Raw genomic sequence first — 112,677 nt, 5'->3', positions numbered from 1 at the left:
TCCTCGATGAGCCCTCGATCGGCCTGCACCAGCGCGATAACCGCCGGCTCATCGAGACCCTGACCCGACTCAGGGACCTCGGCAACACCCTGATCGTGGTCGAACACGACGAGGACACCATCCATGAGGCCGACTGGGTGGTGGACATCGGACCGGGCGCCGGCGAGCACGGCGGCAAGGTGGTCCACTCCGGCTCCTACCAGGACCTGCTGAAGAACACCGAGTCCCTCACCGGCGACTACCTCTCCGGCCGGAAGGCCATCGCGGTGCCGAAGAAGCGCCGCAAGTACGACAAGAAGCGCGAGCTGAAGGTCGTCGGGGCCAAGGAAAACAACCTCCTCAACGTGGACGCCTCCTTCCCGCTGGGGCTCTTCACCGCGGTCACCGGCGTCAGCGGCTCCGGCAAGTCCACGCTGGTCAACGAGATCCTCTACAAGGTCCTCGCAACCAAGCTCAACGGCGCCAAGCAGGTGGCCGGCCGGCACAAGACCGTCCAGGGCCTCGAGCACCTGGACAAGGTGGTCCACGTCGACCAGAGCCCCATCGGCCGCACGCCCCGGTCCAACCCGGCCACCTACACCGGCGTCTTCGACCACATCCGGAAGCTCTTCGCCGAGACCACGGAGGCCAAGGTCCGCGGCTACCTGCCCGGCCGGTTCTCCTTCAACGTCAAGGGCGGCCGCTGCGAGGCGTGCTCCGGTGACGGCACCCTGAAGATCGAGATGAACTTCCTGCCGGACGTCTACGTCCCGTGCGAGGTCTGCCACGGCGCCCGCTACAACCGGGAAACGCTCGAGGTCCACTACAAGGGCAAGACCATCGCGGACGTGCTGAACATGCCGATCGAGGAAGGCGCGGAGTTCTTTGCCGCGTTCTCGCCGATCGCCCGGCACCTGCGCACCCTGGTCGACGTCGGCCTCGGCTACGTGCGGCTGGGCCAGCCCGCCACCACCCTCTCCGGCGGCGAGGCGCAGCGCGTCAAGCTCGCCGCCGAGCTGCAGAAGCGCTCCAACGGCCGCAGCGTCTACGTCCTGGACGAGCCGACCACCGGCCTGCACTTCGAGGACATCCGCAAGCTCCTCATGGTGCTGCAGGGCCTCGTGGACAAGGGCAACACCGTGATCACCATCGAGCACAACCTTGACGTGATCAAGAGTGCGGACTGGATCGTGGACCTGGGCCCCGACGGCGGCTCCGGCGGCGGGCGGATCGTCGCCTCCGGCACCCCGGAACAGGTTGCCAAGTCCAAGGACAGCCACACCGCGGCGTTCCTCGCCGAAATCCTCGGCTAGCCCCTTCTCGACGCATCAAGAGGCTGTCGACACGCAGATGCCCTGCCGCACCCGGAATTCCGGGCGCGACAGGGCATTTGTGCGTCGAACGACACCCGTGGCAGCGTGCCGCACGGGAGCCGGCCTCCGGTTAACCGTTCGTCTGGACGAATTTCGGCCTTCCGGCCCCTCGTGAGAAACTAGGGCCCGTGATGCCTACCCCCGTGCCCGTAATCTTCGACCTGGACGGCACCCTGGTGGACCCGGCCGGCGGCATCACCGGGGGCATCGCCGCCGCCCTGCGGCAGCTCGGGATGCCCGTTCCGGGCCCCGCCGACCTGGACGCGATGGTAGGCCCCAAGCTCAGCCACTCCCTGCTGGAGATCGCCGGCGTCCCCGCCGACCGGCTCGAGGACGTCATCCGGCTCTACCGGGCGCACTACCTCGCCGAGGGCATCGCCCGGAGCCGGGTCTACGACGGGATCCGCGAACTGCTGGAGACCTTCGCCGCCGACGGCCGGCCCGCCGCCGTCGCCACCCAAAAACCCGAGCACCTGGCCCGGATCGTCCTGGACCACCACGGCCTGACCGGGCTGTTCCACACCATCCGGGGCTCCGCCGCGGACGAGTCCGCCTCGGCGCACGGACCGGCCGGCAAGGCCGGGATCGTCGCCGACGCCCTCGCCGACCTCGGCACCGGCTACGCCGTCATGGTGGGGGACCGCGCCCAGGACGTCGCCGGAGCGGCTGCCAACGGTCTGGAGTGCATCGGGGTAGGGTGGGGTTTTGCGCTCGACGGCGAACTCGCCGGGGCGGGCGCGGTGGCGGTCGTGCACAGCACCTCCGACCTAACCAACACGATTACCCGGCTGGACGCCGTCCGGACCGGTGCCCTGCAGGCCCTGAACGAGGTGCACACCGATGGCAATGTTTGACGCGATCCGCTGGACCACGCGGGGGCTGGTCAGCTCGACCTGCCGCCCCACGGTCATCGGACTCGAGAACGTCCCCACCACGGGACCGTTCATCGTGGCGCCGAACCATCTGTCCTTCCTGGACAGCGTGATCGTCCAGGCCCTCATGCCGCGGCCGGTGGCGTTCTTCGCCAAGGCCGAATACTTCACCACCAGCGGCGTCAAGGGCCGCCTGATGAAGGGCTTCTTCGAGGCCGTCGGTTCCATCCCGGTGGAGCGCGGCGAGCAGGCCGCCAGCGTGCAGGCACTCAAGACGCTCCTCGACATCCTCGAAGCCGGCAAGGGCATCGGCATCTACCCCGAGGGCACCCGCTCCCGCGACGGCATCCTCTACCGCGGCCGCACCGGCGTCGGCTGGCTCGCCCTGACCACCGGGGCCCCGGTCATCCCGGTGGGCCTGATCGGCACCGAGAACCTGCAGCCGGCGGATAGCAACAAGGTCCGCCCGCAGCACTTCACCATGAAGGTGGGGGAGCCGCTCTACTTCGAGAAGACCGGCCCGGACCACTCGCTCCCGGCCCGGCGCCAGGTCACGGACAAGATCATGGACGCCATCGCCGAGCTGAGCGGCCAGGAACGCGCCACCACCTACAACCAGAGCAAAACCGTCGAGTAGCGCGACCTGCCCCGAGGGCGGCGCGTGCGGCGTGCCCCGATGCGGGGGCGGGGCGTGCCGCTCAGTAGAATGAACTAGTGGCACATCCAGCGAGTTACCGCCCCAAGACCGGGGAAATCCCCACCAATCCGGGCGTCTACCGTTTCCGGGACCCGCACGGCCGGGTCATCTACGTCGGCAAGGCCAAGAACCTCCGCTCCCGGCTGAACTCGTACTTCGCCAACCCCGCGGGCCTGCTGCCCAAGACCCACGCCATGGTGCACACCGCCAGCAGCGTGGAATGGACCGTGGTCGGCAGCGAACTCGAATCCCTGCAGCTCGAATACACCTGGATCAAGGAATTCAAACCGCGATTCAACGTGATGTTCCGCGACGACAAGAGCTACCCCTACCTCGCGGTCACCATGTCGGAAAAGTACCCGCGCGTGCAGGTGATGCGCGGCGACCGGCGCAAGGGCACCCGCTACTTCGGCCCCTACACGGCCGGCGCCATCCGCGACACCATGGACACGCTGCTGCGCGTCTTCCCGGTCCGCAGCTGCAGCCCCGGGGTATTCAAACGCGCCGAGGCCAGCGGTCGGCCCTGCCTGCTCGGCTATATCGACAAGTGCTCCGCGCCCTGCGTCGGCCGCATCTCCCCGGAGGACCACCGGGCCCTGGCCGAGGACTTCTGCGCCTTCATGGGCGGCGAAGCCAAGCGCTTCGTCTCCCGGCTGGAAAGGGACATGGCCGCCGCCGTGGCCGAACTCGACTACGAGCTGGCCGCCCGGGTGCGCGACGACATCGTCGCCCTGAAAAAGGTCTTCGAACGCAACGCCGTCGTCCTCGCCGAGGACACCGACGCCGACGTCTTCGCCCTCTACGAGGACGAACTGGAGGCGGCCGTCCAGGTCTTCCACGTCCGCGGCGGCCGGATCCGCGGCCAGCGCGGCTGGGTAGTGGAAAAGGTCGAGGACTCCACCACCCCGGACCTCGTCGAACACCTCCTGCAGCAGGTCTACGGCGCGGAGGGCGAGGTCCAGGGCCGGCTCCCGCGCGAGGTCCTGGTCCCCGCCGAACCCAGCAACGCCGAGGAGCTGGCCCAGTGGCTGAGCGGCCTGCGCGGCGCCCGGGTGGACATCCGGGTCCCGCAGCGCGGGGACAAGGCCACGCTGCTCTCCACCGTCCGGGACAACGCCGAACACGCCCTCAAGCTGCACAAGTCCCGCCGCGCCGGCGACCTGACCATGCGGTCCCAGGCGCTGAATGAACTCCAGGAGGCACTGGACCTGCCGGTGGCGCTCCTGCGGATCGAATGCTTTGACATCTCGCACGTCCAGGGCACGAACGTGGTCGGTTCCATGGTGGTGGTCGAGGACGGCCTGCCGAAGAAGTCGGACTACCGCAAGTTCTCCGTCACCGGCCCCGCCGCCAACGACGACACCGCGGCCATGCACGACGTCCTGACCCGCCGCTTCCGCAACTACCTGCAGGAGCAGGCTGTCACCCCCGGCTCGGAGCCGGGCTCCGGCCCGCTGGCCGCGGCCCAGGCCGCCGCCGTCGCCCCCGCCGCCGCGCCCCTGTCCGCCGCGCCCGGCTCCGGCCCGGTCACCGACACCACGACGCCGGCGCCTAAGGCGAAGTTCGCCTACCCGCCGAACCTCGTCGTCGTCGACGGCGGCAAGCCCCAGGTCAACGCCGCAGCCAAGGCCCTCGCCGACCTCGGCATCCAGGACGTCTACGTCGTCGGCCTGGCCAAGCGGCTCGAGGAGGTGTGGCTGCCGGACAGCGACTTCCCGGTCATCCTGCCCCGCGCCTCCGCCGGGCTCTACCTACTGCAGCGGATCCGCGACGAGGCCCACCGCTTCGCCATCACCTTCCACCGGCAAAAGCGCGGCAAGGCCATGACCGTCTCCGTGCTCGACGGCGTGCCCGGCCTCGGCGAATCCAAACGCAAGGCCCTGCTGAACCAGTTCGGCTCGGTCAAGAGCATCAAGGCCGCCAGCGTCGAGGAGCTCACCGCGACCAAGGGCATCGGTCCCGCGCTGGCCGCCGCGATCGTGAAGCATTTCGACGCCGGCGACGGCGGGGACGAGCCCGCCGCGCCCGCGATCAACATGACCACGGGAGAAATCCTGGAAACTTAGCCCGGGCCGGCAAATTTGGCTAGGGTTAGAGGCTGATGCACGACGCGCGGCCGGCAGCACTTGCCCCGCGCGCCGTGCCGACGGCAGAGCAGACAGCAGAGATGGGGCACGACCGATGACAGAGTCACCCGCGGGAACCGGAGCAGAGGACGACCTGACCCCGGTGAAACCCGTCGAGGGGGAGCTGCTGGTGGTCACCGGCATGTCCGGCGCCGGGCGCAGCACCGCCTCCGACGCGCTCGAGGACCACGGCTGGTACGTGGTGGAAAACCTCCCGCCGCAGATGCTAGGAACCCTCGCGGAGCTGGTCTCGCACGCCCCGGGCTCCATCTCCAAGCTCGCCGTCGTGGTCGACGTCCGCAGTAAGGACCTGTTCGCGGACATCCGCGCCGCGCTGCGCAACCTCGAGGCCAGCGGCGTGACCTTCCGGGTGTTGTTCCTCGACGCCAGCGACGACGTCCTGGTCCGCCGCTTCGAGCAGGGCCGCAGGCCGCACCCGCTGCAGGGCGGCGGCCGGATCCTCGACGGCATCTCCGCCGAACGGGAACTGCTCCGCGAGCTGCGCGAGTCCTCCGACATCGTCCTGGACACCTCCCCGCTGAACGTCCACGGCCTCGCCACCGCCATCACCGAACTCTTCAGCGAGACCGGACCCGTGGCGCTCCGCCTGAACGTCATGAGCTTCGGCTTCAAGTACGGCCTGCCGGTGGACGCGAACTTCGTCGCCGACGCCCGCTTCATCCCCAACCCGCACTGGGTCCCGCAGCTGCGCCCGCACACCGGGCTGGACAAGGACGTCAGCGACTACGTGCTGGAGGCCGAGGGCGTCAGCAACTTTGTGGAACGCTACGTGCTGGCCCTCGAACCGGTCCTGGACGGTTACCGGCGCGAGAACAAGCACTACGCCACGATCGCCGTCGGCTGCACCGGCGGCAAACACCGCTCCGTCGCCGTTGCCGTCGAACTCTCCCGCCGGCTGGCCCAGTACCCCCGGGTCACGGTCACCACGACCCACCGGGATCTGGGCCGCGAATAATGGCGCTCCTCACCGGCCCCCTGCCCCTGGTCCCGGCCGCCAGCGCCGCCTCCGCCGGCCAGCAGGACAAGGGCCCCTCCGTCGTCGCGCTCGGCGGCGGCCACGGGCTCGCCGCCTCGCTCTCCGCCCTGCGCCTGCTTACCTCCGAACTCACCGCGATCGTCACGGTCGCGGACGACGGCGGCTCCTCCGGGCGGCTGCGCGAGGAGTACGGCGTGCTGCCCCCCGGTGACCTGCGGATGGCCCTCTCCGCCCTGTGCGATGACACCGACTGGGGCCGGACCTGGCGCGATGTCATGCAGCACCGCTTCAAGCCCGGCCGCGGCACGGGCGGCTCGCTCGACGAACACGCGATGGGCAACCTGCTGATCGTGACCCTCTGGGAACTCCTCGGCGACACGGTGGCCGGGCTGCAGTGGGCCGGCGCGCTGCTGGGCGCCCGCGGCCAGGTGCTGCCGATGTCCACCACCCCGCTGACCATCGAGGGCCAGGCACGGGTCCCCGGACCGGACGGCACCCCCGTCCTGGAAACCATCCGCGGCCAGGCCCGCTGTGCCGTCGCCGGCACCCTCGAGGCCGTGAGGCTGCTGCCGGAGGCGGCCCCGGCCTGCGTCGAGGCGCTCACCGCAATCGAACTCGCGGACTGGGTGGTCCTCGGACCCGGGTCCTGGTACACCTCCGTGCTGCCGCACCTGCTGCTGCCGGAGATGCGCACCGCGCTCTGCAACACCGAGGCCCGGCGCTGCCTGACCATGAACCTGGCGACCAACACCAAGGAAACCGCCGGCATGTCCGCCGCGGACCACCTCCGGGTGCTGCGGGACTACGCTCCCGACTTCACCGTCGACGTCGTCCTCGCCGACCCCGCCTCCGTGCCGGACACCGCCGACTTCGAGCGGGCGGCCGCGATGCTCGGGGCCGAGGTGGTCTTGGGTAAGGTTAGGGCGTCGAGCCGCCGGCCCGTGCATGATCCGCTGCGCCTGGCGACGGCGTACCACGACATTTTTGGAAACAGGTAGGAAGGTGCCATGGCACTGACAGCATCGGTCAAGGAAGAACTTTCCCGGCTGGACATCAAGAAATCCTCGGTCCGCAAGGCCGAGGTCTCCGCCATGCTGCGCTTCGCGGGCGGCCTGCACATCATCTCCGGCCGGATCGTGATCGAGGCGGAGGTGGACCTGGCGTCCACCGCCCGCCGGCTCCGTGCCGCGATCGCCGAGGTGTACGGCCACCAGAGCGAGATCATCGTCGTCTCCGGCGGCGGCCTGCGCCGCGGCAGCCGCTACGTGGTCCGCGTGGTGCGCGACGGCGAGGCGCTGGCCCGCCAGACCGGCCTGCTGGACGCCCGCGGCCGGCCCGTCCGCGGCCTTCCTTCCGTCGTCGTCAACGGCTCGGCCGCCGACGCGGAGGCCGTCTGGCGCGGCGCGTTCCTGGCCCACGGCTCGCTGACCGAACCGGGCCGGTCCTCCGCGCTCGAGGTCACCTGTCCCGGCCCCGAATCGGCGCTGGCCCTGGTCGGCGCCGCCCGCCGGCTCGGCATCCAGGCCAAGGCCCGCGAGGTCCGGGGAGTGGACCGCGTGGTGATCCGCGACGGCGACACCATCGCCGCGCTGCTGACCCGGATGGGCGCGCACGACGCGCTCATGGTCTGGGAGGAGCGCCGGATGCGCAAGGAAGTCCGCGCCACCGCCAACCGCCTGGCCAACTTCGACGACGCCAACCTGCGCCGCTCCGCCCAGGCCGCCGTCGCCGCCGGTGCCCGCGTGGACCGTGCCCTGGAAATCCTCGGCGACGACGTCCCGGACCACCTGAAGTACGCCGGCGAACTCCGCGTGGCGCACAAGCAGGCCAGCCTGGACGAGCTGGGCCGCCTGGCCGACCCGGTGATGACCAAGGACGCAATCGCGGGCCGCATCCGCCGCCTCCTGGCCATGGCGGACAAGCGCGCCCAGGACCTCGGCGTCCCCGGCACCGAGGCCAACGTGACCCCCGAGATGCTGGACGAGTAGCGGCACCCGCGGATCAGCGACAGAATCGGATCCAGGGCACGGGAATACCTCGCCGGCAGCGGAGGCTATGCCCACCGGGTCCACCCACAATCTTCCGGATGTCCAAGCATCCGGAGGCACAATCCGAGAGTTAGCAAAACCGGACCGTCGGGTCCACGACATTGGAGGATTTTGTGACCGAGTACGTACTGCCAGAGCTCGACTATGACTACGCCGCGCTGGAGCCCCACATCTCCGCGAAGATCATGGAGCTGCACCACAGCAAGCACCACGCCACCTACGTCGCCGGCGCCAACAACGCGCTGGCACAGCTGGCCGAGGCCCGCGAAAAGGGCGACTTCGCCAACATCAACCGCCTCTCCAAGGACCTCGCGTTCCACACCGGCGGCCACATCAACCACTCCGTCTTCTGGAAGAACCTCTCCCCGGACGGCGGCGACAAGCCCGAGGGCGAGCTGGCCGCCGCGATCGATGACGCGTTCGGTTCCTTCGACGCCTTCCGCGCGCAGTTCAGCGCCGCGGCGCTGGGCCTGCAGGGCTCCGGCTGGGGCTTCCTGGCCTACGAGCCGATCGGCGGCAACCTGGTCATCGAGCAGCTCTACGATCAGCAGGGCAACGTGGCTCTCGGCACCACCCCGCTGCTGATGCTGGACATGTGGGAGCACGCCTTCTACCTGGACTACGTCAACGTCAAGGCCGACTACGTCAAGGCGTTCTGGAACATCGTGAACTGGGCCGACGTCGCCAAGCGTTTCGACGCCGCCCGCAGCAACGCGACCGGCCTCATCACCCTCTAGCCGGACCTCCGGCGGAAACCCGCGTGTAACAAACCTCACATTTTGTTGCGCAAGGGGCCGAATCACGGAAGGCCCGCCCCTTTTGTTGCAGGGGCGGGCCACCTTAAACGTAAGATGGATCACGGAAGGCGGTTAGCCTTCAGCAACGTGGCTGGTCGCCCTCCGATCTGGTAATCATCTCTGCCCAATGGCGTGCGGGATCTGTTAGTTGGCTTGAACGCCTACTCAACTAATCGTGCTTGAGAGAGCACCAAGGAGACTGAAAACGTGACGACACGTATTGGTATCAACGGCTTCGGCCGCATTGGCCGCAACTACTTCCGCGCCGCCCTCGCACAGGGCGCCGACCTCGAGATCGTTGCCGTCAACGACCTCACCAGTCCGGAAGCCCTGGCCCACCTCTTCAAGTACGACTCCGTCGGCGGCCGCCTGGCCGAGTCGATCGAGGTCAAGGACGGCAACATCGTCGTCGACGGCAAGACCATCAAGGTCCTGGCCGAGCGCGATCCCGCGAACCTGCCCTGGGGCGAGCTTGGCGTGGACATCGTGATCGAATCCACCGGTTTCTTCACCAAGGCCGCCGATGCCAAGAAGCACATCGACGCCGGCGCCAAGAAGGTCCTGATCTCCGCCCCCGCCTCGGACGAGGACATCACCATCGTGATGGGCGTCAACGACGGCCTGTACGACAACGATGCGCACCACATCATCTCCAACGCCTCCTGCACCACCAACTGCCTCGGCCCGCTGGCCAAGGTCGTCAACGACGCGTTCGGCATCGAGCGTGGCCTGATGACCACCGTGCACGCCTACACCGCCGACCAGAACCTGCAGGACGGCCCGCACAAGGACCTCCGCCGCGCCCGCGCCGCAGCCATCAACATGGTCCCCACCTCCACCGGTGCCGCCAAGGCCATCGGCCTGGTCCTCCCGGAGCTCAAGGGCAAGCTGGACGGCTACGCCATCCGCGTTCCCGTCCCCACCGGCTCCGCCACCGACCTGACCGTCACTGTCTCCCGCGAGACCACCGTCGAGGAAGTCAACGCGGCCCTCAAGGCCGCCTCCGAGACCCCGGAACTCAAGGGCCTGCTGACCTACACCGACGAGCCGATCGTCTCCTCCGACATCGTCGGTGACCCGGCCTCGTCGATCTTCGACTCCGGCCTGACCAAGGTCATCGGCAACCAGGTCAAGGTTGTGTCCTGGTACGACAACGAATGGGGCTACTCCAACCGCCTCGTCGACCTCACGGAGCTCGTCGCATCCAAGCTGGGCTAGGGTAAGAGCCATGACATTCCACACCCTCGACGAACTGATCGCTGAAGGTGTCCGCGGGCGGTACGTTCTGGTCCGAAGTGACCTGAACGTGCCGCTCGACGGCTCTACAGTGACTGATGACGGCCGAATCAAGGCCTCCCTGCCGGTCCTCACGAAGCTCACCGACGCCGGTGCGCGCGTGCTGGTGACCGCGCACCTGGGCCGCCCCAAGGGCGCCCCGGAGGAGAAGTACTCGCTCAAGCCCGCCGTCGCGCGCTTGGCCGAGCTCGCCTCCTTTCCGGTCACCCTCGCCGACGACACCGTGGGGGAGTCCGCCACGGCGGCCGCCGCCGCGCTGTCTGACGGTGCGGCTCTGGTGCTCGAGAACGTGCGTTTTGACGCGCGGGAGACCTCCAAGGACGACGCCGAACGCGGCGCCTTCGCGGACGAGCTGGTCGCCCTCACCGGCGGCAATGGCGCCTTCGTGGATGATGCCTTCGGCGCCGTACACCGCAAGCACGCCAGCGTCTACGACGTCGCCACCCGCCTGCCGTCCTACCAGGGCGACCTGGTCCGGACCGAGGTCGAGGTGTTGCGGAAGCTCACCACGGACACCCAGCGGCCCTACGTGGTGGTGCTCGGCGGTTCCAAGGTCTCGGACAAGCTCGCCGTGATCGAGAACCTCATCGGCAAGGCCGACACCATCCTGGTGGGCGGCGGCATGCTGTTCACCTTCCTCGCGGCCGCAGGCCACAAGGTCGCCGGCAGCCTGCTCGAAGAGGACCAGATCCCCGTCGTCCAGGACTACCTGAAGCGCGCGGCCGACGCCGGCACCACCTTCGTCATCCCCACCGACGTCGTCGTGGCCGCCAAGTTCGCCGCCGACGCCGAGCACGAGACCGTGCGGGCGGACGCGATCGAGGAGAGCCGCTTCGGCACCTCCGGCATCGGCCTGGACATCGGCCCCGACTCCGCTGCAGCCTTTGCCGCGAAGATCGCCGAGGCGAAGACCGTGTTCTGGAACGGCCCCATGGGCGTCTTCGAATTCCCGGCCTTCGCCGGCGGCACCCGTGCCGTCGCCGAGGCGCTGACGAAGACCGGTGCCTTCACCGTGGTGGGCGGCGGCGACTCCGCCGCCGCGGTCCGGACCCTCGGCTTCGCCGACGACCAGTTCGGGCACATCTCCACCGGCGGCGGCGCCAGCCTCGAGTACCTCGAAGGCAAGGACCTACCCGGCCTGAGCGTGCTGGACCGCTAGACCCTTCCCCTTTTTCACCGCAACGACTTTTGGAGACCTCGTGACCACGTCAACCAACGGCAAGTTCGACCGGAAGCCCTTCATCGCGGGCAACTGGAAGATGAACATGGACCATGTCCAGGGCATCACCCTGCTGCAGAAGCTCGCCTGGACGCTCTCGGACGCCAAGCACGACTACAACCGCGTGGAGGTGGCCGTCTTCCCGCCGTTCACCGACCTCCGCGGCGTCCAGACGCTGGTCCAGGGCGACGACCTGCAGGTGGCCTACGGCGGCCAGGACCTGAGCCAGTTCGACTCCGGCGCCTACACCGGCGACATCTCCGGTGCGTTCCTCGCCAAGCTGGGCTGCAGCTACGTCCTCGTCGGCCACAGCGAACGCCGCACTATCCACCAGGAGACCGACGAGGTCCTCAACGCCAAGACCAAGGCCGCCTTCAGCCACGGCCTCACCCCGGTGCTGTGCGTGGGCGAAGGCCTCGAGGTCCGCCAGGCCGGAACCCACGTCGAGCACACCCTCGCCCAGCTCCGCGCCGGCGTCGAGGGCCTCACAGCCGAGCAGGCCGCCGAACTGGTCGTGGCCTACGAGCCCGTCTGGGCCATCGGCACCGGCGAGGTCGCCGGACCGGAGGACGCTCAGGAAATGTGCGCCGCGATCCGCGCCGAGCTCGAAAAGCTCTTCGACGGTTCCGTGGCCGCGAAGACGCGCCTGCTCTACGGCGGTTCCGTGAAGGCCAACAACGCTGCCGCTATCCTGAAGGAACGCGACGTGGACGGGCTGCTGGTAGGCGGCGCCAGCCTGGACGCGGCCGAGTTTGCTAATATTGTCAGGTTCGAGAGCCACCTCACGGCGGAGTAGTCCGCCGCAGGCACCGGTTCCCGCAATCCCCTCTTTCGAAAGGCCGTCGTGGACGTTCTTCATGTCATCCTGCAGGTGCTGCTGGGTATCACCAGCCTCCTGCTGACCCTGCTCATCCTGCTGCACAAGGGTCGCGGCGGCGGTCTGTCCGACATGTTCGGCGGCGGCATGAGCTCCGGGCTCAGCTCCTCCGGCGTGGCCGAGCGGAACCTGAACCGGTTCACAATCGTCCTCGGCGTGACCTGGGGCGTGGTCATCATCGCCCTCGGCCTGCTTATGCGCTTCAGCACCGGCGCCGACTCCTAGCGCTGACCGCGGGCCCCTCACGGGGCCGGTGCAGACAATTTCATACGGGCCCTCCGGCCCTGACCGCATCGGGAACTTCCTGCTTACACTGTCGCTGGCAACCGCCAACGGACCATGACAGTAGCCAGGAGTTCCCGATGCTGCATTCTGCGACAGGTTTCAGGGGTATCCGCGTCGGCGCGGTCGCCGGCGCATCCGCCCGCCACGAGCCGTTCGACGGCGGCGCCACCCCGCCCCGGGTCAGCGTGTGCTTCCGCTGCGCCAAGGGCCACGAGACATCCGTCGTCTTCGCCCGGCTGCCCGAGGACCAGATCCCGGGCGTCTGGGACTGCCGCCGCTGCGGTTGCCCGGCCACGAGGGACGAGGCGCGCTTCGCCCTCGAGGACGAGCCGGGGGACAGCTACAAGACCCACCTCGAATACGTTAAAGAGCGGCGCTCCAGCCAGGACGCCGAAGACGTCCTGGCCGGAGCGCTGGAAAAACTACGCGCCCGACGCGCTCTTGCGGACCAACTGCTCCGGGACGCGTGAGGCCGCTTCCTCGTCGATCAGCCAGAGCGTCTCCAGCCGGCCGCGCGGCCCGGCCGCCGGGACCTGCACGGGGTTGGCGCCGGCCAGGGCCAGGCCCACGGCACCGGCCTTGTCGTCACCGGCCACCACCATCCACACCTCGTCGGCGGTATTGATCGTCGGCATCGTCAGCGAGACGCGCAGCGGCGGCGGCTTGGGGGAGTTTCGGACCCCCACCACCGTCAGCTGCTTTTCCCGGATGCCCGCCTGCTCGGGGAACAGCGAGGCCACGTGGGCGTCGGGGCCGACGCCGAGGAGAACGATGTCCAGCCGCGGGAGCGTGCCCGGCTCCTCCGGACGGTCATCGGACGTGTCCGCCGCGTGTTCCGCGGCGGCGGCCTCGGCCAGCCGGCGCGCGTAGTCCGCGGCCGCCTCCTCCGGGGTGTCGAATTCGTCCGAGGAGCCAGGGACGTGCACCCGGGCGGGGTCGACGTCGATGTGCGCGAGCAGGGCCTCCTGGGCCTGGCGGGCGTTCCGGTCGGCGTCGTCGCGGCCGACGAAGCGCTCGTCGCCCCACCAGAAGTTGACCTTGGACCAGTCCACCGCGCGGACCGCGGGGGATTCGGCCACGGCCTTGAGCGATCCGATGCCCATGGTGCCGCCGGTCAGGACCACCGTGGCCTGGCCGTGCTTGTCCTGGATGTCCACCAGCTTGGTGATCAGCCGGGCGGCGATCGCCGCCATCAGGACCTTGGAGTCGGGGTGGATGCTAACTCTGGGCTCAACGCTCACTGGGACGGACACTCCTTAGGTTGGTACGCGGCAGTCCAATGGTAATCACTTCGCCGAAGACCTCGTCCGGGTCCAGGCGCCGGAGCTCCTCGGCCAGGCAGTCCTTGAGGCTGCGCCGCGGCAACGAGATCCGCTGCACAGGCTGGCCCGGCTGGCTCAGCTCGGCCACGTCCAGGCCCGGCCGGAACAACTGCACGTCCCCGCCGGTGCGGCAGAGCCGCACCCGGCGGATGCCGGTGCCTGCCGGGTCGGCGACGATCGTCACGGGTGCGTCGAGTGCCAGCGTGAGCCAGGCCGCGAGCAGCAGCGTGCTGGGGGAGTCGGAGGCGCCCTCGACGGCGACGGCGGTCACCGGGGAGGCATCCACCTGGTCCAGCACGGCGGCCAGCTGGATCCGCCAGTTGGTCAGGCGGGTCCAGGCCAGGTCCGTGTCGCCGGCCTTGTAGGTGCTGCGGATGTTCTCGAGCGCCGCATACGGGTCAGGCTCGTTGGCCGAGTCCGTGATGCGGCGGTGCGCGATCCGTCCGATGGAGGTCTCGCAGGCGTTGCGCGGGGCACCGTGCGGCCACCAGGCCACGATCGGAGCGTCCGGCAGCAGGAGCGCGGCGACCAGGGACTCGCTCTCCTCGGCCAGTTCGCCGTAGCCGCGCAGCACGATCACCTCGGAGGCACCGGCGTCGCCGCCCACCCGGATCTGGGCGTCCAGCCGGGTGGGGGCGGAGGCCCCGGCGTCGGCGAGGACGATGATCCGGCAGGGGTGCTCCCGGCTGGCCTCGTTGGCCGCCTGGATGGCTTCCTCCTCCAGGCCGGACTTGGTGACCACCACCAGGGTCAGCACTCGGCCCAAGGCGATCACCCCGCCGCGTTCGCGCAGCGACATGATCTCCTTGGAGATCTTGGACGTGGTGGTATCGGGAAGATTGACGATCATGGCCTTCTCCAGGTCCGCCCGTCGCGGGCAAGCAGTTCATCGGCGGAGGCGGGGCCCCAGCTGCCGGGCGCGTACGGCTCCGGTTGTTCCTTCTTCGCGGCCCAGTGTTCCTCGAACGGGTCGAGGATCTTCCAGGACAGCTCCACCTCCTGGTGCCGCGGGAAGAGCGGCGGCTCACCCAGGAGCACGTCCAGGATCAGACGCTCGTAGGCCTCCGGGCTGGACTCGGTGAACGAGTGGCCGTAGCCGAAGTCCATGGTCACGTCACGGACTTCCATCTGCGTGCCGGGAACCTTGGACCCGAAGCGGATGGTCGCGCCCTCGTCCGGCTGGACGCGGATGACGACGGCGTTCTGCCCAAAGGTGTCCTCGCCGTGGTCGCGGAACAGCAGGTTGGGGGCGCGCTTGAAGACGACGGCGATTTCGGTCACGCGGCGGCCCAGGCGCTTGCCGGCGCGCAGGTAGAACGGCACCCCGGACCAGCGGCGGGTGTTGATGTCCACCCGGATGGCGGCGAAGGTCTCGGTGGTGGAGTCCTTGGGGATGCCCTCTTCCTCCAGGTAGCCGAGCACCTCCTCGCCGCCCTGCCAGCCGCCGGCGAACTGGCCACGGGCAGAATGGGCGGACAGGTCCTCGGGCAGCCGGACGGCGGCCAGGACCTTTTCCTTCTCCGCGCGCAGGTCGTCGGCGTTGAAGGAGATGGGTTCCTCCATGGCCGTCAGCGCCAGCAGCTGCAGCAGGTGGTTCTGGATGACGTCGCGGGCCGCGCCCACGCCGTCGTAGTAGCCCGCGCGGCCGCCGGTGCCGATGTCCTCGGCCATGGTGATCTGCACGTGGTCGACGTAGTTGGCGTTCCAGAGCGGCTCGAACAGCTGGTTGGCGAAGCGCAGCGCCAGGATGTTCTGGACCGTTTCCTTGCCGAGGTAGTGGTCGATGCGGAACACGGCGTCCGGCGGGAAGACGGACTCGACGATGTCGTTGAGCTGCCGGGCGGACTCCAGGTCGTGGCCGAACGGCTTCTCGATCACCACGCGGCGCCACTTGTCGCCCTCGGCCTGGGCCAGGCCGTGCTTGGACAGCTGCCGGCAGACCAGCTCGAACGCCTTTGGCGGGATCGAGAGGTAGAAGGCGTGGTTGCCCCGGGTGCCGCGACGTTCGTCGAGCTCGGTGATCGTGTCGCTCAGCCGCTCGAAGGCGTCGTCGTCGTCGAATTCGCCCTGGACGAAGCGGATGCCCTCGGATAGCTGCTCCCAGACGGTCTCGTCGAACGGGGTGCGGGCGTAGCTCTTGACCGACTCCTTCACCTCGGCGGCGAAGTCCTCGTCCTCCCACTGCCGCCGCGCGAAGCCCACCAGGGCGAAGCTGGGCGGCAGCAGTCCGCGGTTGGCCAGGTCGTACACGGCCGGCATGAGTTTCTTGCGGGCCAGGTCACCGGTGACGCCGAAGAGCACCAGGGATGAGGGGCCGGCGATGCGGTTGAGTCGGCGGTCCCGCGGGTCGCGGAGCGGATTGCGCCCCCGGCCCGCGGCCTTCTGACCGCCGTTGTGCGTTGATGGCATGGTTGGTCTGGTGCCTTAGCTTTCGGGGGACGAGGGGGAGTGGCCGGTGCCTGCCGCGCCGGGCAGCGAGCGGACCAGCTGCTGCAGCTGGGCGACGCCGGCGGCCCGGTCGGTCAGGTGCAGCCGCAGGACGGGACGGCCGTGCTCGGAGAGCACCTGGGCGTCTCCTGCGGCCTGCGCGGAGATGAGTTCGCCGAAGCTGAACGGCCGGTCCGGGATGGACAGGTCCGTCGCGGAGGCCGCGGTGACCTGCAGGAACACGCCGATCGCGGGGCCGCCCTTGTGGAACTGCCCGGTGGAGTGCAGGAAGCGCGGGCCCCAGCCGAAGGTCACCGGCCGGCCGGTGGCGGCGGCGAGTTCGTCGCGGACGCCTTCCAGCGGCGCGTAGCTGAGCCGGTCGAAGTATGCCTGGACGCTGAGGTAGCCGTCGGAGCCGAGCTGGCCGAGCAGCGCGGTGACGGCCTCGGCGGCCGACCCGGCCCCGCCCAGCCAGTCGCCGCCGCGGACCTCGATGGCGCCGTCGGTGAAGTTGGCGGGCGTGGGTTCGGGCTGGGCGTCCAGCAGGCCGCGGGCGGCCACCTTGGCGGCCTCCACGTCGGGCTGGTCGAACGGGTTGATGCCCAGCAGCCGTCCGGCGACGGCGGTGGCGAATTCCCAGGTCATCATCTGGGCGGCGAGGCCGCCGGCGATGGCCGCCTGGTCGCCGGAGAGTTCGACGTCGGCGTCGGCCGCCACGAGCCGGACGACGAGCACGTCGGCGGCGCCGGAGGTGACCTCCGGGGCGTGGGGGCCGGCGACGACGGGCAGCACGCCGGTGCCCAGCTTGCCGGTGGATTCGGCGATCAGCTGCTCGGCCCAGTCGGCGAACCCCTTGATCCCGGAGCCGTCCTCGGCGATGACGATCTTGTTCCGCAGCGGGCTGGTGCCGCCCAGTGCGGCGCCGAGGGCCAGGCCGATGTTGTCCTCGCTGTCCTCGTTGAGGATCTCGGCGGTCTCCTCGGCCTCGTCCAGGAACGCCTGGATGTCCACGCCGGCCAGGCCGGAGGGCACCAGGCCGAATGCGGTCAGTGCGGAGTAGCGGCCGCCGACGTTGGGGTCGGCATTGAACACGGCGCGGTAGCCGGCCTCGCGGGCGGACTTGTCCAGCGGCGAGCCCGGATCGGTGACGATGATGATGCGGCTCTTGGCGTCCAGTCCGGCCTCGGTGAAGGCGTGCTCGAACACCCGGCGCTGCGAGTCGGTCTCCAGCGTGGAGCCGGACTTGGAGGAGACCACAATTGCGGTCTCGGCCAGGCGGTCCGCGAGGGCGGCGGAGACCTGCTCGGGGTCGGTGCTGTCCAGGACCGTCAGCTCGACGCCTGCGGTGCCCGCGATGACCTCGGGGGCCAGCGAGGAGCCGCCCATGCCGCAGAGGACGATGCGCGTCACCCCGTCGGCGTGGAGCTCGTCACGAAGGGCCAGGATGTCCTGGACCAGCGGCTGGGACACCGTGGCGGCCTCCACCCAGCCGAGCCGGACCGAGGCCTCGGACTCGGCGTCGGCGCCCCAGAGCGTGGGGTCCTTGGCGAAGATCCGGGTGGCGACCCGGTCCTCCAGCAGGGCGGGCAGGTGCTGTTCGTGGGCCGAGCGGGCTGCTCCCGCGGCGTCGTAGCTGAGAGTGGTCATGGGGACTAGGCGTCCTTCCGTGCAGCGGCGAGGGCGCCCTCGACGTCGGCCAGCAGTTCCTTCCAGCTTGCCACAAACTTCTCCAGGCCCTCGGACTCGAGCTGGGCGACGACCTCGTTGTAGGAGATCCCCAGCTCATCGAGGGCGTTGAGGGTGGCGTTGGCGTCGTCGTAGCCGCGGGTGACGGTGTCGCCGGTGACGGCGGCGTGGTCGAAGGTCGCGTCCAGGGTCTTCTCCGGCATGGTGTTCACGACGCCGGGGGCCACCAGTTCGGTGACGTACAGGGTGTCCGGGTAGGCGGGGTCCTTCACGCCGGTGGAGGCCCAGAGCGGGCGCTGCGGGCGGGCCCCGGCGTCGGCGAGGAGTTCCCAGCGTTCGGTGGAGAACAGTTCCTGGTAGACCTGGTAGGCCAGGCGGGCGTTGGCCAGGCCGGCCTTGCCCTTGAGTGCCTTGGCCTCGTCCGTGCCGATCGCGTCGAGTCGCTTGTCGATCTCGGAATCGACGCGGGAGACGAAGAAGGACGCCACGGAGTGGATCTTCGAGAGGTCGTGGCCGTTCTCCTTGGCCTGCTCCAGGCCGCTCTGGAAGGCGTTGATCACGGCGCGGTAGCGCTCGAGGGAGAAGATCAGGGTGACGTTGACGCTGATGCCGGCCGCGAGCGTGGCGGTGATGGCCTCGAGGCCCTCGAGGGTGGCGGGGATCTTGATCAGGACGTTGTCCTTGTTGACCCGCTCGTAGAGTTCCTTGGCCTCGGTGATGGTGCCCTGGGTGTCCCAGGCCAGGCGCGGGTCCACCTCGATCGAGACGCGGCCGTCAACGCCGTGGGTGGCCGCGGCGACGGGGGCGAAGAGATCGCAGGCGTCGGCGACGTCGGAGGTGGTGATCGAGAAGATCGTGTCCTCGACGTTCGCGCCGGCGGCGGCCTTCTCCTTGATGATTTCGTCGTAGTCGTGGCCGGAGGTGATGGCGGCCTGGAAGATGCTGGGGTTGGTGGTGACGCCAACGACGTTCTTCTCTTCGATGAGCTTGCGCAGGGTGCCCGTGGTGAGGCGGCCGCGGGAGAGGTCGTCCAGCCAGATGGAGACGCCGGCGTCGGAGAGTTGCTGCGTGGGGGTGGTGTTCATGGGTTACTCCTGAAAAATCTGGGGCCGCCGCCGGTGGGCGGCGGCCCAGGGGATGAAGAGTGTTAGGCCGTGAGGCCGGCCAGGGATTCCTTGGCGGCGGCGGTGACGGCTTCGGCGGTGATCCCGAACTCCTGGAAGAGGCGCTTGTAGTCGGCCGAGGCACCGAAGTGTTCCAGGCTGACGGACCGGCCGGCGTCGCCGACGTAGTTCCGCCAGGTCAGGGCCAGGCCGGCCTCGACGGAGACGCGGGCCTTGACGGCGGCGGGCAGCACGGCTTCACGGTAGGAGGCGTCCTGGCGTTCGAACCACTCGACGCAGGGCATCGAGACCACGCGGGTGGGGATGCCCTCGGCCTGCAGCGCCTCGCGGGCCGCGACGGCCAGCTGGACCTCGGAGCCGGTGCCGATCAGGATGACCTTCGCCTCGGCGGTGGCGCCGTCCTTGGACGCTTCGGCCAGGACGTAGCCGCCCTTGGCGACCCCGGCGGTGGAGGCGAAGGTGTCGCCCTCGGCCTCACCGGTGCCACGGTCCCAGGTGGGGATGTTCTGCCGGGTCAGCACGATGCCGGCCGGGTTGGCGTGGTTGGTCAGCATCGCCTGCCACGCCGCTGAGACCTCGTTGGCGTCGCCGGGGCGGACGACGTCCAGGCCCGGGATGGCGCGCAGGGACGCCAGCTGCTCCACCGGCTGGTGGGTGGGGCCGTCCTCGCCGAGGCCGATCGAGTCGTGCGTCCAGACATACAGGGACGGCACGCCCATCAGGGCACCGAGCCGGATCGCGGGGCGCTGGTAGTCGGAGAAGATCAGGAACGTGCCGGAGAACGCCCGGGTGGGCCCGGCGAGGGTGATGCCGTTCACGATCGACGCGGCGGCGTGTTCGCGGATGCCGAAGTGCAGGACGCGGCCGTAGGGGTTGCCCTTCCACGCCTCGGTCTGCCGGGACGCGGGGATGAAGGAGGGCGAACCCTCGATCGTGGTGTTGTTCGACTCGGCGAGGTCGGCGGAGCCGCCCCAGAGTTCGGGCATGACCGGGCCGATCGCGTTCAGCACCTTGCCGGACGCGGCACGGGTGGAGACGTCCTTGCCGGCCTCGAACAACGGCAGGGCGGCGTCGAAGTCTTCGGGCAGGGTTTGGGACTCGACGCGCTGCAGCAGGGCGGCGGACTCCGGGTAGGCGGCCTGCCAGGCGTCGAAGCCTTCCTGCCAGGTCTTGCGCTCCGCGGCGCCGCGGTCGGCCACGGCGCGGGTGTGGGCCAGGACCTCCTCGTCGACCTGGAAGGACTTCTCCGGGTCGAAGCCCAGGACCTGCTTCAGGCCGGCGACCTCGTCGGCGCCGAGGGCGGAGCCGTGGATCTTGCCGGTGTTCTGCTTCTTCGGTGCGGGCCACCCGATGATGGTGCGCAGCGAGATGATGGAGGGTTTGTTCGTCTCCGCCTTGGCCGCGAGGAGGGCGGCGTGGAGTTCGGCCACGTCCTCCTTGTATTCACCGGTGCGTGTCCAGTCGACGCGCTGGGTGTGCCAGCCGTACGCCTCGTAGCGGGCCAGGACATTCTCGGTGAACGCCACGTCCGTGTCGTCCTCGATGGAGATGTGGTTCTCGTCGTAGATCACCACGAGGTTGCCCAGTTCCTGGTGTCCGGCCAGCGAGGACGCCTCGGAGGTCACGCCTTCCTGGAGGTCGCCGTCGGAGGCGATGACCCAGACGGTGTGGTCGAAGGGGCTCTCGCCGGCGGGAGCCTCGGCGTCGAACAGGCCGCGCATGCGGCGCTGGGAGTACGCGAACCCGACGGCGGACGCCAGGCCCTGGCCCAGCGGGCCAGTGGTGATTTCCACGCCCTTGGTGTGCTTGTACTCCGGGTGGCCCGGGGTCAGCGAACCCCAGGTCCGCAAAGCCTCAAGGTCCTTCAGCTCCAGGCCGTAGCCGGAGAGGAAGAGCTGGATGTACAGCGTGAGGGAGGTGTGCCCGGGGGAGAGGATGAACCGGTCCCGGCCCAGCCACTGCGGATCCGTCGGGTCGTGCCGCATCAGCTTCTGGAAGAGCAGGTACGCGGCCGGGGCCAGGCTCATGGCCGTGCCCGGGTGGCCGTTACCGACCTTCTCCACCGCGTCCGCGGCCAGGACCCGGATGGTGTCCACGGCCTTCTGGTCCAGGCTGGTCCATGACAGTTCTTGCTCTTCCAAATGTGGCACGTAAACCGGGCCCCTCTCTGTGCTGACGGCCGGAGGTACGGGGCATGGCCTCGAGAGGCGTCCGCCGGGGCACACGAGGTGCCCGCGTGGGTGTACCAGCCGTTCACCATCGAAACGTTGATCTATCACTCAGTCGCAAGCGCAGGGGCGTGGAATGCCGCCGGGGCGGTATGCCCGCGCGAGCCGATCTGTCAGCCAGCTTAGTCCCATTCCGGCGGCCCTGAGGCGTATGTGTCGGGATTTGGACGGGTTTCCCGCGTAGCTGAATTCGAGCCGCTTCCCGACCGGCCGGGGCGGGGGCCACGGCCGCCGGGGCGGGGACCGGCGCGCCGCCACGGTATGATGGTCGGAGGCTCCGGAAGGGGCGCTATTCGGCCTGCGCGCCGCGCGGTTCCCGGCGGGAACCGAGCCCCGCCCGGGCACCGTCGGCCGGCGTCCGGTCCGTGGCTTTTCCTTAGGTCCGGTACCCTGCGGGCCTGGCCGACTGATCCAGCAGACAGAACAGCAGACAGAACAGAGTGACTGCCACCGTGAGCACAACAGAAACGCCGTTGAGCGTCCCCCAGGCCCGGATCGGCTTCCGCCGCAAGGCCAAGGCCTACCTGGCACTCACGAAACCGCGGGTCATCGAGCTCCTGCTGGTCAGCACCCTCCCCACCATGATTTACGCCGAGCGCGGCTTCCCGTCGCTGGGCCTGATCCTGGCAACCCTGGTGGGCGGCGCCTTCGCCGCCGGCAGCGCAGGGTCCTTCAACTGCTACATCGACCGGGACATCGACAAGCTGATGCACCGGACCGAGAACCGCCCGCTGGTCACCGGCGAGGTGACGCCCCGCGAGGCGCTGGTCTTCTCGTGGCTGCTGGGTGCCGCCGCGATCGTGATCCTCTGGTTCGGCGCGAACCCGCTCTCCGCCTGGCTGGGCCTGGGCGCCATCGTCTTCTACGTGGTGATCTACACCATGATCCTCAAGCGCCGGACCGCGCAGAACATCGTCTGGGGCGGGGCCGCCGGCTGCTTCCCCGTGCTGATCGCCTGGGCCGCGGTGACGAACACCGTTCAGTGGCCCGCCGTCGTGCTGTTCATGGTGATCTTCCTCTGGACCCCGCCGCACTACTGGCCCCTGTCCATGCGCTACGGCGAGGACTACCGCAACGCCAATGTCCCCATGCTCGGCGCGATCGCCGGCGCCCGCGTGGTCTCCGTCCAGGTGGTCCTCTACGCCTGGGCCATGGTGGCCTGCTCGCTGCTCCTGATCCCGGTCGGCGGCGCCGGCTGGGTCTACACCATCACCGCCGTCGCCGCGGGCGCCTGGTTCCTCTACGAGTCGCACGCCCTCTACGCCCGCGCCCAGGGTGGGGACGTGTCCAACAAGGGCGCCATGAAGGTCTTCCACGGCTCCATCAGCTACCTGACCCTGCTCTTCATCGCCCTCGCCGTTGACCCGTTCGTGGGTTCCGCGCTCGTCGGTTAGGACTCCCGGGTAGGGACCCCGCCTGGGATTGACCGGCAAGGACACTCCGGCCAGGACACTCCGACTGGGAGACCTCCGCTAGGCCTCTTCGGAGGCCGCCGGTTCCGGTTCCCGGCGTGCCCTGCGGGAGCGCCGCAGGTGCCAGACGACCAGGCCGACAATGCCCAGCACCACGATGACTGCGGTGATGTCCTGCCCGGCAGCCTTGGCGACGGCGTCGTAGGAATTGCCCGCGAAGAAGCCCAGCAGCACGAATCCGGTGCCCCAGACCAGGCCGCCGGCGGCGTTGAAGGCCAGGAACCGGGGGTAGTGCATCCGCGAGGCCCCGGCCAGCGCGGGCATCACGGCGCGGAAGAAGGCCACGAACCGGCCCAGGAACACCGCCGAGCCGCCGCGCCGGCGCAGGAACGCCTGGGCTTTGGCCAGGCCGCGGCGGCGCCGCTTCATGATCCGGATGTCCAGCAGCCGCGGTCCCACGTGCTTGCCGATCTCGTAGCCCACGGTGTCCCCGGCGATCGCGGCGGCGACCACGACGGCGGCCATGCCCCAGAGCGGAACCTCGCCGCGGCTGGAGATGACGCCGCCGAGGACCGCCGCGGTCTCACCCGGGATGACGAAGCCCACGAAGATGGCGTCCTCGGCAAAGACCAGGCACGCCACGATGGTGAAGGCCAGTGCCGGGCTGATGTTCAGGATTCCCTCGACAACCGCGCCCACATTCCCTGCCCTCCTCCGCCGTGATTCCGGCGATTACAGGGTCAGGTTACCGGGTCAGGCCCGGGGGCTGCTGTGAGCCAGGTCCGCGGCGTTGGTGGAGGCGGCCATCAGCAGGGCGGCGCCAAGCATGTGCGCGGCCACCAGGAGCGCGGGGATGCCGTTGTAGTACTGCGTGAAGCCGATGACCGCCTGCAGGACCGTGACGCCCAGGAGCAGGAACGCGGCGGTCCGGAACGGTCCGGTGATCCGGCCGTGGAGCACCAGGTAGACGCCAAACAGGGCGCCGGCGGTGACCAGGTAGGCCGGGACGGCGTGGATGTGGGAGACGAAGTCCCAGTCGAGGTTGTTGCGCGGGGCGTCGGCGTCGCCGGCGTGCGGTCCGGCACCGGTCACCACGACGCCGAGGCAGACGGCGACGGCGGAGAACAGGGCGGCGGCGGTCAGCACCGGCCGCGCGGCGCCCGGCAGGGCCGAGAGGGTGCGGTTGCGGGCCCGGCCGGTCCGGCCGTAGGCGCGGTTGACCAGCAGGGTCGCGAGGACCACCAGGGCCATCGAGACCAGGAAGTGCAGGCCCACCACCCAGGGGTTCAGGCGGGTCAGGACGGTGATGCCGCCGATGATGGCCTGCGCGGGGATGCTGGCCAGCAGGCCCAGGGCCAGCAGGAACAGGTCGCGGCGCTCCTTGCGGAGGTTCCACAGGTAGACCAGCATGGCGACGGCCACGGCGGCGAGGGCGAAGGTCAGGAGCCGGTTGCCGAACTCGATGAAGCCGTGGATTCCCATCTCCGGGGTGTTGACCAGGGAGTCGCTGGTGCAGCGCGGCCAGGTGGGGCAGCCGAGGCCGGAGGCTGTGAGGCGGACGGCGCCGCCGGTGACCACCAGGACGGTCTGGCCGATCAGCGACAGCAGCGCCAGCCGGCGGATCGCCGGGTTGACGGTGGTGGGCAGCCGGGAGGACATCCGGGACAGGATCCGGGCGGGGCGGGATACCGTGCTCACATCATTCTCAATTCCACTTGAACCAACGGGCCGCCGCGGCGCCGGCGAGGGCCGTCCACAGCAGCAGGATAAGGACGGCAAAACCATTGACGGTGCCGGTCAGGAGCGCGTCGCGCAGCGCCTGGCCCAGCGCGCCGGAGGGCAGGAAGTGCACCACCGCCTGGGCCAGGGCGGGGAGCCGTTCGGCGGGCAGGACGATGCCGCCGAGCGCGCCGAGGAGGATCCAGAGCAGGTTGGTGATGGCCAGCGTGGCCTCCGGCCGCACCGTTCCGGCCACCAGCAGGCCGAGGGAGGTGAACGCGGCGGCGCCCAGGACCAGCAGGAGCAGGGCGGGCAGCAGTCCGGCGGCTTCGGGACGCCAGCCCATCGGCAGGGCGACGGCGGTGACCACGAGTACCTGGACCACCAGCACGGCCAGGACGGCCAGGATCTTGCCGACGATCAGGCCGGTGCGGCCCAGGGGTGTGCTGGAGAGGAAGCGGAGCACCCCGTACCGGCGGTCGAAGCCGGTGGCAATGCCCTGCCCGGTGAATGCCGTCGACATGGCGCACAGGGCCAGGATGCCGGGCACGGCGATGTTGACCCGGCTGTGGCCGAGGCCGTCCAGCAGGGGAGTGACGGCCAGGCCGATCAGGGCCATCAGGGGCAGGATGACGGCCAGGATCAGCTGTTCGCCGTTGCGCAGCATGGTGACCGTCTCGTAGCGGCCCTGCAACAGGATGCGGCGGACCAGCGGCGCGGGTTCGCTGCCCAGCGGGGCGGGCGCGGCGGCGGCCTGCGGTGCGGGGGCGGAGCTCATCGGGTCTCCCTTCCGGAGATGTCGAGGAACACGTCCTCCAGGCTGCGGGCGGCCAGGCTCATCGAGGCCGGCATGATGCCGCGGGCCGCCCACCAGGCGGTGACGGCGGCCAGGTCGGCCGGGGTCAGGGCGCCGGAGACGCTGTAGCTGCCGGCCCGGGTCTCGCGGACGTCGACGGCGGCGGGCAGCACCCCGGTCAGGTCCAGCCCGGGCTCGGCCTCGAAGAGCAGGGTGCGGACGTTGCCGCCGGGGGCGTCGGGGGTCAGTTCGTGGCGCAGCAGCTGGGCGACGGTGCCCTCGGCGACGTTGCGGCCGTTGTCGATGATGTAGACGTAGTCGGCCAGCCGCTGCGCGTCGTCCATCAGGTGGGTGGTGAGGATGATGGCCATGCCGCTGTCGCGGAGTTCGCCGATCAGGTCGAAAACCAGCTGGCGGGACTGGGGGTCCAGGCCCGCGCTGGGCTCGTCGAGGAACAGGACCTCGGGCCGGCCGGCCAGGGCGGCGGCGAGGGCCAGCCGCTGCTTCTGCCCGCCGGAGAGGCGCCGCACGCCGGTACGGCTGAAGCTGTCGATGCCCAGCCGGGCGACCAGGTCCTCAACCGGCCACGGATCCTTGTACATGCCCGCGATGTGGTGGAGCAGGGGGATGGGACGGGCCGACGGCGGGAGGCCGCCGTCCTGGAGCATCACCCCCACCCGGGAGCGCAGCTCGGCGCCCGCGGTGTCCGGGTCCTGTCCCAGCAGGCTGATGCTGCCCCCGGTGCGCTTCCGCATCCCCTGGGCGCACTCGAGGGTGGTGGTCTTGCCCGCACCGTTGGCGCCCAGCAGGGCCGTCACCTGGCCGCGCTCGGCCACCAGGGACACGTCGCTGACCACCCGCAGCATCTTGCCGTCCAGGCTGGGGACGGGGCCAACATCCTTGATGAGACCCTGAATGGCCAGGGCGGGGGATTCGGGAGATCGCACCGGAACATTCTACGGGATGTAGTAGGGCGCGAAGCTGGGAGCGGGCCGGGCCCGGGTGCGGAGGTTCCCGCCGCCGGCCTCCGCCGCCGGGGAAGCCATGCCTTACTGGAACGCCGGACTAAATTACGACATGATTGTGTTGTGTATTCCATGAGTTCTGTGACTGCTTCCGCCGCGCCTCCCGCGCGTGGGGATCAGGCGCGCCCGGGCCCCGGGCCGCGGGAGACTCCAGCGCCGCCGGTCACCGCCGCGGACGCCGAGGAGCGCACCCGGGACCGCGTGCTGAGCGCGGTGCTGGAACACGGCCCGATCAGTGCCGCCGAGCTCGGCGAACTGCTGGGCTTCACCCCGGCCGCCGTCCGCCGGCACCTGGACCACCTGTCCCGCCGCGGTGTCATCGAAGTCAAGCGCGTCGCGCGCGCGGGCGCCGGAGCCGGCCGTCCCGCCCGCCGCTACGTGCTGAGCTCCCAGGGCCAGTCCAGCCTCGGCAACGACTACCTGGACATCGCGGCCTCCGCCCTGCGCCGCCTCGGCGCGGCCGCCGGGGACGACGCCGTCCGGGAGTTCGCCGTCGAACGCTTCGAGGCAATGGAGCGCCGCTACGCCCCCGCGGTCGAGGCCGCGGGCAGCGACATCACCGCCCGCGCCCAGGCACTCTCCGACGCCCTGAGCCGGGACGGCTTCGTCGCCTCCGCCCAGTCGATCGAGGCCAAGGCGCCCCTGCCGGCGGCGCTCTCCAGCGTGCAGCTGTGCCAGGGACACTGCCCGATCCAGCAGCTCGCCGCCCAGTTCCCCGTGTTCTGCGACGTGGAGACCGAGGTGTTCTCCCGGCTGGTCGGCGTCGATGTCCGGCGGCTGTCCACCCTGGCGCGCGGCGGCCACGTCTGCACCACCCACATACCTACGGGCCGTCCGGCCAGCGTCGGGACCGCCGGTCCCGACGCTCCGGGCAACCCGGACGAAGTATCCAACCATCTGCAAGAAAGGCCGTGATGACGGACCAACTATCAGAGAAGAAGGTTGCTGAATCCACTGTGATCTCGGAGATTCTGGAAAAGAACCCCGAGCTGCACGGAATTGGCACCTACGAGTACGGCTGGGCCGACAAGAACGACGTCGGCGCCAACGCCCGCCGTGGCATCGACGAGGAGGTCGTCCGCGACATCTCGGCCAAGAAGAACGAGCCCGAATGGATGCTCGACCTTCGCCTCAAGGGCCTGAAGTACTTCGACCGCAAGCCCATGCCCACCTGGGGCGCTGACCTCTCCGGCATCGACTTCGACAACATCAAGTACTTCGTGCGGTCCACCGAGAAGCAGGCCGCCAGCTGGGAAGACCTGCCCGAAGACATCCGGAACACCTACGAGAAGCTGGGCATCCCGGAAGCCGAGCGCAGCCGCCTGGTCTCCGGCGTCGCCGCCCAGTACGAGTCCGAGGTGGTCTACCACCAGATCCGCGAGGACCTCGAGGCCCAGGGCGTCATCTTCTTGGACACCGACACCGCCCTGCGTGAGCACCCGGAGATCTTCCAGGAGTACTTCGGCACCATCATCCCGGTGGGCGACAACAAGTTCGCCTCGCTGAACACGGCCGTCTGGTCCGGTGGTTCCTTCGTGTACGTGCCCAAGGGCGTCCACGTGGACATCCCGCTGCAGGCCTACTTCCGGATCAACACCGAGAACATGGGCCAGTTCGAGCGGACCCTGATCATCGCCGACGAGGACTCCTACGTCCACTACATCGAAGGCTGCACCGCCCCGATCTACACCTCGGACTCGCTGCACTCGGCCGTCGTCGAGATCGTCGTGAAGAAGGGCGCCCGCGTCCGCTACACGACCATCCAGAACTGGTCCAACAACGTGTACAACCTGGTCACCAAGCGCGCCATCTGCGAGGAGGGCGCCACCATGGAGTGGGTCGACGGCAACATCGGCTCCAAGGTCACCATGAAGTACCCGGCCGTCTACCTGGTCGGCGAGGGCGCCAAGGGCGAGACCCTCTCCATCGCGTTTGCCGGCGAGGGCCAGCACCAGGACACCGGCTCCAAGATGGTCCACATCGCGCCGAACACCAAGAGCTCGATCATCTCCAAGTCCGTGGCCCGCGGCGGCGGCCGTGCCGCCTACCGCGGCCTGGTCCAGGTCCGCGAGGGCGCCAAGCACTCGGCCAACACCGTGCGCTGTGACGCCCTGCTGGTGGACACCATCAGCCGCTCCGACACCTACCCCTACATCGACATCCGCGAGGACGACGTCGTGATGGGGCACGAGGCGACCGTCTCCCGCGTCAGCGAAGAGCAGCTCTTCTACCTGATGTCCCGCGGCATGCGCGAGGACGAGGCCATGGCCATGATCGTGCGCGGCTTCATCGAGCCGATCGCCCGCGAGCTTCCCATGGAGTACGCGCTGGAGCTGAACCGCCTGATTGAACTGCAGATGGAAGGATCGGTCGGTTAATGACTGACATCACTACTGAAAAGGCCCGCATCGGCGCGCCCTCGACCCAGCCGCTGATCGACGGCTTCACCGAGGAGGGCGAAAACCTCTCCCCGCTGAACACCGTCGATTCCAAGGCGCCGCTGGGCGGGGACGCCGTCAAGGCCCACTCGCACGGCGGCGGCGTCGGCGTCCCGGACAGCTCGCGCGCCGGCCGCCTGACCTCCTACGCCCTGGCGGACTTCAAGCCGCTGACCGGCATGGAGGAGGACTGGCGGTTCACCCCGCTCAAGCGCCTCCGCGGCCTGCACACCGAGGTCCTGAACGGCGCGGCCCCGACCGTTACCGTCACCGCACCGGACAGCGTCCGGGTTGAGTCCGTGGACCGCGGCGATGCCCGCATCGGCTCCGCCGCGATCCCGGAGGACCGGGTCTCCGCCAACGCCTGGGAGAACTCCGCCGGCGCGACCGCCGTCACCATCCCGGCCGAGGTCCAGGCCGAGGGCGAGATTACCCTCGTGCTCACCGGCCAGGGCGACGCCCCGGCCGCGCAGCACATCGTCATCACCGCGGAGAAGTTCTCCAAGGCCGTCGTCGTCCTGGACCACCAGGGGAGCGCCGTCGTCTCCGAGAACGTCGAAATCCTGGTTGAGGACGGCGCCGAACTGACCGTCATCTCGCTGCAGGAATGGTCGGACGACTCCGTCCACGCCTCCTCCCAGCAGGCCAAACTCGGCCGCGACGCCAAGTTCAAGCACATCGTCGTCAGCCTCGGCGGCGACCTGGTCCGCGTCACGCCGTCGGCCCGCTTCACCGCCCCCGGCGCCGAAGCCGAAATGTACGGCCTGTACTTCGCCGACGCCGGCCAGCACCTGGAGCAGCGGCTCTTCGTCGACCACGCCGTCGCCAACTGCAAGTCCAACGTGCTCTACAAGGGCGCGCTGCAGGGCAAGAACGCGCACACCGTCTGGGTGGGTGACGTCCTGATCCGCAAGGAAGCCGAAGGCACCGACACGTACGAGGCCAACCGCAACCTGGTCCTCACCGACGGCGCCCGCGCCGACTCCGTGCCGAACCTGGAAATCGAGACCGGCCTGATCGCCGGCGCCGGCCACGCCAGCGCCACCGGCCGTTTCGACGACGAGCACCTGTTCTACCTGATGGCCCGCGGCATTCCGGAGAAGGTGGCCCGCCGTCTGGTGGTCCGCGGCTTCCTGAACGAGATCATCCAGCAGATCAAGGTCCCCGCCATTGAGGAACGCCTCACGGCCGCCGTCGAGCGCGAGCTCGCCGCGACGGACAACTAAGGCGCGTCAGCGGCGGACACGGAACAGGACGGACACATGACGGAACAGCCCAAGGGCGAGCTGGTATGCACTGCCAGCGAGATCCAGGTCAAGCAGGCCCTGCGGATCCTGATCGACGACTACCCGGTAGCCGTGGTCAAGGACTCGATGGGGGAGATCCACGCGATCGGGGACACCTGCTCGCACGCGGACATCTCCCTCTCCGAGGGCGAGGTGGAAGGGTGCGCGATCGAGTGCTGGGGCCACGGCTCCCAGTTCGACCTGCGCTCCGGCCAGCCGCTACAGCTGCCCGCCTATGACCCGGTGCCCGTCTTCGCCGTCACGATCGCTGACGGCAACGTCTACGTTGACGTCAGCACCATGCTCAACGGCGCCGAGGCGCCCAACGCCGGCTGACCGCCGCCCCACCGCAGTCCATCGCACCGCACCCGGCAAGTACCCACACTTTTTCGACGAGAACCATCCGGCCGCAGAGGCAGCCGGACAGAGGAGAACACGACACATGTCCACTCTTGAGATCAAGGACCTGCACGTCAGCATTGACACCGAGCAGGGCACCAAGGAAATCCTGAAGGGCGTCAGCCTGACCATCCGGACCGGCGAGATCCACGCCATCATGGGCCCCAACGGCTCCGGCAAGTCCACCCTGGCCTCCACCATCGCCGGCCACCCGCGCTACAACGTCACCAGCGGCTCCATCACCCTCGACGGCGAAGACGTCTTGGAGATGAGCGTCGACGAGCGCGCCCGCGCCGGCCTCTTCCTGGCCATGCAGTACCCGGTGGAGGTCCCCGGCGTGAGCATGACCAACTTCCTGCGCACCGCCAAGACCGCCATCGACGGCGAGGCTCCCAAGCTCCGCACCTGGACCAAGGACGTCAAGGCCGCCATGGAGCAGTTGCGTATCGACGCCGACTTCACCCAGCGCAACGTCAACGAGGGCTTCTCCGGCGGTGAGAAGAAGCGGGTGGAGATCCTCCAGCTCGAGCTCTTCAAGCCGAAGTTCGCCATCCTCGACGAGACCGACTCCGGCCTGGACGTCGACGCCCTGAAGGTCGTCTCCGAGGGCGTCAACCGCGCCCAGTCCGGCGGCAACATGGGCACCCTGCTGATCACCCACTACACCCGGATCCTGCGCTACATCAAGCCGGAATTCGTGCACGTGTTCGTCGACGGCAAGGTCGTCGAGGAGGGCGGCCCGGAGCTGGCCGACCGCCTCGAAGAAGAAGGCTACGACCGCTACGTCCAGGGTGCCGGAGCCGCAACCATCGCTGCCGACGCGGCAGCTCAGGCCTAGTAAGGACTACGCCATGACCGAAACGAATACGGCCCGCACGGGCCTCGAGGACGTCGAGGAGGCGCTCAAGGACGTGATCGACCCCGAACTCGGGGTTAACATCGTGGACCTTGGCCTGCTCTACGGTCTGAAGTACTCCGACGACGACGGCGCCCTGCTGATCGACATGACGCTGACGACGGCCGCGTGCCCACTCACCGACGTGATCGAGGAGCAGGTCGGCCAGGCCCTCGACGGGATCGTCGACGACTGGCGGCTGAACTGGGTCTGGATGCCGCCGTGGGGTCCTGAACGGATCACCGAGGACGGCCGCGACCAGATGCGCGCCCTCGGGTTCAACATCTAGGTCCGTCCCCACCGCCTCCGGGCAACGGCTTAACCACGACGGCGGCCGCCCACCTTCACTGCGAAGGTGTGCGACCGCCGTCGGCGTTTAAGTCAGCGCTCGAGTGAGCGCAACAGCCTAGGGGGCGGCGACCTTGAAGGTGTCGCACTGGTTGATGTCGCCGGTGGTGTAGCCCTGGTAGAACCACTTCTGCCGCTGGGCGCTGGAGCCGTGCGTCCAGCTCTCCGGGGAGACCCGGCCGGTGGCGGCCTTCTGGATCCGGTCATCGCCCACGGCGGAGGCCGCGGACAGCGCGTCCTGCAGGTCCTTGTCCGTGACGGCCGCAAGGAACGGCTGGCCGGACGCGGGATCCTTGGCTGTGGTGGCGTGCTTGACCCAGAGACCGGCATAGCAGTCGGCCTGCAGCTCCACACGGACGCCGCCGGACTCGGGTCCCTGCGGGTCCTGCTGCGCCTTGTCGATGGTTCCCAGCAGGTTCTGGATGTGGTGGCCGAACTCGTGCGCGACCACATACTCCTGCGCCAGGGGACCGCCGGAGGAACCGAACCGGTCCACGAGCTCTTGGAAGAAGCCTGGGTCGAAGTAGGCGGTGCGGTCCACCGGGCAGTAAAACGGGCCGACGTCGGACGTGGCGTTGCCGCAGCCGGTGCTGGTCGCGTTCTCGAAGATCACGGTGTTGGGCCGCGGATACTGCTTGCCGTACTGGGCCAGGTACTCCGGCCAGAAAGCGTTGAGGCTGTTGACCGTGCCGTTGATCCGGCAGTCCAGCCGGGCGTTGGCGTCGGCGCCGGTCTTGCAGGCGGGGGCCGTGCCTTGGCTCTGCGTCTGATCCTGGGCGCCGGAGGTCAGACCGCCGAGGACGTTCGGATTGATGCCGAAGAGCAGGGCCAGCAGCAGGACGACGCCGCCACCGATCCCGCCGCCGATCTTGAGTCCGGAGCCGCCGCCGCGGCGGTCCTGCACCTGGGACGGGTCAAGCTGGACGTTGTCATTGAAGCTCATGCAAGTCACAGTAGCCGCTCCCGCCCGCGTGGGGGTGCCGTCCCGGTAAAGTTGCCCCGATGCCTTTTCTCGACCGACTCCAGCGCTGGGCCGACAGCCGCCCCGACGACACCGCCGTCGTCGTCGGCGGCGCGCGGCTGACTTGGGCGCAGCTGCGGGACGGGGCCGCCGGCCTGGTTGCGTCGGCGCCGCCGGTGTCCGTGCTGGCCGAACCCAACTCCACCGCTTTCGTTGCCGCCTTTGCCGCCGCCATTGCGGGGTCCCGCCGCTGCGCCGTCCTCGACGCCACCTGGCCGGAGGCGTTGCGCGTCGCCATCACGGAACGGATCGGGGAGTACGCTGGCGGCCTGCCCGCCGATTCCGTCCATTCCGGCGACCTGGTCGACGGGCCGCCCGACACCCCGTTCCTGATCGGGCTGACCTCCGGCACTACGTCCCTGCCCAAGGCCTTCACCCGGTCCCGCCGATCCTGGCAGGTCTCGTTCGAGTCCTCGATTGAGTTCTTCGGCCTCCGGCCCGGCGACCGGACGCTCGCTCCCGGGACCATGGCGGCCAGCCTGAACCTTTACGCGCTGGCCGAGTGCCTCTACGCCGGCACCGAGTTCCACACCCTGACCGGCTTCGACGTCGGCGACGCCCACGCCGCCATCAGCCACGACGGGATCACCCGGCTGGTCTTGGTCCCCACCATGCTGCGGCTGCTCAGCGAACGCGGCCTGGCCGGCGGCGTTGATGCCTCCGGGCTGCGCAGCATCATCTGCGCCGGCTCGAAGCTGGACGCCCGCACCCTCGAGGCCGCCCGGCGCTGGGCCCCCAACGCCACCATCTTCGAGTACTACGGCGCGGCCGAACTGAGCTTCGTGGCCGGCGGCGGCCTCTGCCCGGGCGGCTCCGCGACGGCCACGCCCGCCGGGACCCTGATCGGCACGCCCTTTCCCGGCGTGGAACTTCGCATCCTGGACGAGGACGGGAACCCGGTCCCGGACGGAACCCCCGGCGACGTCTGCGTACGCAGCGGCATGGTCAGCGACGGCTACCTCTGGGGCGACGACGGCGCCGCCCTCCGGACCGTGAACGGCTGGTACACCGTCGGCGACCAGGGCTACCTCCAGGACGGTGCGCTGCACCTGCTGGGACGCCGGTCCGAGATGATCAACACCGCCGGCACCAACGTCTACCCGCACGAGGTGGAACTGGCCCTCGCCTCAGTTCCCGGTGTCGCCGCCGCCGTCGCGGCCGGACAAACCGACGAGGTCCGCGGGCAGCGGCTGGTGGCGGGCGTCGTTCCGGCCCACGGCGGCCTGTCCGCCACGCAGCTGCGCACCGGGCTGGAGTCACTGCTGCCGCGGAGCAAACGCCCCCTGGACTACTACCTCCTGACCGAGCTGCCGCTCACGGACCGTGGCAAGCCCAGCCGGGCGCTGCTGCTGTCCTGGATTGCCGACGGCGACCCGCGGGCCCGGCGTCTTGGCTGAGCCGCACCCGGCGCTGCCCCCGGAGCGGCAGCCGGTGATCATCGGGGCGCTCCGCACCCCGGTACGCCGTGCCCACGGCGCGTTCGGCCGGCTGGAGGCGCAACAGCTTCTCGCCCCGGTCCTGGGCCGGCTGCTGGCCGACGCCGGCGTCCCCGCCCGGCAGGTCAGCGACGTCGTGATCGGCAACGCCGTGGGCGGCGGCGGGAACGTCGCCCGGCTCGCCGCCCTCGAGGCCGGCCTTCCCGTCGCCGTGCCCGGCCTCACCGTCGACCGCCAGTGCGGCTCCGGCCTGGACGCGATCGTGCTGGCCTCCCGCATGGTCGCCGGCGGGGACGGGACTGAGCTATACCTGGCCGGCGGCGTGGAGAGCATCAGCACCGCGCCGCTGCGCGCCCGCCGCGGCCCGGACGGCGAACCCGTTTTTTACCGCCGCGCCCGGTTCGCGCCGGAGCGGTTCGGCGACCCTGACATGGGCGCCGCCGCCGAGAACGTGGCGGAGGCCTGCGGCATCGGCCGGGAACGGCAGGACGAGTTAGCGCTCCGCAGCCACCGCCGGGCCCTGACCGCCGCCGCGGCGGGTGCCTTCGACGCCGAAACCGTCCCCGTGGACCTGGTGCCGCACGGCGGGACCGGCACGGTGACCCACGACGACGGCCCGCGCGCCTCCCTGACGCCGGCCATCCTCGCCCGTTTCCCTGCCGCCTTCGTCCGCGGCGGCACGGTCACGGCCGGGAACTCCTGCTTCGACGCGGACGCCGCGTCCGCCGTCGTGGTCACCTCCCTGGCCCACGCCCGTGAGGTGGGCGCCCGCGACGGGCTGCTGGTGCTCGGCACGGATACGGCGGGGGTGGACCCACGGCTCCTGGGCCTGGGCGCCGCCGACGCCGGGGCCCGGCTGCTGGATCGGACCGGAACCACAGCGGACGCGGTGGACCTGGTGGAGTTCAACGAGGCCTTCGCGTCCCAGACCCTGGCCTGCCTGGACCGGCTGGGCATCGACGCGGACCGCGCCAACCGGGACGGGGGAGCACTGGCGCTGGGCCACGCCTACGGAGCCTCGGGGGCCGTGCTCGTGACCCGGCTGCTCGCCCAGGCGCGGCGCGCCGGCACAGACGATCAAGTGGCCCTGGCGATGATCAGCATCGCCGGCGGCATGGGCACCGCGGCGCTGTTCCGGTACCGGAGGCTCGCCTAGCCGGCGTCGGCGTCGCCCAGGCCGCGGGCCGCCAGCGCCTCACCGGTCTGCCGGGCGAAGGCAACCGTGGTGATGAAGACCGGCAGGACCAGGGCCCGGGGATTGCGCTCCAGGCCGCGGGCCCGGGCGGAGTCCCGGACGTCGGCGAACGCCCCGGCGATGAAGGGGATGCTGCGCACCATGATGGCGATGGTCAGGGCGAAGCGCTCCGGATCCGCGCCGAACCGTTCCAACGGCCGGGCGAGGGAGGCGGCGCCGTCCAGCAGCTCCCGCACCGGGGTCGTGGCCGTCACGATCGAGGCCGCCACCACGCAGACCAGCACGTTCAGCACGATCCGCGCCGCGGTGGGGCCGCCCAGCTGCCACCACTGGAACGCGCCCACCAGCGCCAGTATGGGCAGCACCGGCCGGACCGCCGTCGCCAGCCGCCGGATTCCGGCACCGCTGGCCAGGAAGACGGCGGACAGCAGGGCAAGGGCCGCCGCGGACACGGCCCAGTCGGAGACCAGCCAGGACCCCGCGCCGCAGAGCAGCACCAGCAGGAACTTCGCCCACAACGGGGCACGGTGCACCATGGAGCGGCCGGGAACGTAGCCGGCAAGGAGGAAACCGTGGCCCCTCACGGCCGCGCCGGCATCCCGCACAGGGCGCGGTAGCAGGCCACTGCCTCCGGCGCCGCACCGTCGAAGACGACCGTCCCGGCGTCGATCACCAGCACGCGGTCCATGTCCGCGGCGATCTCCAGGTCGTGGGTGGAGAGGACCACCTGCTGCCCGAGCCCGGCCAGGGTGGTGCGCAGCAGCTCACGGTTCCGCAGATCCAGCAGCGTGGACGGCTCGTCCAGCACCAGGACCTCCGGCTCCACGGCCAGCACGGCGGCCAGAGCCGCGAGTTGCCGCTCCCCGCCGGAGAGTTCGTAAACGCTCTGGTCCGCCATGCCCAGCAGGCCGAACCGGTCCAGCACGGCCTCGGCCCGGGCACGCCGTTCCACGCCGTTGCGCACCAGGCGGCGCAGCGAAAGTTCCACGTCCTCCCGCGGTGTGGGCATCACCAGCTGGGAGAGCGGGTCGGTGAAGACGAATCCCACCCGGCGGCGCACCGCCCGCACATCCCTGCCTGTATCTAGGCCACCCACGGTGACCCGGCCCGCGGTGGGAAGCACCAGGCCGTTGAGCAGCCGCAGCAGGGAAGACTTCCCCGACCCGTTGGCGCCGATGATCCCGATCCGGTGCTCGGCCAGGGTCAGCGCGGGCAAGTCCAGCAGGGTCTTCGGTTCGGCCCGGCCGTCCACGTCAATCCGGACCGCGGGACGGTCCAGGATGATGCTCACGGCCGGGCGGTGCCGCGACGCACCCGGCGCAGCAGCAGGTCCGGGAATGCCCGGTGCAGGGCCAGGGCGATAATCACGGCGAGGACGTTCTTGATGATGTCCCCGGGGTAGAACGGCAGGTCGGCCAGGAACGCGGCCGTCAGGCTCAGCTTGGCGTTGACCATCATGCCCAGGATGCCCAGGCCGTGGATGAAGACGATGCTGGCTGCCATAGCGGCGCAGAACAGCAGCACCGGGCGCAGTGTGCCGCGGCGGCCCGCACCCGCTACCGCGGAGGTCCGGCGGAGGACGACGGCGGTCAGGGCGCCGACGGCGGTGGCGCCCAGCAGGAAGCCGATGATGTAGCCGCCGGAGGGACCGGCCAGCACGCCCAGGCCGGCGCGGCCGCCGCTGAAGATGGGCAGGCCTGCGAAGCCCAGCAGCAGGTAGAGGCCGACGGCGGCGAACGCCCGGGCCGGCCCCAGGGCCAGTCCGGTGAGGATGACCGCCAGCGTCTGCAGGGTGATGGGCACGCCGAGGCCGCCCACCGGGATGGCCGCGACCAGGGCGGATCCCGCCACCAGGGCGGCGAAGACGGCCACCAGGGCCAGGTCGGTGGCGTCCCAGCGGCGGCGCGGGGCGGATGCCGGGGCGGTTGCCGGGGTGCCGTCCTCGGTGGTTGCCTGCGCGCGAGCAGAGGGCGCGGCGGGGGTGCCGGTCGTTGCGGAGGTGTTCTCGGTGCTGGCCATGCTGTGTCCTGTTCGTCACGGAATTCGGGTCCTGACTCCGACGGTACGTCCTGCGTGCTGGCCCGTTTTTGTAGCCCCTCCACTAGTGGCGGGGCCACCCGATGGGGGACTCCACCAAAAGTGGCCGACCCGGCCGCCCACCGCCCCGATGCGGGCCGGCGGGGGTGCTGCCGGTAGACTGGAACAGGCCGTGTTCTCGGCCCCACCGCCCCGGCGCCTTGCAGGCATGACCGCCGCGCCGCGGCGTTCCCTGTTGTGAAAGGCCTTAGCTGCATTGATTACCGTCCAGGATCTCGAACTGCGCGCCGGCGCCCGCCTCCTTATGGACCAGGTGAGCTTCCGGATCGACAAGGGAGACAAGATCGGCCTCGTGGGCCGAAACGGTGCAGGTAAGACCACGCTCACCCGTGTGCTCGCCGGCGAGGGCCTGCCCGCGGCCGGCAAGGTGACCCGCAGCGGCGAGATCGGCTACCTGCCGCAGGACCCCCGCACCCCGGACATGGAGCAGCTGGCCCGCGACCGGATCCTCTCCGCCCGCGGCCTGGACATCGCGGTCGGCAAGCTCCGCGCCGCGCACGAGGAAATGGCCAGCGAGGACCCTGCCGTTCAGCGCAAGGCCATGAACCGCTACGACCGGCTGGAGTCCGAGTTCCTCGCCGCGGGCGGGTACGCCGCCGAGGCCGAGGCCGCCGCGATCTGCTCCAACCTCGCCCTGCCGGACCGGCTGCTGAACCAGCCCCTGAAGACCCTCTCCGGCGGTCAGCGCCGCCGCGTGGAGCTGGCCCGCATCCTGTACTCGGATGCCGAGACCATGCTCCTCGACGAACCGACCAACCACCTCGACGCCGACTCAATCGCCTGGCTCCGGGACTTCCTCAAGAACCACCAGGGAGGCCTGATCGTCATCAGCCACGACACCGAGCTGCTCGAGGCCACGGTGAACAAGGTGTTCCTGCTCGACGCCAACCGCGCGCAGATCGACATCTACAACATGGACTGGAAGCGCTACCTGACCCAGCGCGAGACCGACGAGCGGGCCCGCAAGCGCGAACGCGCCAACGCCGAGAAGAAGGCCCAGGTCCTGATGGACCAGGCCAACAAGATGCGCGCCAAGGCCACCAAGGCCGTCGCCGCGCAGAACATGGCCAAGCGCGCCGAGCGCCTGCTCGGCGGCCTCGAGGCGGTCCGCGAGAACGACCGGGTGGCCGCCCTGCGCTTCCCGGACCCGTCGCCCTGCGGCAAGACCCCGCTCACCGCCGACGGGCTCAGCAAGTCCTACGGCTCGCTGGAGATCTTCACCGACGTCGACCTCGCGATCGACCGCGGTTCCAAGGTGGTCATCCTGGGCCTCAACGGTGCCGGCAAGACCACCCTGCTGCGGATGCTCGCCGGCGTGGACAAGCCGGACACCGGCAAGGTGGTCGCAGGCCACGGCCTCAAGGTGGGCTACTACGCGCAGGAGCACGAGACCCTGGACGTGGACCGCACCGTGCTGCAAAACATGCGCTCCGCGGCGCCGGACATGAACGACTCCGAGGTCCGCGGCATCCTGGGCTCGTTCCTGTTCTCCGGGGACGACGTCGACAAGCCCGCCGGCGTGCTTTCCGGCGGTGAGAAGACCCGCCTGGCGCTGGCCACCATCGTGGCCTCCAGCGCCAACGTGCTTCTCCTCGACGAGCCCACCAACAACCTGGACCCCGCCAGCCGCGGCGAAATCCTGGGCGCCCTGCGCAACTACACCGGCGCCGTCGTCCTGGTCAGCCACGACGAGGGCGCCGTCGAGGCGCTCAACCCGGAGCGGGTCGTCATGCTGCCCGACGGCGTCGAGGACCTCTGGAACGAGGACTACCTGGACCTGATCACGCTGGCGTAGGCTGCCGGCCCCGGTCGCCTTCGCGGCCCGGCTCGCCCGATTTGCCACGAAGGGCCGCTAACCGTCAGGTTTAGCGGCCCTTCGTGGCAAACGGGTGGCACTCGCCGTGGCTGCGGCGTCGGAAGCCATGCCGTCCTTGCTCAGAAGCCCTGGGCGTCGAGGATGGCGTCTTCCTCTTCCTCGGCCGTGGCGTTCTTTCGCTTCCGGGGAGCCGGACGACGGCGGGGCGCATTCGCGGCGGAGTGGTACGCCGCCTCGCCCCGGGCCTCTGCATCCTCGGCGTCTTCGGCGTCGATGGCGGCGTTGCGCGCCTGCTGCCGGGCCGCATAGCCGAAGGCGAAGAACATCAGCACGCCGAACGCGAACCACTGCAGCGAGTAGGACAGGTGGGTGCCCTCGTCCGTGGACGGCTTCGGGAAGCCCAGCGGCATGGTCGCGGCAGCGGGACTCTCGCTGGCCACCTGTCCATACGCGCCGGTCAGCACCGGGTAGCCCAGCTGTCCGGCGTACGTGGGAAGGTCAATGGAGGCCAGCTGCCCCTCCGGGGCGCCGCGCTGCAGGGTCGGCTCCGAGGGCTTGAGCCGGGCGACGACGGTGACGTTGCCTTCGGGCGGCGCCGGCACCGAGTCCGGGCTGCCGGGCGTCTTGTTGCCGATCGGCAGCCAGCCGCGGTCGATCACCACGGTGTCGCCGGAATCGAGCTTCAGCGGGACCACCACCTCGTAGCCGGGCTGGCCGTTGAGCGGCCGATTGCGCACCACCCGCTGGCCGGCGGTGTCATAGACGCCGTGGAGCTCCACCTGGGTCCATTCGCGTTCCGCATCCAGCCGGACGAACTCGTTGCGTACCTCGGTGAACGGCAGCGGGGTGGCCGAGTAGTTCGAGACGACGCGGTTGATCTCGGCCAGCGTCTCGGCCCGGCGGTCCATCTGCCAGCGGCCCAGGAAGACGCACGCCGTGGCGAAGATGGCGGCCAGCAGCAAATAGCCCAGCCACTTGCTGGAAAAGAGAAAGCGGTACATTCAGGCGGCCCCGCCCGGGGTCGCGGGGGACTCGTCAGGCACGAGGGGGAGGGTTTCCTTCCAGAGGCCGCGGGTCCGGAGGTAGTCCTCCAGCCACTCGCGGTGGTCCCCGCACGCCAGCCAGGTTTTGCGCCGGTCGGGGGTGTGAATCTTCGGATTGTTCCAGAGCAGCCGCCACTCTGCTCCGGCACGGCACGCCTTGCGCGAGCAGATGGCGGTTTCCGGCGCGGCGGTCCCGCCGGCCAGGTCGAGGAGGTTCATGAAGCGGCCCGTCTGTGGTCTTCGTCGTCATCGTCGTCGTCGATGATCTCGCCCTGAAGCAGGGTGACCGGCCCGTCGTCGTCGGGCATGTCGCCGAAGGACTCCGCCGGCGGCGGTCCCTCCAGCTGGCCCAGCGGCACGTAGTCGATCAGTGACTCGCTGTGTACCTCCGCCTTGTCGTTGCCGTTGGCGACCACCACCGCGAACCAGGGCAGGAACACGGCCCCGATCACCGGGAGGATTTTGAACCAGCCGTCAACCACAAAGATCAGAACCAGGCAGACCATGCGGATGCCCATGGCCAGGGCATACTTGACCATCCGCGAACGCATCTCTTCCGAGTGGGCGGTGGCGGCGTCGGTGATGCTGTGGACCTCGGTGTCCTCGAAGTCCTCGCCGGGCGTGGTGCCGCCGGGCCGGTTCTTGTTTGTCACAGCTGTCAGATCACGCTCCATAGGCTCACCGTCAATTCTCGCACCATCGGCGGAAGCGCCCAAACGGCTCCGGCACCGGAACACTGGCTAAGATCGAAGGCAGGAAACCCAGCCCCGAGCGGCGCCACTGAGCCGCAGAATCCCGGAGACCACCATGACCGAAGCAAGCTCCACGGGACGCAGCGTCCTCATCACCGGCGGCAACCGCGGCATCGGACTGGCCATCGCCGAGTCCTTCCTCGCCAACGGCGACAAGGTAGCCGTGACCTACCGCAGCGAATCCGCCCTGCCCGAGGGCATCCTGGGCGTCAAGGCGGACGTGACGGATGAGGCCTCCGTCGACGCCGCCTTCGCCGAGGTCGAGGCGGCCCACGGTCCGGTGGAGGTGCTGGTGGCCAACGCCGGCATCACCAAGGACACCCTGCTGATGCGGATGAGCGAGGACGACTTCACCTCCGTCATCGACACCAACCTCACCGGAGCCTTCCGCGTCATCAAGCGCGCCTCCAAGGGCATGATCCGGGCCCGCAAGGGCCGTGTGGTGCTGATCTCCTCCGTCTCGGGCCTCTACGGCGCCCCCGGCCAGATCAACTACTCCGCTTCCAAGGCCGGCCTCGTGGGCATCGCCCGCTCGCTGACCCGCGAACTCGGCGCCCGGGGCATCACCGCCAACGTGGTGGCCCCCGGCTTCATCAACACGGACATGACCGCCGAACTGCCGGAGGCCACCCAGAAGGACTACCTGACCAAGGTTCCCGCCGGCCGCTTCGCCGAGGCGTCCGAGGTGGCCAACGTCGTCCGCTGGATCGCCAGCGACGAGGCCGCCTACATCTCCGGCGCCGTGATCCCGGTCGACGGCGGCCTCGGAATGGGCCACTAGCCTTCTTCGCCGGGCGCGTCCCGGGAGTTTAACGGCGGCGCCGGACCCTGCGGGGACCGGCGCCGCCGTCGGCCTTTTGGCCCTAGCCGCCCAGCCCGCGCCGTCATGTACTGGACGCACAGCCCCCACCACACCGAGGCGGGGCGTGCACCCAGGAGGAAAGATCGTGACCGAACTCAGCAAATGGGCTCCCTCTGACATGCTGGAACCCGTCCGCCGGTTCCTCGACGGTGACCTGTCCATGACGCCGTCCATGAAGGTCGAGCAGTTTCAGGACGGCAACACCCTGGTGGTCCGCGCGGAGGTCCCGGGCATCGACCCGGACAAGGACGTGGACGTCTCGGTCAGCGACGGCATGCTGCACATCCGGGCCGAACGCGAGGAAAAGTCCGAGCACAAGAGCAAGAACGGCTACCGCTCCGAATTCCGCTACGGCTCGTTCTCGCGCAGCGTCGCCCTTCCGGCCGGCGCGAAGGAAGAGGACATTACCGCCACCTACAAGGACGGGGTCCTCGAAGTCCGCGCCCCGGCCCCGGCAACGGCCGCCGCGGAAGCCAGCAAGAAGATCCGGGTGGACCGGGGTTAGGTTTCCAGCGGATTGATCCAACCGGCTGCCCGTCTCCCGGGGCGGGCCGCCGGGCCTTGCCTGCCTCGTCCCCGGCACGCCGTGGACGGACCGCCGGAACTAGGCTGCTCCGGCTTCTTTGTGGGTCCCGTACAACCGCTTTGCCCGGCGTCGCTGGCATGATGGACAGCAGACCCCACGCAATTTGGATGGATGGAACAAAGGAGCTCGAATGGGACTGCTGGAGAACAAGACCGCGATCGTCACCGGTTCGTCGCGCGGCATCGGCGCCGACGTGGCGAAATTCCTGGCCGCCGAGGGCGCCGCCGTGATCGTGAACTATCGCCAGAAGGCACCGCGGGCCAACAAGGTTGTCGCGGAGATCGAGGCCGCCGGCGGCCGGGCCGCCGCGGTCGGAGCGGACCTGACCACCCAGGAAGGCGTCCAGGCCCTGGCCAGCGCCGCCATGGAGAACTTCGGCTCTCTGGACCTGCTGGTCCTCAACGCCTCCGGCGGCATGGAAAGCGGCATGGAGGAGGGCTACGCGCTCAAGCTCAACCGCGACGCCCAGGTCAACATGCTCAACGCCGCCGTGCCGCTGATGCCGGAGGGTTCCCGGGTCGTGTTCGTCACCAGCCACCAGGCCCACTTCATCGACACGGTTCCCACCATGCCCGAGTACGAGCCGGTGGCCCGCAGCAAGCGCGCCGGCGAGGACGCGCTGCGCGAGCTGGTCCCGAGCCTGGCCGACAAGGGCATCTCCCTGGTGGTCGTCTCGGGCGACATGATCGAGGGCACCGTCACCGCCACCCTGCTGGACCGCTCCAACCCCGGCGCCATCGAGGCCCGCCGCGCCGAGGCCGGCAAGCTGTACTCCGTCAACGAATTCGCCGCCGAGGTCGCCAAGATGGCCACCGCCGACGTCGAGAGCGGCCACACCGAGTACGTCGGCGGCTCCGACTACTTCGAAAAGAGCGGCAGCAACTAGCCGATTCTCCACCGCGGAATCTTCCGCGGACACGGCAAAGGCCGGGGCAGGCGCCCCGGCCTTTGCCGTGTGCGGTGTGTCCGGGATCAGAGCCCGGTCAGACCCCCGCGATGTGCCGGACCGTGTCGAGGTAGGGCAGGTCGACGGCGGCATCGGCCGCGGCGCGGACGGCGGGCTTGGCGTTGAACGCCACCCCGATGCCGGCGGCGCCGAGCATGTCCAGGTCGTTGGCGCCGTCGCCGACGGCGATCGTGTGCTCCAGCGGGATGCCCTCCGCCGCCGCCCACTCGCGAAGGTACTTTTCCTTCGCCGCCCGGTCGATGACGTCCCCGAGGACACGGCCGGTGAGGGCGCCGTCGACAATTTCGAGCTCGTTGGCGATCCAGCGGTCCAGCCCCAGGCCGGCCGCCAGCGGTCCGAGGATCTGGTTGAAGCCGCCGGACACCACCGCCACGGCATGACCGGCCGCCTTGAAGGCCGCCACCAGTTCTGCGGCCCCCTCGCTGAGGCTGACCTCGGCGCGGACATCGTCCACAACGGCGGCCGGCAGGCCGGCAAGCACCGCCACCCGGGCGTGGAGGCTCTGGGCGAAGTCCAGCTCGCCGCGCATCGCGGCCTCCGTCACGGCGGTGACCTCCTCGCGCTTACCCGCGTAGGCCGCCAGCAGTTCAATCACTTCCTGCTTGATCAGGGTCGAATCGACGTCCATCAGCAGGAGCTTCCGCGGCGCGCTCCGCAGCCCGTCCGGCACCAGGGCGGTGCCGAAGCCGGCCCCGACGGCGGGGGAGACGGCCTTCCGCAGTCCAGCCAGTGCGGCGTCGGTCAGCGGTTCCGAGGTTGTGCACTCCGCGGTGTGGACCGTGTAGCGGCCGTCGCCGGCGGTGTCCTCGTCGGTGATGGCCAGTCCGGCGGCGGCCAGTGCGCCGCGGACCTGCCGGAGGTCGTCGTCGGACAGGGCGGGGCCGTAACTGACCGCGGTCACGTGGGAAATCATGGCCCCAATCCTATCGAGCGGGCCGGTGCCGCCCCGCATCCATGACGCCGCGAAGGAGCCGCGGTGACGCCCGTCACCGCCAGGGCGCAGCGCCGCCGGGGCACTGGTCAGGCCACGGGGGCGGACCCGGACGGTGGCGCCGGGGGAGGTGCGCCGCTCCGGTTATCAATCGTCAGCTTTTTTGTCCTAGTGTCTACTCCTATGAGTGAAGTTCTTGAATTGGCCGCCGTCAGCGTTGTCCGCGGGGCGAAGACGCTCCTGGACAAGGTGGATTGGCAGGTCAAGGAGGGCGAACGCTGGGTGGTCCTCGGCCCCAACGGCGCCGGTAAGACCACGCTCCTGCAGGTCGCCGCGGCCCGCCTGCACCCCACCTCCGGTAAGGCCGGGATCCTCGACGAGGTCATGGGTGCCGTTGACGTCTTCGAACTGCGGCCCCGGATCGGCCTGTCCTCCGCGGCGCTGGCCAACCAGATCCCCGAACATGAAAAGGTCCTCAACGTCGTCGTGACGGCCGCCTACGGGGTCACCGGCCGCTGGCGCGAGGGCTACGAGAAGGACGACGAGCGCCGCGCCTTCGCCCTGCTCAACGAATGGGGGATGGGCCCGCTGCTCAACCGCCCCTTCGCCTCCCTCTCCGAGGGCGAACGCAAGCGCGTCCAGATCGCGCGCGCCCTGATGACCGATCCCGAACTGCTGCTGCTCGACGAACCGGCCGCCGGCCTGGACCTCGGCGGGCGCGAGGACCTGGTCCAGCGGTTGAGCGAACTCGCTGCGGACGAGGACGCCCCCGCCATCGTCCTGGTGACCCACCACCTCGAAGAGGTGCCGCCGGGCTTCACGCACGCCCTTCTGATCCGCGACGGCGGCATCGTCGCCGCCGGCCCGCTGCGCGAGACGCTCACCGCGGAGAACCTCGGAGAGACCTTCGGCGTCGAGCTGGACGTCACCGAAACCGGGGGCCGCTACACCGCCACCGCCCGCCGCTAAGCGGGGTCCCTGAACGCGCGTGGACCTTCTTGACAGCATCTTTGTCTTCTTCGCCGGCCTCTGGGCCGGGACCATCAACTCCGTGGTGGGCTCCGGCACGCTGGTGACCTTCCCGGTGCTGATCGCCCTCGGCTTCGCTCCGGTCACGGCCTCGATCAGCAACGCCACCGGTCTGGTGGCCGGCAACGCCGCGGGCGCCTGGGGCTACCGCAAGGAACTCGCCGGCCGCCGCAGCCAGCTCATCCGTCTGCTGCCCGCCTCCCTGCTGGGCGGCATCACCGGCGCCTACCTGCTGCTGCACCTTCCCGAGGTGGTCTTCCAGTACGCCGCCCCGGGACTGATCGTCCTGGCCCTGCTCATGGTGGCCTTCCAGCCCCGGTTGCAGCGCTGGGTGCAAAACCGGGAATCGGATCCGGAGACCGCCGCCAGGGACAAGAGGCACAGCGCCCTGCTCGTGGTGCTGGTCTACCTGGCAGGGGTTTACGGCGGCTACTTCGTGGCCGCGCAGGGCATCCTCCTGGTCGGGATCCTCGGCGTCTTCATGGCCGGAACCATCCAGAACGCCAACGCCATGAAGAACATCCTGGTCCTCGGCGTGAACATCGTCGCGGCGGCGTCCTACCTGCTCTTCGCGTTCGACCGGATCAGCTGGCCCGCCGTGGGCCTGATCGCCGTCAGCTCCCTGATCGGGGGGTTCATCGGCTCCAAGGTGGGCCGCCGGCTCCCGCCCGCCGTGCTGCGCGGCGTCATCTTCACCCTGGGCCTGGTGGCCCTCGGGTTCATGATCGCGAAGCTGGTGAACTGAGATGCCCCTGCACCACCTTGAGTCCGCGGACGATCCCCGCGTCGCCGACTACACCCAATTGACCGACGTCCACCTCCGCAAGATCCGCGAACCCGCCGAGGGTCTGTACATCGCCGAGTCCTCCCGTGTGCTCCGCCGGGCCCTCGCCGCCGGCCACCGGCCCCGGTCCTTCTTCCTCGCGGAAAAGTGGCTCGCGGACCTGGCGGACGTGTTCGAGCAGTACCCGGACGTCCCGGTCTACGTCGGCCCGGCCGCCCTGCTGGAGGAGATCACCGGATTCCACCTGCACCGCGGGGCCATGGCCGCCATGCACCGGCCGGCCCCGGTGCCGCTGCCGGAGCTGCTCGCCGGCGCCCGCCGCATCGCCGTGCTCGAAGACATCGTGGACCACACCAACGTCGGCGCCATCTTCCGCTCCGCCGCGGCCCTGGGCCTGGACGCGGTGCTGGTGACGCCGCGCTGCGGGGACCCGCTGTACCGCCGCAGCGTCCGGGTCAGCATGGGCACGGTCTTCCAGGTGCCCTGGGCGCGGCTGGAGAACTGGCCCGCGGACCTTGCCGTCCTCCGGGACCACGGCTTCACCGTGGCCGCCATGGAGCTCACCGACGACGCCGTCGACGTCGACGAGCTCGCCGCACGCAACCCGGAGAAGCTGGCGCTGGTCCTCGGTACCGAGGGCGCCGGGATGAGCCCGGAGACCCTCGCCGCCGTCGACCTCGCGGTCAAGATCCCGATGCGTCCAGGCGTGGACTCGCTCAACGTCGCCGCGGCCTCCGCCGTCGCGTTCTGGGAACTCCGCTCCCGCTGAGGCGGCGCCCTGGCCTGCGCACGTATCTGGCGCCGGCACCTGCGGCCCCGCGTTCGCGGGAGGCCCGTGACTGCGGTATCATTGACAGCTGGCCGTGCCGTGTGATCGGCACGCCAACTCCAACTCATACCTGGCAGCTGGCAAAATCCAGTTGCGCGAACAAAGGTCCAATTATGCAGGCAGATATCCACCCGAAGTACGAAGCTGTTGTTTTCAACGACCTGGCTTCCGGCGTCAAGTTCCTGACCAAGTCCACCGTGTCTTCCTCGAAGACCATCGAGTGGGAAGACGGCAACACCTACCCGGTCATCGACGTCGAAATCTCCTCCGAGTCCCACCCGTTCTACACGGGTAAGCAGCGCATCATGGACTCCGCAGGCCGCGTCGAGCGCTTCAACGCTCGCTTCAAGGGGTTCGGCGGCAAGAAGTAATTCTGCTCCAAAGTCTTGGGAGGCCCGCACCGGCAACGGTGCGGGCCTTTCGCGTTAACCGCCGTCACGCCCCGCACCCGCGTGCGTGGCAGGATTGAGGGTATGACTTCCTCCTCTTCCACCCCCGCAACGGCAGACGGAAACGGCGACGGCGGCCGCCGCCACGGCGAATACAAGGTCCCCGGCGGCAAGCTGGTGGTCGCCGACCTCGTGGTGGACAACGGCGTGCTCAGCCACGTTTCCATCAGCGGCGATTTCTTCCTCGAGCCCGACGAGGCGCTGCCGGAGATCAACCGGGCCCTCACCGGGCTCCCTGCCGACAGCCCGGCGGCCGACCTCGCCGCCGCCGTCACCGCGGCACTGCCCGAGGGCACCGTGCTGTTCGGCCTGTCCGCCGAGGCCGTCGCGATCGCCGTGCGCAGGGCCCTTGCCAAGGCCACTGGCTGGGGCGACCACCACTGGAACGTCATCGCCCCCACGGTGCTGCCCACCCACGTGAACGTTGCCCTGGACGAGGTCCTCACCGAAGAGGTCGGTGCCGGGCGCCGCAACCCCACCCTGCGGTTCTGGGACTGGGAGGAGCCCTCCGTGGTGATCGGCAGCTTCCAGTCGGTCCGCAACGAGGTCCAGCCCGAGGGCGTCAGCCGGCACGGCATCAGCGTCGTCCGGCGGATCAGCGGCGGCGGCGCCATGTTCATGGAGGCCGGCAACTGCATCACCTACTCGCTCTACCTGCCGCAGACGCTGGTGGACGGGCTGAGCTTCGCCGACTCCTACGGCTTCCTGGACGCCTGGGTCCTCGCCGCCCTGGAAAAGGTGGGCATCAACGCCTTCTACGTCCCGCTCAACGACATCGCCACGGACCAGGGCAAGATCGGCGGCGCCGCGCAGAAACGGCTCGCCAACGGCGGCATGCTGCACCACGTGACCATGAGCTACGACATCGACGCCGACAAGATGGTCGAGGTGCTCCGGATCGGCAAGGAGAAGCTCTCGGACAAGGGCACCACCAGCGCCAAGAAGCGCGTGGACCCGCTGCGCCGCCAGACCGGCCTGAGCCGGGCCGACATCGTGGCGGCGATGATCGAGGTGTTCACCGACCGGTACGGCGCGACGCCGGCCGAGCTTACCGACGTCGAACTCGACGCCGCGCGGGCGCGGGTGGAGGCCAAGTTCGCCACCGAGGAGTGGCTGCACCGGGTCCCGTAGCTCGCACCCGTAGTGCCGCTTGCTGCTAGCCGGCGGCCTGCGCGGTGAGCGCCCGCAGCAGGTGGCTGCGCTGCTCGATGACGATCCGTCGGAGGGCCCGCGGCGCGTCCGCGTGTTCGGTGAGCCAGCGGTCCGTCCTGACCACCACCGGGTGCTCTGCCGGGGCGTGGCCGCTGAGATCCTGCCCCGCCGGGTACAGCCCGCGGACGATCCTGCTGGCGATTTCGATGCTGCGGCTGCCCCAGACCCGCTCCAGCGCCTCAAAGTAGGGCTCCACGAAGCCGGCCAGCAATTCCGCGCGCGCCGTGGTGAAGCCGGCGATCGTGGCGCTGAGCTGCTGGTTGGACAGGTCCGTGCCGTTGACAGCGGCCTCCCACGCCTTGGCCTTGACCTGCGGGTCGGGCCGTGCGGCCAGGGCCGTGGCGTGTCCCGAACGGCCGGAGGCGGTGTTGTCGCGGGAGAGTTCGGCGTCGAGCTCGTGCGGGTCGGCCTGGCCGTTGGCGGCGAGGGCGTGCCAGAGGTTCCAGCGGAGTTCGGCGTCGACCGCCAGCCCCTCAATCACGGTACTGCCGTCCAGCAGGCCGCGCAGCAGGGGCAGGCGGCTGCCGTCGTGGCGGCTGGCCGCGGCAACGGTGCGGGCCCAGGCCAGCTGCTGGTCCGAGCCGGGGCCGGCCTGCTCGAGCTGGGCGACGGCGGCGTCCAGGAAGGTGCGGCGCACGGCGTCCCGTTCCGCGGCGGGGACGTAGCGTTCGACGGCGGTGGCGGCGTTGCCCAGAATCGCGAGCAGCACGCCGATGCCGGTTTCCGCGGGACCGAACCGCTGCACCGCTGCCACGTAGTCCGCGGCGGGCGTGACGGCGTCCCGGGCCGAGTCCCAGAGCGCGGTCCAGCAGAGCGCGCGGGCCATCGGGTCGGTGATGCGGTCCAGGGATTCCCGGACCGTGGCTTCGGACAACGGATCCAGCCGGACCTTGGCGTAGCTGAGGTCCTCGTCGTTGACCAGTAGCAGCTCCGGCCGGGGCTTTCCGGTGAGGTCCGGAATGGCGGTGTGTCCGCCGTCGACGTCGGTCTCCACGCTGTCGGTGCGGACCAGGGCGCCGTCCGCATCGCGGTTGTAGAGGCCGATCCGCAGCCGGTGCGGGCGGGGTTCGGGGGAGCCGGTCACCGGGTCGGTGGCGTCCTGTCGCACGCCCACGGCGGTCAGCATCCCGTCCTCGTCGGTGATCTCGGGCGTGAGAGTGGAGATCCCGGAGGTCTGCAGCCACTGCCGGGCCCAGGGGCCCAGGTCCCGGCCGGAGGCGGCGCTGAGCGCGGCCAACAGGTCGGCCAGGGTGGTGTTGCCGAACTCGTGGTCGCGGAAGTAGCGGCGTGAGCCGGCGATGAAGTCCTCGAACCCCACATAGGCCACCAGCTGCTTGAGGACCGAGGCGCCCTTGGCGTAGGTGATGCCGTCGAAGTTTTGCTTGGCGGCCTCCAGATCCGGGATGTCCGCCACGATCGGGTGGGTGGTGGGCAGCTGGTCCTGGACATAGGCCCACGCCTTGCGGTTGTTGGCGAAGTTCACCCAGGCGGTGTCCCAGTCCGTGGTCCGGTCCACGCCCAGGGTGCCCATGTAGTCGGCGAAGGATTCCTTGAGCCAGAGGTCGTTCCACCACTGCATCGTGACCAGGTCGCCGAACCACATATGCGCCATCTCGTGCAAGAGGGTGTTGGCCCGGCCCTGGTACTGCGAATCCGTGGCCCGGGAGGTGAAGACGTAGCTCTCGGTGAAGGTCACCAGGCCCGGGTTTTCCATCGCCCCGAGGTTGTATTCGGGGACGAACGCCTGGTCGTATTTGCCCCACGGGTAGGGGTAGTCGAAGAGCCGGTTGAAGAAGTCCAGGCCGTTGCCCGTGAGCCGGAACAGCTCGTCGGTGTCGAAGGATGGAGCCATCGACGCCCGGCAGTACAGGGCCAGTGGCACCTCCAGGGCCGTCCCGTCGGAGAGGGTGCCCTGCCAGCTGCTGTCCGCGCGGAAGTAGGGGCCGGCGAGGACGCTGGTGATGTAGGTGGACACCGGCTTGGTCGGGGCGAAGTCCCAGCGGCTGGTCGCCGGGTCGCTGGTGAGCTGGGTGCGGGCGGCCTCGACGCCGTTGGAGGCGACCTGCCAGCCGGACGGCGCCATCACATGGAAGGTGAACTCGGCCTTGAGGTCCGGCTGTTCGAAGTTGGCGAAGACCCGGCGGGCATCGGCCGGCTCGTACTGGGTATACAGGTAGCACTGGCCGTCGGCGGGGTCGAAGAACCGATGCATGCCTTCCCCGGAGGTGCTGTACAGCGCCGTGCCCGTGACGGTCACCTGGTTCTCGGCCTGCAGGTTGTCCAGCCGGATCCGGGAGCCGTCGACGACGTCGGCCACGGGCAGGCCCTTGCCGTTGAGGAACACGCTGTGCACCTCGGAGCTGATGAAGTCCAGGAAGGTGCTGGACCCGGGTTCGGCGGCGGCGAAGGTGATGACGCTGCGGCTGGGGTAGCCGGCCACCGTGGGGTCCGCGGCCTGCCGGACATCGAGGGACACATCGTAGCTGTGCGTGGTGATCAGGGCCGAGCGGGCGGCCGCTTCTTCACGGGTCAAATTCTGGTTGGACACGCTGCTATCTAATCACGCAGGCGCCCCGCGCAGCTCAGTGCCCGGGCAGCATCAGGACCGCCGCGCCGAGGCCGAGGGCGGCGATCAGCAGCCACGCCGCGAGGGCCGCCAGCAGCGCCCGGGTGCCGGTCCGCAGCAGTTCGCGGACCCGGACGGCGGACCCCAGCCCGAACAGGGCCATGCCCAGCAGGATGTCCTGCAGCAGGGCGGCCGCCTCGAGCACGCCCGCTGGCAGCACCCCGGTGGAGCGGAGCGCGGCCATCGCGACGAACCCCAGCACGAACAAGGGCACCACCGGAGGCATGGTCCCGCCGGAATCGTCGCGGAGCCGGTGGTGCAGCCCGGCGACGGCCACCATCGGGGCCAGCAGCAGCACCCGGGTCAGCTTCACGATCACCGCCACCGCCAGGGCCGCAGCGCCCGCGGTCTGCGCGGTGGCCACCACCTGGCCGACGTCGTGCACGGATGCCCCCACCCAGGCGCCGAAGAGCTGCGGGCCCAGTTCCAGCGGGCCGGTGAGCAGCGGCAGGATACCGATGGCGAGGGTGCCGCAGAGCGTCACCAGGGCCACGGGCAACACCGTGTCCTGCTGCCGGATACGGCGGACCGCGGCCATGGCCCCGATCGCGGAGGCGCCGCAGATCGCGAAGCCGGTGGCGATGAGCAGCGACACGGTCGGGGGCAGCCGGAAGAGCCGGCCGATGCCGTAGGTGCCGGCGAAGGAGACCAGGACGACGCCGGTGATCAGCAGCAGCGCGGGCCAGCCGAGGCCGAGGACGTCCACCACGCTGACCTTGAGGCCCAGGACCACGATGCCGCTGCGCATCAGGTGCTTCCCGGCGAACCCCAGTCCGGCCCGGCCCGGGCCGGATGTCCAGGCGGAGACGCCCGGGAGGTTCGCGGCGAGCAGGCCGAGCACGACGGCGACCGTCATCGCGGGCAGCGCGGGCACCAGCGCGTGGACGGCCAGGGCGGCAGCGACGGCGCCGGCGCAGGCCAGCAGCCCGGGAAGCAGCGGCGGCAGGCCGCGCAGGGAAGCGGTGAAAGGGTGAAGGTCTCGGGGCACGGGTCCACTGTGCCGCATCGGGCCCGGAATCCCCATTTCGGCGGGAAAACCCTGCCCGCCAGGCCACCGGATCGGCCGCCGTCACCCGGTCCGGAGCTGGCGTGAGCTGTACCACGGCACCGCGTGGGCTGCAACACGCCAAAAGGGGTGCGCCGATATGAAATTGGGACCAAAAAATGGTTGGCTAGTGGGCATGTCTGACCTTTTTCAGGATTACTCCGAGGCCGCCGGCCGAAGCGGGGCGTACGACGAGATGTTCGCGCCCGGCCAGCAGGCCCGCCGTTCCTACGGCCAGGTGGCCGGGGCGCTCCGCGAACTCTCCCTCGCCGACGTCACCGCCCGCGCCGATTCGATGGCCCGCACCTTCCTGGACCGCGGCGTCACCTTCGACTTCGCGGGGGAGGAGCGGCCGTTCCCGCTGGACATCGTGCCGCGCGTCATCCCGGCGGACGAGTGGACCGTCCTGGAACGCGGTGTGGCCCAGCGGGTCAAGGCGCTCGAGGCGTTCCTGAATGACGTCTACGACAAGATGGCCGTCGTCTCCGACGGCGTCATCCCGCGGCAGCTCGTCACCACCAGCGCGCACTTTCACCGCCAGGTCCACGGCTTCGAGCCCGCCGGCGGCGTCCGCGTGCATATCTCCGGCATCGACGTCATCCGTGACGAGGCCGGAACCTTCCGCGTCCTGGAGGACAACGTCCGCGTCCCCTCCGGCGTCAGCTACGTCCTCGAAAACCGCCGCGCCATGGCCAAGGGCCTGCCCGAGGCCTTCGGCCAGCAGCGCGTCCGCCCGGTCGAGGAATACCCCCGCCGGCTGCTTTCGGCCCTGCGCAAGACCGCGCCCTCCGGCGTCGACGACCCCACCGTCGTGGTCCTGACCCCGGGCGTCTTCAACAGCGCCTACTTCGAACACACCCTGCTGGCCGGCCTGATGGGCGTGGAGCTGGTGGAGGGCCGCGACCTGATCTGCCGCGGCAACCGCGTCTACATGCGCACCACCGCCGGTGAGCAGCGCGTGGACGTGATCTACAAGCGCATCGACGACGAGTTCCTCGACCCGCTGCAGTTCCGCTCCGACTCCATGCTCGGCTGCCCCGGCCTGGTCAACGCCGCCCGGGCAGGCGGTGTCACCATCGCCAACGCCGTGGGCAACGGCGTCGCCGACGACAAGCTGGTCTACAGCTACGTCCCGGACCTGATCCGCTACTACCTCAACGAGGAACCGGTGATCGCGAACGTGGACACCTTCCGGCTGGAGGAGAAGGAAGCCCGCGAACACGTCCTGGACCGGCTGGATGAACTGGTGGTCAAGCCGGTGGACGGTTCCGGCGGCAAGGGCCTGGTGATCGGACCCGACGCCTCCCGCGAGGAGCTGGACGCCCTGCGCAAGCGGATCATCACGGACCCGCGCGGCTGGATCGCACAACCGGTGCTGCAGCTTTCCACCGTCCCCACCCTCAGCGGCGACAAGTTCGGCCCCCGGCACGTGGACCTGCGCCCCTTCGCGGTCAACGACGGCGACGACGTCTGGGTGCTCCCCGGCGGCCTGACCCGGGTGGCGCTGAAGGAGGGCTCACTGATCGTGAACTCCAGCCAGGGCGGCGGGTCCAAGGACACCTGGGTGCTGGCCGATTCGGCGCAGGTGCCCGTGGAGGTCATCCCGAAGCCGGCCATCGCCATCCGCGAGCGGGTCTCGGTCTGGCCGGTGGAAAGCAACTGGCGCGACAGCCAGAAGGAACAGCAACAGCAGCAAATGGCCGAGGCCCAGGAGGTACCCGAACATGCTTAGCCGGATCGCGGAATCATTGTTCTGGATCGGCCGCTATGTGGAGCGGGCCGACGGCACCGCGCGCATTCTGGACGTCCACCTGGAGCGCCTGAACCACCTGCCGATGGAGGAACAGCGCAGCGTCGCCCGGGAGCTGCTGGCCGTGATGGGCGCCCGCCCCCAGTCCGAGGACTTCGGCCTGGACGAGCTGCTGCACGACCTGGCCTACGACAAGCACAGTGCCACCTCCATCGCCGGATCGCTCGGCGCCGCCCGGGAGAACGCGCGCCGCGCCCGGGAAACCGTCTCCTCCGGCCTCTGGGAGAGCCTGAACACCACCTACTACGGGCTGAACCAGCACCGCAAGGACGTGGTAGGCACCTACCGGTTCTGCAACTGGGTGCTGGAGCGGACCGCCATGGTCAGCGGCCTCGCCGACACCACCGTCAGCCACGACGAAAGCTGGCTTTTCCTGGTCCTCGGCCGGTCGCTGGAGCGCGCCGACATGACCGCCCGCATGCTCTCCACCCGCGACGTGCTCTCCGCCGGCATGTCATGGGTGAACATGCTCCGCTGCGCCGGGGCCTACGAATCCTTCCTCCGCACCCGCCGGGCGGCCTTCGGCGACCAGCACGCGGCCGAGTTCCTGCTGCTGGACCGGCTCTTCCCGCGCTCGATCGTGTACGCGCTGCGCGACGCGGACGATTGCCTGGCCAAGCTGGACCCGTCGGCCCAGCGCGTGGGCTTCATCAACGATGCCCGCCGGATCGTGGGCCAGGCCCGCACCTTCCTCGAGTTCCACCGGACCGATGACCTGATGTCCGAGCTGCCCGAGCACATGGAGCGCGTGCAGAAGGCCGTCTCGCAGGCCTCGGACGCCATTTCCCGTAAGTACTTCAATCAGGCAGACGAACTGGCCTGGGTGGGAGAAGTTTCATGACCCGGCTGAGCATCACGCACCGGACCGCGTACAAGTACAACAAGCGCGTCACCCTCTCCTACAACGAGGCCCGGATGACGCCGCTGACGGACCCCCAGCAGGTGGTCCTGGAGTCCTCCATGAAGGTCTCACCCTCGCAGGCAGCGCTCAGCAGCTACCGGGACTACTGGGGCACCCGGGTCACGGCGTTCGACATGCAGATGCCGCACGAGCACCTCGAGGTCCTCTCCACCACCACCGTGGAGGTGCACCGGGTGGAGCGGATCCCTTCGGAGGCCGACATCGTGGGCTGGGACGTGCTCACCGCCCCGGAGACGCTGGACCAGTTCAGCGACTGGATCCCGCAGTCGCAGCTGACCGGTCCCGGCGCCGAGGTCCTGGAGATCGTCCCCGGCGTCGTCGCCGGCCGCAATCCGCACGAGGCGGCCATGGCCGTCTTCGAGTGGATGCGCGGGGAGATGACCTACATGAAGGGTTCCACCGGCGTCACCACCAACGCGGAGCAGGCCTGGAACCAGCGCCAGGGCGTCTGCCAGGACCTGGCCCACCTGGCCATCGGCGCGCTGCGCAGCTGCGGGATCCCCGCCCGCTACGTCTCGGGTTACCTGCACCCGCGCTCGACGGCGGCCATCGGCGAGACCGTCGCCGGCCAGTCGCACGCGTGGCTGGAGTGGTGGGACGGCGAGTGGCGCAGCTGGGACCCGACGAACCACAAGCCTGCCGGGGATTTCCACGTCACCGTGGCCCGCGGCCGGGACTACCGGGACGTGCCCCCGCTGAAGGGCATCCTCTCCGGCGGCGGCGGTTCGGCACTGTCCGTGACGGTGGAGATCACCCGCCTGGCCTGAGCAGGCACCGGATAGGGCAACGCCGTCCGGCTACTCCAGGCCGGAGCGGGTGGCGTCGTCCAGCGGCGTCCACCAGGTCAGGGGCGGCACGATCTTGAAGCGGCGTCCGGTCACGGAATCCGGGGTGATCCGGACGAAGTGTTCCTTCTTTCCCGCCTGCCACGGGAAGAGGAGCAGGCCCACGGTGTCCAGCACTTCCTCCTGGTTTTTCACCGGGGCGGCCTGGCCCTTGACCACCACGCTCCACGCGATCCCGGTGTCCGCGTCCACGCCGTCGGCCTCCACCGCCACCGGAGTGTCGCCCGTGGCGGCCTGGAGCTTGGTGCCGTCAGCGGTGCGGAACACCAGGGTGCCGTGGTCCACCTTGTAGTTGATCGGGAAGATATCCGGATGGTCATCCACCCAGACCGCCATCCGGCCGACGCTGACGCTGCGCAGCAGCCGCCAGCATTCGTGGTTGTCCAGGTTTTCAACGGCATGCGGTCCTGATGCGGCGTCCTTTTTGTCCACGGGGTGCCCTGTCTGCTGCGGGTCAGTGCTCATGGCGGCGAGCTTATGCCAGAGGGCCCGCCGCGATCTAGGGACCAACGTCCCGCCGGGCCGCAATTGGGGTGCTTCGGCTCTGGCCCCCGGCGCCCGGGAGTGGGAGTATTGCTGACAGCAAACCATCAGCGTGGATGGTGGATGTCAGCATCTTGCACAGTTTTTGGGGGCACCATGCAGTCTCTTGATAAGGGACCGGACTCAATAGCGTCCGGCAACGCCAAAGCCGAAGACGTACTCAGGGATCTCGTCACCCGGGGCGGGGAACTGATGCAATCCCGGGAACGAATGGCCGGACTGCTGGAAGCGGTGGTGGCCCTGGCCGAGGACCTGAGCCTCGACGCCGTACTGGAACGCCTCGTCCAATCCGCCTGCACCCTCCTGCACGCACGTTACGGCGCCCTGGGGGTGATGGGAGAGGACAACACCCTGAACCATTTCGTCACCGTCGGCATCGACGCCGCGGCTGCCGCCCGGATCGGCCGCCAGCCCACCGGCCACGGGGTCATGGGCCTGCTGGTCAGCGACCCCAAGCCTCTGCGGCTGCACAAGCTCGGCGCCCACCCGGAGGCCACCGGCTTCCCGCCGAACCACCCGCCGATGAACACGTTCCTGGGCGTCCCCATCCGCGTCCGGGACAAGGTCTTCGGCAACCTCTACCTGACCGAGAAGGCCGGGGGAGAGGACTTCAGCGATGAGGACGAGGCCCTGGCCGTGGCGCTGGCCGCGGCGGCCGCCGTCGCGATCGAGAACGCCACCCTGTACGACGACGCCCGGCGCCGCGCGCGCTGGCTGGAGGCGTCGATGGATGTCACGGGCACGATGCTCGCCGGCGACGGAGACCACCTCGAATCCGACCTCGATCCCATTGCCGAGCGGGCCCGGCTCGAATCGCGGTCCCGGCTCGCTCTGATTGTCGCCCCAGCCGACTCAGCCGCTGGCCACGTGGTGGTCGGCGCGGCGGGGGAGCAGGCTGCCGACTTCAGCGGCGCCCCGCTCCTACTGAACCATCCCGAACTGCAGGATGTCCTCGCCGGTGGCGAACCGGTCCTCTTTCCCTCGGCCTCCAGCGTGCTGGAACTATGCGATGACCACAGCACCGGACCGTTGCTGGCGGTCGGCCTCAGCGCCCGCGGCTCCCACCACGGACTTCTGTTGCTTGCCCGGGAGCCCGAGGCCGCCCCGTACGACCGGACCGATCGGGAGATGGGGGCCGTGTTTGGCTCGCACGTGGCGCTGGCCATGGAACTGGCGCGCGTTCACCGGCTCCGGGAGGAACTGCTCGTCTTCACAGACCGGGACCGGATCGCCCGTGACCTGCACGACCTGGTCATCCAGCGGCTCTTCGCCGCGGGCCTCAGCGTCCAGAGCCTGGCACGTTTCACCAAGGACGACCTCGCCACCGAACGGATCCGGAACATTACCGGCGAGCTCGACGAAGCTATCCGCAGTCTCCGGGATACCATCTACTCGCTCCGGCACAGCCAGACCGATTCCGACCCGCTCAGCGGACGGATCCGCCGCGTGGCCAGGAGTTCGGCGAAATCGCTGCCGTTCACGCCGCGGCTGACGCTGACCGGCCCGATCGACACCGTCCCGGCGGAGAAGGCCGACAATGTGGTGGCCGTGGTCTCCGAGGGGCTGAGCAACGCCATCCGGCACTCGGGCGCGGACGCGATTTCCGTTTCGGTGGCCGTGGTGAAGGGCCGGGTCACGGTGGTGGTGACGGACAACGGGTCGGGTTTCACCAACGCGGCGGCCCGCAACGGCCTGGCCAATCTGGAGGACAGGGCACGGATGCTCGACGGCGAGTGCGTGATCGTCTCAGCCCCGGACGAGGGAACCAGCGTGGAGTGGTCCGTCCCGCTCTAGCCCGGGCGCAGGCCGGCGTCGTTTTCAGGCCTGCGTGCCCGGGGACCTGTGGCGACCGGCTCAGGCGCCGTTGGCGTGCTGCGCGGCCGGGCTGGCGATGAACACCGCGGCCTGGGTCCGCCGCTCGAAGCCGAGCTTGGCCAGCAGCGAGGAGACGTAGTTCTTCACTGTCTTTTCGGCGAGGAACATCTCGGCGGCGATCTGCCGGTTGGTGAGTCCCTCGCCCACGAGCTCCAGCACGCGGCGTTCCTGCGGCGTCAGCGCGGCGGTCCGCGGATCGACTTCCTCCGGTTCCACCAGGCTCTCCATGACGCCCTCCGCCACGCCCTTTTCGTAGAGCGACTCGCCGGCCGCGGCGCGCCGCAGCGCCCCGATCAGGTCGGTCCCGCCGATCTCCTTGAGGATGTAGCCGGACGCGCCGGCGAGGACCGCGCCACGCAGTGCCTGGTCGTCGTCGAAGCTCGTGAGGATGATGCAGTTCAACGAGGGATCGATGGAGCGGACGTCGCGGCAGACCTCGATCCCGGTTCCATCCGGCAGCCGGGCGTCCAGGACACAGACGTCCGGGTGCAGGGCCGGGATGCGTCGGGTGGCCTCCACTGCGGAGCCGGAACTTCCGACGACTTGGAATCCCTCGCCCTCGAGGAGTTCCTGCAATCCGCGGCGGACCAGCTCGTGGTCGTCGAGGATGAAGACCTTGATCACCGCCGCGGTGCCCTCTGGTGCGGTGAGACCGGCATCTGCCCAGGCAATCATGTGTTTCCCATCCGGCCGCCGTCCGAGGCTGCCCGGGAGCCTGACGGACCCCGGCGCCCGGCCGGCGCCCTGTTCACGCGTCCTGCCGGCAGCGGACTGCGGCAGACTGACGATCCAACCTTCATGCAACTGTGGCTCCCCCCGAAGCCACGGCGGCGGCGGTGCGCCCGAAACCGTGTCCCCGGGCGGGCTGTGCCGACGGGATCTCCGCCGGTAAACCGCTGCCACGGCCATTCTCATCCCCCGTGCTCACCTGCGTAAAGGGCCGTTCGTCCCCCGGCGCGGCGGAGCCGGGAAAGGTGACCTTTGGCCCTAGCCGGGGAACGCCGTCGCCGTAGTGTTTGAAGCCATGCCCCACCGGTGCAACGGGTTCGGGCACGGCACAAGTCAACACAGGCGGGCAAGCGAAGGGGAACACAGATGAGCGAGGCACAGGGCATCCGCAGCATCCTGGTAGGCGTCGACGGTTCGGACGCCTCGGTGGAGGCCCTCCGGCAGGCACGGGTCCTGGCCGAGCCGTTCCATGCCCGCGTCACCGCCCTGGCCTGCTGGGACTTCCCGCCGGTCTACGACGGGTATGTGGCCATGGGCATCAACGACTTCGACGTCCGGGCCGGAGAGATCCTGCAGGACGCGCTGAACACCGCCTTCGGCGACACGCTCCCGAAGAACGTCGAATCCCGGTTGGTGCAGGGCAACCCGCGGCGGGTCCTCATCGACGAGTCCCGCAACGCGGACCTGATGGTGCTGGGCCGGCGCGGCCACGGCGGCTTCGGCGGACTGTTGCTCGGCTCGGTCAGTTCTGCCCTCGTGGCCCACGCACACTGCCCGGTCCTCGTGGTGCACACGCCGGAGAAGCGGCACTAGGAAGAGTTGCCGGCGCCCCCGAAGGCTCTACTCGAAAGAGGCTCGCCGCGGGTCTGCCAGCCGGGTCTTCCAGACATCGGGCTGGGTCACCTTGAACCGGCGGCCGGTCAGCGCCTTGGGCGGCACCCGCACGTAGAAGCTCTTCTCTCCCGGCTGCCAGGGTTCCAGCAGCAGGGCGTCCACCGCTTCCTTCTCGGCCTGGTCCTCGACCAGTTCCGCCTCGCCGCGGGCCATGACGCTCCAGGCTGTTTCCTCGTGCGCGTCGTAGCCGTCGATTTCGAACGCCACCGGCTTCGCGGTGATTGCGCCCCAGAGCTTCGTGCCGCCGGCGGTGCGGAAGACGATCGAGCGGCGGTGCAGGACAAAGTTCACCGGGAAGACCTCCGGATGGCCGTCCACGATCAGCGCGACCCGGCCCACCACCTCGCTGTCGAGGAGGGCCCAGCACTGGTCCATGGACAGGTTGAAATCCGGCGGAGGCGTCGTCGTAGTCACAGGTCCACGGTACGGAGGCTCCCCCGCACGGATCAGGGCCATTAGGCCCGTGGCGTCACCAGGGGCTGGGCTTGTAGTCCTTCAGGAACACCCCGTACTGGTCCTCCCCGGCCTCGCCCATGACGATCGGGTCGTAGACCCGCGCGGCACCGTCCACGAGGTCCAGCGGGGCGTGGAAGCCTTCCTCCATCAGCCGGACCTTGGTGTAGTGCGGGCGTTCGTCGGTGATCCAGCCGGTGTCGACCGCGGTCATGAGGATCCCGTCGGTTTCCAGCATCTCCTTGGCGCTGGTGCGGGTCATCATGTTCAGCGCGGCCTTGGCCATGTTGGTGTGCGGGTGGCCGGGACCCTTGTAGGCCCGGGAGAACTGGCCCTCCATGGCGCTGACGTTCACGATGTATTTGCGCCGGGCGTCCGAGCGACGCATCGCCGGCCGCAGCCGGCTGACCAGCAGGAAGGGTGCGGTGACGTTGCAGAGCTGGACCTCGAGCATCTCCAGCGGGTCCACCTCGTCCACCACCTGGGTCCAGCTGTTGATAGTGGCCAGGTCCGGGACCAGGCCACCGGCGTCGATCGCGGTGCCCGAGGCGATGCGCTCCAGCGATGCCGAGCCGGTCGAGAGCGCTAGCGAGGTGATGGCGTCCCCGGCCAGCACCGGGTGGTCCAGCACGGAGGAGGCCAGGGCCAGCGGGTGCTTGTCGTGGGCGTGGCCGAAGGTGACCAGCTCGGGGCCACCGTTCGCGGCCTGCAGCTCGGCCGGCAGCGGCTCATCCTCGGCGTCGACCAGGGGCTTGTAGGCGTTGCCGGAGCGGCGCACGGTCTGGGCGGCGTTGTTGATGATGATGTCCAGCGGGCCGGCGGCGTCCAGGGAATCGGTCAGGGCCATCACCTGGGAGGGGTCGCGCAGGTCGATACCCACAATCCGCAGCCGGTGCAGCCAGTCGGCGCTGTCCTCCATGGCGGCGAACCGGCGGGCGGCGTCCTTGGGGAACCGGGTGGTGATGGTGGTGTGGGCGCCGTCGCGGAGCAACCGCAGCGCGATGTACATGCCGATCTTGGCCCGGCCGCCGGTCAGCAGCGCCCGGCGCCCGGTCAGGTCCGTGCGGGCGTCCCGCTTGCTGTGGCTGAAGAGTGCGCACTCCGGGCAGAGCTGGTGGTAGAAGGCGTCCACCTGGGTGTAATGCTGCTTGCAGATGTAGCAGGGGCGGGACCGGATCAGGTGGCCGGCAACCTCCCCGGTGGCAGAGGTGGCCAGCTTGTTGCCGCGGGTCTCGTCGTCGATCCGGTCCGGGGCGGCGGTGGCGGTCTGCGCGATCACGGCCCGGTCCGCCTCGGCGATCAGGTCCCGCTTGGTGGTCCGCCGGTGCCGTTTGACCGCCTTGAACATCTTGCCGGTGGCGCGCCGGACGGCGACGTAGTCCGGGTGCTCGTCGTCGTAGGCGTGAATGGTGTTCAGCACCTTGAGGCAGGCGGCGATCTCTTCGGGGCTGAGGTCGGCCACCGGCACGGCCTCCGCGGGGGTGTCGCTGGCCGGTTCGGAGGGCAGGTCGGGGGAGCTCATTGTGCCAATTTTACCGGCAGCGCAGGGCTCCTCCCGACGCCCCCGTCGGTTACGGGGCCTGGGTGTGCGGGGCGGCGGGGGTCTCGACGCCGACGGCGGCGGCGTGCACCTCGCCCACCTTCTCCATAGACTCCCGGCCGGCCGGCCAGTTCTCGGTGGCCGTCCGGACAGCGTCCGGCACCTGGTACAGGTTCGCCGCGGAGAGGGCGCGCTCAGCCTCGCCCGGCTCCGGGACCTCCTGGCCCTTGGCGAGGACCGTGATGCCGGAGTCGGTGACCTTGAAGCCGCGGGCGCGGTCCAGTTCCGGATCCAGGCCGATCGCCGCGCCGGCGGGGATCCGGACGTTCTTATCCACGATCGCGCGCTTCACGACGGCGCCCGGGCCCACCTGCACCTTGTCCATCAGGACCGAGTCCAAGACCCGGCTGGCGGTGCTGACGTAGACGTCGTTGGAGAGCACGGAGCCTTCCACGATGCCGCCGGAGATGACGACGCCGCTGGCGACGATGGAGTCCAGGGCGGTGCCGACGGTCTTGCCCTCGCCGCGGACGAATTTCGCCGGCGGGGAGATGCTCTGCCGGGTGTAGATCGGCCACTCGGAGTTGTAGAGGTTGAATACCGGGACGGGGGAGATCAGGTCCATGTGTGCGTCGTAGAACGAGTCGATGGTGCCGACGTCGCGCCAGTAGGTGCGGTCCCGTTCGGTGGAACCGGGGATGTCGTTGGTGGTGAAGTCGTAGACGCCGGCCTCGCCCTTGTCCACGAAGTAGGGAATGATGTCCCCGCCCATGTCGTGCTTGGTGTCGAGCCGTTCGGCGTCGACGTGCAGGGCCTCCACGAGGGCGTCGGCGTCGAAGACGTAGTTGCCCATCGAGGCGAGGAACTGGCTGGGGTCGGCGGCGAGGCCCGGGGTGGAGGAGGGCTTCTCGACGAACGCGGCGATCTTCTGGTGGTCGTTCTGGTCCACCTCGATCACGCCGAACTGGTCCGCCATGTGCAGCGGCTGGCGGACCGCGGCCACGGTGGCCTTGGCGCCGCTGGCGACGTGCTGTGCCACCATCTGTGCGAAGTCCATGCGGTAGACGTGGTCGGCGCCGACCACGACGACGATGTCCGGGTTGGCGTCGTGGATCAGGTTCAGGGACTGGTAGATGGCGTTCGCGCTGCCCAGGAACCAGCTTTTGCCCACGCGCTGCTGGGCGGGGACGGAGGCGATGTAATTGCCGAGCTGGGTGGACATCCGCCACGTTTCGGAAATATGACGGTCCAGGCTGTGGGATTTGTATTGAGTGAGCACCACAATCTGCAAATAACGGGAATTCACGAGGTTCGAAAGAGCGAAATCAATGAGCCGGTAACTGCCGGCGAAGGGGACGGCCGGCTTGGCCCTGTCCGCCGTCAACGGCATCAGCCGATTCCCCTCGCCACCTGCGAGGACAATGGCCAAGACTTTTTTCTGCTGCGGCATGGTGATCGCTCCTGAACGCCTTCGTAACTCCCCAAAACAGTCCGGTGTGCCCGGACCTCTTCACACTAGAACAGATCAGCCCGAACGACTACCTTGGGGAATGTGCGAATAGACATAGTGACCAAGGAATTTCCGCCCGAAATCTACGGAGGCGCCGGCGTCCACGTGGCCGAACTGAGCCGCGTCCTGGCCAGCCACGTGGACCTGCAGGTGCGGGCCTTCGGCGCCCCCCGCGATCCCGACTACCACGGTGCCACCGTGACCTCCTACCCCGTCCCGGAGGACCTGGCCGGCGCCAACGCCGCCGTCCAGACCCTCGGCGTCGACCTCCGGATCGTTCCCGACGTCGCCGGGGCCGACCTTGTGCACTCGCACACCTGGTACGCGAACATGGCCGGCCACATCGCCGCCCTGCTGCACGGCATCCCGCACGTGCTCAGCGCCCACAGCCTGGAACCGCTGCGGCCGTGGAAGGCCGAGCAGCTCGGCGGCGGCTACGCCGTGTCCTCCTGGGTGGAGAAGACCGCCTACGAGTCCGCCGCCGCGATCATCGCCGTCTCCGAGGGCATGCGGCAGGACATCCTGCGCAGCTACCCGGACGTGGACCCCGCCAAGGTCCGGGTGGTGCACAACGGCATTGACGTCAGCCTGTGGAACCGGGACGAGAACGACGACGCTATCCGCGCCCTCGGCATCGACCCGGCCCGGCCCAGCGTGGTCTTCGTCGGCCGCAACACCAGGCAGAAGGGCGTCCCGTACCTGCTGCGGGCGGCCGCCGAACTCCCGGCCGACGTGCAGCTGGTGCTCTGCCTCGGCGCCGCGGACACCCCGGAACTGGCCGCCGAGACCGCGCGCCTGATCGAGGACCTGCAGGCCCGGCGCAGCGGCGTGGTCCTGATCGAGCGGATGCTGCCGCGGCACGAGCTCATCCAGGTGCTCAGCCACGCCACCGCGTTCGCCTGCCCTTCGATCTACGAGCCGCTCGGCATCGTCAACCTCGAGGCGATGGCCTGCGGCGCTGCGGTGGTGGCCAGCGCCACCGGCGGCATCCCCGAGGTGGTGCAGCACGGCGAGACCGGACTGCTCGTGGAACTCGAACAGGTCACCGACGGCACCGGCACCCCGCTGGATCCGGAGAAGTTCGTGCGTGAATTCGCCGCCGCCCTCACCGAGGTCGTCTCCGATCCGGAGCGTGCCCGCGCCATGGGCCAGGCCGGCCGGCGCCGGGCCGAGGAGCACTTCTCCTGGGAGTCGATCACGGAGACCACCCTCGAGGTCTACCGCTCGGTCCTGCCGCAGTAACCTTGCCCGCAAGGCGGGCCGGCCGGCAGTAGCCCGGCCGGTCAGCACGGCGGATTAACGACGGCGGCGCCGTCCCCATCCCTGGGGGCGGCGCCGCCGTCGTCGTATCGGACGCGGGGTGCAGACCTAGCGCTTGGCCTTGCCCTTACCCGCGGCCGTGGCGGCCTTCTGCTCCCGCGCCTCGCGGGCCAGGAGCGTCTTCTCATCCACCGGGGCCTGGCCACTGGCGCGCTGCTGCCGGAAGTACTCGCGCGCCTCATCCTGCCGGGTCTTCTCGGCGCCGGTAGCGATCGCCGCCCGGAGGTGCTCGGGGCCGAAGCCGAAGGCGTCCACCAGGTCCAGGGCGTGCGGGCGGATCTTCACCAGCAGGCGGTTGATGTACTCGCCCACGGTGCGGGCGCGCTGCATGGAGAGGCGGCCGTTCATCAGGTACCAGGAGAGGTGCTTCTCGATCAGGGAGAGACCGAACAGGTCACGCAGCCAGGTCAGCACGGTCTTGGTGCCGGGGTCGGTGACCCGGTGCAGGGCCTCCGTGAAGGCCTCCCACTGCAGCAGCTCGGCGTGCGCCAGGGCCGCCTCGATGAGTTCGTCCTGGTGGCTGTTGAAGAGGGCAGCGGCCTTCTCCTGCGGGAGCTTGTTCGCCCCGCGCAGCGCGGACCCGACCTCGGCCACCATGGCCTGGACGCGCTCGGTGAGCAGCGCGCGCTGGTTGGCCTCGTCCTTGATGGCGGTGGCGGCCTTCTGGACCGAGCCGGTGTCCACCACGAACTGTGCCACGCCGCGCAGGCCGGTGCGGTGGATCGCCGCGCCGCCGGCCTGGCCGACGACATACCGGGCCAGCACGCCGAAGTCGGCGCCGCGGAACTCCTTGGCGTAGTCGGCCAGCAGGCGCTTGGCCACGAGCTGCAGCAGGACGGTGTTGTCGCCCTCGAAGGTAGCGTAGACGTCGAGGTCCGCGTGCAGCGAGGCGAAGCGGTTCTCGATCAGGAAACCGGCACCGCCGCAGGCCTCGCGGCATTCCTGGATGGTGTCCAGCGCGTGCCAGGTGCTCAGCGGCTTCAGCGCCGCGGCCAGGGTTTCCAGGTCCTGGCGGTCCTCGTCGGTGTCGGCGCGTCCGGAGAAGACGTCGTCGAACTTCTCCAGGAGCTGCTCGCTGGCGAAGCCGGCCGCGTAGGTGGTGGCCAGGCGGGTGAACAGGCGGCGCTGGTGCCGCTGGTAGTCCAGCAGCACCTCTTCGTCGGTGTGCGAGGAGGCGTTGAACTGGCGGCGTTCGGTGGCGTACTGGATGGCGGTCTTGAGTGCCAGTTTGGAGGCGGTCACGGCGGCGCCGTCGAGGGACACACGGCCCTGAACCAGGGTGCCCAGCATGGTGAAGAAGCGCCGGCCCGGGCTGCCGATTGGCGAAGTGTAGGTACCGTCGGCGTCGACGTTGCCGTAGCGGTTGAGCAGGTTTGTGCGGGGGATCCGGACCTGGGTGAAGTGCAGCCGGCCGTTGTCGATGCCGTTGAGGCCGCCCTTGACGCCGTCGTCCTCGCCGCCGATGCCGGGCAGAAACTCCTTGGTCTCCGGGTCGCGCAGCTCCACGTAGAAGGCGTGCACGCCGTGGTTGACGCCCCGGGTCACCAGCTGGGCGAAGACGACGGCGGCCAGGCCGTCGTTGGCGGCGTTGCCGATGTAGTCCTTCCAGGCGGCGCGGAACGGCGTGTGCAGCACGAATTCCCCGGCGTCCGGGTCATACGTGGCGGTGGTGGCGATGCTGGCGACGTCGGAGCCGTGGCCGGTCTCGGTCATGGCGAAGCAGCCGGGGATGTCCAGGCTCATGATGCCGGGGAGCCACTTCTTGTGGTGTTCCTCGGTGCCGAGGTGGTTGACGGCGGAGCCGAACAGGCCCCACTGGACGCCGGCCTTGATCTGCAGCGACGGGTCGGCGACCACGAGTTCCTGGAAGCCGGCGATGTTGGCGCCGTGTTCGTCCGCGCCGCCGAGTTCCTTGGGAAAGGCCCGGTGCACGGCGCCGTTGTCCACCAGGATGCCGAGCTGACCGAAGACGCGCTTGCGGTGTTCGGTGTGGGTCAGGCCCTCGATCTTGTGCAGTTCATCGCGGCCGGCCAGTTCGCGGGCCTGGCGGCGGACGTCCGCCCATTTGCCCAGCAGCTGCTCGCCGAGCGCGGCGACGTCGACGGCGGGTGCCGCGTCCCGGGTGGCGCCCGGTGCGGAGCTGCCGGTGCCCTGCGAGCGGGCGGTGGCCTGAGCGGCCGGGCGGGAGGAGCTGGTGGTGTCCGAGGTGCGGTCGGCTAGTTCAGTCATGTCGATTCCTTCGTTGGCACTGACATCGTTCAGGTGTTGCGGTTTCCGGCGCGGGACCGGGGTGGATCGTGGTGCTGGTGGGCGGGTGCAGGGGCAAGGGTTCAGGGGGAGGGCAGGTCGGAGAGTTCGGGGGCTATGCCGAAGCAGAGCCAGTCGGTGATCTGCCGCGCCATCGCCTCCTGCCCGGGTTTGGCGGGGGAGTCGGGGCTGGCCAGCCACTGCTCGCCGGCGTTGCGGACCAGGCCGATCGCGGCGTTGGGCCAGTAACCGATCACGGCTTCCTTGCCCGGGGCCGCGCTCAGCTGCTGGCGCATGGGGACGGCGATCATCTCGCTGATGGCGTCGAAGAAGTGGCCAAGGGCGCCGGCGGCGGCGGGCCCGTTCTGGCTTTCGGGCTCGCCGGGCGCGGACCGGGTCACGAACGTGTAGACGTTGGGGCTGGTCTCGGCCATCTGCAGGTAGGCCGACACCATCGCGAAGAGGCCCTCCCGCGGGGTCTGGGCGGCCTGTGCGGCCTCGCCGATCCGGCGTTGCATCTGGTTCAGGACAACCTCGCCGACGGCCTGCTGAAGGCCGGCCTTGTCCCCGAAGTAGCGGTAGAAGACCGACTTGGAGGTCCCGGCGGCGGCGGCGATGTCCTCCATCGAGGCCTCGCTGCCCAGGGCATGCACCGCGCGGCGGGCCGACTTGATGAGTTCGCGGCGGCGTTCCTCGCGGTGTGACTGCCACCGGGAGGCGCGCCCGTCGACGGCGGCGCCGGGCGTGCCGGAGGACGAGCCGTGCGCGGCGGGGTCAGCTTCCAGGATGTTCACGATACCCAGCGTATCAGGTACGCTGGGTATCAGTAACCGTTCAGATCCCTAGGAGACAGCCCATGCCTGAAAACGGAACGCCCGCACCCGGCCCGCAGGACTCTGTAGCTCGTCCGGCGGCACCGGAGCAGCAGCTGCGCAAGGCCGTCGTCGTCGGCGGCAACCGCATCCCGTTCGCCCGAACCGGCGGAGCCTACGCCAAGTCCTCCAACCAGGACATGCTGACCGCCGCACTGGACGGGCTGATCGCCCGCTTCGGCCTGCAGGATGAACGGATCGGGGAGGTGGCCGCCGGCGCGGTGCTGAAGCACTCGCGCGACTTCAACCTCACCCGCGAGGCCGTCCTGGGTTCGGCCCTCTCCGCCGAGACCCCCGCTTACGACCTGCAGCAGGCCTGCGCCACCGGTCTGGAGACCGTGCTGGGCCTGGCCAACAAGATCAAGCTCGGCCAGATTGACTCCGCCATCGCCGGCGGCGTTGACTCCGCTTCGGACGCCCCGATCGCCGTCAGCGAGGGCCTGCGCGAAATCCTTCTGGACCTCAACCGCGCCAAGACCCTGCCGCAGCGGCTCCAGATCCTCAGCCGCATCCGCCCCAAGGACCTGGCCCCCGACGCGCCCAACACCGGCGAGCCGCGCACCGGCCTGTCCATGGGTGAGCACCAGGCCCTCACCACCGCGCAGTGGAAGATCACCCGCGAGGCACAGGACGAGCTGGCGTACAACAGCCACCGCAACCTGGCCGCCGCCTACGACGACGGGTTCTTCGACGAACTCATCACCCCGTACCGCGGCCTGAGCAAGGACTCCAACCTGCGCCCGGACACCACCCTGGAAAAGCTCGCCACGCTCAAGCCGGTCTTTGGGAAGAACCTCGGCGCCGAGGCCACCATGACCGCCGGCAACTCCACCCCGCTGACCGACGGTGCCGCCACGGTGCTGCTGGCTTCCGAGGAATGGGCCGACGCCCACGACCTGCCCAAGCTCGCCACCGTCCTGGACGGCGAGGCGGCCGCGGTCGACTTCGTCCACGGCAAGGACGGCCTGCTGATGGCCCCCGTCTTCGCCGTGCCGCGCCTGCTGGCCCGCCACGGACTGACCTTTGACGACATCGACTTCTTCGAAATCCACGAGGCCTTCGCCGGCACCGTGCTCAGCACCCTCGCGGCCTGGGAGGACGAGGAGTTCTGCCGGACCCGGCTGGGGCTCGACGGCGCGCTGGGTGCCGTGGACCGGGCCAAGCTCAACGTCAACGGTTCCTCCCTGGCCGCCGGCCATCCGTTCGCCGCCACCGGCGGACGGATCGTCGCCTCGCTGGCAACCATGCTGCACCGCAAGGGCACCGTGGACGGCCGCCCCGCCCGCGGCCTGATCTCCGTCTGCGCCGCCGGCGGCCAGGGCGTCGTCGCCATTCTGGAAGCACACTAGGGGGAACCGGATGACTGACAAATACACCCAGTTCGTGAGCCGCGGCCTCGGCCGGGACATCGCGAAGAAGCTCGGCCTGCCGCAGCCGGTGGAACTCCGCCGCTACCGGCCCGGCCAGCCGCTGATCGAAGGACCCATCCTGGTCCAGGGCGCCGGTGCCGGCGCGGACGAGCTCGCCGCGGCGCTGCTGGCGTGGGATCTCGACGTCCGCCGCCACGCCGTGCCCCGGGAGAAGCTCGGCGCCATCATCCTCGTCCTCGACGTAGCCGCCCGGCCCGAGGACCTGGAACGGCCCGTCCTGACCGCCGCCGCCTCGCTGCGCGACCTCGCCTCCGGCGGCCGCGTCGTCACGATCTCCCGTTCCGCCGCCGAGGCGACGGATCCGGCCGCCGCGGCGGCCCGGCAGGGAGTCGACGGCCTGCTCCGGTCCCTCGCCAAGGAACTGCGCGCCGGGGCCACCGGCAACGGCATCGTCCTGGCCGACGGCGCCCGGACCACCAGTCCCGGAACGCTCGGCGCCCTCCGGTTCTTCCTCTCCGGCCGTTCCGCCTTCGTCGACGGCCAGTTCCTCACCGTCACCTCCGACGCCGGCGAACTGCCCGCGGACCCGGAGAAGCCGCTGACCGGCAAGGTCGCGGCGGTTACCGGCGCCGCGAGGGGGATCGGCGCCGCGATCGCCCGCACCCTGCACCGCGACGGGGCCACCGTGATCGTCATCGACATTCCCGCCGCCGGGGACCACCTCGCGGCCGTCGCCAACGAGGTTCACGGAACCGCACTGCAGCTGGACATCACCCGCGAAGATGCCGGCCAGCGGATCATCGACCACGCCGTGCAGCGCCACGGCCGCCTCGACATCGTGGTCCACAACGCCGGCATCACCCGCGACAAGCTGCTGGCCAACATGGACCAGTCCCGCTGGAGCTCGGTGATCGGGGTCAACATCGCCGCGCAGCTGCGCATCAACGAGGCCCTGCTCGCCTCCGAGCACTTCCGGACGTCGCCGCGGATCGTTTCCGTGGCTTCCACCAGCGGCATCGCCGGAAACCGCGGCCAGACCAACTACGCCGCCTCGAAGGGCGGCGTGATGGGCATGGTCCGGGCCACCGCACCGCTGCTCGCGGAGCACGGCGGGTCGATCAACGCCGTCGCCCCCGGCTTCATCGAAACCGAGATGACGGCCAAGATCCCCTTCGCCACCCGCGAGGTGGCGCGCCGCCTGAACTCCCTGCAGCAGGGCGGCCGGCCCGGCGACGTGGCCGAGGCCATCGCTTTCCTGGCCAGCGACGCCGCCGGCGGGATCTCCGGAGAGGTGTTGCGGGTCTGCGGCCAGAACCTGGTGGGAGCATGAGTCCGGCGCCTGTGCTGCTGGCGGAGATGCCGTCGCTGTCCAAGGTGTACCTCAACGCTGCCGCGTCTGCGGCGCGCCGACGGCTGCTCGGGGCCCACGGCGGCACCGCGCTGCCGGCCGAGAGCCACGAGGTCCGCGGAGTCCGAGCCGGCGTCGACAACCTGACCGCCTACCAGCACCTGATCGGTGAGACGGCCAGCGACATCCTGCCGGCCGGTTTCATCCACGCCCTGGCGTTCCCGCTGGCGATGTCCGTGATGAACCGGGACGATTTCCCGCTGCCGCTTTTGGGCATGATCCACCTCGAGAACACGGTGGAGCAGTCTGCGCCGGTGCTGTTCACCGAGCCGCTGGACATCCGGGCCTGGGCGGAGAACCTGCGCGGCCACCGCGCCGGCACCCAGCTGGACCTGGTGGCCGAGGTCCGCGGGGCGGCCGAGGACGGCAACGCCGCTGACACCGTCCGGTGGCGGGGAGTGTCTACCTACCTCGCCAAGGGTGTTTTCCTGCCCGGCATCGACAAGCCCTCCACGGCCCAGGCGCCGGCCGCGTTCACCGCGCCGGACCCGACGGCGCTGTGGCAGCTGGGCGTGGACACCGGGAGGGCCTACGCCGCGGTTTCGGGTGACTTCAACCCGATCCACCTGAGCGTGCTCAGCGCCAAGGCCCTGGGCATGCGCCGTTCGATTGCGCATGGGATGTACCTGGCGTCCCGCGCGCTGGCCGACGTCGGTGCCGCCAAGGGCGATGCGTTCCGCTGGGACGTCCGCTTCGAGGCCCCGGTGTTCCTGCCGGCCCGCGTGGCGCTGGACATCAGCACTACGCAGGCCGAGGAGGGCACCTGGCTCGGCTCGGAGTACGTGGCGTGGAGCCCGCGCTCGGGCCGGAAGCACTTCAGCGGTTCCGTCACGCCCCTGTCGTGAGGGTCCTGGAGGGCTGGGCCTGAGGGTTCATCAGACGACGACGGCGGCCGTCCCCGAGGTGGGGGCGGCCGTCGTCGTTCGTTAAGGACTCCCGGGCTCTTAGTCCCGGGCGGAGGACTTCACTACCCGCAGCATGCGGTGCAGGCTGAGCAGGACGGACTCGACGGCGTTCGGGGCCCCGGGGGTGTGGTCGCCGTCGGAGACCTGTTGCGTCAGCGTGTCGACGGCGGCGTCGGCCTCGGCGATGCGCTCGGCCTGCCGTTCGGAGTCCTCTTCTTCCGTGGACCGGAGGACGTCGCCCACGCGGGCCATGGCGGCGGCGAGCGGTGCTTCCTGGCCGGACGGGATCACGAACGGGTGGTCGCTGGCCCAGATGACGTCGGAGAGGACCTGGGTGACGTCCTGGATGTGGAAGGTCAGCCGTTCGAGGTCACGCAGGTCGCGGTAGTCCGCGTCCACGTCGCGGGGGTGCAGCCGGCGCCGCGGATTGGCGCGCCGGCTCGCGTCCGCCTTCTGCACCGCGGCGCGGACGGAGCGGGTGTGGGCGGCGAGCGCATCGGAGCGGCGGGCCCAGTCCTCGTGTTCGGGCGGCCAGTTCTCCTCCAGCGCCGTCGCCATGTCCCACAGCTGCCGGGCCAGGGCCAGCCGCAGTTCGGCGAGGCTCAGGGCGGCGGCCTTGAAGTGCAGGGGCGGGAAGACCAGCAGGTTCACCACGATCCCCACGGTCACGCCGACGCCCATTTGGACCAGGTAGCCGAAGGAGAAGCTGTCCGGGTTGTGGCCGCCCACCAGCAGCACGAGCAGCGCCGCCGTCGGAATCCAGTCGCTGCCCGAACCGATCTTCGGCAGGCCGGCCAGGACCACGCCAAGGCCCATCACCAGGGCAACGGTGAACGGGGACGGCTGGCCGAGGCTGAAAAGCATGAAGGCCAGGCCAATGCCGATCGCCAGGCCCACGAGGGTCTGCACCCCCTGGCGCATCGAACCCGACACGTTCTCATACATGGCCACGAGGGCGCCCAGCGGGGCGTAGTACGGGTAGTCCGCGGCGGAGCCGGGCATGAACGGTGCGATGGCGAAGGCGATACCCGCGGCCAACGCCGCCTTGATGGCCAGCTGCAGCCGCGGCCACAGCAGGGCCGCGGACACGCTGGCCCGCACCGCGCGAAGCGCCTTGTCGAACCGGGAGGGGTGGCTCGCGCCGTCGGTATTCTCGTCACTAGCCATCCGGCCCACCCTAGGGTCCGGGGCGGCCTGCGACAACTGGACTAATCGTCGTCGCGGCCGGTACGGCCGGCGCCGGGGCGGGCTCCACCCTGGGATTCCAGGTCGGCGGCCTTACACGTCGGCGGAGGCGCAGGCCTTCCGGATCGCCGCGGACAACCGCTGTGCCTTGCCGTTGGTTCGGCCCTCCTCGGCGCGGTGCGGGACATAGCCGAAGCCGATCCCGTATGCCGGGTCCGCGTAGCCGAGGGCTGCGTTGGCGCCCTCGTGCCCGAACGCGAGGGCGCTGCCGAAGTCGCGGTCCGGCTGCGGTTTCATGAAGACGACGGCGAACGCGTTGCTTTGCGCCGAGCAGCGGTCCAGTCCCCACACCTGTTCCTCTGCCATGATGCCGACCGTGGCGGGGGTGAGGAAGGCCGGGCCGCCGTTGACGCCGGTGAGCGCCGCGGCGTAGAGGCGGGCCAGCCCGTCCGCGGAGCCCACGCCACCGGCGCTGCTCATGCCGCCGGCGCGGATGGTGCGGTGGTTGGGAAGCTCCATGATGGTGCTCACCGGCGCGTTGCTGGTGATCCCCTCCAGGCTGAACGGGTCCGCCGGCGTCTCTTCGTCATAGGGGACGTCCACGTAGCGGGGTTCCTGGTCCTCGGGAAGGCCCAGGAAGAAGTCCACGCCGTGGGGCCGCCGGACCCGTTCGTCGAAGAGTTCCTGCAGGCTGGTCCCCGTCACGCGGCGGCAGAGTTCCTCCATCAGGATCCCGATGGTGAGGGCGTGGTAGCCGAAGGCCGTCCCGGGACGCCAGAGCGGCGCCTCGGCGGCGAGCCGGCGCCCGCCTTCCGCCGTCGGGAAATCGGCCAGCGTCAGGCCGCCGCGGATTCCCGGGACCCCGGCCTGGTGCGAGAGGGCCTGGCGGACGGTGAGCGTGTCTTTGCCGTGCGCCCCGAAGTCCGGCCAGTAGCTGACCATCGGTGCGTCCAGGTCCAGGACGCCGTCCTGGACCAGCAGGGCGATGACCAGGGCGCCCGCGCCCTTGGAGCACGAGTAGGTGCCGGTGATGCTGTCCGCGGCCAGTCCCGGCCCGCCGCTTAGCCCGAGGACCCTGGTGCCGTGCCGGTAGACGGCCAGCTGGGCGCTGTAGGCGGGGTCTTCGGCCAGGAACGTGTCGAAGAGCTCCCGGACGGCCGCGAACTCCGGCGCGGCGTTGCCAGTGGAAGCGGAAAAGCCGGATGTCGAGGCGTTAGCTGACGGGGTACCGGATGGGGCCGCGGTGGGTGAAGGGAAGCCGGGGTGTTGTTCCGCCACGGTCAGGCCGCGCCGTGGCCCGGGGTGACCTCTTCGCCGGCCTTGACGGGTCCCGGTGGCGTGCCGTTGCCGAAGGGACGGCCGCCCAGGGCCTCCCGGCCGTGCGGGGTCAGCCAGACGGAGGTGTCCGGTCCCTTCGGCACGATTCCGGTGGGGTTGATGTCCTCGTGGACGATGTAGTAGTGCTGCTTGATCTGGACGAAGTCCGTGGTGTCGCCGAACCCGGGGGTCTGGAAGAGGTCGCGGGCGTAGCCCCACAGGGCCGGCATCTCGCTCAGCTTCTGCCGGTTGCACTTGAAGTGGCCGTGGTAGACGGCGTCGAAGCGGGCCAGCGTGGTGAAGAGTCGGACATCCGCCTCGGTGATGGTGTCTCCCACCAGGTAGCGCTGGCCCGTAAGGCGCTCCTCGAGCCAGTCCAGGGCGGTCCAGAGCCGGTCGTAGGCGGCGTCGTAGGCCTCCTGGGAGCCGGCGAACCCGCAGCGGTAGACGCCGTTGTTGACCTCGGTGAAGACGCGCTTGTTTACTGCGTCGATCTCCTCCCGGAGGGCTTCCGGGTAGAGGTCCGGAGCGCCGTCGCGGTGGAACTCGGTCCACTCGGTGGAGAAGTCCAGGGTGATCTGCGGGAAGTTGTTCGTGACCACCCCGCCGCTCGGAATGTCCACGATCGCGGGGACGGTGATGCCGCGCGGGTAGTCCGGGAAGCGGCGGAAGTAGGCGTCCTGGATCCGTTCGATGCCGAGCACCGGGTCCTTGCCGTCCGGGTCCAGGTCGAAGGTCCAGGAGCGGGAGTCGTGGGTGGGTCCGGGCTGGCCCAGGGAGATGACGTCCTCGAGCCCCAGGAGGCGGCGGACGATGACCGTGCGGTTCGCCCAAGGGCACGCCCGGGCGGCGATCAGCCGGTAGCGGCCCGCCTCCACCGGCCAGCCCGGTTCGCCGTTGGCGCCGGGGGCACCGTCACGGGTAATCCGGTCCTCGATGTAGTTGGTGTCCCGGGTGAACTCTGCCCCTCCGGTGACATAGGCGCCCTTCGTGCTGAAGGCCTGGTCCGTCGTCGTGTCTTCGCTCATGCCCCCAGCCTAAGCCCGGGAGCACCGCGTTCCGGCAGCCTAGCCGGGCAGCGCCGCCAGCACCGGACCCATGGGCTGCCAGGCGGCCCACCACGCCGCCGCAACGACCACCGCGAACAGCACCAGCCACACGGGCGCCGGGATGCGGGTGGCCCGCGCCAACAGGTACGCGTCCGACGTCGACAGCCGGCTGCGGTGCCGGGTGTGGACAGCGGCAAGCTTGCCGAGGTCCCGGACTGAGGCGACCAGCAGGGCCAGCCCCAGCCCGATCATCACGTGGCCAATGAAGGACGGGGGAACGAAGAGCACCAGCAACACCGCGGCCAGGACGGCCACCGCGGTGATCAGGATGCCGATCCCGTTGCGGAGGAAGAGGAAGGAGGCGATCAGGATCAGGGTCCCCACCGACATCGCGGCCGGACCCCAGCCGGTGAACCCGCAGCACACCATGGCGGCACCCACCACAGCGGGGACCGGGTAGCCCCAGAACGTGGACCACACGGCGGCGAGCGGCCGGCGGCTGTAGCTGATGGTGGTGCCGGAGTGATCCAGGCTCAACCGGATGCCGCCGAGCCGCTGCCCGGTCATCAACGCGGCGAACGCGTGGCCGAGTTCGTGGGTGACGGTCGCCAGCAGGCCGAAGTAACGCCAGCTGGCCCGGGGGATGGAGACGGCGACGGCGACGCCGATCACCAGCCACAGTTCGGTGGCGGTCACGACGGGGGAGGGGGCGTGGCCGAACCCGGCGATGATGCGGTCCCACCAGGTCCCGGCTGCGTCGGCTGCCGTCAGGTTCAACTGGGGGTTCAGTAAGGGGGCGGCAGCGGCGGCTGTCGGGTGCATAAAGGGGCTAGGCCTTTCCGGAGGAATGGGTGATGCAGTACGGAGTCCACGGCCGGGCCTCGAGCCGGGCCTCGGCGATGGGGCCGCCGCAGACTTCGCAGATTCCGTAGCGGCCCTCGTCCATCCGCAGCAGCGCGGCCTCGATCTGGGCGAGGCTTTCGCGGCTCTGCGCCATGAGGGCCGAGGCCTGGGAGAGCTCGAAGGCGATGGTCGAACCTTCGGGGTCGTGCTCGTCGTCGACGTTCGCGTCCTGCCGGGCCGCGTTGACGGAGCTGATGTCCCGGCGCAGTGCCGGGAGCAAGGCCAGTTTCCGGTCCCGCTCCTCGGTCAGGAGGCGCCGGAAGTGTTCGAGGTCAACCATAGGCAGTAACGCTAGCGCGGCCGGCCGGGAACAACCCAAACACGGGCCCAACGGTCCTGTCGTGCGCGGGGGCGCCGGACCTACAGTGGGCGCACCGTCCCGGATCGTCCTACCGGAGAGGGAGATGCCATGACCACCGACTACGACGCGGCCCTCGCTGCCGTCACCGCCCACCACGCCGGGATGCACCGGCGCCTGGAGAAGCTCACGGAGGCTCTCATCCATGCGGTGGCTTCCGGGGACACGGTAGGGGAGCACGAGGCACATGCCGTCCTGGTCGAATGGTGTGAGGACGAGCTCCTCCCGCACGCGCTCGCAGAGGAGGACGCACTGTATGCGGGGGCGGCTGCGCTGCCGGAGGGCACGCTGCTGGTCGACGGGATGCTCGCGGAGCATCGGGTGATCGTCGGCCTGCTGGAGGAGCTGAGGGCCGCCCACGGCGTTGCGGCCGCCGTCGTCGCCGGTGCCCTGCAGCGCGTCTTCTCGTTGCACCTGGACAAGGAAAACCGGCTCCTGCTGCCGTTGATCGCCGCCACTCCGGGCCTCAGCCTGGCCCGCAGCGTGGCGGGCCTGCACGAGCTGCTGGGCGAGGCTCACGGGGCCACCTGAAACCCTCACCGGAGGGTCCGCCAGCGTGTCGTTGCGCACGGTGCCACCGGGGTGATAATTTCTCTTGCCGCCGCAATTCTGCACATAAAAAACGGCCTTCGACACCATCCTCCCCGTCGCTTCACCGCGCACGAGAAAGGCCGCAATGGCGCTGCTCATCCCCGACACTCTGCCGAGCCTGGAAACAGTCTCCGGCAGGTTCGTCCTTGCACCGTTTACCGCACTGGACATCGAGCCCCTGGCCCGGCTCCTCGGCCAGGAGGTGATCTGGTCACAGGGCTTCAGCGACAGCGAGGCCCGGCCCATGGGGGATGCCGAACTGACCGCCTTCGTGGAACGCCGGTTCTCCGGACTGCAGATCTTCTCGGTGTACCAGAAGCTGCCCGAGGGCCAGTCGCGGTTCGTCGGCACCACGGGCATCACTTCATACGACGGCGGCACCGAGTGCGTGAAGATCGGCCGCACTGTGCTGGATCCGCAGCTGTGGGGTGCCAAGGTCAACCACGAGGTCAAGATCACGTTGCTGGACTGGCTGTTCTCCTGCGGTGCGGGGCGGATCGAGTGCGACGTCGATGCACGCAACCAGCGTTCCCTCTCCTCCCTGGTGCGCTTTGGCTTCACGGCCGAGGGCACCCGGCGCCGGTCCTCCCGCAACCTTGACGGGCTGTGGCGCGACTTCGTCATCCTGTCGCTGCTGACCGAGGAGTGGCCCGGCCTGCGGCCCCGCGTGCTGGCCGCGCTGTCAGGGCAGGACGCGGCGGGGTTGCTGGGGGTCTAGGGGTTCTGGGCGCCTGTGGGCCGTGGCCCGTCGGCCCGAAGGCCGCGCACGCGAGGGTGCGAGGCCTTTTCCATGCCCTGACACTGTCGTTGCACCGGGCTCTCATGTTTGCCGCCGTGTTAAACAAAGAAATGCCCCGGAATTCGCAGTGAATTCCGGGACATTTCCCTTTGTGCGCGGAGGGGGACTTGAACCCCCACCCCCTTTCGAGGACTAGCACCTCAAGCTAGCGCGTCTGCCATTCCGCCACCCGCGCAGGTGGTATTTCCGGGAAGATTTCCGCCTCTCAGCGTTTTGCTTTTCTCGGAAGCAGCGAGAAAGACTCTAGCACGGGGATTCGGAAAACAAATAATCGGGGCTTGTGGGTAGGCTGAACGGAGCACTGAGCCACTGCCACGAGGAGCGAGATGACGAACATTCGGCCCGAAGATGAAGTCGTCCGGATCTGCCAGGAGCTGATCCGGATCGACACCTCGAACTACGGTGACGGATCCGGTCCGGGCGAGCGGGCCGCGGCCGAATACACCGCCGGCCTCATCTCCGAGGTAGGGCTGGAAGCCGAGATCTTCGAGTCCGCCCCGGGCCGCGCCAATGTCGTCACCCGCATGGCCGGCGAGGATCCCTCCGCGGCCGCCCTGGTGGTGCACGGCCACCTCGACGTCGTGCCTGCCCTGCGCGAGCAGTGGTCCGTGGACCCGTTCGGTGCCGAGCTCAAGGATGGCCTGATCTGGGGCCGCGGCGCCGTGGACATGAAGGACATGGACGCCATGATCCTCTCGGTCCTTCGAGACTTTGCCCGCACCGGCCGCAAACCCAAGCGCGACATCATCTTCGCGTTCTTCGCCGACGAGGAGGCCGGCGGCGCGTACGGCGCCCGCTACGCCGTCGACAACCGCCCCGAACTCTTCGAGGGCGCCACCGAGGCGATCTCCGAGGTGGGCGGTTTCTCTGCCACCATCGGCGGCCAGCGCACCTACCTGCTGCAGACCGCCGAGAAGGGCATCTCCTGGCTGCGCCTCGTGGCCCACGGACGCGCGGGCCACGGCTCGCAGATCAACACGGACAACGCCGTGACCCGGCTGGCCGCCGCCGTCACCCGGATCGGCGAATACCGCTGGCCGATTGAGCTGACGCCCACCACCCGCCAGTTCCTCGATGGCGTCACCGAGCTCACCGGCGTCGAATTCGATCCCGACGATCCGGACAAGATCCTCAAGGAACTCGGCACCGTGGCCCGCTTCGTCGGCGCGACGCTGCAGAACACCACCAACCCCACCCTGCTCAAGGGCGGCTACAAGCACAATGTCATCCCCGAGTCGGCCGAGGCCCTGGTGGACTGCCGCACGCTGCCCGGCCAGCAGGACCAGGTCCTCGAGATCGTCCGCGAACTCGCCGGCACCGGCGTTGACGTCAGCTACGTCCACAACGACGTCTCCCTGGAGGTCCCGTTCGCCGGGAACCTGGTGGATTCCATGATCGATGCGCTGCACTCCGAGGACCCGGGCGCGAAGGTGCTGCCGTACACGCTCTCCGGCGGCACGGACAACAAGTCGCTGAGCCGGCTGGGGATCACCGGCTACGGCTTCGCGCCGCTGATGCTGCCGGACGAGCTGGACTTCACCGGCATGTTCCACGGCGTCGACGAGCGCGTGCCGGCTGATTCGCTGAAATTCGGCGCGCGAGTGCTGAACACCCTGCTGACCAACTACTAAACGCCACCGCCGCCCCCGACAGAAGGCCACTGCACGCCATGAGACCCGAAGACATCCTCCCCGACGCGCTGCTGGAAAGGATCCGCGCCCGGGCGGCCGGCTACGACCGCGACAACGCCTTTTTCACCGAAGACCTGCAGGACCTTGCCGACGCCGGGTACCTCAAGATCTTCGTGCCGGCGTCCGACGGCGGGCTGGGACTCGGGCTGTCGGGGGCGGCACAACTGCAGCGGCGGCTCGCGACGGCGGCACCGGCGACCGCGCTGGCGATCAACATGCACCTGGTGTGGACCGGTGTCGCCCACGTCCTGGCCGCCCGCGGGGATTCCTCCCTGGACTTCATCCTGAAGGAGGCGGCGCAGGGGGAGATCTTCGCGTTCGGGAACTCGGAGGCCGGCAACGACTCCGTGCTCTTCGACTCCCGCACCGAGGCCGTCCCTCAGCCCGATGGCGGCTACGCCTTCACCGGGCGGAAGATCTTCACCAGCCTCTCGCCGGCCTGGACCCGGCTGGGGATCTTCGGCAAGTTCGCCTCGGCCCGGAACGGCGAGGGCGAACTGGTGCATGGTTTCATCCACCGGGATACGCCCGGCTACCGGATCCTCTCCGACTGGGACACGCTGGGAATGCGCGCCAGCCAGTCCAACACCACGCTGCTCGAGGGCGCTGTGGTGCCGCCGGAGCGGATTTTTCGGAAGCTGCCGGTGGGACCCAATGCGGACCCGCTGATTTTCGCCATTTTCGCCTGTTTTGAGACGCTCCTCGCGGCCGTGTACACCGGTCTGGGGGAGCGCGCGCTGCAGCTGGGCGTGGAGGCGGTCAAGCGGCGCACCTCGTACAAGAACGGCGGCCGCAGCTACGCCCAGGACCCGGACATCCGTTGGAAGGTCGCGGAGGCGGCGATGGCCATGGATGCCCTCTACCCCTACCTCGCCGCGGTGGCGGCCGACGTCGACGCCCTCGCGGACCACGGCGGCCAGTGGTTCCCCAAGCTGGTGGGCGTCAAGGTGCGCGCCACGGAGACCGCCCGCACGGTAGTGGACCTGGCGATCCGCGTTTCGGGCGGGTCCAGCTACTTCCGCGGCTCGGAGCTGGAGCGGCTCTACCGGGACGTGCTGGCCGGGATGTTCCACCCGTCCGACGACGAGTCAGCCCACAACACGGTGGCGAACTCGTGGCTGGGACCGGTGGAGGAATAGCAGGTTCCTTGGGGCCGCTTAGGGGTTTTGGGGTCTAGACGGTCCGCTGGACCTGGATGACTTTGCGGCGGAGCCAGAAGCGCCGGCTCCCGCCGACGTAGAGGACGCTGCGCTCCAATTCCCACTTGCCGTATTCGGAATGGGCGGCCAGGAGGCGGCGCGCCTCAGGCAGGGAATCCTCAGGGCTGACCGTCAGTACGAGGTATTCGTACTGCCGTGCGTAATCCCGTTCCCGACGGACCGAGCTGTTCAGAAAATGTTCCCTCATCGCTCTCCATTTTCGTCTTTTTCGGGCTAACGTGAAGTCATGAGCATCGATCCGCGTGTCGCGCTTCAGTCACTCACTTCCGCTTTGGAGGAGCATCTGGCCGCCGCAGCGTCGAAGCGCAGCGACGGTGATCCGGCGGTGGAGGCGGCGTTCTTCGCCGTGGCCGATGCCTTTGAAGTCTACGACGACTCCCTGTACGAAGCGTACGGCGAAGTCACACCGTTGGAGGTCCTCGACGAGGACGATGACGAAGATGACGACGACGAGCGTGAGGCCGTCGACGACGAGGAAGACCTCGAGCTCCTCCAGGACTAGGGGAGCCCCTTAGCTCATTTAGCCGGTTGCGCCGGTTCCGCCCCTTTCGCGGTCAGCGGCCCATAATGTCAGACCCCCTTGGCATTGTTAGTGCATGGGAACTCCCTCGGCGCTTTCGCTTCTTCCGGCTTACCGGCCGGTCGCTGGCGGGTGCGGCGGTATTGCGTTGGGGGATATCGCCGCCTCGCTGCGGGAGGGCTGCACGTCTGCGGTCGACGACGCCGGTGTACTGGGTTTCACTGAGGCGGCGGCTTTCGCCGGGGACGTGGAGGAACTCGCCCGAGCCGTGGAATTCCTGCAGGTTGTCGCCGCAGGAGCGGTCGACCGAACGCGAACCCAGGCCGCCGCGGCCGATGCTTGTGATCTCTCAAAGCCTGGGCCGGAGGGTGACGGGTATCGGCGGACCACGGACTTCCTGCGAGACCGTCTACGCATCAGCACCGCCGAAGCCCACCGCCGGGTCTGCCTGGCGCAGGAAGTCCTGCCCCGTGTTGGGCTGTCCGGCCAGCCGATCCCGGCCGTTCACGGGGAAGTGGCCGCAGCATTCGCGGAAGGGGAGGTTCCATCCCGGTCCGCGACCATCATCACCCAGGCCCTCGACCGGGTCCGGCTCCTGGCAGACACCGCCACCGTGGCCCGGATGGAAGAAGCCCTGACCACGGTCGCGGCGGTTCATGACCCGGACTTCCTGACCCGGGTCGCCCGCCGCTGGATCGACGGCCTCGACCAGGACGGTGCCGAGCCCTCCGAGGAGCTTCTCCGCCAGTTACAGGGCGCGTTCATCCGCCGTCCCCGGCACGGTCTCCAGCACCTGGAAATCTTCGCGACCACCGACCAGTTCGAACACCTCCTCACGGTCATGAACACCGCCACCAACCCCCGCACCGGAACCAGTCAGGTTGCAGGGACACCGGCCGGGGCCGGGGACCCGTTCGCCGCCGAACCCGGCGTACCCGACGAGAGGCTGGACCTCCGGACCCGCCCACAACGGCTGCTCGACGGCCTGGTCGCCGGCTCCAAAATCTCCCTCGCCAGCGGGGGGCTCCCCGCGGCCGGAGGCCTCCGACCCCAAGTCCTTGTCACCATCGACTACCGCGACCTCCTCACCCGCCTCAACATCGACTCCGGCATCGGGGATCAAACAGCCGTTGAAGGGGTGACAGCTTCCGGGCCTCTGGGTCTGGCCGGGACCGGGTCGCTGGCCTTCACCGGACCCGTCACCGCCGCCACCATCCGCAAAATCGCCTGCGACGCGGACATCATTCCCGTCCTCCTCGGCACCGACGGCCGGGTCCTGGACATCGGGAGGACCAGCAGAATCTTCCCACCCCACATCCGCAAAGCCATCACCGCCCGCGACAAAGGCTGCACCTTCCCCGGCTGCACCATCCCCGCCCCCTGGTGCGAAGCCCACCACATCAACTACTGGTCCCACGGCGGCCCAACCAGCACAGACAACGGTGTCCTGCTCTGCTCACACCACCATCACCTGATCCACAAAGAACAATGGACCATCCAAACCCGCAACGGCACCCCCTGGTACATCCCGCCACCCCACCTCGACCCCCACCAAAAACCCCGACAAAACCAATACTTCACGTTGTGAAGATGCGAATGATTGAAACGGCAGTCCTGGTGCGTGGACGGAGCCGCGAGCGGGCGGGAGGCGGCGGGCGAGGAGGCGCGATGATCTACAGGGCGCTTCCTTTCGAATGGCATACCGGGAGCAATTGCTTCCGAGGCGAGCACCGCGGTATTCGAGACGCCTAGATGCAGCGCAGGAATGGAGACCGTCCGGCGTCGACGGCCCGAAAAGCCCTACGCCGGGCTGGAGACGTCCTCGAGGGCCACTGCGATCTCCGGCGGCAGGGGTGCGAGCGTGGCATCGAGGATTTCCTTCAACTGCACCGGGGTGCGCGCGCCCACCACCGCGGTCGCCACGCCGTGCTGGGACAACAGCCAGCTCAGGGAGACGTCCAGGATGCTGCGGCCCAGGCCCTTCGCCGCCATGGCAACCGCCTCGACCACGCTGGAGGAGCTTCCCTCCAGGTACGGCTCGACGTACGCCGCCAGCTTCGACTGGGCGGCGCGGGAGTCGGCCGGGATGTGGCCGCGGTATTTGCCCGTCAGCACGCCGCGTCCCAGGGGAGCCCACGCCATCAGGCCCAGGCCGGCGTCCTCAACCGCGGGAATCAGCTCGGCCTCGGCCTTGCGCTGCAGCAGCGAATACTCGGCCTGGCTGGCCACCAGCGGGAACCCGGCCACCGCCGCGGCCTTCGCGGTCTGCCAGCCGGAGTAGTTGGAGACGCCGGCGTAGCGCACCCGGCCGGAGCGGACCGCGTACTCCAGCGCAGCCAGGGTCTCGTCCAGCGGGACGTTCGGATCCCAGGCCTGCGCGAACCACAGGTCCACATAGTCGGTGCCCAGCCGGGCCAAGGAGGCGTCGAGGCTGGAGAGGAGGGCGTTGCGTGAGGTGTCCACGCTGTGGCGTGCGCCCGACGTCGTCAGCCCCGCCTTGGTGGAGATGACCACCTCGCTGCGCGCCACGACGTCGTTGAGCATGCTGCCGAGCATCGCCTCGGCCCGGCCGCCGGCGTAGGAAGCCGCGGTGTCGATCAGGGTGCCGCCGCCATCGACAAAGGTATGGAGCAGGGCAGCGGCATCCTGCTCATCGGTCTCACCGGCCCAGGACATGGTGCCAAGGGACAGGGACGAGACACGCAACCCACTGTTGCCGACATAACGCTGCTGCATGCCTGCAAGCTTACGGTGCTTCGGCCGGCCGTACCGGTAGGGTCTATAAACGTGAACTGGATAGAAGCGGCCTTTCTGGGCCTTGTGCAGGGACTGACAGAGTTCCTCCCGATTTCCTCAAGCGCCCACCTTCGGATCGTCGGGGAGTTCCTCCCGGACGCCTCGGACCCCGGAGCCGCCTTTACCGCCATCACGCAGCTGGGCACCGAGACGGCCGTGATCGTCTACTTCTGGCGCGACATCGTCCGGATCGTGAAGGCCTGGCTCGCCTCGCTCACCGGCAAGGTCTCCCGCCAGGACCCCGACGCGAGGATGGGCTGGCTGGTCATCCTCGGCAGCCTCCCCATCATCGTCCTCGGCCTGCTCTTCCAGGACCAGATCGAATCCGTGCTGCGCAGCCTCTGGATCGTCGCGACCATGCTGATCGTCTTCGGTATGATCCTCGCTGTCGCCGACGCCACCGGCCGGCAGGAGCGCGACCTCAGCCGGCTCACCTACAAGCACGGCATCCTCTACGGGTTCGCCCAGGCCCTCGCGCTCATCCCGGGCGTGTCCCGCTCCGGCGGCACCATCACCGCGGGCCTCTTCATGGGCTACACCCGCGAGGCCGCCGCCCGCTACTCCTTCCTCCTGGCCATCCCCGCCGTCTTCGGCAGCGGCCTCTACCAGCTCTACAAGGTGCTCACCAAGGAAGGCCTCAGCGGCCCCTACGGCCTCCCCGAAACGGGCCTGGCCACCGTGATCGCGTTCGTGGTGGGCTACGTCATCATCGGCTGGTTCCTCAAGTACGTTTCGACCCGCAGCTACCGGCTCTTCGTCTGGTACCGCATCCTCCTGGGCCTGGCACTGTACCTACTGCTCGGTTTCAATGTCATCAGCGCCTAGCACTAGGCTTGGTCTGTGAAATCCTGGACCTCCCGCCCCGTTCCCCAACTGCCGGGCGCCATGCCCGCCGTGCGTCTCTTCGACACCGCCCGCGACGGCCCCGTGACCCTCGACGCGGCGGGGGAGCAGTCCATGTACGTCTGCGGCATCACGCCCTACGACGCCACCCACATGGGGCACGCTGCCAGCTACGTCGCCTTTGACCTGCTCAACCGGGCCTGGCGCGACGGCGGCCAGAGGGTCGCCTACGTCCAGAACGTCACCGACGTCGACGACCCCCTGCTGGAGCGCGCGACGGCGACCGGCGTCGACTGGCGCGACCTCGCCGCCAGCCAGATCGAGCTCTTCCAGACGGACATGGAAGCCCTCAACGTCCTCGCCCCGGATGACTACATCGGCGCGGTCGAGGCCATCCCGCTGATCGTCCCCGCCATCGAAACCCTGCTTGAGCGCGGCCTGGCGTACCGGGTTGCCGGCACGGACGGCGAGCCCGACGGCGATGTCTACTACGACGTCGAAGCCGCCGGCAAGCACTCCGCCGAGGACACCGACGCCTGGACCCTTGGCTGCGTGTCGCACCTCTCCGACGCCGAGATGCTCGAACTCTTCGCCGAGCGTGGCGGCGACCCGGGCCGCGCCGGCAAGCGGCAGGCTCTGGACCCGTTGCTCTGGCGCGTGGCCCGCGACGGCGAGCCCCGCTGGGCTGGCGGCGAGCTGGGGGAGGGCCGCCCCGGCTGGCACATCGAGTGCACCGTCATCGCGCAGAAGTACCTGCCCGCACCGTTCACCGTCCAAGGCGGCGGCTCGGACCTGGTCTTCCCGCACCACGAAATGGGTGCCGGCCACGCCTACTCCCTGACCGGGACGCCGCTGGCGAAGCACTTCGCGCACGCCGGAATGGTGGGCCTCGACGGCGAGAAGATGAGCAAGTCCAAGGGCAACCTGGTGCTCGTCTCCAAGCTCCGTGCCGCCGGCGAGGAACCGGCCGCCATCCGCCTGGCCATCCTGGCCCACCACTACCGCAGCGACTGGTCCTGGACTGACGAAGGCATCCATGAAGCCAAGCGCCGTCTCGGTTCGTGGCGCAAGGCGCTCCAGTCCGCACCCTCCGGATCCGCCAAGGCCCTGATCGAACAGATGCGCGCCGCGCTCTCGGACGACCTCAAAGCCCCCGAGGCCCTGGCCGCCGTCGACGCCTGGGCCGGTGCCGCCCTGGCCGCCGGAGACACCCCGGCCTCGGCCACCGACGCCGCCCTGGTGTCCGACGCGGTCAACGCCCTGCTCGGTATCGAGCTCTAGGCAACCAACAACACAAAAGCGCCGGCGACCCTCTGACTGGGTCGCCGGCGCTTTGCAGTCTAAGCAGCGTCTACGGTTTGTCCTTGCCGCGGCGCTTCAGGTACCGCTCGAACTCCCGGGCGATCGACTCGCCGCTGGCCTCGGGCAGGTCGGCGGTGTCCTTGGCCTCCTCGAGCTGCCGGACGTAGGCCGCGATCTCGGGATCTTCGGTGGCCAGCTCGTCCACGCCGCGCTCCCACGCGTCAGCGTCCTCCACCAGCTCCTGTGTGTCCAGCGGAAGCTGGAGCAGCTCCTCGATCCTGTGCAGCAGCGCCAGCTGGGCCTTCGGCGAAGGCGCCTGCGCCACATAGTGCGGCACGGCGGCCCAGAGGGAGATGGTGGGCAGCCCGGCCAGCAGCGCGACCTCGGACAGGACGCCGACAATCCCCACCGGGCCCTCGTACTGCGAGGCCTCCAGGTCCATCCGCTCCCGCAGGGCGGCGTCGTCGGTCGAGGCGCTGACCGGGATGGGGCGGCTGTGCGGCACGTCCGCCAGCAGGGCCCCCACCAGGATGACGTAGTCGACGTTCAGCGCCTCGGCGTGGACCAGGAGTTCGGCGGTGTAGGCACGCCACTTATAGGACGGCTCGGTGCCCTGGACGAAGATGACGTCCACGTTCGAGCCCGGCACGCTGGCCTTGAAGATCCGGGTGGAAGGCCACTTGATTTTGCGGTCGCCGGAGGCGGTCCGCCGGATGACCGGGCGGGTGAACTGGAAGTCGTAGTACTCGTCCGCCTCGATGGTGCCGACCTTCTTGCCGCCCCAGAGCTTGTTTAGGTAGCGCAGGGCGTCGCTGGCGGCCTCGCCGGCGTCGTTCCAGCCCTCGAACGCGGCCAGCATCACCGTGATCCGCTGGCCTTCCGGGACGGGCTGCAGCAACCGTTCCGGCTCAGGCAGGGCGTCCGTTTCGGGGGTGTCCGAGTCGAAGCTATTCATGAGTTCACCCTACGTCCAAGTTCCGGACGAATGCAGTCAGGCCGGCCCCCTGAGTCCGGCGTCTTCGCCCTCGGCGTAGCGGCCCGCACCAGGGAGCGGCCGGCACACCGGCGCTGAACCGGCGCTGAAGCACTGCACCGTAGACTGGAAGGCATGCGATCGCCAGCCTCCACGCCCCTGCTCAAAGCCGCTCTCTGGGACATGGACGGCACCATCGTGGACACCGAGCAGTACTGGATCGCCGCCGAGCACGCGCTGGTCGAGGAACACGGCGGCCAGTGGTCGCACGAAAAGGCGATGCAGCTGGTGGGCCAGTCCCTGGTGTTCTCCGCCGGCCTGCTGCAGGACGCGGGCGTGCGGCTGGAAATCCGCGAGATCATCGACACCCTCACCGGCCATGTGGTCAGCCTGGTCCGCGAGGAGGTGCCATGGCGCCCGGGAGCCCGCGAACTGCTCGAAGAACTGCACACCGCCGGCATCCGCTGCGCGCTCGTGACCATGTCCGAGGCGCCGCTCGCGCGTGAAATCGTGGCCAGCCTGCCCAAGCCCTACTTCGAGTTCCTTGTCACCGGAGACACCGTCACCCAGGGCAAGCCCCACCCGGAGGCCTACCTCAAGGCCGTGGAACTGCTGCAGGAGGCCGACCCGGAGCTGGGACTGCAGCACTGCGTGGCCCTCGAAGACTCCGCCCCGGGCGTCGCCGCAGCGGTCGCCTCCGGCGTCACCACGGTGGCCATCCCGCACATCGTTCCGTTGCCGGAAGATCCCCGCCGCGCCACCTGGGACACCCTGGCCGGCCGCACCGTCGCGGACCTCCAGGAACTCGTAACCCTGCGCCACGCAACCACCCCGGCACCCGCCCCGGCCTTCAGCGGCGGTGGCCGCAATGACTGAACCGTCCGGGCCCCCGGCAGGCAGGGAGCGCACCGACAAACCGGCCGAGGACAAGCCGTTCTCCCTGCGCGGCGGCATTCCGCTCGGCCGGATCGCCGGCATCCCCGTCATCCTGGCCTATTCCTGGTTCGCGATCGCCGCGTTTACCGTGATCGCCTACGGCCCGGTGCTGGCGCACAACAACCCCCGGCTCGGCGCCACCGCCTACCTCGTGGCGTTCGCCTATGCCGTGCTGCTGCTCATCTCGGTGCTGGTCCATGAACTGGCCCACGCCCTGACCGCCCGGATGTACCGCTGGCCCACCAGCAAGATCGTCCTTAACCTATGGGGCGGCCACACCCAGTTCGAGGAGTTCACCGCCTCGCCCGGGAAGTCCGTGCTGGTGGCCATGGCCGGCCCCGTCGCGAACCTGGTCCTGGCCGGCGCCGGCTGGCTGGTGGTCTCCGGCGGCCAACTGACGGGCGTCGCGGACACCCTGGCGAACATCTTCGTGTGGGCCAACCTCCTGATCGGCATTTTCAACGTGCTGCCCGGCCTTCCGCTCGACGGTGGCCGCCTGGTGGAATCCGCCGTGTGGAAGGCCACCGGCAGCCACGAGAAGGGCACCATCGCCGCCGGCTGGGCGGGCCGGATCATCGTGGCGGCTCTGGTCATCTGGTTCGTGGCGCTTCCCCTGCTCAGCGGCAACCGGCCGGACACCTCCCTGCTGTTGATCACGCTCTTGGTGGGGAGCTTCCTCTGGCTCGGCGCCACCGCCTCGATCCAGCAGGCCCGGTACCGTAGCCGGCTCCCGCTCGTGGCAGCGGCCGCACTGGCCGAACCGGCCATCGGCCTACCCGCCGCAACCAGCGTCGCCGAGGTGCTGCGGTTCTCGCCCGCCGGCAGCCCCGCCGTCGTCCTCTACGGCCCCGACGGCCGTCCCTCCGCCGTCGTCGACCCCGCTTCCGCCGCGCAGGTTCCCGCCGATCTTGCCGACACGACGCCGGCGACGGCGGTCGCGTACCCGCTCACGGCCGGCGCCTACGTCAAGGGGACGGACCGGGGCGCGGAACTCCTGACGTACCTCGCGCAACTGGAGGGCTCGGACTACGCGGTGATCGACGACGCCGGGCGCGTCACCGGCCTACTGCGCCAGCTGACCGTCCTCAACACCCTCACCGGCAAACAGCGCGGCTGACTGTCACCGGACCACCCGAAACCCCCAAGCGGGCCGGAAACCGGTAGAGTTACCTGCCGGCCGTGAATCTCCGGCCAACCCACGGGCCGCCGCCGAATCTGCGGCCACCCAGCGTCACAGGAGCGAGGAACATCCCATGAGCAGCGACACCGCCGCCAACGCCACCCCTCACGGGGACGTCCCCCCGCTGACCCCGGCCGGTGCAAATCGCCGCCGAGGTCCGTTCCGGGTGGGCGAGCGGGTGCAGCTGACGGACGAACGCGGCCGGATGAACACCATCAGCCTCGAGACCGGCGGCGCGTTCCACACCCACCGCGGCTTCCTCAACCACGACGAGATCATCGGCAAGCCGGACGGCTCCGTGGTGGTCAACAACGTCGGCCAGCAGTACCAGACCCTGCGGCCGCTGCTCTCGGACTTCGTCCTCTCCATGCCGCGCGGCGCGGCGGTCGTCTACCCCAAGGACGCCGCCCAGATCGTCACCATGGCGGACATCTTCCCCGGCGCCCGCGTCGTCGAGGCCGGCGTCGGTTCCGGCGCGCTGTCGATCTCACTGCTCCGCGCGGTGGGCGACAACGGCTACCTGCACTCCTTTGAACGGCGCGAAGAGTTCGCCGACATCGCCCGCGGCAACGTCGAAACCATCTTCGGCGGCCCGCACCCGGCCTGGCAGATCACCCTGGGCGACTTCCAGGAACAGGTCGTCAAGACCGAGGAACCCGGCTCCGTGGACCGCGTGGTGCTGGACATGCTGGCGCCCTGGGAATGCCTCGACGCCGTCGCCACCGTCCTGGCGCCCGGGGGCGTCTGGATCAACTACGTCGCCACCGTGACGCAGCTGTCCCGCACCGCCGAGGCCATCCGCGCCGACGGCCGCTTCACCGAACCCGATGCCTGGGAATCCATGGTCCGCGGCTGGCACCTTGAGGGCCTGGCTGTCCGCCCGGACCACCGCATGGTGGCCCACACCGGCTTCCTGCTGGTCACCCGCCGCCTCGCCGACGGCGTCACCGGTATTTCCGTCAAGCGCCGCCCGTCCAAGACCGAGTTCGACGCCGAAGACGTCAACGCCTGGACCCCCGGCGCCGTGGGGGAGCGGGCCGTGTCGGATAAGAAGCTGCGGCGCGCGGCCCGTGACGCGATCGCCGGCACCAACGTGGTGGACGGCCCCGAGGTCACGAACTAGTCCGTATTTCGGAAGTCTTCCCCGGCGTCGGCCCTCTTCGCGTTATGGTCTTAATAGCTGTACTGAAGGGGCTGATGCACGATGGAGACTCCGAACACCGACCAGGGCCGCACGCCCGATGAGCAGTTCCCCGCCGCCGTAGGGCAGCAGGGGAACACCGGGGACGCGGCACGCACCGCCGCCGAGGCCACCGTTGCCGAGCGGCAAATCAACATCCTCCGCGACAAGCTGCGCCACATCGACCGGCAGCTTGCGGCCGCCACGCAGAACAACGCCAAGCTCGTGGGGATGCTGGAGACGGCCAAGGCCGAGATCCTTCGGCTGAAGAACGCCCTCGACCAGGAGGGCCAGCCGCCCTACAGCTTTGGCACCATCCTGCAGCTGAACCCGAAACGGCACGTTCCCAACGGCGGCGGCCAGGCCACCACCGAGGAATCGGTAGACATCTTCAATGCCGGCCGCAAGATGCGCGTGGGAATCAGCCCGCTGGTCAACATCAGCCAGCTGGCGGTCGGCCAGGAGGTGCTCCTCAACGAGGCGCTGCTGGTGGTGGCCGGCCTCGGCTACGAACGCGCCGGCGAACTGGTCACCCTTAAGGAACTGCTCGGCTCAGACCGCGCCCTGGTGGTGGGCCGTGCCGACGAGGAACGCGTCGTCCGGCTCTCCGGCTCGCTGCTGACCCAGAAACTCCGTGTGGGCGACGCGCTCTCGGTCGACACCCGCACCGGCTACGCCCTGGAGAAGATTCCGCGGTCCGAGGTGGAGAACCTGGTCCTCGAGGAAGTCCCGGACATCACCTACCAGGACATCGGCGGCCTGGGCCCGCAGATCGAGCAGATCCGCGACGCCGTCGAACTGCCGTTCCTGCACCCGGACCTGTACCGCGAGCACGGGCTCAAGGCCCCCAAGGGCATCCTGCTCTATGGCCCTCCCGGCTGCGGCAAGACCCTGATCGCCAAGGCCGTGGCCAACTCCCTGGCCGCCCGCGCCGCGGAACGCGCCGGCAAGAGCGACATGAAGAGCTACTTCCTGAACATCAAGGGCCCGGAACTGCTGGACAAGTACGTCGGCGAGACCGAACGGCACATCCGGCTCATCTTTGCCCGCGCCCGGGAGAAGGCCTCCGACGGCAGCCCCGTCGTCGTCTTCTTCGATGAGATGGACTCGCTCTTCCGCACCCGCGGCACCGGCATCTCCTCCGACGTCGAAACCACGATCGTGCCGCAGCTGCTGAGCGAGATCGACGGCGTGGAGCGCCTGGACAATGTGATCGTGATCGGCGCGTCGAACCGCGAGGACATGATCGACCCGGCCATCCTGCGCCCCGGCCGGCTGGACGTCAAGGTGAAGATCCAGCGGCCCGACGCCGAGGCCGCCGCAGACATCTTCAACAAATACATCACCACGGACCTACCGTTCCACGAGTCCGACATCGCCGAGCACCACGGCGACGTCCAGGCCACCGTGGACGCCATGATCCAGCGCACCGTCGAGGCGATGTACTCCACCGAAAAGTCCAACGAATACCTCGAGGTTACCTACGCCAACGGCGACACCGAGATGCTCTACTTCAAGGACTTCAACTCCGGCGCCGTCGTCCAGAACGTGGTGGACCGGGCCAAGAAGTCCGCCATCAAGGACCTGCTCACCACCGGCCAGAAGGGCCTGCGGATCGACCACCTGCTGCACGCCGTGGTGGACGAATTCCGCGAGCACGAGGACATGCCCAACACCACCAACCCGGATGACTGGGCCCGGATCTCCGGCAAGAAGGGCGAACGCATCACGTACATCCGCACCATCGTCCAAGGCAAGGCCGGCCAGGAACCCGGCAAGACAATCGAGACGATGCCCACCACAGGCCAGTACCTGTGACGGCTGGCCCCGCCGCCGGAACCGGCGCCCTGCCCGCCGGCGGCGTGATGCGGGTGATGGGATCAGAAACCGAATACGGGATCCACGCCCCGTCCGCGCCGGGCGCGAACGCCACCATGATGTCCGCCCGGGTGATCCAGGCATACGCCCAGGTCACCCGCCAGCGGGCCGCCGGCGGAGCGGAAACCCGCTGGGACTACACCGACGAGGAGCCGCTGCACGACGCCCGCGGCTGGACGGTGGAGCGGGCCGCGGCGGATCCCGAGCAGCTGACCGACCGGCCGCCGGTGCTTGATGCCGAGTCGGTGGCGCTGGCCTACGGCCGCGGCGAGCTGGAGCGCGACGGCGAGGACGAGTCCGGCTCGCTGCTGATGAACATGGTCCTCGGCAACGGGGCGAGGCTCTACGTCGACCACGCCCACCCGGAGTATTCCAGCCCCGAAGTCACCAACCCGCACGACGCCGTCGTCTGGGACGCCGCCGGTGACCTGGTGGCCCTCGCCGCGGTCCGCCGGCTGGCGGCCGACCCGGAATTGCCGCCGATCAACCTCTACAAGAACAACACGGACAACAAGTCCGTCTCCTACGGCTCACACGAGAACTACCTGATGCCGCGCTCCACGCCGTTCGGCGACATCGTCCGCGGCCTGACGCCGTTCTTCATCACCCGGCAGGTCATGTGCGGGGCGGGCCGCGTGGGTCTCGGCCAGGACAGCTCCCGCGCCGGCTACCAGATCAGCCAGCGCGCCGACTTCTTCGAGACCGAGGTGGGGCTGGAAACCACCATCCGACGGCCGATCATCAACACCCGCGACGAACCGCACGCCACGGCGGACAAGTACCGCCGGCTGCACGTGATCATCGGCGACGCCAACTTGAGCGAGGCCGCCAACTACCTCAAGTTCGGCACCACCGCGGCGGTCCTCAGCCTGATCGAAGCGGGCCTGGCCCCGCGGATCGAGGTCCACGACCCGGTGGCGGCGCTGCAGTCCGTCAGCCACGACACGGCCCTGACCGCCACGCTTCGGCTCAAGGACGGCCGCCGCGTCACCGCCCTGGACATCCAGTGGATGTACCACGAGGCCGCGTCCAAGCTCGCCCAGGAGACCGGGGTGGGCGACGCCGTCGACGGCGACGGGCACACCCGCGCGCTGCTGGACCGGTGGGCTGCGACGCTGACCGCGCTCGACGGCGACCGGGCGGCGGCCGCGTCCTCCGTGGAATGGCTGGCCAAGCTGTCCCTGCTGGAGGGCTACCGGCAGCGGGACGGGCTGGACTGGTCCGATGCCCGGCTGGGCCTGGTGGACCTGCAGTGGGCGGACATCCGCCCCGAGAAGGGCCTCTACCACCGGCTCCTCGCCCGCGGCCGGATGCAACGGGTTGCCACGGAGGCGGAGATCCAGCGCGCCGTCGGCGAGCCGCCGTCGGACACGCGGGCCTATTTCCGCGGCCGCTGCGTCAGCCGCTTCGGGCACGACCTGGTCGGTGCCAGCTGGGATTCGGTGATCTTCGACCTCCCCGGCCGGGGCAAGCTGCAGCGCGTCCCCACCCGCGAACCGCTGCGCGGAACCGAGGCCCTGACCGGCGCTTTGTTCGACCGGCACCAGGACGCCGGGGCGTTCCTGGCCGAGCTGCTGGGCCAGGCGCCGGCCTCCTGACGCCAAAGCCCCCGCAGGGTCCGGCAGCGTGGCAATATGGCTTACAGGAAGTCCCGCGCCGAGCGGGACGGACAGCGAAGGAGAAGATCATGGCAGGCCAGGAGCAGATGCAGCCGCAGTCCCGCGACACCGAGGTCGAGGAGGACGTCGCCCCGCCGCCCGCCGCGCCCGAGGCCCAGGCTTCAGAGGCAACCCAGGGCGTGGACGACCTGCTCGACGAAATCGACGGCGTCCTGGAATCCAATGCCGAGGAGTTCGTCCGCGCATTCGTGCAAAAGGGCGGCCAGTAGCCAGCCCCGGGCCGCGGACGGGCCGCGGCAGCCATTGATTCACTACGTGGAGGGAGTGCACCAATGCTGGACAATTCAGCCGACCAGGTGATGGCGGGGGCGTCGTCCTCGTTCGCCGAGCACCTGCAACGCTCGCGGCCCGAACTGCTGCCCTACAACGCACTCTCTGCGGGGTCCGGCGCCCCGGCGGGACTGACCGCCGGCCACCTTCCCGGCAACGGCTCGGCCCTGGCCGGCGTGCCGCACGCCACCACGATCGTCGCCCTGACCTACGCCGGGGGAGTCCTGATGGCGGGGGACCGGCGCGCAACGATGGGCAACATGATCGCCAGCCGGCACATCGAAAAGGTTTTCCCGGCCGACCACTACTCGGTGCTGGGCATCGCCGGGACCGCCGGCATCGCCATCGACATCACGCGTCTCTTCCAGGTCGAGCTCGAACACTACGAGAAGATCGAGGGCACGCAGCTGAGCCTGGACGGCAAGGCCAACCGCCTCGGCGCCATGGTCCGCGGCAACCTCCCGATGGCCATGCAGGGCCTGGCCGTGGTCCCGCTGTTCGCCGGCTTCGACCGCACGGCGGGCATCGGCCGGCTGTTCTCCTACGACGTGACCGGCGGCCGCTACGAGGAACAGGAGCACCACGCCGTCGGCTCCGGCTCCGTCTTCGCCCGCGGCGCGCTGAAGAAACTGTGGCGGCCGGGGCTCAGCGGCGCCGACGCCGTCCAGGTGGCCGTCGAGGCCCTCTACGACGCCGCCGACGACGACTCCGCCACCGGCGGGCCCGACCCCGTACGGCAGCTTTGGCCCGTGGTCTACACCGTCGACCGGGCCGGCGCGGTCCGGGTCCCCGAAGCGCAGCTGGCCGCCGTGGCCGGCGGCATCATCGACGCCCGCACGGCCGCACAGAGGGAGGCCTGAGATGACCCAGCAGTTCTACGTCTCCCCGGAACAACTCATGAAGGACCGGGCCGACTTCGCCCGGAAGGGTATTTCCCGGGGCCGGTCCGTGGTGGTGGTCAGCTGCCGGGACGGCATCGCCCTGGTGGCGGAGAACCCCTCCCCGTCGCTGCACAAGATCGGCGAGATCTACGACAAGATCGCCTTCGCGGCGGTCGGCAAGTACAACGAATTCGAGAGCCTGCGGCAGGCGGGGGTGCGCTACGCCGACGTCCGCGGCTACTCCTACGACCGTGAGGACGTCACCGCGCGCGGCCTGGCCAGTGTCTACGCCCAGAGCCTGGGGGCCGTGTTCACCGCGGAGCAGAAGCCTTTCGAGGTGGAGCTGGCCGTCGCCGAGGTGGGACCCGCCCCGGAGGCGGACCACCTCTACAGGCTTACCTTCGACGGTTCGATCGCCGACGAACAGGGATTCATCGTGATGGGCGGACAGGCCGACAAGGTTTCCGAGGCCGTGGCCGACGGCTGGCGCGGGGACCTCGACTTCGGCGGGGCCATCCGGCTCGCGCTGGCCGGCCTCGTGGCGGACCGGGACGCGGCTGCCCTGCCGGTCTCCGCCGTCGAGGTGGCCGTCCTGGACCGCGGCTCGGAAACCGCGCGCGGCACCCGGCGGGCCTTCCGCCGGCTCGACGACGCCGAACTTGCCGCGCTGCTGGCGGAGGGAAACTGACATGGACAAGAGAATTTTCGGCATCGAAACCGAATTCGGGATCTCCTATTCGAGCCCGGAGTCCCGGCCGCTCGCCCCGGAGGAAGTGGCCCGCTACCTATTCCGCAAGGTGGTCAGCTGGGGACGCTCCTCCAATGTGTTCCTCACCAACGGCTCACGGCTATACCTGGACGTTGGATCCCACCCGGAGTACGCCACCGCCGAATGCGATGACCTGGTGCAGCTGATCGCCCACGACCGCGCCGGCGAGCTGATCCTGGATGACCTCGTGGCCGAGGCGCAGGAGCGCCTCGCCGCCGAGGGTTTCAACGGCACCGTCTACCTGTTCAAGAACAACACCGACTCGGCCGGAAACTCCTACGGCAGCCACGAAAATTACCTCATCCCGCGCCGCGGCGAGTTCTCCCGGCTGGCCGAGATCCTGATCCCGTTCCTGGTCACCCGCCAGCTGATTGCGGGCGCCGGCAAGATCCTGAAGACCCCGCACGGCGCCACCTACGCGTTCTCCCAGCGCGCGGACCACATCTGGGAGGGCGTCTCCTCGGCCACCACCAGGTCCCGGCCGATCATCAACACCCGGGATGAGCCGCACGCCGACGCCGAGTTCTACCGACGGCTGCACGTGATCGTGGGCGACTCGAACATGTCCGAGACCACCACGCTGCTCAAAGTCGGGACGGTGGACCTGATCCTGCGGATGATCGAGGCAGGAGTAATCATGCGCGACATGCGGATGGAGAACCCGATCCGGAGCATCCGCGAGATCTCCCACGACCTGACCGGCCGGGCCCTGGTCCGCCTGGCCAACGGCCGGCAGCTCACCGCCCTGGAGATCCAACGCGAATACCTGAACAAGGTCACCGAGTTCGTGGCGGACAAGGGCGCGCACAACGCCCACGTCCCGCTGATCCTGGACCTCTGGGAGCGGACGCTGGACGCGATCGAGAGCGGGGACACCAGCGCCATCGACACCGAGGTGGACTGGGCCATCAAGAAGAAGCTGATGGACAGCTACCGGACCCGGCACGGGCTGGAACTGGATGCCCCGCGGATTGCGCAGCTGGACCTGACCTACCACGACATCTCGCGCAGCCGCGGGCTGTTCTACCTGCTCCAGTCGCGCGGCGCGGCCCGGCGACTGGTGGACGACACCGCGGTCAAGGACGCCGTCGACGCCCCGCCGCAGACCACCCGTGCGAAGCTCCGCGGCGACTTCGTCCGCCGGGCCCAGGAACTGGGCCGGGACTACACGGTCGACTGGGTCCACCTCAAGCTCAACGACCGCGCCCACCAGACCATCCTCTGCAAGGATCCGTTCCGCAGCGTGGACGACCGGGTGGATGCCCTGCTGGACGCTATGGGCTGATACCCAGCTTTCCGCGTTACTCTGGAGAAGGTGCCGTTTCCCGGCAACCGCTTGCCTTGCCGCCGGCATGAGCCCGGCATGGCGTCCATCCTGCCCCGACGAAAGTTCTTACGTGCGCCGACTACTAGCAATTCTTCTTCCCGGACTGCTGCTGCTCACCGCCTGCGGTGGCGGCGACAAGGCGGCCCCGGAGCCCACCAGCCAGTCCGCCGGCGAGACCGCGAAGCTGGACTCGCTGAAACTGACCGACAACGGCGACAAGAAGGCCCCCGGCGTCGACTTCACCAAGCCGCTGGAGGTCAAAGACCCCACCATCAAGGTGGTCACCGAAGGCAACGGCGACAGGGTCAAGGCCAACCAGGTCGCAGACATCTCGATCGTCGCGTTCAACGGCAAGGACGGTTCCACTGTTGAGGACACCTTCCCGAAGGACCCGGAGAAGCTCGAACTCAACGACGACCTGAAGTCCGGCAGCGCCGTCATCTACAACGCGTTCGTCGGCGCCAAGGTCGGCTCCCAGCTGGCCCTCGCCGTTCCCGGCCAGGCCGGCGCCGAGGGCGCCCCCGCGCAGCCCTCTCAGCTGATCGTCATCAAGATCCTCGCCGCCAAGGACGCCCCGAAGGTCCTCGACAAGCCCGAAGGCGACGCCGTGACGCCGCCGGCCGGCCTGCCGACCGTGAAGGATAACGACAAGGGCGTTCCGGTCATCTCGGTCAACGGCGTCGCCGCACCGACCGCGCTCGTCTCCCAGGACCTGATCAAGGGCAAGGGACAGGCCATCAAGGAGACCGACACCATCACGGTGAACTACGTCGGCGCGACCCTCGCCGACGGCAAGGTCTTCGATTCCAGCTTCGACAGCGGCAAGAAGGCCTCCTTCCCGCTCAACGGCGTGATCAAGGGCTGGACCCAGGGCCTGACCGGCAAGACCGTCGGCTCCCGCGTCCTCCTGGTCGTTCCCAAGGCCCTCGCCTACCCCGAGGCCACTGCCGCCAGCGGCCAGCCGGTCGGCGACCTCGTGTTCGTCGTCGACATCCTCGGCGTCAAGTAACCCTTCCGCATTCCGCACCACACCCAAGCACCCCGAAGGAGCACACATGTCATTTGGACAGCGCAACCTCGACCGCCAGAAGCCCGAGATCGACTTCCCGGAAGGCGACGTCCCCACCGAGCTGGTCATCAAGGACCTGATCGAGGGCGACGGTGCCGAGGCCAAGGCCGGCGACACCGTCTCCACCCACTACGTGGGCGTGGCCTGGTCCACCGGTGAAGAATTCGACGCCTCCTGGGGCCGCGGCGCACCGCTGGATTTCCGGGTCGGCGTCGGCCAGGTCATCCAGGGCTGGGACCAGGGCCTCCTGGGCATGAAGGTCGGCGGCCGCCGCCGGCTCGAGATCCCCTCCGAACTGGCCTACGGCTCCCGTGGCGCCGGCGGAGCGATCGGCCCCAACGAGGCCCTGATCTTCGTGGTCGACCTCGTGGCCGTCCGCTAAGGGCGTACCACCCCGCCGGGCCCCTAAGTCCGGCACCTTCCGCGGCGGCGCGGCACCCAGGAGGAAACAACTTCCCCGGGTGCCGCGCTTCCGCCGTTTAACGCCGCGGAACTTTAGTAGCCTTGCGGGGTGTCCGCCTCACGTACCGAACGTCTCCTGAACCTGCTGATCGCGCTGCTGAACACCACCTACGGCCTGCGCCGCGGTGAGCTGCGCCGCAAGGTCTACCACGACACCACCAGCTCCGAGGCCGCCTTCGGGCGCATGTTCGAACGGGACAAGGACGAACTCCGCCGCTTCGGCTTCGAGGTGGAGACCGTCATGGATAAGGGCTGGGGCTCTGACGACCCGGCCACCACCCGCTACCGGATCGGCAAGGAGTCCAACCGGCTGCCGGACGTGAGCCTCACCCCCGAGGAATCCGCGGTCCTGATGCTGGCGGCTCAGCTGTGGGAGCAGGCAGCGCTGGGCTCCGCCGCTCGCAACGCCGTCCGCAAGCTCCAGGCCGCCGGCGGCCTGGCCGACGCCGAGCTCCCAGCCGGCGTCCAGCCCCGGATCCGCCCCGCCGGGCAGGTCTTCGAGGACCTGGTCACCGCCGTCCACGCCCAGCACCCGGTGGCCTTCGCCTACCGGGCCGGCAGCACCGGCCGCGAGGAACTGCGCACCGTGGAACCCTGGGGCCTGGGCAGCCGCTTCGGCCAGTGGTACCTGATCGGCTACGACCGTAGCCGCAAAGACAAGCGGTTCTTCCGGCTCTCCCGGTTCACCTCCGCCGTCACCGTCCTGGAGCAGGAAACCTTCACGCCGCCGCCGGCGTTCAACGTCCGCGACCAGCTCGCGGCCCTGCCCGAACTGCCCGTCCGGCACGCCGCCGTCGACGTCGCCGCGGGCTCCCTGCCGGGGCTGCGGCGGCACGCGGCGGACCCCGGCGCAGTGGACACGGCGACCGGAGCGGACGGTGGAGCGGACGACGGCGGAGCGGCCCAGCGCGAGGGCTACGACCGGCTGCTGGTGCCGTACCGGGACGAGGAGACGTTTGCCGCCGAGCTCGCCGCGTACGGGGCGAAGGCCGTCGTCGCCGGCCCGGCCCCGCTGCGGGACGCGGTGCTGCGCCGGCTGGAAGCCGCGGCGGAGTTTTCGGCCGCCCCGGTGCCCGCCGTCGATTTCGCTCCCGCCGGACCGCAGGCAGGGAAGCGCACCCGCAAACGCACCTCCGAAGATCAGCTCAAGCGCATGCTCCAGCTGATCCCGTTCCTGGTGCATAACCAGGGACTGCACATCAGCGAGGTGGCCGACCGCTTCGGCGTCACCCGGAAGGTGCTCGAGGAGGACCTGCAAATCCTGATCTGCTCCGGCCTCCCGGAGGGCTACCCGGACGACCTGCTGGACATCCGCTGGGACGACGACCACGTCTTCATCATCCAGGACCTGGACCTCACCCGGCCCGTCCGCTTCACCGTCGATGAGGCCTGCGCGCTGCTCACCGGCCTGGAGGCGCTCAACGGGCTGCCGGGCATCGCGGAGGGCGGAGCCCTGGAGTCCGTGACCCTCAAGCTCATGGCCGCCGCCGGCGAGGAGGGCCTCAAGGCCGCCGCCCTCTCCGGTCCCGAGGTCACACCCCAGGACTCGGCGGCGCTGGAGACCGCACGGGAGGCCATCCGCTCCGGCTCCCAGCTGCACCTGCAGTACCTCGCCCCGCAGCGCGACGCCTTCTCCGAACGCGACGTCGACCCCCTGCGCCTCTACTCCCTGGACAGCACCTGGTACCTCGAGGCGTACTGCCACTCGGCAGAGGCGGTCCGGAACTTCCGCCTCGACCGGATCCAGGACCTTCGCCCCAACGGCAGGCCGGTGAGCGCCGCCGGAGCGCCCGCCGACGGTTTCCCGGTAAAGCTCTTCACCCCGAACGACGACGACGCCGTTGTGATCCTCGAATTGACCCCGCGCGGCGCTGGCCTGGCGGACGAGTACTACGCCGAACGCACCGCCCCGCTGCCCGGGGGCAACCTCCTGGCCGAGGTGCGCTTCGGCAGCACCGACTGGGTGCCGATGCTGATGGCCCGCCACGGCGGCGACGCCCGCGTGGTGGCCCCTGCGGGGCTCGCCGCCGACGTCGCCCACTGGCTGGCCGCTGCGTTGGAATCGTACGGCGCGGCCGGAAACCCGCCGGCGCCGGCGCACCAGCGGCGGCAGCGCGGCTAGACTGAACAGCATGCCTTGGTGGTCCTGGATCCTGCTCTGGACGGCGCTGATTGCGTTGTCGCTGCTCTTCATCGGCGTGCTCGGCGTGCGGTTGTTCCGGCAGTTCATGGCCACCCTCAAGGATCTCGGTGAGGCGGGGGACCGGCTCGCGGCCTTCGGGGCGGCACCGTCCACTCCCGGTTCAGCCGTTGTTCATGTCGACGGCCTAGGCTCGGACGGCGGCGCGGCAGAAGGCGGCACCCCGGGTCCTGTGACGGCTCCGGGCGCGGCGGTTTTTGCCGCTCCCGCGCTGATGCGTCAGAATTACCATGCATCCAAAGCGGCACGGCAGGAAGCCCGGCGCATTCGCCGGATCCGGCGAAAAACGGAACGTGGCCAGCCGCAGGCACTGCGGGACCTCGATATCCGTTAGTCATTAGGATGTACCTAAACGAAAGGACCACCCAGCATGAGGCTTGAAGGCTGGCATCTCATCATCATCATCGTCCTGGCACTGGTGCTGTTCGCAGCGCCGAAGTTGCCGGGGATGGCCCGCAGCCTGGGTCAGTCGATGCGGATTTTCAAGTCCGAGGTCCGCGAAATGAAAAAGGACGGCAAGCCCGAGGCCGAGGTTGACCCGGACGCCGTCGAGGGCCGCGTGGTCAACCACCCCCGGACCGCAGGCCCCGAAGGCCACCCCGGCGGCGGGACCGACGTTCCCCCGTCCACGCGCGCCTAGAACCACATGGCAGTGACCATGAACCGTCGGTCGAACCCCGAGGGCCGGATGGCCCTGATCGATCACTTCAAAGAGCTGCGCAACCGGCTCTTTAAGTCGGCGATCGCCGTTGTGCTGGGCACGGTCGTCGGCTTCCTGGTTTACCAGCCCATCCTCGCGGCCCTGATCAAACCGATCCGGGACCTCAACGAGCACGAGGGCCGGCAGGCGTCGCTGAACTTCGACGGCGTCGCCAGCTCCTTCGACCTGATGATCCAGGTCTCCGTGTTCCTCGGCCTGCTGGTGGCCAGCCCGGTCTGGATCTACCAGCTCTGGGCCTTCATCGTGCCCGGGCTGCACAAAAAGGAACGCCGCTTGGCGCTCTCCTTCGTGGCCGCGGCCGTCCCGCTCTTCGTCGGAGGCGTGTTGCTGGCCTGGCTGGTGCTGCCGAATGCGGTCCGGGTTCTCACCGAGTTCACCCCCTCCGGCGGCTCCAACTTCATCAGCGCCCAGGTCTACCTGTCCTTCGTGCTGCGCCTGCTCCTGGCCTTCGGCATCGCGTTCCTGCTGCCGGTGGTGCTGTTTGGACTCAACCTGGCCGGACTGGTCAAGGGCCGCCAGCTGCTCAAAAGCTGGCGCATCACGGTCTTCCTGGTCTGCCTGTTCGCGGCGATGGCCGCCCCCGGCGCGGACGCGACCAGCATGTTCTACCTGGCCGTGCCCATGCTGGTGCTGTTCTTCACTGCCATCGGGTTGTGCCTGCTCAACGACCGGCGCCGCGAGAAGAAGGCGGCGAAGATCGACGCCGAGACCGAGGCCACGGCCGACCGCGCCACCCCCAGCTCCGAGCTGGAGAATCTCTAGGCCGGAGCACATTAGGCTGGAAGCATGTCGTTGAACCCTGAGCCCGAGTCGCCCTCCGAGCGCTACCGGGCCAGCGTCGAACGGGCCGCCGAGGCCAGGACCTACCTGGGTGGTTTCACCCGTTCGCTCGCCTTTGACCTTGACCCGTTCCAACGCGAGGCCTGCTTGTCCCTGCAGGCCGGCCGCGGGGTGCTGGTGGCTGCGCCCACCGGCGCCGGGAAAACCATCGTCGGCGAATTCGCCATATACCTGGCCCTGCAGCGCGGCCTCAAGGCGTTCTACACCACGCCCATCAAGGCCCTCAGCAACCAGAAGTACACCGAGCTGGCCGGCAAGTACGGCGCCGACAACGTGGGCCTGCTGACCGGTGACACCAGCATCAACGGCGAGGCCCCAGTGGTGGTGATGACCACCGAGGTGCTGCGCAACATGCTCTACGCCGGCTCCGAGACCCTGGACGACCTGGGCTTCGTGGTGATGGACGAGGTGCACTACCTCGCCGACCGGTTCCGCGGCGCGGTCTGGGAGGAAGTGATCATCCACCTCCCCAGCGAGGTCCAGGTGGCCTCGCTCAGTGCCACCGTCTCCAACGCCGAGGAATTCGGCGCCTGGCTGGACACCGTCCGCGGCCAGACCGACGTCATCGTCTCCGAACACCGGCCCATCCCGCTCTGGCAGCACGTCATGGTGGGCCGGAAGATCGTGGACCTCTTCGCCGGGGACACCACCTTCGACGAGGTCGCGGCCGCGGGCCCGGCGGATGTTGACGACGTCGCCAGGGGAGACGGGGTCACCGTTGCCGGCACCCTCGAGGGTGGCAGGACGGACGATGGCGGCAGCCGGCCCGCGGCCTCCGCCAAGCGCCGGCCCATCACCGAGAAGGCCGGCTTCGAGGTCAACCCGGAACTGCTCTCGATGGCCAAGGCCGAGAGCCAGATGAACTTCCGCGGACGCTTCGGCCACGGCGGACGCGGCCGGCGCCGGCACCGGAACCAGCGCGAGGAGGCGCCCCAGTCCGTGCAGCGCAGCCCGGTGCGGAAGGCCAGCCGCCCGCAGGTGATCGCCAGCCTGGACCGGATGGACCTGCTCCCCGCTATCACCTTCATCTTCTCCCGGGCCGGCTGCGACGCCGCGGTGGCCCAGTGCGTCTCGGCCGGGCTCTGGCTGACCACGGAGAAGGAACAGGCCATCATCGCCAGCCGCGTGGACGAGGCCGCCCAGGACATTCCCTCCGACGACCTGGACGTCCTGGGCTTCTGGAGCTGGCGGGACGGGTTGCTCCGCGGCCTCGCCGCCCACCACGCCGGCATGCTGCCCACCTTCAAGGAGGTAGTGGAGAAGCTCTTCGTCGACGGTCTGGTCAAGGCCGTGTTCGCCACCGAGACCCTGGCCCTGGGCGTGAACATGCCCGCCCGCTGCGTCGTGCTTGAAAAGCTCGACAAGTTCAACGGTGAGGCGCACGTGAACATCACGGCGGGGGAGTACACCCAGCTCACCGGCCGCGCCGGACGCCGCGGCATCGACGTCGAGGGCCACGCGGTCGTGCTCTGGCAGCCCGGCACCGACCCCGCCGCCGTCGCCGGCCTCGCCTCCCGCCGCACCTACCCGCTCAACTCCAGCTTCCGGCCCACCTACAACATGTCGATCAACCTCGTGGCCCAGTTCGGCAGGGCCCGGGCACGCGAGATCCTCGAATCCTCGTTCGCGCAGTTCCAGGCCGACCGGTCCGTGGTGGGCCTGGCCAAGCAGGTCCGCAGCCGGGAGGAGTCGCTGGCCGGCTTCCACAAGGCCATGACCTGCCACCTGGGCGACTTCACCGAATACACCCGGATCCGCAGGGCCCTCTCCGAGGCCGAAAAGTCGGCGTCGCAGAACTCCTCGCGGGCCCGCAAATCCGTCACCGAGGACTCCCTGAGCCGGCTCCTGCCCGGCGACGTCGTCGACGTGCCCTCCGGCCGCACGCCCGGTCTCGCCGTCGTCCTCAGCTCCGACCACCAGTCGCGCGAACCGCGGCCGGCCATCATGACCATGGAGCACCAGTTGCGCCGGATCGGCCTGCACGACCTCGAGGGCCCCATCAGCCCCCTGACCCGGGTGCGGATCCCGAAGGCGTTCAACGCCAAGGTGCCCAAGTCCCGCCGGGACCTGGCCTCCTCCGTGCACAACGCGCTGCGTGAGAACAGGCCGCCGGCGCCGCCGAATCGCAACGAGGACTTCGGCCGCGCCGCGGCGGCGCCCAACCTGGAGCGGAAGATCACCGAGCTGCGCCGGGAACTGCGCGCCCACCCCTGCCACGGCTGCAGCGAACGCGAGGACCACGCCCGCTGGTCCGAGCGCTGGTGGAAGCTCCGGCAGGAGACCGACGGCCTGGTCCGCCAGATCCAGGGCCGGACCAACACCATCGCCAAGACCTTCGACAGGGTCTGCGGTGTCCTCTCCGTCTACGGCTACCTGGAAACAGGGGAGTCCGGAACGGTCTCGATCAGCCCTGACGGGCAGCGGCTGCGCCGGATCTACGGCGAGAAGGACCTGCTGATTTCCCAGTCGCTGCGCCTCGGAGCGTTCGGTGACCTGGATGCCGCCGAGATTGCGGCCCTCGCCAGCGTGCTGGTTTACCAGGCGAAACGCGAGGACCGGGGCCTGCGGCCCAAGATGCCGAGTGTTTCGCTAGAGTCCGCGGTCGACACTGTGGTCCGGGAATGGTCCGCGCTGGAGGACGTCGAGGAGGCGAACAAGCTGCCCCTGACCGGGGAACCGGAGCTGGGGCTGGTCTGGCCGGTCTTCAAGTGGGCCAAGGGCCGGCACCTTCAGGAGGTGCTCAGCGGCACGGACCTGGCCGCCGGCGACTTCGTCCGCTGGGTCAAGCAGATCATCGACCTGCTGGACCAGCTGGCCAAGATCCCCGGGTTGGAGCCCCGGGTCTCGCGGCTCTGCTCCGATGCCATCAGCCTGGTCAAGCGCGGCGTCGTCGCCTACTCGGCCGTCGCCTAACGCCGGTCAGCTCCCTGGCCCCCACCAGATTCACGGCGGTTCCGGCCGCCCACCGCAGTCACGCCGCCGGAGTGCCCGGCGGCCCGCAGTAAGGAGTTCGTTGTCCATGACCGCTTCACCCTCCGAGTCCCGGCCTGCCACCCCCGAGCGTAAGGTCACGCTGTACCGCAACGGCTCGGTCTACACCGCGGCCGACCCCTTCGCGACGGCGATGCTGGTGGACGGGGACACGGTGGCGTGGGTGGGGTCCGAGCAGGCCGCCACCTCCATCGCGGACGACTCGATGACCATCGTCGACCTGCAGGGCGCGCTGCTGGCCCCTGGCTTCGTCGACTCCCACGTGCACCTGACCGAGACCGGCATCGCCCTGGACTCCCTGCAGCTGGGCCAGGTGCGCTCCGGCGCCGAGCTGCTCGACGCCGTCGCCCGCCACGCCGCCGCGGCATCCGGCAGCAGCACGGGAGCCGGGTCCGACGGCGGGACGATCCTGGGCCACGGCTGGGACGAGTCCCAGTGGTCCGATCCGACCCTGCCCGGCCGCGAGGAACTTGAGCGCGCCGCCGGCGGCCGCCCGGTCTACCTGTCCCGGGTTGATGTCCACTCCGCGCTGGTCTCCGCATCCCTGGCCACCGCCGCCGGGCTGTCCGGGCTCGACGGCTTCGGCGCCGACGGCCAGGTCAAGCGGGCCGCGCACACGGCCGCCCGCCGCGCCGCCCGTGACCTCCCGGCCGCCGCGCTGCGCGGCTACCAGCAGGCGGCGCTGGCCCGGGCAGCCGCCAACGGTTACGTGGCGCTGGCCGAGATGGGCGCCCCGCATATCGGCGGCGTCGAGGACCTGCGGATCGCCGCAGGCTGGAACGACGCCGGCCGTCCCGGCCCGGCCACGGCCGAGGTGCTGCCGTACTGGGGCCAGCTGGCCGGCTCGGAGGCCGAGGCCAGGTCCATCCTGGCGGACCTGGGCGTCTCCGTCCTCGGCCTGGCCGGTGACCTGAACATGGATGGCTCCATCGGCTCCCGGACCGCGGCGCTGCGCGAGGACTACGCGGATGCACCGGGGGAGCGGGGCACCCGGTACCTCTCGGTCGATGAGGCCGCCGCCCACATCGCCGCTTGCTCGCAGCTGGGCCTGCAGGCCGGCTTCCACGTGATCGGCGACGCCGGCCTGGACGCCGCCCTCGAGGCGCTGGACCAGGCCGCGTCCGAGGTGGGCGAGCAACGCGTGCGCGCCGCCGGCCACCGCCTGGAGCACGTCGAACTGGCCGACGCCGCCGCGATCGGGCGCCTGGCCAAGTACTCGGTGACGGTCAGCGCCCAGCCGGTCTTCGATGCCTTGTGGGGCGGCCCGGACAGCCTCTACGCCCGGCGCCTGGGCGGCCGGCAGCAGGGCATGAACCCCTTCGGGTCCTTCTACTCCGCCGGCGTCCCGGTGTGCTTCGGCAGCGACAGCCCCGTCACCCCGCTGAGCCCCTGGTCCAGCGTCCGGGCCTGCCTGGAACACCACGACGAGGGCGAACGCATCTCCGCGCGGGCAGCCTTCCTGGGACACACCCGCGCTGGCTGGCGAGCGGCCCGCTACCGAAACCCGATGGCGGGCCAGCTGGTCCCCGGCGCCCCGGCCAGCTTCGCGGTCTGGGAGGTCGAGGAACTCATGGTCCAGGTGGCCGACGGCCGGGTGCAGTCCTGGAGCACCGACCCGCGCGCCCGCACGCCGCTGCTCCCGGCGCTGGACACCGGCAGCGACCCGGTCTGCCTGCAGACCGTCCGCGACGGCGTCGAACTCTACGCGAGCGGTTCGCTGGGCCGCTGACCCGCGGCTGACCCGCCGCCGGCGCGGCCCGAACGGCCCGCCGGCGCCCGGACTCCCTGTCTATAATGGGAAGCTGTGCCCGTCGTCGGCTCCCGCCGACCATCCCGGCCTGCCGACCGCTCCCTCCAAGGAAAGGCCCCGCTGTGCGTGTCCTCACGATCATCCCGACCTACAACGAGCTGGAATCGTTGCCCAAGACCCTTGGACGCCTGCGCACCGCCGTGCCCGCCTCCGATGTGCTGGTGGTCGACGACAACAGCCCCGACGGCACCGGCGCGCTGGCCGACCGGATGGCGGCAGAGGACAGCCAGGTCCACGTGCTGCACCGGGCGGGCAAGGCCGGCCTGGGCGCCGCCTACATCGCGGGCTTCAAGTGGGGTCTCGACGCCGGCTACGACATCCTCGTGGAGATGGACGCCGACGGTTCGCACAAGCCCGAGCAGCTCCCGCAGTTGATCGAGGCCGTGGAGCAGGGCGCCGATCTGGCGATGGGTTCCCGCTGGGTTCCCGGCGGCAGCGTGGTCAACTGGCCGCTGTACCGCCAGGCGATTTCCCGCGTCGGCAGCACCTACGCCCGCATCATGCTCGGCGTGAACATCAAGGACGTCACCGGCGGCTTCCGCGCGTTCCGCCGCAGCACCCTGGAGAAGCTGAACCTGGATTCGGTCGATTCGGTGGGCTACGGCTTCCAGGTGGACCTGGCCTGGCGCGTCGCCCGGCTGGGCCTGACCATCGTCGAACGCCCCATCACCTTCGTCGAGCGTGAGCTGGGCGCCTCCAAGATGAGCGGCAATATCGTGGTGGAAGCCATGATCAACGTCACCAAGTGGGGCCTGACCGCCCGCTGGAACACCCTGAGCCACAAGCTCGGCCGCAAGTAGCCAGGGGCCGACCGGCACAACGGCGCAGGCAAAGCAGACAAACAAAAAGCCGGGCCGGAACCCCTGAGGGGTTCCAGCCCGGCTTTCTTTGTGTAATGACCTAGGCGGAGCGGCGTTCCCCGCGGCGTTCGCGGAGGATGGTGAGCCGGTCCTCGAGGATCTGCTCCAGCTCCGGCAGGGAGCGGCGTTCCAGAAGCATGTCCCAGTGCGTGCGGACAGCTTTTTCGTTGCCGTTGACCGGACGCTCGCCGTCAACCAGGAGCGCTTCTTTACCGGTCTTGGAAACCCATACGGGGGGAATCTCGGCCTCGGAGGAGAAGGTGACGAATACCTGCTCGCCGTCCGCGCAACGATATTCGACCCGCTGGCGCGGAGCGGGCTCGACGCCGGATTCGGTCTCCATGCTCTGTGCGCCCAGGCGCATACCCCGCAGGCTGCGATCGCTCATTTTTTCTCCCTCATGATCGGTTCGCAGGGCCGGAACCCTGCGCTAGTCCGTGGGCTGAACCCGCCGGACTACTGTGTGCATTGCGTTCTCCGGTGAACCCGTTGCAGGCGGCGCGGCCGGTCGGAGGACCTGCCGTTGTGCCGCGGTGTTCTGCCACCGGATATAACGCTCAGCGAAGCCTATTTGTTCCAGCAGGGTGAACCGGCCGGACAAATACTCCACTATACTCTGCCGGGGGCCACCAGGCAAAGGGGAACGCGGCAAAGGGGGCGCGGTAAAGGCAAAGCGGCAAAGAGAACGCCGGGCCGCTGCCGGCCCGGCGCTCCCAGGATTTCGCAGGGAGTGCGGTCAGTGCTCCGCGGCGCCCGCTGCAGTGCCCGTCGACGACGTAGCTGCCGGGACTGCCGACGTCGTCGGTGCCCCACCCGCAGCCGGCGCACCGGCCGGAGGTTCGGGGGAGAGGCCGCCCAGGGCGCCGCCGATGCCCTTGAGGGCCTCGCCCACCTCGCTGGGGATGATCCAGAGCTTGTTCGAGCTGCCCTCGGCCAGCTTGGGCAGCGTCTGCAGGTACTGGTAGGCCAGCAGCTTCTGGTCCGGGTTGCCCTGGTGGATCGCCTCGAAGACCTTCTGAATGGCCTGGGCCTCGCCGTCGGCCCGCAGGATCGCCGCCTGGGCGTCGCCCTCGGCCTTGAGGATGGAGGACTGCCGCTGGCCTTCGGCGGTGAGGATCGCGGACTGCTTGGTGCCCTCGGCGGTCAGGATCGCGGCGCGGCGGTCACGCTCGGCGCGCATCTGCTTCTCCATCGAGTCCTGGATGGAGTGGGGCGGATCGATGGCCTTGAGCTCCACCCGGGACACCCGGATGCCCCACCGGCCGGTGGCCTCGTCCAGCACGCCGCGGAGCTGGCCGTTGATCTGGTCGCGGGAGGTCAGTGCCTCCTCCAGGTTCAGGCCACCCACCACGTTGCGCAGCGTGGTGGTGGTGAGCTGTTCCACGGCCTGGATGTAGTTGGCAATCTCGTAGGTGGCGGCGCGGGCGTCGGTGACCTGGAAGTAGACCACGGTGTCGATGGAGACCACCAGGTTGTCCTCGGTAATCACCGGCTGCGGCGGGAAGGAGACCACCTGTTCGCGCAGGTCCAGCAGCGGCAGGAGCCGGTCAACGAAGGGGATCAGGATGGTCAGCCCGGGGTTCAGCGTCCGCTGGTACTTACCGAGCCGTTCCACCACGCCGGCCCGGGCCTGCGGGATGATCCGCACCGACCTGACCAACACGATTATCACGAACGCCACGAGTACCAGCAGTACAACTGCGACTGCGATATCCATACATCACCTTTTCCCCAGATATGTGGTTTTGCTGTGCGGCGGGTCCGCCGCGGGATCTCACGTTGTGTGCTTGCGGGCCTAGGCGCCGGATTCGGCAGCGCCCGGGTCGAGGGCTGCGGTGCCGCCGCGCGGGACGACGACGGCGGTGGCGCCGTCGATCGCGCTGACGGTGGCGGTCTGGCCGGGTTCGAGGACGCCGGAGTCCAGCCGGGCGGTCCAGACGTCGCCGCCGATCTTGACCAGGCCGCCGGCTGAGCTGACCTGCTCCAGGACGACGGCGGGCTCGCCGATGAGGCGTTCGATGTTGCTGCGCTGGTCCGCGGGACTGCTGCGCAGGTGCTTCAGGGCGACGGGGCGGACGAAGCCGACCATCAGGAGGGACACGACGCTGAAGATGACGATCTGCAGCCAGAGGTCCGCTCCGCCGAGGGAGGCCGCCAGGCCCGCGAGTGCGCCGCCGCCGAGCATGATGAAGAACAGGTCGAGCGTCAGCATTTCCACCACGGCGAACACCAGGAACACCGTGAGCCACAGCGCCCACCAGTTGTCGGCCAGCCATTCAAACATCGTCTCCCCCTGGATGTTTTCTTGGTACGGTGCCGCAGACGCGGCCCCGTAAAGTCTTTCCATCCTAGGCGGGATGCGGTGCCAGGTGGGGTTCCGGTCCGGCAGTAGCCGGGAACGTAGTGAAGTCGTTACCCGCCGGCGGGGCGCGGTTCTGGCCGCCGCTCCCTCTACAGCGGCGTGAAGACGCTGATCCGGAACCGGGCCGTCACCGCGGTGCGGGAGGCCAGGCGAGCCCGGGTCTCCTCGAGGGATGCCCGGTCCAGGTGATGCCCGGCGGGGCCCATCAGGGCGAGCTTCACGACGTCGTCGGGCGTGAGGTCCAGGGCGATGTCCACCTCGCGTCCGGGCAACGCCGTGAAGTGCCCGGCCAGACCCGCCGCCAGCCGTTCCTCCTTGGCCGGTTCGATGCCCAGCATGCCCGTGGTGCCTGCGACCTCCGTTAGGTGTCCTGGGCGCGGGGTCACCACGATCAGCCTCCCGCCGGGGCGCAGGACGCGGGCGAATTCGGCGGCGTTGCGCGGCGCGAAGACCACCATGACCACGTCGACGGCGGCATCCCGGACGGGCAGCGGCTGCCAGATATCGGCGACGAGGTTCGCCGCGCCAGGATTCAGCCGGGCCGCGCGGCGCAGGGCGAACTTCGAGATATCCAGCCCGACGGCGGCGGCGGGAACCCGGTCCAGGACGGCGCGGAGGTAGTGACCGGTGCCGGTGCCGGCGTCCAGGATGGCCGGTCCGGCTTCCGGGGCGCCTTCAGCGGTGCTGGCTTCCCCCGCCGCCCCGCCTCCGGCGCCCGTCAGCGCAGCCGCGGCGAACTCCGCGAGGGCGTCGGCCAGCGGCCGGTAGTGGCCGGCGGACAGGAAGTCGTGCCGGGCCGCCACCATGTCAGCCGAGTCCGATTCGAACACGGTGCCCTTGCCGGTCAGGAGGTTGATGTAACCCTGTTTGGCGGCGTCGAATGAATGCCCGGCGTCGCAGACCAGGCCGCCGCCGTCGGCCGCCCCGGGAAGGAAGCCTCCCCGGCACAGCGGGCAGGCGAGGAGGGCACGGGAGGCGGAAAGCATAGTCTCCATCGTAGGGCCGGCCGCCTCCGGCCGGAGGAGCCCGCGGACCTCCCGGAGAACTCCCTCGTCTCCCGCCGCGGCTGGGCGACGCCGGCGCAACGCCGGACTGTGAGGTATTTCACCTGCCGCCGGGACGGGGCTAGGCTCGCACTCGTGAAACCCCAACATGTGACCCTGCTCAAGTCTGTCTCCGCGCCCGCCGTCCACCCCGACGGAACCCACGCCGTCGTGTCCGTGGTGCGCCCCGATTTCGACGCCGATTCCTACGTGGGCCAGCTGTGGTCCGTCTCCGCGGACGCGGACAGGGCACCGCGCCGGCTGACCCGCGGCTTCCGCGACACCGCGCCCGCCATCTCCCCGGACGGGCAGGTCCTGGCCTTCATCCGCGCCGCGGCGGGCGGGAAGCCGCAACTGCACATCGTGGAGGCCGGCGGCGGCGAACCCGTTGCCGTCACCGACGCACCGCTCGGAGTGGGCGCCTTCGCCTGGTCCCCGGATTCCCGCAGCATCGTTTTCGCCGCCCGCACCCCGGAGGACGGCCGCTACGGCACGGTTGACGGCGTCTCCGCAGGCGGCGAGGACGCCCGGCTGATCACCGACTACCAGTACCGGATGAACGGCGTGGGCTACACGGCCGACAAGCCCCAGCAGCTCTTCCTGCTGGATGTCCCGGCGCTCACCGACGAACCCTGGGTGGCACCGGCCGGCCGGGCCCTCAAGGACGCCGGCAAGGACGCGTCCAAGGACGCCGGCGACGCGAGGTCCTCCGGCAAGCTGCCGGATGCGCGCCAGCTGACCCACGCGGCAACCGACCACGACGGCGCAGTCTTCAGCGCCGACGGCAGCCACGTCTACTTCACCGCCGCCCTGCACGAGGGACACGATCGGGACCTGGTCACCGGGATCTACCGTGTCCCGGTGGGCGCCGCTGCGAACGCCGACGGGGCCCCCGCCCCGGAAGAGGTCCGGCCCGCTGCCGCCGGCACTGGCACCCTGTCCATCGGTGCCGTCCGGGAGAGCCGCGACGGCCGCCACCTTTACTTCCTGGCCCAGGACCTCGGTCCGGAGGGACTGGACTTCGTGGCCCGCAACACCGCCCTCTACGTGATGCCCCCGGCAGGCGCGGACGCGGTCC

The 112,677-nt window shown here is 69.6% G+C and carries 106 protein-coding genes and 1 tRNA gene (2 of these 107 only partly in view); 67 read left to right on the top strand and 40 right to left on the bottom strand.

Annotation, left to right across the window (positions count from 1 at the left end):
- The 13 genes from uvrA to ACFUCU_RS03175 form a co-directional block, all read left to right on the top strand.
- Window positions 1-1,292: the final stretch of an excinuclease ABC subunit UvrA gene (gene uvrA, locus ACFUCU_RS03235; protein WP_377970605.1), read on the top strand. 1,684 nt of this gene lie to the left of the window's left edge; only the last 1,292 of its 2,976 coding nucleotides appear in the window; its start codon lies off the left edge, out of view; it ends in the stop codon at window positions 1,290-1,292.
- Between the two features lie 191 nt (window positions 1,293-1,483).
- Entirely contained in the window at window positions 1,484-2,206 is a 723-nt protein-coding gene (locus ACFUCU_RS03230) for an HAD hydrolase-like protein (protein ID WP_377970603.1), read from the top strand.
- Window positions 2,193-2,861, top strand: a complete 669-nt coding sequence (locus ACFUCU_RS03225; RefSeq protein ID WP_290257928.1) for a 1-acyl-sn-glycerol-3-phosphate acyltransferase — start codon at window positions 2,193-2,195, stop codon at window positions 2,859-2,861. Before ACFUCU_RS03230 ends, ACFUCU_RS03225 begins: the two co-directional genes overlap by 14 nt.
- A 77-nt stretch (window positions 2,862-2,938) precedes the next feature.
- Window positions 2,939-4,987 carry an excinuclease ABC subunit UvrC gene (uvrC, locus tag ACFUCU_RS03220; RefSeq protein ID WP_377970601.1) on the top strand — a complete coding sequence of 683 codons (2,049 nt, stop codon included), beginning with the start codon at window positions 2,939-2,941 and terminating at the stop codon, window positions 4,985-4,987.
- Between the two features lie 115 nt (window positions 4,988-5,102).
- Window positions 5,103-6,023, top strand: a complete 921-nt coding sequence (gene rapZ / locus ACFUCU_RS03215; protein WP_290257926.1) for an RNase adapter RapZ — start codon at window positions 5,103-5,105, stop codon at window positions 6,021-6,023.
- Complete coding sequence (yvcK, locus tag ACFUCU_RS03210) at window positions 6,023-7,042, top strand: uridine diphosphate-N-acetylglucosamine-binding protein YvcK (RefSeq protein WP_364137439.1); 1,020 nt, start codon at window positions 6,023-6,025, stop codon at window positions 7,040-7,042. Before rapZ ends, yvcK begins: the two co-directional genes overlap by 1 nt.
- Window positions 7,043-7,051: 9 nt before the next feature.
- Window positions 7,052-8,032, top strand: a complete 981-nt coding sequence (gene whiA / locus ACFUCU_RS03205; protein WP_290257924.1) for a DNA-binding protein WhiA — start codon at window positions 7,052-7,054, stop codon at window positions 8,030-8,032.
- Between the two features lie 173 nt (window positions 8,033-8,205).
- Window positions 8,206-8,829: a superoxide dismutase gene (locus ACFUCU_RS03200; RefSeq protein WP_364137436.1), complete on the top strand. Its 624-nt coding sequence runs from the start codon at window positions 8,206-8,208 to the stop codon at window positions 8,827-8,829.
- Between the two features lie 267 nt (window positions 8,830-9,096).
- A complete protein-coding gene (gap, locus tag ACFUCU_RS03195; RefSeq protein WP_290257922.1) occupies window positions 9,097-10,107 on the top strand; it encodes a type I glyceraldehyde-3-phosphate dehydrogenase in 1,011 nt (336 codons plus the stop codon).
- Window positions 10,108-10,117: 10 nt separating this feature from the next.
- Window positions 10,118-11,344, top strand: a complete 1,227-nt coding sequence (locus ACFUCU_RS03190) for a phosphoglycerate kinase (protein ID WP_377970597.1) — start codon at window positions 10,118-10,120, stop codon at window positions 11,342-11,344.
- Between the two features lie 40 nt (window positions 11,345-11,384).
- The gene (tpiA, locus tag ACFUCU_RS03185) at window positions 11,385-12,200 is read left to right on the top strand and encodes a triose-phosphate isomerase (protein WP_290257920.1); all 816 of its coding nucleotides are present in this window, start codon (window positions 11,385-11,387) and stop codon (window positions 12,198-12,200) included.
- A gap of 48 nt (window positions 12,201-12,248) precedes the next feature.
- Window positions 12,249-12,506, top strand: a complete 258-nt coding sequence (gene secG, locus ACFUCU_RS03180) for a preprotein translocase subunit SecG (protein WP_290257919.1) — start codon at window positions 12,249-12,251, stop codon at window positions 12,504-12,506.
- A 137-nt stretch (window positions 12,507-12,643) separates the two neighbouring features.
- Entirely contained in the window at window positions 12,644-13,036 is a 393-nt protein-coding gene (locus tag ACFUCU_RS03175; protein WP_290257918.1) for an RNA polymerase-binding protein RbpA, read from the top strand.
- Here the strand turns inward: ACFUCU_RS03175 and pgl are convergent.
- The 6 genes from pgl to tkt form a co-directional block, all read right to left on the bottom strand.
- Window positions 12,989-13,807 (bottom strand): 6-phosphogluconolactonase, encoded by an 819-nt coding sequence (gene pgl / locus ACFUCU_RS03170; RefSeq protein WP_377970595.1) that lies wholly within the window; start codon window positions 13,805-13,807, stop codon window positions 12,989-12,991. The genes ACFUCU_RS03175 and pgl overlap by 48 nt on opposite strands.
- The gene (locus tag ACFUCU_RS03165; protein WP_290257916.1) at window positions 13,797-14,738 is read right to left on the bottom strand and encodes a glucose-6-phosphate dehydrogenase assembly protein OpcA; all 942 of its coding nucleotides are present in this window, start codon (window positions 14,736-14,738) and stop codon (window positions 13,797-13,799) included. The genes pgl and ACFUCU_RS03165 overlap by 11 nt, the downstream gene beginning before the upstream one ends.
- On the bottom strand, window positions 14,735-16,297 hold the full coding sequence (gene zwf, locus ACFUCU_RS03160) for a glucose-6-phosphate dehydrogenase (RefSeq protein ID WP_377970593.1): 1,563 nt from the start codon (window positions 16,295-16,297) through the stop codon (window positions 14,735-14,737). Before zwf ends, ACFUCU_RS03165 begins: the two co-directional genes overlap by 4 nt.
- A gap of 15 nt (window positions 16,298-16,312) precedes the next feature.
- Window positions 16,313-17,962, bottom strand: coding sequence for a glucose-6-phosphate isomerase (locus ACFUCU_RS03155; RefSeq protein WP_377970591.1), 1,650 nt, complete (start codon window positions 17,960-17,962; stop codon window positions 16,313-16,315).
- 5 nt (window positions 17,963-17,967) lie between these two features.
- Window positions 17,968-19,086 carry a transaldolase gene (tal, locus tag ACFUCU_RS03150; protein WP_290257913.1) on the bottom strand — a complete coding sequence of 373 codons (1,119 nt, stop codon included), beginning with the start codon at window positions 19,084-19,086 and terminating at the stop codon, window positions 17,968-17,970.
- A gap of 62 nt (window positions 19,087-19,148) precedes the next feature.
- Window positions 19,149-21,266: a transketolase gene (tkt, locus tag ACFUCU_RS03145; protein ID WP_377970588.1), complete on the bottom strand. Its 2,118-nt coding sequence runs from the start codon at window positions 21,264-21,266 to the stop codon at window positions 19,149-19,151.
- A gap of 527 nt (window positions 21,267-21,793) precedes the next feature.
- Here tkt and ACFUCU_RS03140 point away from each other — a divergent pair.
- Window positions 21,794-22,747 carry a heme o synthase gene (locus ACFUCU_RS03140; RefSeq protein WP_290257911.1) on the top strand — a complete coding sequence of 318 codons (954 nt, stop codon included), beginning with the start codon at window positions 21,794-21,796 and terminating at the stop codon, window positions 22,745-22,747.
- A 78-nt stretch (window positions 22,748-22,825) separates the two neighbouring features.
- Here ACFUCU_RS03140 and ACFUCU_RS03135 read toward each other — a convergent pair whose 3' ends face one another.
- Genes ACFUCU_RS03135 through ACFUCU_RS03120 form a run of 4 tightly spaced genes read right to left on the bottom strand, consistent with a single transcriptional unit; the run spans window position 22,826 to window position 26,227 of the window.
- Window positions 22,826-23,464, bottom strand: coding sequence for a DedA family protein (locus tag ACFUCU_RS03135; RefSeq protein WP_290257910.1), 639 nt, complete (start codon window positions 23,462-23,464; stop codon window positions 22,826-22,828).
- Between the two features lie 54 nt (window positions 23,465-23,518).
- Window positions 23,519-24,463, bottom strand: a complete 945-nt coding sequence (locus tag ACFUCU_RS03130; RefSeq protein ID WP_377970586.1) for a heme A synthase — start codon at window positions 24,461-24,463, stop codon at window positions 23,519-23,521.
- Window positions 24,464-24,470: 7 nt separating this feature from the next.
- Entirely contained in the window at window positions 24,471-25,262 is a 792-nt protein-coding gene (locus ACFUCU_RS03125) for an ABC transporter permease (RefSeq protein WP_290257908.1), read from the bottom strand.
- Window positions 25,259-26,227, bottom strand: a complete 969-nt coding sequence (locus ACFUCU_RS03120) for an ABC transporter ATP-binding protein (RefSeq protein WP_377970585.1) — start codon at window positions 26,225-26,227, stop codon at window positions 25,259-25,261. The genes ACFUCU_RS03125 and ACFUCU_RS03120 overlap by 4 nt, the downstream gene beginning before the upstream one ends.
- Before the next feature lie 150 nt (window positions 26,228-26,377).
- On the opposite strand from ACFUCU_RS03120, the gene ACFUCU_RS03115 reads away from it, so the two are divergent.
- The 6 genes from ACFUCU_RS03115 to ACFUCU_RS03090 all read left to right on the top strand — a co-directional run bounded on the left by ACFUCU_RS03115 (window position 26,378) and on the right by ACFUCU_RS03090 (window position 31,612).
- Window positions 26,378-27,220: a helix-turn-helix transcriptional regulator gene (locus ACFUCU_RS03115; protein WP_377970583.1), complete on the top strand. Its 843-nt coding sequence runs from the start codon at window positions 26,378-26,380 to the stop codon at window positions 27,218-27,220.
- Window positions 27,220-28,683, top strand: coding sequence for a Fe-S cluster assembly protein SufB (gene sufB / locus ACFUCU_RS03110; protein WP_290257905.1), 1,464 nt, complete (start codon window positions 27,220-27,222; stop codon window positions 28,681-28,683). The genes ACFUCU_RS03115 and sufB overlap by 1 nt, the downstream gene beginning before the upstream one ends.
- Window positions 28,683-29,969, top strand: a complete 1,287-nt coding sequence (gene sufD, locus ACFUCU_RS03105) for a Fe-S cluster assembly protein SufD (protein ID WP_377970581.1) — start codon at window positions 28,683-28,685, stop codon at window positions 29,967-29,969. The genes sufB and sufD overlap by 1 nt, the downstream gene beginning before the upstream one ends.
- A gap of 36 nt (window positions 29,970-30,005) precedes the next feature.
- Window positions 30,006-30,365 carry a non-heme iron oxygenase ferredoxin subunit gene (locus ACFUCU_RS03100; RefSeq protein WP_377970579.1) on the top strand — a complete coding sequence of 120 codons (360 nt, stop codon included), beginning with the start codon at window positions 30,006-30,008 and terminating at the stop codon, window positions 30,363-30,365.
- A gap of 106 nt (window positions 30,366-30,471) precedes the next feature.
- Window positions 30,472-31,266, top strand: a complete 795-nt coding sequence (gene sufC / locus ACFUCU_RS03095) for a Fe-S cluster assembly ATPase SufC (RefSeq protein WP_290257902.1) — start codon at window positions 30,472-30,474, stop codon at window positions 31,264-31,266.
- A 13-nt stretch (window positions 31,267-31,279) separates the two neighbouring features.
- Window positions 31,280-31,612 carry a metal-sulfur cluster assembly factor gene (locus ACFUCU_RS03090; RefSeq protein WP_290257901.1) on the top strand — a complete coding sequence of 111 codons (333 nt, stop codon included), beginning with the start codon at window positions 31,280-31,282 and terminating at the stop codon, window positions 31,610-31,612.
- 117 nt (window positions 31,613-31,729) lie between these two features.
- On the opposite strand, the gene ACFUCU_RS03085 is transcribed toward ACFUCU_RS03090, so the two are convergent.
- On the bottom strand, window positions 31,730-32,614 hold the full coding sequence (locus ACFUCU_RS03085) for a neutral zinc metallopeptidase (protein WP_377970577.1): 885 nt from the start codon (window positions 32,612-32,614) through the stop codon (window positions 31,730-31,732).
- A gap of 59 nt (window positions 32,615-32,673) precedes the next feature.
- Here ACFUCU_RS03085 and ACFUCU_RS03080 point away from each other — a divergent pair, with 59 nt between their 5' ends.
- Window positions 32,674-34,089 carry a class I adenylate-forming enzyme family protein gene (locus ACFUCU_RS03080; RefSeq protein ID WP_377970576.1) on the top strand — a complete coding sequence of 472 codons (1,416 nt, stop codon included), beginning with the start codon at window positions 32,674-32,676 and terminating at the stop codon, window positions 34,087-34,089.
- Window positions 34,082-35,284 carry a thiolase family protein gene (locus ACFUCU_RS03075; protein WP_377970575.1) on the top strand — a complete coding sequence of 401 codons (1,203 nt, stop codon included), beginning with the start codon at window positions 34,082-34,084 and terminating at the stop codon, window positions 35,282-35,284. Before ACFUCU_RS03080 ends, ACFUCU_RS03075 begins: the two co-directional genes overlap by 8 nt.
- Here ACFUCU_RS03075 and ACFUCU_RS03070 read toward each other — a convergent pair.
- From ACFUCU_RS03070 to ACFUCU_RS03060, 3 genes are read right to left on the bottom strand one after another with little or no spacing between them, the layout of a single operon-like run.
- Window positions 35,281-35,907, bottom strand: a complete 627-nt coding sequence (locus ACFUCU_RS03070; protein ID WP_364137400.1) for an energy-coupling factor transporter transmembrane protein EcfT — start codon at window positions 35,905-35,907, stop codon at window positions 35,281-35,283. The genes ACFUCU_RS03075 and ACFUCU_RS03070 overlap by 4 nt on opposite strands.
- The gene (locus ACFUCU_RS03065; RefSeq protein ID WP_377970574.1) at window positions 35,904-36,614 is read right to left on the bottom strand and encodes an energy-coupling factor ABC transporter ATP-binding protein; all 711 of its coding nucleotides are present in this window, start codon (window positions 36,612-36,614) and stop codon (window positions 35,904-35,906) included. The genes ACFUCU_RS03070 and ACFUCU_RS03065 overlap by 4 nt, the downstream gene beginning before the upstream one ends.
- Window positions 36,611-37,342 (bottom strand): biotin transporter BioY, encoded by a 732-nt coding sequence (locus ACFUCU_RS03060; RefSeq protein WP_377970573.1) that lies wholly within the window; start codon window positions 37,340-37,342, stop codon window positions 36,611-36,613. The genes ACFUCU_RS03065 and ACFUCU_RS03060 overlap by 4 nt, the downstream gene beginning before the upstream one ends.
- A 274-nt stretch (window positions 37,343-37,616) precedes the next feature.
- Between ACFUCU_RS03060 and ACFUCU_RS03055 the strand changes: the two genes are divergently transcribed.
- Window positions 37,617-39,215, top strand: a complete 1,599-nt coding sequence (locus ACFUCU_RS03055) for an ABC-F family ATP-binding cassette domain-containing protein (protein ID WP_290258902.1) — start codon at window positions 37,617-37,619, stop codon at window positions 39,213-39,215.
- Between the two features lie 140 nt (window positions 39,216-39,355).
- On the opposite strand, the gene ACFUCU_RS03050 is transcribed toward ACFUCU_RS03055, so the two are convergent.
- From ACFUCU_RS03050 to ACFUCU_RS03040, 3 genes are read right to left on the bottom strand one after another with little or no spacing between them, the layout of a single operon-like run.
- Window positions 39,356-40,237 carry an SURF1 family protein gene (locus tag ACFUCU_RS03050; RefSeq protein WP_377970572.1) on the bottom strand — a complete coding sequence of 294 codons (882 nt, stop codon included), beginning with the start codon at window positions 40,235-40,237 and terminating at the stop codon, window positions 39,356-39,358.
- Complete coding sequence (locus ACFUCU_RS03045; RefSeq protein WP_377970571.1) at window positions 40,238-40,498, bottom strand: hypothetical protein; 261 nt, start codon at window positions 40,496-40,498, stop codon at window positions 40,238-40,240.
- Window positions 40,495-40,953, bottom strand: a complete 459-nt coding sequence (locus ACFUCU_RS03040; protein ID WP_290258899.1) for a DUF3099 domain-containing protein — start codon at window positions 40,951-40,953, stop codon at window positions 40,495-40,497. The genes ACFUCU_RS03045 and ACFUCU_RS03040 overlap by 4 nt, the downstream gene beginning before the upstream one ends.
- A gap of 133 nt (window positions 40,954-41,086) precedes the next feature.
- Here ACFUCU_RS03040 and ACFUCU_RS03035 point away from each other — a divergent pair, with 133 nt between their 5' ends.
- The 3 genes from ACFUCU_RS03035 to ACFUCU_RS03025 all read left to right on the top strand — a co-directional run bounded on the left by ACFUCU_RS03035 (window position 41,087) and on the right by ACFUCU_RS03025 (window position 43,365).
- Window positions 41,087-41,812: a beta-ketoacyl-ACP reductase gene (locus ACFUCU_RS03035; RefSeq protein ID WP_290258898.1), complete on the top strand. Its 726-nt coding sequence runs from the start codon at window positions 41,087-41,089 to the stop codon at window positions 41,810-41,812.
- Window positions 41,813-41,978: 166 nt separating this feature from the next.
- Entirely contained in the window at window positions 41,979-42,398 is a 420-nt protein-coding gene (locus tag ACFUCU_RS03030) for an Hsp20/alpha crystallin family protein (protein ID WP_290258897.1), read from the top strand.
- Window positions 42,399-42,609: 211 nt separating this feature from the next.
- Entirely contained in the window at window positions 42,610-43,365 is a 756-nt protein-coding gene (locus tag ACFUCU_RS03025) for an SDR family oxidoreductase (protein WP_377970570.1), read from the top strand.
- A gap of 97 nt (window positions 43,366-43,462) precedes the next feature.
- Here ACFUCU_RS03025 and serB read toward each other — a convergent pair whose 3' ends face one another.
- Entirely contained in the window at window positions 43,463-44,359 is an 897-nt protein-coding gene (gene serB, locus ACFUCU_RS03020; RefSeq protein WP_377970569.1) for a phosphoserine phosphatase SerB, read from the bottom strand.
- Between the two features lie 201 nt (window positions 44,360-44,560).
- On the opposite strand from serB, the gene ACFUCU_RS03015 reads away from it, so the two are divergent.
- From ACFUCU_RS03015 to ACFUCU_RS02995, 5 genes are all read left to right on the top strand, one after another.
- Window positions 44,561-45,346 (top strand): ABC transporter ATP-binding protein, encoded by a 786-nt coding sequence (locus ACFUCU_RS03015; RefSeq protein WP_364137387.1) that lies wholly within the window; start codon window positions 44,561-44,563, stop codon window positions 45,344-45,346.
- Between the two features lie 19 nt (window positions 45,347-45,365).
- Window positions 45,366-46,151 carry a sulfite exporter TauE/SafE family protein gene (locus tag ACFUCU_RS03010; protein WP_377970568.1) on the top strand — a complete coding sequence of 262 codons (786 nt, stop codon included), beginning with the start codon at window positions 45,366-45,368 and terminating at the stop codon, window positions 46,149-46,151.
- Between the two features lies 1 nt (window position 46,152).
- Window positions 46,153-46,959: a TrmH family RNA methyltransferase gene (locus ACFUCU_RS03005; protein ID WP_377970567.1), complete on the top strand. Its 807-nt coding sequence runs from the start codon at window positions 46,153-46,155 to the stop codon at window positions 46,957-46,959.
- A 173-nt stretch (window positions 46,960-47,132) separates the two neighbouring features.
- Complete coding sequence (locus tag ACFUCU_RS03000; protein ID WP_290258891.1) at window positions 47,133-47,390, top strand: type B 50S ribosomal protein L31; 258 nt, start codon at window positions 47,133-47,135, stop codon at window positions 47,388-47,390.
- Window positions 47,391-47,492: 102 nt separating this feature from the next.
- A complete protein-coding gene (locus ACFUCU_RS02995; RefSeq protein ID WP_377970566.1) occupies window positions 47,493-48,599 on the top strand; it encodes a biotin/lipoate A/B protein ligase family protein in 1,107 nt (368 codons plus the stop codon).
- 25 nt (window positions 48,600-48,624) lie between these two features.
- Here ACFUCU_RS02995 and pepN read toward each other — a convergent pair whose 3' ends face one another.
- Window positions 48,625-51,228, bottom strand: coding sequence for an aminopeptidase N (gene pepN, locus ACFUCU_RS02990; RefSeq protein ID WP_377970565.1), 2,604 nt, complete (start codon window positions 51,226-51,228; stop codon window positions 48,625-48,627).
- A gap of 34 nt (window positions 51,229-51,262) precedes the next feature.
- A complete protein-coding gene (locus ACFUCU_RS02985; protein ID WP_377970563.1) occupies window positions 51,263-52,312 on the bottom strand; it encodes a YeiH family protein in 1,050 nt (349 codons plus the stop codon).
- Window positions 52,313-52,487: 175 nt separating this feature from the next.
- Between ACFUCU_RS02985 and ACFUCU_RS02980 the strand changes: the two genes are divergently transcribed.
- Genes ACFUCU_RS02980 through ACFUCU_RS02970 form a run of 3 tightly spaced genes read left to right on the top strand, consistent with a single transcriptional unit; the run spans window position 52,488 to window position 55,850 of the window.
- Window positions 52,488-54,083 (top strand): circularly permuted type 2 ATP-grasp protein, encoded by a 1,596-nt coding sequence (locus ACFUCU_RS02980; protein ID WP_290258887.1) that lies wholly within the window; start codon window positions 52,488-52,490, stop codon window positions 54,081-54,083.
- Window positions 54,076-55,002: an alpha-E domain-containing protein gene (locus tag ACFUCU_RS02975; protein WP_290258886.1), complete on the top strand. Its 927-nt coding sequence runs from the start codon at window positions 54,076-54,078 to the stop codon at window positions 55,000-55,002. The genes ACFUCU_RS02980 and ACFUCU_RS02975 overlap by 8 nt, the downstream gene beginning before the upstream one ends.
- On the top strand, window positions 54,999-55,850 hold the full coding sequence (locus tag ACFUCU_RS02970) for a transglutaminase N-terminal domain-containing protein (protein ID WP_377970561.1): 852 nt from the start codon (window positions 54,999-55,001) through the stop codon (window positions 55,848-55,850). Before ACFUCU_RS02975 ends, ACFUCU_RS02970 begins: the two co-directional genes overlap by 4 nt.
- Before the next feature lie 30 nt (window positions 55,851-55,880).
- Here ACFUCU_RS02970 and ACFUCU_RS02965 read toward each other — a convergent pair whose 3' ends face one another.
- Window positions 55,881-56,393, bottom strand: a complete 513-nt coding sequence (locus tag ACFUCU_RS02965; protein WP_364137370.1) for a pyridoxamine 5'-phosphate oxidase family protein — start codon at window positions 56,391-56,393, stop codon at window positions 55,881-55,883.
- A 174-nt stretch (window positions 56,394-56,567) separates the two neighbouring features.
- Here ACFUCU_RS02965 and ACFUCU_RS02960 point away from each other — a divergent pair, with 174 nt between their 5' ends.
- Window positions 56,568-58,265, top strand: coding sequence for a GAF domain-containing protein (locus tag ACFUCU_RS02960; protein WP_377970559.1), 1,698 nt, complete (start codon window positions 56,568-56,570; stop codon window positions 58,263-58,265).
- A gap of 60 nt (window positions 58,266-58,325) precedes the next feature.
- Here the strand turns inward: ACFUCU_RS02960 and ACFUCU_RS02955 are convergent, their stop codons facing one another.
- Entirely contained in the window at window positions 58,326-59,021 is a 696-nt protein-coding gene (locus tag ACFUCU_RS02955; RefSeq protein ID WP_290258882.1) for a response regulator transcription factor, read from the bottom strand.
- Between the two features lie 420 nt (window positions 59,022-59,441).
- Between ACFUCU_RS02955 and ACFUCU_RS02950 the strand changes: the two genes are divergently transcribed.
- Window positions 59,442-59,888: a universal stress protein gene (locus ACFUCU_RS02950; protein WP_377970557.1), complete on the top strand. Its 447-nt coding sequence runs from the start codon at window positions 59,442-59,444 to the stop codon at window positions 59,886-59,888.
- A gap of 27 nt (window positions 59,889-59,915) precedes the next feature.
- Here the strand turns inward: ACFUCU_RS02950 and ACFUCU_RS02945 are convergent, their stop codons facing one another.
- The 3 genes from ACFUCU_RS02945 to glgC form a co-directional block, all read right to left on the bottom strand.
- The gene (locus ACFUCU_RS02945; RefSeq protein WP_290258910.1) at window positions 59,916-60,344 is read right to left on the bottom strand and encodes a pyridoxamine 5'-phosphate oxidase family protein; all 429 of its coding nucleotides are present in this window, start codon (window positions 60,342-60,344) and stop codon (window positions 59,916-59,918) included.
- Window positions 60,345-60,438: 94 nt separating this feature from the next.
- Entirely contained in the window at window positions 60,439-61,944 is a 1,506-nt protein-coding gene (locus ACFUCU_RS02940; protein WP_290258880.1) for an SDR family NAD(P)-dependent oxidoreductase, read from the bottom strand.
- 49 nt (window positions 61,945-61,993) lie between these two features.
- Window positions 61,994-63,412, bottom strand: a complete 1,419-nt coding sequence (gene glgC / locus ACFUCU_RS02935) for a glucose-1-phosphate adenylyltransferase (protein WP_377970556.1) — start codon at window positions 63,410-63,412, stop codon at window positions 61,994-61,996.
- A 102-nt stretch (window positions 63,413-63,514) separates the two neighbouring features.
- On the opposite strand from glgC, the gene glgA reads away from it, so the two are divergent.
- Window positions 63,515-64,714, top strand: coding sequence for a glycogen synthase (glgA, locus tag ACFUCU_RS02930; RefSeq protein WP_377970554.1), 1,200 nt, complete (start codon window positions 63,515-63,517; stop codon window positions 64,712-64,714).
- Between the two features lie 126 nt (window positions 64,715-64,840).
- On the opposite strand, the gene ACFUCU_RS02925 is transcribed toward glgA, so the two are convergent.
- Window positions 64,841-67,021 carry an acyl-CoA dehydrogenase gene (locus ACFUCU_RS02925; protein WP_377970552.1) on the bottom strand — a complete coding sequence of 727 codons (2,181 nt, stop codon included), beginning with the start codon at window positions 67,019-67,021 and terminating at the stop codon, window positions 64,841-64,843.
- Window positions 67,022-67,122: 101 nt separating this feature from the next.
- Entirely contained in the window at window positions 67,123-67,827 is a 705-nt protein-coding gene (locus ACFUCU_RS02920; protein WP_377970799.1) for a TetR/AcrR family transcriptional regulator, read from the bottom strand.
- 68 nt (window positions 67,828-67,895) lie between these two features.
- Between ACFUCU_RS02920 and ACFUCU_RS02915 the strand changes: the two genes are divergently transcribed.
- The 3 genes from ACFUCU_RS02915 to ACFUCU_RS02905 are packed head-to-tail and all read left to right on the top strand — an operon-like array spanning window position 67,896 to window position 71,534.
- Window positions 67,896-69,260: an acetyl-CoA C-acetyltransferase gene (locus ACFUCU_RS02915; protein ID WP_377970550.1), complete on the top strand. Its 1,365-nt coding sequence runs from the start codon at window positions 67,896-67,898 to the stop codon at window positions 69,258-69,260.
- A 10-nt stretch (window positions 69,261-69,270) separates the two neighbouring features.
- Window positions 69,271-70,611, top strand: coding sequence for a 3-oxoacyl-ACP reductase (locus ACFUCU_RS02910; protein ID WP_377970549.1), 1,341 nt, complete (start codon window positions 69,271-69,273; stop codon window positions 70,609-70,611).
- Window positions 70,608-71,534, top strand: coding sequence for a MaoC family dehydratase (locus ACFUCU_RS02905; protein ID WP_377970547.1), 927 nt, complete (start codon window positions 70,608-70,610; stop codon window positions 71,532-71,534). Before ACFUCU_RS02910 ends, ACFUCU_RS02905 begins: the two co-directional genes overlap by 4 nt.
- A gap of 99 nt (window positions 71,535-71,633) precedes the next feature.
- On the opposite strand, the gene ACFUCU_RS02900 is transcribed toward ACFUCU_RS02905, so the two are convergent.
- The 5 genes from ACFUCU_RS02900 to ACFUCU_RS02880 form a co-directional block, all read right to left on the bottom strand.
- Window positions 71,634-72,761, bottom strand: coding sequence for an aromatic acid exporter family protein (locus tag ACFUCU_RS02900; RefSeq protein WP_377970545.1), 1,128 nt, complete (start codon window positions 72,759-72,761; stop codon window positions 71,634-71,636).
- Window positions 72,762-72,872: 111 nt separating this feature from the next.
- The gene (locus tag ACFUCU_RS02895) at window positions 72,873-74,057 is read right to left on the bottom strand and encodes a serine hydrolase domain-containing protein (RefSeq protein WP_377970543.1); all 1,185 of its coding nucleotides are present in this window, start codon (window positions 74,055-74,057) and stop codon (window positions 72,873-72,875) included.
- 2 nt (window positions 74,058-74,059) lie between these two features.
- A complete protein-coding gene (locus tag ACFUCU_RS02890; RefSeq protein ID WP_377970542.1) occupies window positions 74,060-75,124 on the bottom strand; it encodes a glutathione S-transferase family protein in 1,065 nt (354 codons plus the stop codon).
- A gap of 39 nt (window positions 75,125-75,163) precedes the next feature.
- Entirely contained in the window at window positions 75,164-75,967 is an 804-nt protein-coding gene (locus ACFUCU_RS02885) for a M50 family metallopeptidase (protein WP_377970540.1), read from the bottom strand.
- A 7-nt stretch (window positions 75,968-75,974) separates the two neighbouring features.
- Window positions 75,975-76,328, bottom strand: coding sequence for a TraR/DksA family transcriptional regulator (locus ACFUCU_RS02880; RefSeq protein ID WP_377970539.1), 354 nt, complete (start codon window positions 76,326-76,328; stop codon window positions 75,975-75,977).
- A gap of 129 nt (window positions 76,329-76,457) precedes the next feature.
- On the opposite strand from ACFUCU_RS02880, the gene ACFUCU_RS02875 reads away from it, so the two are divergent.
- Complete coding sequence (locus ACFUCU_RS02875; protein WP_377970537.1) at window positions 76,458-76,937, top strand: hemerythrin domain-containing protein; 480 nt, start codon at window positions 76,458-76,460, stop codon at window positions 76,935-76,937.
- Window positions 76,938-77,082: 145 nt separating this feature from the next.
- On the top strand, window positions 77,083-77,715 hold the full coding sequence (locus ACFUCU_RS02870) for a GNAT family N-acetyltransferase (RefSeq protein WP_377970535.1): 633 nt from the start codon (window positions 77,083-77,085) through the stop codon (window positions 77,713-77,715).
- 173 nt (window positions 77,716-77,888) lie between these two features.
- Here the strand turns inward: ACFUCU_RS02870 and ACFUCU_RS02865 are convergent.
- Window positions 77,889-77,971 (bottom strand) — tRNA-Leu (locus ACFUCU_RS02865).
- A 151-nt stretch (window positions 77,972-78,122) separates the two neighbouring features.
- On the opposite strand from ACFUCU_RS02865, the gene ACFUCU_RS02860 reads away from it, so the two are divergent.
- On the top strand, window positions 78,123-79,427 hold the full coding sequence (locus ACFUCU_RS02860) for a M20/M25/M40 family metallo-hydrolase (protein ID WP_377970533.1): 1,305 nt from the start codon (window positions 78,123-78,125) through the stop codon (window positions 79,425-79,427).
- A gap of 38 nt (window positions 79,428-79,465) precedes the next feature.
- A complete protein-coding gene (locus tag ACFUCU_RS02855) occupies window positions 79,466-80,626 on the top strand; it encodes an acyl-CoA dehydrogenase family protein (RefSeq protein ID WP_377970532.1) in 1,161 nt (386 codons plus the stop codon).
- Window positions 80,627-80,660: 34 nt separating this feature from the next.
- Here the strand turns inward: ACFUCU_RS02855 and ACFUCU_RS02850 are convergent, their stop codons facing one another.
- The gene (locus ACFUCU_RS02850; RefSeq protein ID WP_290257854.1) at window positions 80,661-80,894 is read right to left on the bottom strand and encodes a DUF5703 family protein; all 234 of its coding nucleotides are present in this window, start codon (window positions 80,892-80,894) and stop codon (window positions 80,661-80,663) included.
- A gap of 39 nt (window positions 80,895-80,933) precedes the next feature.
- On the opposite strand from ACFUCU_RS02850, the gene ACFUCU_RS02845 reads away from it, so the two are divergent.
- Both ACFUCU_RS02845 and ACFUCU_RS02840 read left to right on the top strand, forming a co-directional pair.
- A complete protein-coding gene (locus ACFUCU_RS02845) occupies window positions 80,934-81,209 on the top strand; it encodes a hypothetical protein (protein ID WP_290257853.1) in 276 nt (91 codons plus the stop codon).
- A 286-nt stretch (window positions 81,210-81,495) separates the two neighbouring features.
- Window positions 81,496-82,815 carry a DUF222 domain-containing protein gene (locus ACFUCU_RS02840; protein ID WP_377970798.1) on the top strand — a complete coding sequence of 440 codons (1,320 nt, stop codon included), beginning with the start codon at window positions 81,496-81,498 and terminating at the stop codon, window positions 82,813-82,815.
- Between the two features lie 212 nt (window positions 82,816-83,027).
- Here ACFUCU_RS02840 and ACFUCU_RS02835 read toward each other — a convergent pair whose 3' ends face one another.
- Window positions 83,028-83,963, bottom strand: coding sequence for an aldo/keto reductase (locus ACFUCU_RS02835; RefSeq protein ID WP_290257851.1), 936 nt, complete (start codon window positions 83,961-83,963; stop codon window positions 83,028-83,030).
- 51 nt (window positions 83,964-84,014) lie between these two features.
- Between ACFUCU_RS02835 and ACFUCU_RS02830 the strand changes: the two genes are divergently transcribed.
- Together ACFUCU_RS02830 and mshC are read left to right on the top strand one after the other, a co-directional pair.
- Window positions 84,015-84,848: an undecaprenyl-diphosphate phosphatase gene (locus ACFUCU_RS02830; RefSeq protein WP_377970529.1), complete on the top strand. Its 834-nt coding sequence runs from the start codon at window positions 84,015-84,017 to the stop codon at window positions 84,846-84,848.
- A 15-nt stretch (window positions 84,849-84,863) separates the two neighbouring features.
- Window positions 84,864-86,147 (top strand): cysteine--1-D-myo-inosityl 2-amino-2-deoxy-alpha-D-glucopyranoside ligase, encoded by a 1,284-nt coding sequence (gene mshC, locus ACFUCU_RS02825; RefSeq protein ID WP_377970527.1) that lies wholly within the window; start codon window positions 84,864-84,866, stop codon window positions 86,145-86,147.
- Between the two features lie 70 nt (window positions 86,148-86,217).
- Here mshC and ACFUCU_RS02820 read toward each other — a convergent pair whose 3' ends face one another.
- A complete protein-coding gene (locus tag ACFUCU_RS02820; RefSeq protein WP_377970525.1) occupies window positions 86,218-87,123 on the bottom strand; it encodes a PAC2 family protein in 906 nt (301 codons plus the stop codon).
- A gap of 153 nt (window positions 87,124-87,276) precedes the next feature.
- Here ACFUCU_RS02820 and ACFUCU_RS02815 point away from each other — a divergent pair, with 153 nt between their 5' ends.
- The 18 genes from ACFUCU_RS02815 to ACFUCU_RS02730 all read left to right on the top strand — a co-directional run bounded on the left by ACFUCU_RS02815 (window position 87,277) and on the right by ACFUCU_RS02730 (window position 108,134).
- Window positions 87,277-88,017: an HAD family hydrolase gene (locus ACFUCU_RS02815; protein WP_377970524.1), complete on the top strand. Its 741-nt coding sequence runs from the start codon at window positions 87,277-87,279 to the stop codon at window positions 88,015-88,017.
- Window positions 88,010-89,194, top strand: coding sequence for a site-2 protease family protein (locus ACFUCU_RS02810; protein WP_290257846.1), 1,185 nt, complete (start codon window positions 88,010-88,012; stop codon window positions 89,192-89,194). The genes ACFUCU_RS02815 and ACFUCU_RS02810 overlap by 8 nt, the downstream gene beginning before the upstream one ends.
- 136 nt (window positions 89,195-89,330) lie before the next feature.
- Window positions 89,331-90,380 (top strand): tRNA (adenine-N1)-methyltransferase, encoded by a 1,050-nt coding sequence (locus ACFUCU_RS02805; RefSeq protein WP_290257845.1) that lies wholly within the window; start codon window positions 89,331-89,333, stop codon window positions 90,378-90,380.
- 81 nt (window positions 90,381-90,461) lie between these two features.
- A complete protein-coding gene (gene arc, locus ACFUCU_RS02800; protein ID WP_377970522.1) occupies window positions 90,462-92,255 on the top strand; it encodes a proteasome ATPase in 1,794 nt (597 codons plus the stop codon).
- Between the two features lie 47 nt (window positions 92,256-92,302).
- A complete protein-coding gene (dop, locus tag ACFUCU_RS02795; protein WP_377970796.1) occupies window positions 92,303-93,913 on the top strand; it encodes a depupylase/deamidase Dop in 1,611 nt (536 codons plus the stop codon).
- 89 nt (window positions 93,914-94,002) lie between these two features.
- Complete coding sequence (locus ACFUCU_RS02790; protein ID WP_290257843.1) at window positions 94,003-94,203, top strand: ubiquitin-like protein Pup; 201 nt, start codon at window positions 94,003-94,005, stop codon at window positions 94,201-94,203.
- Between the two features lie 63 nt (window positions 94,204-94,266).
- A complete protein-coding gene (gene prcB, locus ACFUCU_RS02785; RefSeq protein ID WP_290257842.1) occupies window positions 94,267-95,124 on the top strand; it encodes a proteasome subunit beta in 858 nt (285 codons plus the stop codon).
- A gap of 1 nt (window position 95,125) precedes the next feature.
- Window positions 95,126-95,833: a proteasome subunit alpha gene (prcA, locus tag ACFUCU_RS02780; RefSeq protein ID WP_364135746.1), complete on the top strand. Its 708-nt coding sequence runs from the start codon at window positions 95,126-95,128 to the stop codon at window positions 95,831-95,833.
- Between the two features lies 1 nt (window position 95,834).
- Window positions 95,835-97,199: a Pup--protein ligase gene (pafA, locus tag ACFUCU_RS02775; RefSeq protein ID WP_377970520.1), complete on the top strand. Its 1,365-nt coding sequence runs from the start codon at window positions 95,835-95,837 to the stop codon at window positions 97,197-97,199.
- A gap of 112 nt (window positions 97,200-97,311) precedes the next feature.
- On the top strand, window positions 97,312-98,250 hold the full coding sequence (locus tag ACFUCU_RS02770) for an FKBP-type peptidyl-prolyl cis-trans isomerase (RefSeq protein WP_377970519.1): 939 nt from the start codon (window positions 97,312-97,314) through the stop codon (window positions 98,248-98,250).
- Window positions 98,251-98,296: 46 nt separating this feature from the next.
- Window positions 98,297-98,692 (top strand): FKBP-type peptidyl-prolyl cis-trans isomerase, encoded by a 396-nt coding sequence (locus ACFUCU_RS02765; RefSeq protein WP_290257838.1) that lies wholly within the window; start codon window positions 98,297-98,299, stop codon window positions 98,690-98,692.
- A gap of 129 nt (window positions 98,693-98,821) precedes the next feature.
- Window positions 98,822-100,894 (top strand): helix-turn-helix transcriptional regulator, encoded by a 2,073-nt coding sequence (locus ACFUCU_RS02760; protein WP_377970517.1) that lies wholly within the window; start codon window positions 98,822-98,824, stop codon window positions 100,892-100,894.
- Window positions 100,895-100,904: 10 nt separating this feature from the next.
- Complete coding sequence (locus tag ACFUCU_RS02755; protein WP_377970516.1) at window positions 100,905-101,306, top strand: hypothetical protein; 402 nt, start codon at window positions 100,905-100,907, stop codon at window positions 101,304-101,306.
- Window positions 101,307-101,342: 36 nt separating this feature from the next.
- Window positions 101,343-101,612 (top strand): Sec-independent protein translocase subunit TatA, encoded by a 270-nt coding sequence (tatA, locus tag ACFUCU_RS02750; RefSeq protein WP_290257835.1) that lies wholly within the window; start codon window positions 101,343-101,345, stop codon window positions 101,610-101,612.
- Between the two features lie 48 nt (window positions 101,613-101,660).
- Complete coding sequence (gene tatC / locus ACFUCU_RS02745; RefSeq protein WP_364135829.1) at window positions 101,661-102,455, top strand: twin-arginine translocase subunit TatC; 795 nt, start codon at window positions 101,661-101,663, stop codon at window positions 102,453-102,455.
- A gap of 24 nt (window positions 102,456-102,479) precedes the next feature.
- Window positions 102,480-105,446 (top strand): DEAD/DEAH box helicase, encoded by a 2,967-nt coding sequence (locus tag ACFUCU_RS02740; RefSeq protein WP_377970514.1) that lies wholly within the window; start codon window positions 102,480-102,482, stop codon window positions 105,444-105,446.
- A gap of 106 nt (window positions 105,447-105,552) precedes the next feature.
- On the top strand, window positions 105,553-107,253 hold the full coding sequence (locus tag ACFUCU_RS02735; RefSeq protein ID WP_377970512.1) for an amidohydrolase: 1,701 nt from the start codon (window positions 105,553-105,555) through the stop codon (window positions 107,251-107,253).
- Window positions 107,254-107,396: 143 nt separating this feature from the next.
- Window positions 107,397-108,134, top strand: a complete 738-nt coding sequence (locus tag ACFUCU_RS02730; protein ID WP_290257832.1) for a polyprenol monophosphomannose synthase — start codon at window positions 107,397-107,399, stop codon at window positions 108,132-108,134.
- Window positions 108,135-108,234: 100 nt separating this feature from the next.
- Here ACFUCU_RS02730 and ACFUCU_RS02725 read toward each other — a convergent pair whose 3' ends face one another.
- The 4 genes from ACFUCU_RS02725 to ACFUCU_RS02710 form a co-directional block, all read right to left on the bottom strand.
- Window positions 108,235-108,582, bottom strand: a complete 348-nt coding sequence (locus tag ACFUCU_RS02725) for an RNA polymerase-binding protein RbpA (RefSeq protein ID WP_290257831.1) — start codon at window positions 108,580-108,582, stop codon at window positions 108,235-108,237.
- Window positions 108,583-108,930: 348 nt separating this feature from the next.
- Window positions 108,931-109,911, bottom strand: a complete 981-nt coding sequence (locus ACFUCU_RS02720) for an SPFH domain-containing protein (protein WP_377970509.1) — start codon at window positions 109,909-109,911, stop codon at window positions 108,931-108,933.
- A 78-nt stretch (window positions 109,912-109,989) separates the two neighbouring features.
- Window positions 109,990-110,478, bottom strand: a complete 489-nt coding sequence (locus ACFUCU_RS02715) for an NfeD family protein (RefSeq protein WP_377970507.1) — start codon at window positions 110,476-110,478, stop codon at window positions 109,990-109,992.
- A gap of 167 nt (window positions 110,479-110,645) precedes the next feature.
- Complete coding sequence (locus ACFUCU_RS02710; RefSeq protein WP_377970505.1) at window positions 110,646-111,542, bottom strand: methyltransferase domain-containing protein; 897 nt, start codon at window positions 111,540-111,542, stop codon at window positions 110,646-110,648.
- Between the two features lie 153 nt (window positions 111,543-111,695).
- On the opposite strand from ACFUCU_RS02710, the gene ACFUCU_RS02705 reads away from it, so the two are divergent.
- A protein-coding gene (locus tag ACFUCU_RS02705; RefSeq protein ID WP_377970504.1) for a S9 family peptidase crosses the window boundary here: on the top strand, window positions 111,696-112,677 show its 5' portion. 1,082 nt of this gene lie beyond the right edge of the window; 982 of the gene's 2,064 nt are visible here — the first part of the coding sequence; it begins with the start codon at window positions 111,696-111,698; its stop codon lies off the right edge, out of view.

It is taken from the genome of Arthrobacter sp. NPDC057259, assembly GCF_042668995.1.
GTDB lineage: Bacteria > Actinomycetota > Actinomycetes > Actinomycetales > Micrococcaceae > Arthrobacter.
Note: the sequence above shows the minus strand (reverse complement) of the source record. Positions and strands in the feature narration are given on the sequence as shown.

Coding starts and splice junctions, on each gene's coding strand:
- ACFUCU_RS03230 (WP_377970603.1), top strand. CDS start 1,484: ATGCCTACCCCCGTGCCCGTAATCTTCGACCTGGACGGCACCCTGGTG.
- tatC (WP_364135829.1), top strand. CDS start 101,661: ATGGCCCTGATCGATCACTTCAAAGAGCTGCGCAACCGGCTCTTTAAG.
- ACFUCU_RS02970 (WP_377970561.1), top strand. CDS start 54,999: ATGACCCGGCTGAGCATCACGCACCGGACCGCGTACAAGTACAACAAG.
- zwf (WP_377970593.1), bottom strand. CDS start 16,297: ATGCCATCAACGCACAACGGCGGTCAGAAGGCCGCGGGCCGGGGGCGC.
- ACFUCU_RS02975 (WP_290258886.1), top strand. CDS start 54,076: ATGCTTAGCCGGATCGCGGAATCATTGTTCTGGATCGGCCGCTATGTG.
- ACFUCU_RS03035 (WP_290258898.1), top strand. CDS start 41,087: ATGACCGAAGCAAGCTCCACGGGACGCAGCGTCCTCATCACCGGCGGC.
- ACFUCU_RS02715 (WP_377970507.1), bottom strand. CDS start 110,478: ATGTTTGAATGGCTGGCCGACAACTGGTGGGCGCTGTGGCTCACGGTG.
- ACFUCU_RS02915 (WP_377970550.1), top strand. CDS start 67,896: ATGCCTGAAAACGGAACGCCCGCACCCGGCCCGCAGGACTCTGTAGCT.
- ACFUCU_RS02940 (WP_290258880.1), bottom strand. CDS start 61,944: ATGAGCTCCCCCGACCTGCCCTCCGAACCGGCCAGCGACACCCCCGCG.
- ACFUCU_RS03190 (WP_377970597.1), top strand. CDS start 10,118: ATGACATTCCACACCCTCGACGAACTGATCGCTGAAGGTGTCCGCGGG.
- arc (WP_377970522.1), top strand. CDS start 90,462: ATGGAGACTCCGAACACCGACCAGGGCCGCACGCCCGATGAGCAGTTC.
- ACFUCU_RS02985 (WP_377970563.1), bottom strand. CDS start 52,312: ATGCGGCACAGTGGACCCGTGCCCCGAGACCTTCACCCTTTCACCGCT.
- ACFUCU_RS03050 (WP_377970572.1), bottom strand. CDS start 40,237: ATGTACCGCTTTCTCTTTTCCAGCAAGTGGCTGGGCTATTTGCTGCTG.
- dop (WP_377970796.1), top strand. CDS start 92,303: ATGCGGGTGATGGGATCAGAAACCGAATACGGGATCCACGCCCCGTCC.
- ACFUCU_RS02885 (WP_377970540.1), bottom strand. CDS start 75,967: ATGCACCCGACAGCCGCCGCTGCCGCCCCCTTACTGAACCCCCAGTTG.
- ACFUCU_RS02835 (WP_290257851.1), bottom strand. CDS start 83,963: ATGCAGCAGCGTTATGTCGGCAACAGTGGGTTGCGTGTCTCGTCCCTG.
- ACFUCU_RS03040 (WP_290258899.1), bottom strand. CDS start 40,953: ATGGAGCGTGATCTGACAGCTGTGACAAACAAGAACCGGCCCGGCGGC.
- ACFUCU_RS02805 (WP_290257845.1), top strand. CDS start 89,331: ATGAGCAGCGACACCGCCGCCAACGCCACCCCTCACGGGGACGTCCCC.
- ACFUCU_RS02980 (WP_290258887.1), top strand. CDS start 52,488: ATGTCTGACCTTTTTCAGGATTACTCCGAGGCCGCCGGCCGAAGCGGG.
- ACFUCU_RS02925 (WP_377970552.1), bottom strand. CDS start 67,021: ATGACTGAACTAGCCGACCGCACCTCGGACACCACCAGCTCCTCCCGC.
- ACFUCU_RS02960 (WP_377970559.1), top strand. CDS start 56,568: ATGCAGTCTCTTGATAAGGGACCGGACTCAATAGCGTCCGGCAACGCC.
- ACFUCU_RS03060 (WP_377970573.1), bottom strand. CDS start 37,342: ATGGCCAGCACCGAGAACACCTCCGCAACGACCGGCACCCCCGCCGCG.
- ACFUCU_RS02755 (WP_377970516.1), top strand. CDS start 100,905: ATGCCTTGGTGGTCCTGGATCCTGCTCTGGACGGCGCTGATTGCGTTG.
- ACFUCU_RS03045 (WP_377970571.1), bottom strand. CDS start 40,498: ATGAACCTCCTCGACCTGGCCGGCGGGACCGCCGCGCCGGAAACCGCC.
- prcA (WP_364135746.1), top strand. CDS start 95,126: ATGACCCAGCAGTTCTACGTCTCCCCGGAACAACTCATGAAGGACCGG.
- ACFUCU_RS02810 (WP_290257846.1), top strand. CDS start 88,010: ATGACTGAACCGTCCGGGCCCCCGGCAGGCAGGGAGCGCACCGACAAA.
- ACFUCU_RS02820 (WP_377970525.1), bottom strand. CDS start 87,123: ATGAATAGCTTCGACTCGGACACCCCCGAAACGGACGCCCTGCCTGAG.
- sufC (WP_290257902.1), top strand. CDS start 30,472: ATGTCCACTCTTGAGATCAAGGACCTGCACGTCAGCATTGACACCGAG.
- ACFUCU_RS02995 (WP_377970566.1), top strand. CDS start 47,493: ATGACTTCCTCCTCTTCCACCCCCGCAACGGCAGACGGAAACGGCGAC.
- ACFUCU_RS03005 (WP_377970567.1), top strand. CDS start 46,153: ATGCCCCTGCACCACCTTGAGTCCGCGGACGATCCCCGCGTCGCCGAC.
- ACFUCU_RS03175 (WP_290257918.1), top strand. CDS start 12,644: ATGCTGCATTCTGCGACAGGTTTCAGGGGTATCCGCGTCGGCGCGGTC.
- ACFUCU_RS02890 (WP_377970542.1), bottom strand. CDS start 75,124: ATGAGCGAAGACACGACGACGGACCAGGCCTTCAGCACGAAGGGCGCC.
- ACFUCU_RS02955 (WP_290258882.1), bottom strand. CDS start 59,021: ATGATTGCCTGGGCAGATGCCGGTCTCACCGCACCAGAGGGCACCGCG.
- tal (WP_290257913.1), bottom strand. CDS start 19,086: ATGAACACCACCCCCACGCAGCAACTCTCCGACGCCGGCGTCTCCATC.
- ACFUCU_RS02815 (WP_377970524.1), top strand. CDS start 87,277: ATGCGATCGCCAGCCTCCACGCCCCTGCTCAAAGCCGCTCTCTGGGAC.
- sufB (WP_290257905.1), top strand. CDS start 27,220: ATGACGGACCAACTATCAGAGAAGAAGGTTGCTGAATCCACTGTGATC.
- prcB (WP_290257842.1), top strand. CDS start 94,267: ATGCTGGACAATTCAGCCGACCAGGTGATGGCGGGGGCGTCGTCCTCG.
- ACFUCU_RS02720 (WP_377970509.1), bottom strand. CDS start 109,911: ATGGATATCGCAGTCGCAGTTGTACTGCTGGTACTCGTGGCGTTCGTG.
- tatA (WP_290257835.1), top strand. CDS start 101,343: ATGAGGCTTGAAGGCTGGCATCTCATCATCATCATCGTCCTGGCACTG.
- ACFUCU_RS02875 (WP_377970537.1), top strand. CDS start 76,458: ATGACCACCGACTACGACGCGGCCCTCGCTGCCGTCACCGCCCACCAC.
- ACFUCU_RS02950 (WP_377970557.1), top strand. CDS start 59,442: ATGAGCGAGGCACAGGGCATCCGCAGCATCCTGGTAGGCGTCGACGGT.
- ACFUCU_RS02725 (WP_290257831.1), bottom strand. CDS start 108,582: ATGAGCGATCGCAGCCTGCGGGGTATGCGCCTGGGCGCACAGAGCATG.
- ACFUCU_RS03155 (WP_377970591.1), bottom strand. CDS start 17,962: ATGACCACTCTCAGCTACGACGCCGCGGGAGCAGCCCGCTCGGCCCAC.
- sufD (WP_377970581.1), top strand. CDS start 28,683: ATGACTGACATCACTACTGAAAAGGCCCGCATCGGCGCGCCCTCGACC.
- ACFUCU_RS02965 (WP_364137370.1), bottom strand. CDS start 56,393: ATGAGCACTGACCCGCAGCAGACAGGGCACCCCGTGGACAAAAAGGAC.
- pafA (WP_377970520.1), top strand. CDS start 95,835: ATGGACAAGAGAATTTTCGGCATCGAAACCGAATTCGGGATCTCCTAT.
- ACFUCU_RS02860 (WP_377970533.1), top strand. CDS start 78,123: ATGACGAACATTCGGCCCGAAGATGAAGTCGTCCGGATCTGCCAGGAG.
- ACFUCU_RS02765 (WP_290257838.1), top strand. CDS start 98,297: ATGTCATTTGGACAGCGCAACCTCGACCGCCAGAAGCCCGAGATCGAC.
- ACFUCU_RS02735 (WP_377970512.1), top strand. CDS start 105,553: ATGACCGCTTCACCCTCCGAGTCCCGGCCTGCCACCCCCGAGCGTAAG.
- ACFUCU_RS03090 (WP_290257901.1), top strand. CDS start 31,280: ATGACCGAAACGAATACGGCCCGCACGGGCCTCGAGGACGTCGAGGAG.
- glgC (WP_377970556.1), bottom strand. CDS start 63,412: ATGCCGCAGCAGAAAAAAGTCTTGGCCATTGTCCTCGCAGGTGGCGAG.
- ACFUCU_RS02845 (WP_290257853.1), top strand. CDS start 80,934: ATGAGCATCGATCCGCGTGTCGCGCTTCAGTCACTCACTTCCGCTTTG.
- rapZ (WP_290257926.1), top strand. CDS start 5,103: ATGACAGAGTCACCCGCGGGAACCGGAGCAGAGGACGACCTGACCCCG.
- ACFUCU_RS03015 (WP_364137387.1), top strand. CDS start 44,561: ATGAGTGAAGTTCTTGAATTGGCCGCCGTCAGCGTTGTCCGCGGGGCG.
- ACFUCU_RS02945 (WP_290258910.1), bottom strand. CDS start 60,344: ATGGACCAGTGCTGGGCCCTCCTCGACAGCGAGGTGGTGGGCCGGGTC.
- whiA (WP_290257924.1), top strand. CDS start 7,052: ATGGCACTGACAGCATCGGTCAAGGAAGAACTTTCCCGGCTGGACATC.
- ACFUCU_RS03100 (WP_377970579.1), top strand. CDS start 30,006: ATGACGGAACAGCCCAAGGGCGAGCTGGTATGCACTGCCAGCGAGATC.
- serB (WP_377970569.1), bottom strand. CDS start 44,359: ATGATTTCCCACGTGACCGCGGTCAGTTACGGCCCCGCCCTGTCCGAC.
- ACFUCU_RS02790 (WP_290257843.1), top strand. CDS start 94,003: ATGGCAGGCCAGGAGCAGATGCAGCCGCAGTCCCGCGACACCGAGGTC.
- ACFUCU_RS02910 (WP_377970549.1), top strand. CDS start 69,271: ATGACTGACAAATACACCCAGTTCGTGAGCCGCGGCCTCGGCCGGGAC.
- ACFUCU_RS02740 (WP_377970514.1), top strand. CDS start 102,480: ATGTCGTTGAACCCTGAGCCCGAGTCGCCCTCCGAGCGCTACCGGGCC.
- ACFUCU_RS03025 (WP_377970570.1), top strand. CDS start 42,610: ATGGGACTGCTGGAGAACAAGACCGCGATCGTCACCGGTTCGTCGCGC.
- ACFUCU_RS03080 (WP_377970576.1), top strand. CDS start 32,674: ATGCCTTTTCTCGACCGACTCCAGCGCTGGGCCGACAGCCGCCCCGAC.
- ACFUCU_RS03165 (WP_290257916.1), bottom strand. CDS start 14,738: ATGATCGTCAATCTTCCCGATACCACCACGTCCAAGATCTCCAAGGAG.
- ACFUCU_RS02880 (WP_377970539.1), bottom strand. CDS start 76,328: ATGGTTGACCTCGAACACTTCCGGCGCCTCCTGACCGAGGAGCGGGAC.
- yvcK (WP_364137439.1), top strand. CDS start 6,023: ATGGCGCTCCTCACCGGCCCCCTGCCCCTGGTCCCGGCCGCCAGCGCC.
- ACFUCU_RS02870 (WP_377970535.1), top strand. CDS start 77,083: ATGGCGCTGCTCATCCCCGACACTCTGCCGAGCCTGGAAACAGTCTCC.
- ACFUCU_RS03115 (WP_377970583.1), top strand. CDS start 26,378: ATGAGTTCTGTGACTGCTTCCGCCGCGCCTCCCGCGCGTGGGGATCAG.
- ACFUCU_RS03085 (WP_377970577.1), bottom strand. CDS start 32,614: ATGAGCTTCAATGACAACGTCCAGCTTGACCCGTCCCAGGTGCAGGAC.
- ACFUCU_RS02850 (WP_290257854.1), bottom strand. CDS start 80,894: ATGAGGGAACATTTTCTGAACAGCTCGGTCCGTCGGGAACGGGATTAC.
- ACFUCU_RS02855 (WP_377970532.1), top strand. CDS start 79,466: ATGAGACCCGAAGACATCCTCCCCGACGCGCTGCTGGAAAGGATCCGC.
- ACFUCU_RS03000 (WP_290258891.1), top strand. CDS start 47,133: ATGCAGGCAGATATCCACCCGAAGTACGAAGCTGTTGTTTTCAACGAC.
- ACFUCU_RS03225 (WP_290257928.1), top strand. CDS start 2,193: ATGGCAATGTTTGACGCGATCCGCTGGACCACGCGGGGGCTGGTCAGC.
- ACFUCU_RS02900 (WP_377970545.1), bottom strand. CDS start 72,761: ATGGCTAGTGACGAGAATACCGACGGCGCGAGCCACCCCTCCCGGTTC.
- ACFUCU_RS03125 (WP_290257908.1), bottom strand. CDS start 25,262: ATGAGCTCCGCCCCCGCACCGCAGGCCGCCGCCGCGCCCGCCCCGCTG.
- ACFUCU_RS02710 (WP_377970505.1), bottom strand. CDS start 111,542: ATGCTTTCCGCCTCCCGTGCCCTCCTCGCCTGCCCGCTGTGCCGGGGA.
- ACFUCU_RS02905 (WP_377970547.1), top strand. CDS start 70,608: ATGAGTCCGGCGCCTGTGCTGCTGGCGGAGATGCCGTCGCTGTCCAAG.